96 protein-coding genes and 4 tRNA genes (2 of these 100 running past the window's edge) are annotated in these 115,343 nt (G+C 64.1%); 33 read left to right on the forward strand and 67 right to left on the reverse strand.

Going from position 1 to position 115,343, the window contains the following annotated elements; all coding sequences use genetic code 11:
* The 4 genes from LSO07_RS19790 to LSO07_RS19805 all read right to left on the reverse strand — a co-directional run.
* A protein-coding gene (locus tag LSO07_RS19790; RefSeq protein WP_151096362.1) for an efflux RND transporter permease subunit crosses the window boundary here: on the reverse strand, positions 1-684 show its 5' portion. The gene continues 2,517 nt to the left of window position 1, outside the view; the window shows 684 of its 3,201 coding nt (coding positions 1-684); its start codon is at positions 682-684; its stop codon lies off the left edge, out of view.
* 2 nt (positions 685-686) lie between these two features.
* Positions 687-1,931, reverse strand: coding sequence for an efflux RND transporter periplasmic adaptor subunit (locus tag LSO07_RS19795; RefSeq protein ID WP_151096363.1), 1,245 nt, complete (start codon positions 1,929-1,931; stop codon positions 687-689).
* Between the two features lie 271 nt (positions 1,932-2,202).
* Positions 2,203-3,063, reverse strand: a complete 861-nt coding sequence (locus tag LSO07_RS19800; protein WP_092605787.1) for an alpha/beta hydrolase — start codon at positions 3,061-3,063, stop codon at positions 2,203-2,205.
* Positions 3,060-3,230 carry a hypothetical protein gene (locus LSO07_RS19805; RefSeq protein ID WP_161789575.1) on the reverse strand — a complete coding sequence of 57 codons (171 nt, stop codon included), beginning with the start codon at positions 3,228-3,230 and terminating at the stop codon, positions 3,060-3,062. Before LSO07_RS19805 ends, LSO07_RS19800 begins: the two co-directional genes overlap by 4 nt.
* Positions 3,231-3,420: 190 nt before the next feature.
* On the opposite strand from LSO07_RS19805, the gene LSO07_RS19810 reads away from it, so the two are divergent.
* From LSO07_RS19810 to LSO07_RS19820, 3 genes are read left to right on the forward strand one after another with little or no spacing between them, the layout of a single operon-like run.
* Complete coding sequence (locus tag LSO07_RS19810; protein ID WP_034783117.1) at positions 3,421-4,383, forward strand: LysR family transcriptional regulator; 963 nt, start codon at positions 3,421-3,423, stop codon at positions 4,381-4,383.
* A complete protein-coding gene (locus LSO07_RS19815) occupies positions 4,380-5,357 on the forward strand; it encodes a D-2-hydroxyacid dehydrogenase (RefSeq protein WP_070280307.1) in 978 nt (325 codons plus the stop codon). Before LSO07_RS19810 ends, LSO07_RS19815 begins: the two co-directional genes overlap by 4 nt.
* Entirely contained in the window at positions 5,354-5,812 is a 459-nt protein-coding gene (locus LSO07_RS19820; protein ID WP_139144551.1) for a hypothetical protein, read from the forward strand. Before LSO07_RS19815 ends, LSO07_RS19820 begins: the two co-directional genes overlap by 4 nt.
* A gap of 3 nt (positions 5,813-5,815) precedes the next feature.
* On the opposite strand, the gene LSO07_RS19825 is transcribed toward LSO07_RS19820, so the two are convergent.
* The 8 genes from LSO07_RS19825 to LSO07_RS19860 form a co-directional block, all read right to left on the reverse strand.
* Entirely contained in the window at positions 5,816-6,328 is a 513-nt protein-coding gene (locus tag LSO07_RS19825) for a DUF1993 family protein (RefSeq protein WP_225317359.1), read from the reverse strand.
* Positions 6,325-6,813, reverse strand: a complete 489-nt coding sequence (locus LSO07_RS19830) for a hypothetical protein (RefSeq protein WP_139144550.1) — start codon at positions 6,811-6,813, stop codon at positions 6,325-6,327. Before LSO07_RS19830 ends, LSO07_RS19825 begins: the two co-directional genes overlap by 4 nt.
* A gap of 65 nt (positions 6,814-6,878) precedes the next feature.
* The gene (locus tag LSO07_RS19835; protein WP_151096364.1) at positions 6,879-7,754 is read right to left on the reverse strand and encodes an alpha/beta hydrolase family esterase; all 876 of its coding nucleotides are present in this window, start codon (positions 7,752-7,754) and stop codon (positions 6,879-6,881) included.
* A 76-nt stretch (positions 7,755-7,830) separates the two neighbouring features.
* Entirely contained in the window at positions 7,831-9,054 is a 1,224-nt protein-coding gene (locus LSO07_RS19840) for a sensor histidine kinase (RefSeq protein ID WP_151096365.1), read from the reverse strand.
* Positions 9,051-9,761 carry a response regulator transcription factor gene (locus LSO07_RS19845; RefSeq protein WP_151096366.1) on the reverse strand — a complete coding sequence of 237 codons (711 nt, stop codon included), beginning with the start codon at positions 9,759-9,761 and terminating at the stop codon, positions 9,051-9,053. Before LSO07_RS19845 ends, LSO07_RS19840 begins: the two co-directional genes overlap by 4 nt.
* Entirely contained in the window at positions 9,758-10,297 is a 540-nt protein-coding gene (locus tag LSO07_RS19850; protein ID WP_151096367.1) for a GNAT family N-acetyltransferase, read from the reverse strand. Before LSO07_RS19850 ends, LSO07_RS19845 begins: the two co-directional genes overlap by 4 nt.
* A gap of 15 nt (positions 10,298-10,312) precedes the next feature.
* On the reverse strand, positions 10,313-10,660 hold the full coding sequence (locus LSO07_RS19855) for an SMI1/KNR4 family protein (protein WP_151096368.1): 348 nt from the start codon (positions 10,658-10,660) through the stop codon (positions 10,313-10,315).
* Positions 10,657-11,220, reverse strand: coding sequence for a GNAT family N-acetyltransferase (locus tag LSO07_RS19860; protein WP_151096369.1), 564 nt, complete (start codon positions 11,218-11,220; stop codon positions 10,657-10,659). The genes LSO07_RS19855 and LSO07_RS19860 overlap by 4 nt, the downstream gene beginning before the upstream one ends.
* A gap of 180 nt (positions 11,221-11,400) precedes the next feature.
* Between LSO07_RS19860 and LSO07_RS19865 the strand changes: the two genes are divergently transcribed.
* The 3 genes from LSO07_RS19865 (at position 11,401) to LSO07_RS19875 (ending at position 13,562) form a co-directional block, all read left to right on the forward strand.
* The gene (locus LSO07_RS19865; protein ID WP_151096370.1) at positions 11,401-12,168 is read left to right on the forward strand and encodes a CPBP family intramembrane glutamic endopeptidase; all 768 of its coding nucleotides are present in this window, start codon (positions 11,401-11,403) and stop codon (positions 12,166-12,168) included.
* Positions 12,169-12,209: 41 nt separating this feature from the next.
* Positions 12,210-12,863, forward strand: a complete 654-nt coding sequence (locus LSO07_RS19870) for a hypothetical protein (protein WP_151096371.1) — start codon at positions 12,210-12,212, stop codon at positions 12,861-12,863.
* Positions 12,864-13,055: 192 nt separating this feature from the next.
* The gene (locus LSO07_RS19875; protein WP_151096372.1) at positions 13,056-13,562 is read left to right on the forward strand and encodes an AAA family ATPase; all 507 of its coding nucleotides are present in this window, start codon (positions 13,056-13,058) and stop codon (positions 13,560-13,562) included.
* Here the strand turns inward: LSO07_RS19875 and LSO07_RS19880 are convergent.
* Both LSO07_RS19880 and LSO07_RS19885 read right to left on the reverse strand, forming a co-directional pair.
* The gene (locus LSO07_RS19880) at positions 13,559-14,704 is read right to left on the reverse strand and encodes an alpha-hydroxy acid oxidase (RefSeq protein WP_151096373.1); all 1,146 of its coding nucleotides are present in this window, start codon (positions 14,702-14,704) and stop codon (positions 13,559-13,561) included. The two genes, LSO07_RS19875 and LSO07_RS19880, sit on opposite strands and share 4 nt — an antisense overlap.
* Positions 14,705-14,798: 94 nt before the next feature.
* The gene (locus LSO07_RS19885) at positions 14,799-15,758 is read right to left on the reverse strand and encodes a phytanoyl-CoA dioxygenase family protein (RefSeq protein ID WP_151096374.1); all 960 of its coding nucleotides are present in this window, start codon (positions 15,756-15,758) and stop codon (positions 14,799-14,801) included.
* Between the two features lie 114 nt (positions 15,759-15,872).
* Here LSO07_RS19885 and LSO07_RS19890 point away from each other — a divergent pair, with 114 nt between their 5' ends.
* Positions 15,873-16,745: a helix-turn-helix domain-containing protein gene (locus tag LSO07_RS19890; RefSeq protein ID WP_151096375.1), complete on the forward strand. Its 873-nt coding sequence runs from the start codon at positions 15,873-15,875 to the stop codon at positions 16,743-16,745.
* 55 nt (positions 16,746-16,800) lie between these two features.
* On the opposite strand, the gene LSO07_RS19895 is transcribed toward LSO07_RS19890, so the two are convergent.
* The 4 genes from LSO07_RS19895 to LSO07_RS19910 all read right to left on the reverse strand — a co-directional run bounded on the left by LSO07_RS19895 (position 16,801) and on the right by LSO07_RS19910 (position 17,428).
* Positions 16,801-16,877, reverse strand: a tRNA-Arg gene (locus tag LSO07_RS19895).
* Positions 16,878-17,037: 160 nt separating this feature from the next.
* Positions 17,038-17,114: transfer RNA gene (locus tag LSO07_RS19900), tRNA-Arg, on the reverse strand.
* Positions 17,115-17,192: 78 nt separating this feature from the next.
* Positions 17,193-17,269 (reverse strand) — tRNA-Arg (locus LSO07_RS19905).
* Between the two features lie 82 nt (positions 17,270-17,351).
* Positions 17,352-17,428, reverse strand: a tRNA-Arg gene (locus LSO07_RS19910).
* A 427-nt stretch (positions 17,429-17,855) separates the two neighbouring features.
* Here LSO07_RS19910 and LSO07_RS19915 point away from each other — a divergent pair.
* Both LSO07_RS19915 and LSO07_RS19920 read left to right on the forward strand, forming a co-directional pair.
* Positions 17,856-20,339, forward strand: coding sequence for a hybrid sensor histidine kinase/response regulator (locus tag LSO07_RS19915; protein WP_151096376.1), 2,484 nt, complete (start codon positions 17,856-17,858; stop codon positions 20,337-20,339).
* A gap of 350 nt (positions 20,340-20,689) precedes the next feature.
* Complete coding sequence (locus tag LSO07_RS19920; protein ID WP_070256637.1) at positions 20,690-21,673, forward strand: GGDEF domain-containing response regulator; 984 nt, start codon at positions 20,690-20,692, stop codon at positions 21,671-21,673.
* A 72-nt stretch (positions 21,674-21,745) separates the two neighbouring features.
* On the opposite strand, the gene LSO07_RS19925 is transcribed toward LSO07_RS19920, so the two are convergent.
* On the reverse strand, positions 21,746-22,141 hold the full coding sequence (locus LSO07_RS19925; RefSeq protein WP_034783088.1) for a hypothetical protein: 396 nt from the start codon (positions 22,139-22,141) through the stop codon (positions 21,746-21,748).
* Positions 22,142-22,451: 310 nt separating this feature from the next.
* Here LSO07_RS19925 and LSO07_RS19930 point away from each other — a divergent pair, with 310 nt between their 5' ends.
* Positions 22,452-23,165 (forward strand): sensor histidine kinase, encoded by a 714-nt coding sequence (locus LSO07_RS19930; RefSeq protein WP_034783087.1) that lies wholly within the window; start codon positions 22,452-22,454, stop codon positions 23,163-23,165.
* A gap of 27 nt (positions 23,166-23,192) precedes the next feature.
* Here the strand turns inward: LSO07_RS19930 and LSO07_RS19935 are convergent, their stop codons facing one another.
* Entirely contained in the window at positions 23,193-23,792 is a 600-nt protein-coding gene (locus tag LSO07_RS19935; RefSeq protein WP_151096377.1) for a hypothetical protein, read from the reverse strand.
* Between the two features lie 147 nt (positions 23,793-23,939).
* Here LSO07_RS19935 and LSO07_RS19940 point away from each other — a divergent pair, with 147 nt between their 5' ends.
* Complete coding sequence (locus tag LSO07_RS19940; protein WP_071653355.1) at positions 23,940-24,455, forward strand: DUF6265 family protein; 516 nt, start codon at positions 23,940-23,942, stop codon at positions 24,453-24,455.
* A 41-nt stretch (positions 24,456-24,496) separates the two neighbouring features.
* Here the strand turns inward: LSO07_RS19940 and LSO07_RS19945 are convergent, their stop codons facing one another.
* From LSO07_RS19945 to LSO07_RS20010, 13 genes are all read right to left on the reverse strand, one after another.
* Positions 24,497-25,795 carry an NAD(P)/FAD-dependent oxidoreductase gene (locus LSO07_RS19945; protein WP_034783085.1) on the reverse strand — a complete coding sequence of 433 codons (1,299 nt, stop codon included), beginning with the start codon at positions 25,793-25,795 and terminating at the stop codon, positions 24,497-24,499.
* A gap of 15 nt (positions 25,796-25,810) precedes the next feature.
* Positions 25,811-26,314 carry a hypothetical protein gene (locus LSO07_RS19950; RefSeq protein WP_151096378.1) on the reverse strand — a complete coding sequence of 168 codons (504 nt, stop codon included), beginning with the start codon at positions 26,312-26,314 and terminating at the stop codon, positions 25,811-25,813.
* A gap of 92 nt (positions 26,315-26,406) precedes the next feature.
* The gene (locus LSO07_RS19955; RefSeq protein ID WP_225317360.1) at positions 26,407-27,174 is read right to left on the reverse strand and encodes a transporter; all 768 of its coding nucleotides are present in this window, start codon (positions 27,172-27,174) and stop codon (positions 26,407-26,409) included.
* A gap of 76 nt (positions 27,175-27,250) precedes the next feature.
* Positions 27,251-28,906, reverse strand: coding sequence for a methyl-accepting chemotaxis protein (locus tag LSO07_RS28405; RefSeq protein ID WP_151096379.1), 1,656 nt, complete (start codon positions 28,904-28,906; stop codon positions 27,251-27,253).
* Between the two features lie 183 nt (positions 28,907-29,089).
* Positions 29,090-30,472 carry a multicopper oxidase family protein gene (locus tag LSO07_RS19970; protein WP_151096380.1) on the reverse strand — a complete coding sequence of 461 codons (1,383 nt, stop codon included), beginning with the start codon at positions 30,470-30,472 and terminating at the stop codon, positions 29,090-29,092.
* Between the two features lie 2 nt (positions 30,473-30,474).
* Positions 30,475-31,833, reverse strand: coding sequence for a TolC family protein (locus LSO07_RS19975; protein ID WP_225317361.1), 1,359 nt, complete (start codon positions 31,831-31,833; stop codon positions 30,475-30,477).
* A 1-nt stretch (position 31,834) separates the two neighbouring features.
* Positions 31,835-32,176, reverse strand: a complete 342-nt coding sequence (locus LSO07_RS19980; protein WP_151096382.1) for a hypothetical protein — start codon at positions 32,174-32,176, stop codon at positions 31,835-31,837.
* Between the two features lie 120 nt (positions 32,177-32,296).
* Positions 32,297-32,722: a hypothetical protein gene (locus tag LSO07_RS19985; RefSeq protein WP_151096383.1), complete on the reverse strand. Its 426-nt coding sequence runs from the start codon at positions 32,720-32,722 to the stop codon at positions 32,297-32,299.
* A gap of 41 nt (positions 32,723-32,763) precedes the next feature.
* Positions 32,764-33,300, reverse strand: coding sequence for a hypothetical protein (locus tag LSO07_RS19990; protein WP_151096384.1), 537 nt, complete (start codon positions 33,298-33,300; stop codon positions 32,764-32,766).
* A gap of 135 nt (positions 33,301-33,435) precedes the next feature.
* Positions 33,436-34,986: a sensor domain-containing diguanylate cyclase gene (locus tag LSO07_RS19995; RefSeq protein WP_231772992.1), complete on the reverse strand. Its 1,551-nt coding sequence runs from the start codon at positions 34,984-34,986 to the stop codon at positions 33,436-33,438.
* 166 nt (positions 34,987-35,152) lie between these two features.
* Entirely contained in the window at positions 35,153-35,710 is a 558-nt protein-coding gene (locus LSO07_RS20000) for an NADPH-dependent FMN reductase (RefSeq protein ID WP_070280283.1), read from the reverse strand.
* Between the two features lie 88 nt (positions 35,711-35,798).
* Entirely contained in the window at positions 35,799-36,917 is a 1,119-nt protein-coding gene (gene alr, locus LSO07_RS20005) for an alanine racemase (protein ID WP_225317362.1), read from the reverse strand.
* 13 nt (positions 36,918-36,930) lie between these two features.
* Positions 36,931-38,220 carry a D-amino acid dehydrogenase gene (locus LSO07_RS20010; protein WP_151096387.1) on the reverse strand — a complete coding sequence of 430 codons (1,290 nt, stop codon included), beginning with the start codon at positions 38,218-38,220 and terminating at the stop codon, positions 36,931-36,933.
* Positions 38,221-38,325: 105 nt separating this feature from the next.
* Here LSO07_RS20010 and LSO07_RS20015 point away from each other — a divergent pair, with 105 nt between their 5' ends.
* The 3 genes from LSO07_RS20015 to LSO07_RS20025 all read left to right on the forward strand — a co-directional run bounded on the left by LSO07_RS20015 (position 38,326) and on the right by LSO07_RS20025 (position 39,990).
* Positions 38,326-38,826 (forward strand): Lrp/AsnC ligand binding domain-containing protein, encoded by a 501-nt coding sequence (locus LSO07_RS20015; protein ID WP_070222192.1) that lies wholly within the window; start codon positions 38,326-38,328, stop codon positions 38,824-38,826.
* Positions 38,827-38,974: 148 nt separating this feature from the next.
* The gene (locus LSO07_RS20020; RefSeq protein ID WP_070280281.1) at positions 38,975-39,322 is read left to right on the forward strand and encodes a hypothetical protein; all 348 of its coding nucleotides are present in this window, start codon (positions 38,975-38,977) and stop codon (positions 39,320-39,322) included.
* 101 nt (positions 39,323-39,423) lie between these two features.
* Complete coding sequence (locus tag LSO07_RS20025) at positions 39,424-39,990, forward strand: carboxymuconolactone decarboxylase family protein (protein ID WP_151096388.1); 567 nt, start codon at positions 39,424-39,426, stop codon at positions 39,988-39,990.
* 31 nt (positions 39,991-40,021) lie between these two features.
* Here LSO07_RS20025 and LSO07_RS20030 read toward each other — a convergent pair whose 3' ends face one another.
* A complete protein-coding gene (locus LSO07_RS20030) occupies positions 40,022-40,960 on the reverse strand; it encodes a DMT family transporter (RefSeq protein ID WP_151096389.1) in 939 nt (312 codons plus the stop codon).
* A 58-nt stretch (positions 40,961-41,018) separates the two neighbouring features.
* On the reverse strand, positions 41,019-41,783 hold the full coding sequence (locus LSO07_RS20035; RefSeq protein WP_092605855.1) for an AraC family transcriptional regulator: 765 nt from the start codon (positions 41,781-41,783) through the stop codon (positions 41,019-41,021).
* Between the two features lie 125 nt (positions 41,784-41,908).
* On the opposite strand from LSO07_RS20035, the gene LSO07_RS20040 reads away from it, so the two are divergent.
* Positions 41,909-42,769 carry a tetratricopeptide repeat protein gene (locus tag LSO07_RS20040; protein ID WP_151096390.1) on the forward strand — a complete coding sequence of 287 codons (861 nt, stop codon included), beginning with the start codon at positions 41,909-41,911 and terminating at the stop codon, positions 42,767-42,769.
* On the opposite strand, the gene LSO07_RS20045 is transcribed toward LSO07_RS20040, so the two are convergent.
* Entirely contained in the window at positions 42,746-43,714 is a 969-nt protein-coding gene (locus LSO07_RS20045; RefSeq protein ID WP_151097814.1) for a GlxA family transcriptional regulator, read from the reverse strand. The genes LSO07_RS20040 and LSO07_RS20045 overlap by 24 nt on opposite strands.
* Before the next feature lie 142 nt (positions 43,715-43,856).
* Here LSO07_RS20045 and LSO07_RS20050 point away from each other — a divergent pair, with 142 nt between their 5' ends.
* From LSO07_RS20050 to LSO07_RS20060, 3 genes are read left to right on the forward strand one after another with little or no spacing between them, the layout of a single operon-like run.
* Positions 43,857-44,501 carry a cysteine hydrolase family protein gene (locus tag LSO07_RS20050; protein ID WP_151096391.1) on the forward strand — a complete coding sequence of 215 codons (645 nt, stop codon included), beginning with the start codon at positions 43,857-43,859 and terminating at the stop codon, positions 44,499-44,501.
* Between the two features lie 54 nt (positions 44,502-44,555).
* Positions 44,556-45,116, forward strand: coding sequence for a YdcF family protein (locus LSO07_RS20055; protein WP_151096392.1), 561 nt, complete (start codon positions 44,556-44,558; stop codon positions 45,114-45,116).
* 2 nt (positions 45,117-45,118) lie between these two features.
* Positions 45,119-45,499 carry a hypothetical protein gene (locus tag LSO07_RS20060; protein WP_151096393.1) on the forward strand — a complete coding sequence of 127 codons (381 nt, stop codon included), beginning with the start codon at positions 45,119-45,121 and terminating at the stop codon, positions 45,497-45,499.
* Positions 45,500-45,503: 4 nt separating this feature from the next.
* Here LSO07_RS20060 and glpK read toward each other — a convergent pair whose 3' ends face one another.
* The 8 genes from glpK to glpD form a co-directional block, all read right to left on the reverse strand.
* The gene (glpK, locus tag LSO07_RS20065; RefSeq protein WP_151096394.1) at positions 45,504-46,997 is read right to left on the reverse strand and encodes a glycerol kinase GlpK; all 1,494 of its coding nucleotides are present in this window, start codon (positions 46,995-46,997) and stop codon (positions 45,504-45,506) included.
* A gap of 77 nt (positions 46,998-47,074) precedes the next feature.
* Positions 47,075-48,802: an ABC transporter substrate-binding protein gene (locus tag LSO07_RS20070; RefSeq protein ID WP_034779106.1), complete on the reverse strand. Its 1,728-nt coding sequence runs from the start codon at positions 48,800-48,802 to the stop codon at positions 47,075-47,077.
* A 72-nt stretch (positions 48,803-48,874) separates the two neighbouring features.
* Complete coding sequence (locus LSO07_RS20075; RefSeq protein ID WP_151097816.1) at positions 48,875-49,150, reverse strand: DUF2160 domain-containing protein; 276 nt, start codon at positions 49,148-49,150, stop codon at positions 48,875-48,877.
* A gap of 28 nt (positions 49,151-49,178) precedes the next feature.
* On the reverse strand, positions 49,179-49,985 hold the full coding sequence (locus tag LSO07_RS20080; protein ID WP_034779108.1) for a carbohydrate ABC transporter permease: 807 nt from the start codon (positions 49,983-49,985) through the stop codon (positions 49,179-49,181).
* Positions 49,982-50,866, reverse strand: a complete 885-nt coding sequence (locus tag LSO07_RS20085) for a carbohydrate ABC transporter permease (RefSeq protein WP_070256601.1) — start codon at positions 50,864-50,866, stop codon at positions 49,982-49,984. Before LSO07_RS20085 ends, LSO07_RS20080 begins: the two co-directional genes overlap by 4 nt.
* Positions 50,866-51,966, reverse strand: coding sequence for an ABC transporter ATP-binding protein (locus LSO07_RS20090; RefSeq protein ID WP_151096395.1), 1,101 nt, complete (start codon positions 51,964-51,966; stop codon positions 50,866-50,868). Before LSO07_RS20090 ends, LSO07_RS20085 begins: the two co-directional genes overlap by 1 nt.
* Before the next feature lies 1 nt (position 51,967).
* Complete coding sequence (locus LSO07_RS20095) at positions 51,968-53,056, reverse strand: ABC transporter ATP-binding protein (RefSeq protein WP_151096396.1); 1,089 nt, start codon at positions 53,054-53,056, stop codon at positions 51,968-51,970.
* Between the two features lie 74 nt (positions 53,057-53,130).
* Positions 53,131-54,699: a glycerol-3-phosphate dehydrogenase gene (glpD, locus tag LSO07_RS20100; protein ID WP_225317364.1), complete on the reverse strand. Its 1,569-nt coding sequence runs from the start codon at positions 54,697-54,699 to the stop codon at positions 53,131-53,133.
* A 192-nt stretch (positions 54,700-54,891) separates the two neighbouring features.
* Here glpD and LSO07_RS20105 point away from each other — a divergent pair, with 192 nt between their 5' ends.
* From LSO07_RS20105 to LSO07_RS20115, 3 genes are all read left to right on the forward strand, one after another.
* Positions 54,892-55,650: a DeoR/GlpR family DNA-binding transcription regulator gene (locus LSO07_RS20105; protein ID WP_191909735.1), complete on the forward strand. Its 759-nt coding sequence runs from the start codon at positions 54,892-54,894 to the stop codon at positions 55,648-55,650.
* A gap of 356 nt (positions 55,651-56,006) precedes the next feature.
* Positions 56,007-56,510: a MarR family winged helix-turn-helix transcriptional regulator gene (locus LSO07_RS20110; protein WP_052139937.1), complete on the forward strand. Its 504-nt coding sequence runs from the start codon at positions 56,007-56,009 to the stop codon at positions 56,508-56,510.
* Positions 56,511-56,595: 85 nt separating this feature from the next.
* Positions 56,596-57,513, forward strand: coding sequence for a pyridoxal-phosphate dependent enzyme (locus tag LSO07_RS20115; RefSeq protein WP_151096397.1), 918 nt, complete (start codon positions 56,596-56,598; stop codon positions 57,511-57,513).
* A 3-nt stretch (positions 57,514-57,516) separates the two neighbouring features.
* On the opposite strand, the gene LSO07_RS20120 is transcribed toward LSO07_RS20115, so the two are convergent.
* The 7 genes from LSO07_RS20120 to LSO07_RS20150 are packed head-to-tail and all read right to left on the reverse strand — an operon-like array spanning position 57,517 to position 68,270.
* The gene (locus LSO07_RS20120; RefSeq protein WP_151096398.1) at positions 57,517-59,532 is read right to left on the reverse strand and encodes a diguanylate cyclase domain-containing protein; all 2,016 of its coding nucleotides are present in this window, start codon (positions 59,530-59,532) and stop codon (positions 57,517-57,519) included.
* A gap of 4 nt (positions 59,533-59,536) precedes the next feature.
* The gene (cysC, locus tag LSO07_RS20125) at positions 59,537-60,106 is read right to left on the reverse strand and encodes an adenylyl-sulfate kinase (RefSeq protein WP_404811500.1); all 570 of its coding nucleotides are present in this window, start codon (positions 60,104-60,106) and stop codon (positions 59,537-59,539) included.
* Positions 60,107-60,130: 24 nt separating this feature from the next.
* Entirely contained in the window at positions 60,131-62,800 is a 2,670-nt protein-coding gene (locus LSO07_RS20130; RefSeq protein ID WP_151096400.1) for a nitrate reductase, read from the reverse strand.
* 22 nt (positions 62,801-62,822) lie between these two features.
* A complete protein-coding gene (locus LSO07_RS20135) occupies positions 62,823-64,049 on the reverse strand; it encodes an NAD(P)/FAD-dependent oxidoreductase (protein WP_208672424.1) in 1,227 nt (408 codons plus the stop codon).
* Positions 64,046-64,399 carry a nitrite reductase small subunit NirD gene (gene nirD / locus LSO07_RS20140; RefSeq protein WP_070256593.1) on the reverse strand — a complete coding sequence of 118 codons (354 nt, stop codon included), beginning with the start codon at positions 64,397-64,399 and terminating at the stop codon, positions 64,046-64,048. Before nirD ends, LSO07_RS20135 begins: the two co-directional genes overlap by 4 nt.
* Before the next feature lie 12 nt (positions 64,400-64,411).
* Positions 64,412-66,964, reverse strand: coding sequence for a nitrite reductase large subunit NirB (nirB, locus tag LSO07_RS20145; RefSeq protein ID WP_151096401.1), 2,553 nt, complete (start codon positions 66,962-66,964; stop codon positions 64,412-64,414).
* A gap of 10 nt (positions 66,965-66,974) precedes the next feature.
* Positions 66,975-68,270: an MFS transporter gene (locus LSO07_RS20150; protein WP_151096402.1), complete on the reverse strand. Its 1,296-nt coding sequence runs from the start codon at positions 68,268-68,270 to the stop codon at positions 66,975-66,977.
* Between the two features lie 324 nt (positions 68,271-68,594).
* Between LSO07_RS20150 and LSO07_RS20155 the strand changes: the two genes are divergently transcribed.
* Positions 68,595-70,283 (forward strand): CehA/McbA family metallohydrolase, encoded by a 1,689-nt coding sequence (locus LSO07_RS20155; RefSeq protein ID WP_151096403.1) that lies wholly within the window; start codon positions 68,595-68,597, stop codon positions 70,281-70,283.
* Here the strand turns inward: LSO07_RS20155 and LSO07_RS20160 are convergent.
* Entirely contained in the window at positions 70,267-71,205 is a 939-nt protein-coding gene (locus LSO07_RS20160) for a LysR family transcriptional regulator (RefSeq protein WP_151096404.1), read from the reverse strand. The genes LSO07_RS20155 and LSO07_RS20160 overlap by 17 nt on opposite strands.
* A 128-nt stretch (positions 71,206-71,333) precedes the next feature.
* Between LSO07_RS20160 and LSO07_RS20165 the strand changes: the two genes are divergently transcribed.
* The 4 genes from LSO07_RS20165 to LSO07_RS20180 all read left to right on the forward strand — a co-directional run bounded on the left by LSO07_RS20165 (position 71,334) and on the right by LSO07_RS20180 (position 75,487).
* Positions 71,334-71,762 carry a RidA family protein gene (locus tag LSO07_RS20165; RefSeq protein ID WP_099394675.1) on the forward strand — a complete coding sequence of 143 codons (429 nt, stop codon included), beginning with the start codon at positions 71,334-71,336 and terminating at the stop codon, positions 71,760-71,762.
* Between the two features lie 129 nt (positions 71,763-71,891).
* Entirely contained in the window at positions 71,892-72,536 is a 645-nt protein-coding gene (locus tag LSO07_RS20170) for a DUF4304 domain-containing protein (protein ID WP_151096405.1), read from the forward strand.
* A gap of 3 nt (positions 72,537-72,539) precedes the next feature.
* The gene (locus LSO07_RS20175; protein WP_151096406.1) at positions 72,540-73,199 is read left to right on the forward strand and encodes a hypothetical protein; all 660 of its coding nucleotides are present in this window, start codon (positions 72,540-72,542) and stop codon (positions 73,197-73,199) included.
* Positions 73,200-73,381: 182 nt separating this feature from the next.
* On the forward strand, positions 73,382-75,487 hold the full coding sequence (locus tag LSO07_RS20180) for a prolyl oligopeptidase family serine peptidase (protein WP_191909736.1): 2,106 nt from the start codon (positions 73,382-73,384) through the stop codon (positions 75,485-75,487).
* 66 nt (positions 75,488-75,553) lie between these two features.
* On the opposite strand, the gene LSO07_RS20185 is transcribed toward LSO07_RS20180, so the two are convergent.
* Positions 75,554-76,177 (reverse strand): glutathione S-transferase family protein, encoded by a 624-nt coding sequence (locus tag LSO07_RS20185; protein WP_034779137.1) that lies wholly within the window; start codon positions 76,175-76,177, stop codon positions 75,554-75,556.
* A gap of 262 nt (positions 76,178-76,439) precedes the next feature.
* Between LSO07_RS20185 and LSO07_RS20190 the strand changes: the two genes are divergently transcribed.
* Positions 76,440-79,145 (forward strand): M1 family metallopeptidase, encoded by a 2,706-nt coding sequence (locus LSO07_RS20190; protein WP_151096407.1) that lies wholly within the window; start codon positions 76,440-76,442, stop codon positions 79,143-79,145.
* A 480-nt stretch (positions 79,146-79,625) separates the two neighbouring features.
* Here the strand turns inward: LSO07_RS20190 and LSO07_RS20195 are convergent, their stop codons facing one another.
* From LSO07_RS20195 to LSO07_RS20205, 3 genes are read right to left on the reverse strand one after another with little or no spacing between them, the layout of a single operon-like run.
* Positions 79,626-80,666 carry an OmpA family protein gene (locus tag LSO07_RS20195; RefSeq protein WP_151096408.1) on the reverse strand — a complete coding sequence of 347 codons (1,041 nt, stop codon included), beginning with the start codon at positions 80,664-80,666 and terminating at the stop codon, positions 79,626-79,628.
* Between the two features lie 53 nt (positions 80,667-80,719).
* Positions 80,720-84,025: a hypothetical protein gene (locus LSO07_RS20200; protein WP_151096409.1), complete on the reverse strand. Its 3,306-nt coding sequence runs from the start codon at positions 84,023-84,025 to the stop codon at positions 80,720-80,722.
* Positions 84,026-84,077: 52 nt separating this feature from the next.
* Entirely contained in the window at positions 84,078-95,711 is an 11,634-nt protein-coding gene (locus tag LSO07_RS20205; RefSeq protein ID WP_191909737.1) for a DUF11 domain-containing protein, read from the reverse strand.
* A gap of 588 nt (positions 95,712-96,299) precedes the next feature.
* On the opposite strand from LSO07_RS20205, the gene LSO07_RS20210 reads away from it, so the two are divergent.
* Positions 96,300-97,037 carry a YceI family protein gene (locus LSO07_RS20210; protein ID WP_225317365.1) on the forward strand — a complete coding sequence of 246 codons (738 nt, stop codon included), beginning with the start codon at positions 96,300-96,302 and terminating at the stop codon, positions 97,035-97,037.
* On the opposite strand, the gene LSO07_RS20215 is transcribed toward LSO07_RS20210, so the two are convergent.
* Positions 97,000-97,629, reverse strand: a complete 630-nt coding sequence (locus tag LSO07_RS20215) for a LysE family translocator (RefSeq protein WP_151096411.1) — start codon at positions 97,627-97,629, stop codon at positions 97,000-97,002. The genes LSO07_RS20210 and LSO07_RS20215 overlap by 38 nt on opposite strands.
* Here LSO07_RS20215 and LSO07_RS20220 point away from each other — a divergent pair.
* Positions 97,628-100,678 carry a hybrid sensor histidine kinase/response regulator gene (locus LSO07_RS20220; protein ID WP_225317366.1) on the forward strand — a complete coding sequence of 1,017 codons (3,051 nt, stop codon included), beginning with the start codon at positions 97,628-97,630 and terminating at the stop codon, positions 100,676-100,678. The two genes, LSO07_RS20215 and LSO07_RS20220, sit on opposite strands and share 2 nt — an antisense overlap.
* Here LSO07_RS20220 and LSO07_RS20225 read toward each other — a convergent pair.
* Entirely contained in the window at positions 100,663-101,574 is a 912-nt protein-coding gene (locus tag LSO07_RS20225) for an alpha/beta hydrolase (protein ID WP_225317367.1), read from the reverse strand. The genes LSO07_RS20220 and LSO07_RS20225 overlap by 16 nt on opposite strands.
* A 46-nt stretch (positions 101,575-101,620) precedes the next feature.
* Entirely contained in the window at positions 101,621-104,758 is a 3,138-nt protein-coding gene (locus LSO07_RS20230; RefSeq protein WP_225317368.1) for an acetoacetate decarboxylase family protein, read from the reverse strand.
* Between the two features lie 210 nt (positions 104,759-104,968).
* On the opposite strand from LSO07_RS20230, the gene LSO07_RS20235 reads away from it, so the two are divergent.
* Entirely contained in the window at positions 104,969-105,517 is a 549-nt protein-coding gene (locus tag LSO07_RS20235; protein WP_092605902.1) for a phosphohydrolase, read from the forward strand.
* A gap of 363 nt (positions 105,518-105,880) precedes the next feature.
* Entirely contained in the window at positions 105,881-106,480 is a 600-nt protein-coding gene (locus LSO07_RS20240; RefSeq protein WP_083299743.1) for a response regulator, read from the forward strand.
* Between the two features lie 417 nt (positions 106,481-106,897).
* Here LSO07_RS20240 and LSO07_RS20245 read toward each other — a convergent pair whose 3' ends face one another.
* Positions 106,898-107,119: a hypothetical protein gene (locus tag LSO07_RS20245; RefSeq protein ID WP_099388279.1), complete on the reverse strand. Its 222-nt coding sequence runs from the start codon at positions 107,117-107,119 to the stop codon at positions 106,898-106,900.
* Positions 107,120-107,338: 219 nt separating this feature from the next.
* Here LSO07_RS20245 and LSO07_RS20250 point away from each other — a divergent pair, with 219 nt between their 5' ends.
* Together LSO07_RS20250 and LSO07_RS20255 are read left to right on the forward strand one after the other, a co-directional pair.
* Positions 107,339-107,926: a chromate transporter gene (locus LSO07_RS20250; RefSeq protein ID WP_052139945.1), complete on the forward strand. Its 588-nt coding sequence runs from the start codon at positions 107,339-107,341 to the stop codon at positions 107,924-107,926.
* A complete protein-coding gene (locus LSO07_RS20255) occupies positions 107,923-108,507 on the forward strand; it encodes a chromate transporter (protein ID WP_151096413.1) in 585 nt (194 codons plus the stop codon). Before LSO07_RS20250 ends, LSO07_RS20255 begins: the two co-directional genes overlap by 4 nt.
* Before the next feature lie 2 nt (positions 108,508-108,509).
* Here LSO07_RS20255 and urtE read toward each other — a convergent pair whose 3' ends face one another.
* The 7 genes from urtE to LSO07_RS20290 all read right to left on the reverse strand — a co-directional run.
* A complete protein-coding gene (urtE, locus tag LSO07_RS20260; RefSeq protein ID WP_151096414.1) occupies positions 108,510-109,208 on the reverse strand; it encodes an urea ABC transporter ATP-binding subunit UrtE in 699 nt (232 codons plus the stop codon).
* A gap of 2 nt (positions 109,209-109,210) precedes the next feature.
* Positions 109,211-110,041, reverse strand: coding sequence for an urea ABC transporter ATP-binding protein UrtD (gene urtD / locus LSO07_RS20265; RefSeq protein ID WP_151096415.1), 831 nt, complete (start codon positions 110,039-110,041; stop codon positions 109,211-109,213).
* Positions 110,038-111,159 (reverse strand): urea ABC transporter permease subunit UrtC, encoded by a 1,122-nt coding sequence (urtC, locus tag LSO07_RS20270; protein ID WP_151096416.1) that lies wholly within the window; start codon positions 111,157-111,159, stop codon positions 110,038-110,040. Before urtC ends, urtD begins: the two co-directional genes overlap by 4 nt.
* Positions 111,156-112,757, reverse strand: coding sequence for an urea ABC transporter permease subunit UrtB (gene urtB / locus LSO07_RS20275; protein WP_151096417.1), 1,602 nt, complete (start codon positions 112,755-112,757; stop codon positions 111,156-111,158). The genes urtC and urtB overlap by 4 nt, the downstream gene beginning before the upstream one ends.
* A gap of 122 nt (positions 112,758-112,879) precedes the next feature.
* Positions 112,880-114,133, reverse strand: coding sequence for an urea ABC transporter substrate-binding protein (gene urtA, locus LSO07_RS20280; RefSeq protein WP_034779157.1), 1,254 nt, complete (start codon positions 114,131-114,133; stop codon positions 112,880-112,882).
* A gap of 198 nt (positions 114,134-114,331) precedes the next feature.
* The gene (locus tag LSO07_RS20285) at positions 114,332-115,120 is read right to left on the reverse strand and encodes a DUF4349 domain-containing protein (protein WP_151096418.1); all 789 of its coding nucleotides are present in this window, start codon (positions 115,118-115,120) and stop codon (positions 114,332-114,334) included.
* 16 nt (positions 115,121-115,136) lie between these two features.
* A protein-coding gene (locus tag LSO07_RS20290; RefSeq protein ID WP_151096419.1) for a transglutaminase-like domain-containing protein crosses the window boundary here: on the reverse strand, positions 115,137-115,343 show its final stretch. 393 nt of this gene lie beyond the right edge of the window; the window shows 207 of its 600 coding nt (coding positions 394-600); its start codon lies off the right edge, out of view; the stop codon is at positions 115,137-115,139.

A 115,343-nucleotide genomic window follows, 5' to 3' on the forward strand; every position in this document is an offset into this window, starting at 1 on the left:
CTTCGCCGGCGAAGCGCCGATGACACCTGCAGCCACCTGCACGTTCTGCTCGCGGATGGCGTCGACGACGTCATTGGCCGTCATGCCGCGCGCCGCTACCTTTTGCGGGTCGAGCCAGATGCGCATGGCGTAGTCGCCGGCGCCGAAGATCTGGATGTCGCCCATGCCGGGCAGACGTGCCAGTTGGTCCTTGACGTTCAGCACCGCGTAGTTACGCAGATACATGTCGTCATAGCGCTTGTTCGGCGAGACCAGATGCACCACCATGGTCAGGTTGGGCGACGATTTGACGGTCGTCACGCCGATCTGGCGCACTTCCTCGGGCAGGCGCGGCAAGGCGCGCTGCACGCGGTTCTGCACCTGCGTCTCGGCCTGCTCGACGTTGGTGCCGATCTTGAAGGTCACGGTCAGCATCATCGCGCCATCGGACGTGTTTTGCGAGGACATGTAGAGCATGTTCTCGACGCCGTTGATCTGCTCTTCGAGCGGCGCGGCCACGGTTTCGGCGATCACTTTCGGGTTGGCGCCCGGGTATTGCGCGCGCACCACCACGGATGGCGGCACGACGTCGGGATATTCGGAGATGGGCAGGCCGAAAATCGACAGCAGCCCGGCCACGAATATGACGATCGACAGCACCGCCGCGAAAATCGGCTTGTCGATGAAAAAGCGGGAAAAATTCATGTTTATTCCTTGGAGGTCGATGCTGCTTTCGCGGCGATCTTGGCGTCTTTTACTTCAGGTTTTGCGGGAGCGACAGGCGCGGTCGGATCGAAATCCATCGCCACCATCTGCGGCGTCACCGGGGCGCCGGGGCGCACGCGCTGCAAGCCGTTGACGACGATCTTTTCGCCCGCCTTCAAGCCTTCGCGCACCACGCGCAAGCCATCCGAGGCCGGGCCCAGCTTGACGGCGCGGTACTCGGCCTTGTTGTCGGCGCCCACCACGTACACGTATTTGCGGCTCTGGTCCGTGCCGACGGCGCGGTCGGAGATCAACAGCGCCGTGCTTTGCGCCTGCGGGCCGTTGCCGCCGTCGAGCTGGATGCGCGCGAACAGGCCCGGCACCAGCTGGCGCTCGGCGTTGGCGAAGGTGGCGCGCATGCGCACGCTGCCCGTGGCCGGGTCGAGCTGGTTGTCGACGAATTCCAGCTTGCCTTCGTGCGGGAAGCCCGTTTCATTGGCCAGGCCCACCTTGACGGTGACGGGCGTGCCCTTTTGCGCCGTGCCGGCCACGCGCAGATAGGTATCTTCATCGCCGTCGAAGCTGGCGTAGATGCGGTCCGTCGACACCACGGAGGTGAGGATGGCGGAAGCGTCGATCAGGTTGCCGACGGTGATTTCCGCCTTGCTGACGCGGCCGCTGATCGGTGCCTGCACCTGCGTGTACGACAGGTTCAACTTGGCCGCTTCATACGCGGCTTGCGCCGAGCGGGCGTTCGCGTCCAGCTCTTTCAAGCCCGACGCTTTTTCATCGAATTCGCGCTGGGCGATGGCTTTTTCGGCCAGCAGCTTTTCAGCGCGCGACAGTTCCAGCTTGGCCAGTTCCGCCTTGGCGCGGGCCGAGGCAGCCGTGCCTTCGGCACGCGAGACTTCAGCCTGGAATGGGCGCGGATCGATGACGAACAGCACGTCGCCCTTTTTCACTTCGCTGCCCGGCTTGAAATTGACGGCGGTGATGAAGCCGCCGACTCGCGAGCGGATTTCCACGCGCTCGATCGCTTCCAGGCGGCCCGAGAATTCCTGTGTTTCCGTGATCTGTTTTTCAACGACGGCGGCGGCCGAGATGGGCGGGCCGCCGGCCGCTGGCGCGTCGGGCACCTTGCTATTGGCCGAATCGCAGCCAGCCAGGCTCACGGCCACCAGTCCTGCCAGCGCGAGCGAGGCAGCCAGGGGCTTGAGCAGAGTGGAAAATTGTTGAACGTTTTTCATTTTATTTCCCTGTTTTATGAAAATTTCTAATGGTATGGGCGGCAGGAAGCAACCCAACTGAAAAAGTGAATGGTGGTGCCATGGCGCCCGACGGCGCTCGATCAAAGGTAAACAGGCCGCCAGCTGCTTAAAAGCGGACGGGGACGACGAAGCTGGCTGTGCGAACGCACAACTCAGGCATGAAGGGAACTACACTACGTAGTGTAGCAACCAAAACTCAAAAAGTAAACTGATTAGTGTAAGTTTTTTTGCGGTGCCGCGGATGGCGGCGTCATGACTCGGGCTCCTGCCCCAGTCCGGCGACGAAACTGCTAATTTCGCTCAATACCTGCACCTTGCAAGCGCACTCATTGCGGGCGGTAGCGTCCTGCAGCGGCGCGGCGGCCATGCGCCGCACGGTGGTCTTGATGCCGCAGGCGATCAGTTTGCTGCCGTATTGTTCAGCCTCATCGCGCAATGGGTCGTCTTCGCTGGACAGGATGAGCGCTGGCGGCAGGTTCTTCAGACGGCTCGACTGCAATGGCGACGCATACGGATGGGTACGGTCAGCGGCATTCGGCAGATAGCCGCGGTAGGCGGCGGCGCATTGATCGGCCACTTCCGCCAGGTCAGGACAGGTCGGCAAGTTGCGCATCGAGCAGGTCGACAGGCCGGGATCGAGCATGGGCATGATCAGCACCTGACCCGCGAGAGGCGGTCCGCCCCGGTCGCGCGACATCATGGCGCATACGGCAGCCAGGTTGGCGCCCGCTTCGATGCCCGAGACCACCATCTGCTTGCCCGTCCAGCCCAGCTTGGACTTGTTCTTTTTTGCCCACAGCAGCACGGCATGCGCGTCTTCCACGGCGGCGGGGAATGGCCGCACACGGGCCAGGGTGTAGTTCGCGGCCAGCACCACGTGGTCGGGGTTGCTCAGCACGAGGCAGCGCAGGAAGTCGTCCGCATCCTCCAGGTCGCCGTCGACAAAGCCGCCGCCATGGAAGAAAACCATCAGGTTCGGCTGCCTGGCGCCCGGCACGCCGGCCGTGTAGACGCGCGCGCCGAGCGCATCCTGCGCGCCCTGCACCTGGATATCGCGTATCTTCAGCGCCTGGCCAGGTGCCAGTTCGGCCGCGGTGTCGGCAAAGCTCATTGCGCCACCACCGGCTGCACCGCGACATCGAGCACCGTGTCGTTCAGGCACAACAGGGCGACGCCGCCCACTTCATGGGTCAGGGCGCTATAACCGCTGGCTTCGCTTTGCGCCGCCATCGAGTATGCATCCGTCGATACCATCGCGGCCAGAGCGAGCGAGCTCATAGCAAGAGCGAGCACTGCAAAGATTCCATTCCGATGACCCATGATTTTTCTCCTGTGAACTTCCTGCGGCAATCACATTTATGCTGCAGTACAACAACTATAGACTTGATCTACAATCTGATAAAGAGTGCAATGACGAATTGATTGTTCAGGATTCTGAATAATCACGCATAAAGTGATAGGAATTCAAGTGAACAAGCTGCAAGCCATGGAAGTTTTCATCCAAGTCGTCGATGCGGGCGGCTTTACGCGCGCGGCGGAAAACATGCAGCTGCCGAAAGCCACCGTGTCGACCCTGATCCAGTCGCTGGAAGCAAGCCTGTCGGTTAAGTTGCTCAACCGTACTACGCGTCATGTCAGCATCACGTCCGACGGCGCCGCCTATTACGAACGCTGCGTGCGCATCCTGTCGGACGTGCGCGAGGCCGAGGAATCGCTGTCGCGCACGCGCCTGAGTCCCAGCGGACGCCTGCGCGTGGATGCGCCCACGGCGCTGGCCAGCGAACTGATCATTCCCGCCCTGCCCGACTTCTTTGCCCGCTACCCGGACATCTCGCTGGAGCTGGGCTGCAGCGACCGTCCCGTCGACCTGATCGAGGAAGGAGTCGATTGCGCCGTGCGCGGCGGCGAATTGGGCGACCTGAACCTGATCGCGCGCCGGGTCGGCGTGCTGCACTTCATGACGTGCGCCTCGCCCGGCTACCTGGCGCAGCACGGCACGCCGCTGCATCCGGACGACCTGGCACAGCACAGGGGCGTGAATTTTTTCTCCGCCAAGACAGGCAAAACGTTTGATTGGGATTTCACGCGCGCCGGCGAACGCATCCAGATCGCCATGCCCAGCCATATCGCCCTGAACGATTCGAACGCCTACACAGCCGCCGGCCTGGCGGGCCTCGGCATCGTGCAAATGACGCACTTCATGCTTGCGCCCCTGATAGAACAGGGCAAAATGGTGGAATTGCTCGGCGAATGGGAATCCGACCCGTTGCCCATCCACGTGATCTATCCGCCCAACCGCCATCTGTCCGCCAAGGTGCGCGTGTTTGTCGAATGGGTCGCCGACATGTTTACCAACCACCCGGCCACGCAGCTCAAGGGCAAGAGCAGTCCCGCGAGCGCGCGCGCCAACCTGACCGAGGTCCAGCCATGACAACAGCAAGCACATCGCCGCAGCCGCACCGCATCGTCTTTCTCGACCGCGACAGCCTGATCGCCACCGTGCGCCCGCCCGCCTTTGCGCACGGCTGGGAAGAGTATCCGCACACCAAGGGCAGCGAACAGACGGTGTCTCGCCTGCAAGGCGCCAGCATCGCCATCACGAACAAGGTGCCGCTGCGCGCGGCCGAGCTGGCGCAGCTGCCGGACCTCCAAATGATCGCCGTGGCCGCCACTGGCACGGACATCCTCGACCTGGCCGCCTGCCGCGAACGGGGCATCGTCGTGGCGAATATCCGCGACTATGCGCGCGCCACCGTGCCCGAGCATACCCTGGCCCTGATGCTGGCCCTGCGCCGCCAGCTGGTCGCCTACCGCGCCGACGTGGAAGCGGGTCTGTGGCAAGCGTCCGACCGCTTCTGCCTGTTCGGCCACCCGATCCGCGACCTGGCCGGCAGCCGCCTGGGTTTGCTCGGCTACGGTGCGCTGGGCAAGTCCGTGGCGCAGCTGGGACGCGCCTTTGGCATGCAGGTGCAGGTACACAACCGCTCCCCTATCGATGAGGACGGCGTGACGCAAGTGACGTTCGACGAATTGCTGGCCACCTCCGATGTGCTGAGCCTGCACCTGCCGTTGACGGACAAGACGCGCAACATCATCGGCGCGGCAGAGCTGGCGCACATGCAGCCCACATCCCTCCTGATCAACACGGCGCGGGGCGGCCTCGTCGACGAGGCGGCACTGGCCGAAGCGTTGACCCGTGGCGTGATCGCCGGCGCCGGTTTCGACGTGTTATCCAAGGAGCCACCGCTGCCCGACAACCCGCTGCTCAATGTGCGCCTGCCCAACTTCATCCTCACGCCGCACACGGCCTGGGCCAGCGGGGAAGCCATGCAGAAGCTGGCCGACATCTTGATCGGCAACGTGGAAGCGTTCGAGCGCGGCGCGCCCACGAACGTGGTGGCATGAGCGTATTGCACGAACTCGATGAGCTGCTAGTCCTGGACAGCGGCGAGTATGACCGCCTCGACCTGTTTCAGGAGGCGGCTGAGCTGATCGGGCAACTGCAGCCCGCCGACGTGCCTGCACTGCTGGCCCTGTGGCAGGCGCGCCCGCTATCCTGGCAGCAGCGCTGCACGCAAGCGAGCACCAGCATCGACGCCGCCGTGCTGCGCGCCCTGCTGGCAGGTTTGCTGCAGATCAAGGAAACCACCCACGGCGTGTTCGAGCTGATGGCGCGCCTGCCGCCCGTGGCCGACGCCTCTGCGCTCAGCGAAGCGCTGCTCGATTACGCCGAGCAAGCCTGGCATGCGCAGGGGCCGGCCCGGCACCGGCAAATCCAGATCAGTTGCTGGAGCTGCGGGCTGTCGGGCCGGCTGTTGCAGCGGCTCGGTTTATCCTCATGGAAAGAAGCGGGCTTGTAGGAACTACGGCGCGGCAGGCCGCTCAAAGGAAAAGCCCGGCGCATACGCGTGATAACCGTCGAAATCGCCCTTGCCGATGGCCGCGCCGCCGCTGCGCGCGATCGCATACGCCATGCTGAAGTGAAAATAGAAATTCGGCAGGATGTACAAATTCAAATACTCATCGGCGGGCAAGGCGATATCGGCAAAGCCGGCGCGGTCGCGGCAGATGCGCCCGGGCGGCCCGTCAAAGCGTTCCGGGGGGATGGTCTTGAGGTAGCGCATGGTCTGCGCGATCTGCTCCTGCAGACTGGCGGCGGCGCTGAAATCGGCCACCTCCAGCCCCGCCAGCGGACAGCAGCCGCGCAGGGAAAAGCTCACGGCCGCGCGCACTTGCTGGGCGAACGGCAGCATGTCCGGGTGCAAACGCGCCGCCAGCATATGCGGCGCGGTGCCGGTCTTGTCGAGCATGGCGGAGAGCTGCGCCAGCGAGCGGCAAAAGATGGCGGCGGGGTGGATATGCGTCGCGTCCCTCATGCCAAGCCTTCCTGCTCGGCGACCTTCTTCAGCACGCGGATCAGCCGGCGTTCATGGCGGCCCACGGCATCCCAGTGCCAGGCGTCGGTCGGACCGAATTCCGGGTAATGCGGCTGCCATTTTTCCGCCCGCTTCTGCGAATTGGCGCCCACATGCGACGCCAGTCCCTTGCCGCTGGACAGGCGCAGGTACACGCGGATGAGGCCCCAGCCTTCGCACACGTAACGGTAGGTGAGGCCATCGCACTTGGCCGGGTCGAGCGCGATACGGCGCGGGGCAAACTGCCCGCCCATGTCCGGGTAATGCACGGCCAGGAACACCTCGCTGGCGCCTTCGGCCTCCAGCCTGGCCGCATACGCGCACAGTTCGGCAGGCGAATGAAAGTGCAGCGTTTCCTGTTCCGCCTCCGAATACGCCTGCGCCACGGCCGCGCCGGGCTTGGCGAAGATCGCCTCGGCCATGGCCGCGATACCTGCTTCTGACATTGCCACCATACTCCCCTCAAGTTGCCGCATAGCACTGCAGCGATGGCCGCCATCCTAGCATGGCGTCAGCGGCGATGGCGGCTGAAAAAGTCCCACATGACTTCATTCGCATCGATGGCGCGCGTGGTCTTGCCGATGGGCAGGCCGATATTGAAGGCATCGGCGCCAGGCCAGGTGTGGCCGCCGTCCTTGATGGTGAGCAAAGCCACCTGCTGCGCGCCATTGCCCTGCACCACATGCGTCACTTGCGTATCGTCACCTGCCACGGTGGGTAGCAGGCGCGCCGGTGGCGTGGCGCCTACGATGCCGTTGTGCCTGCGCCAGTAATCGAACGTGCCTGCTGCCGACAGGTAGCTGGCAGCCTTGCCTTCATGCAGCACGACCTTGTCGGCCGTCCCCTGTATCAACAGCATGCCGACCTTGTCCATCTTTTTATGATGCTGCAGCACCGGTTCCGGCATCGGCGCCCCCACCGAGGCGACGGCGGCGAACTGCTGCGGCAGCTCGGCCGCCAGGCGCAGGGCAAAGAAACCGCCACGCGACAAGCCCGTGGCATACACGCGCTTGTCATCGATGCGGTGAGTCTGCTTGAGCTTGGCCAGCATGGCTTGCGTAAAGCCGACATCATCCGTGCCCGCCAGGTAATCCATGCCGAATCCCACGTTCCAGTCCTGCTTGATACCTTGCGGGTACACAACGATGAACTGGTGCCGTTCGGCCGTCTTGTTCATCTGCGTGTACAGCATCTGCTCGGCCATGCTCATGCCGCCGCCATGGAAATTGAAGACGACGGGAAAGGCTTGCTGCGGCGCACTGTCGTAGGCGGCGGGCGTATAGACGATGTAGCGGCGCTTGTCTTCCTTGTGCTGCAGCGATTGCACCTGCGCCAGCACTGGCGTACACAGACAGGACAGGACGAACAGGCTGATGGTGATTTTCATGGGCTTCCCTTCAAATAAAAGAGCAGCCAGCATAAGCAAGACGAGGTGAAATCGCGGTGAAATCCGGCGACTTCTTTTATTGCGCCTGGACGGGAAGGATGGCGACACGGTACTGCGTCGCGCCGGGGTGGAAAACAATGTCCCATTGCATGGCTTTTGCCAGGCGCAGCAGCAGGTTCTGGCCATGCGCGAAACCGTGGATGCGCCGTGGATGCCCTGCCTGCACGGTATTGACGATGTTCAGGCGGCCTTGCGCAAACACAATGCCGATGCGGCAGTCGGGGCCGCCATGGAACAGGGCATTCGCCAGGCAATTATTGATGAGCAACATGAGCAGTTGCGGGTTGCCAAGCACCTCCAGCCGCTCGGGCAAGTCCAGGGTCAGCAGGCTGGCATCCCAGCGATGTTCGTCGAGCAGGCGCAGCAGGCATTGCTCGATGCAGGCGCGCAACTCCACCACTACACCCGATAGCTGTTCCGCCCGCGCCAGCGCAAACAGCACGTCGATGGTGGCGCGCATCTCGTCCGTGGATTGCCGCAGCTGCGCCTGCTCCTGCCCGCTTAAGGGCTGCGCATTCGCCAGCGCCAGGGTGTTATGCATCAGGGTGAGCGGCGTGCGCAATTCATGGCTGACGTCGCGGGTGAATGCCTGTTCGCGCCGCAAGACCGACTGCAGTTCGGCAAAAGTGGTTTCCAGGCGGCGCGCCAGGAAACCGATCTCGTCGGGGCGGTCGCGCTCGCTGAAATGGACGGTGCTGCCGGGCGCCAGCTGGCGCGCTTCGTGGGCCAGGCGCTGCAAGGGCAGCACGAGGCGCCGCGCAAGCCAGTATGCCAGCAGCAAGGCCAGGGCGATCAGCGCCAGCGCCACGCCCAGCACGACGCCGCCTACTTCCCGCGCCAGGCGCGACACCACCAGCACGGGCGCCACGTCGGCCAGCAGATAGCAGCGGGCCGGCTTGCCGCCGGCAACGACATCGAGCGCCAGCACGTGATAATGCTGGCCCGTCTTCGTAAACACTTCCCCGCGCGGGGCAGACTGCGGCACTTGCGCGCGCACCGCTTGAGGCAAGTCAAGGTAGCCGCCATAAACCGTGATGAGGTCGCTGCCGGAAGGCGTAAGCTTGTCGTGCTGCTGCCAGCGCATGCTGACGGCCGCCGCTTCGCGCTCGAGCAGGCGCTGCACCAGCATGTCTTCCGTCACGTAGGCGATCACCAGCGCCAGGCCCGTGTAGCACAGGCACAGCAAGACGGTGAAGCCGGCCAGGGCGGCGAACAGGCGCTGCCGGATCGACTTGCTCATGCAGACGCCGCAGCATCGAAGGCCAGGCGGTAGCCCAGCTGCGGTATGGTCACCAGCATGCCCGCCGCACCCGCCCCGCCAAGCAACTCCAGCTGCTTGCGCAGCGCATAGATGTGCGATTTGAGGGCGTCGCTGTCGGGCGGCTGGCTGCCCCACAAGTGTTGCAGCAGCGCCGAGCGCGAGACGGCATGCGGATGTTCGCGGCACAGCAGCAGCAATATCTTGAAACCCGTCTGCGTCAGCGGCAGCGGTGCGTCGCCATACAGGGCGCGCCCTGCGCGCGTCTGCAAGGTGAATGGCCCCACGCGCATCTCCTGATGCATGTGCAACTGCTGCCGGCGCGCCAGCGCTTCGCAGCGCAAAGCCACCTCGCGCAGGTCGAACGGCTTGGTCAGGTAATCGTCGGCGCCGTCGCGAAAACCGCGCGCCTTGTCTTCATACGCGTCCCGCGCCGTCAGCATCAAAATCGGCACATTGCTGGGAGCGGCTGCCTTGATGGCGCGGCACACTTGCAAGCCATCCATGTCGGGCAAGTTCAGGTCCAGCAGCACCACGTCATAGCTGTTGCACGTGGCCAATTGCACGGCCAGCGCGCCCGTGCCCGCATGGTCCGTCTGCCAGCGCAAGCCGTCGAGAAAGTCGAGCACCTGGCGCGCGATGGCCAGGTGGTCTTCCACCAGCAGGATACTCAAGGGTAGCTTGTTCATCGCACGCCGGCAATGCGCGCATACAGCCAGAAATTGCCGGATCTTCCGCGAACTTGCCGGTAACAGCGCAGATAGCCCTCGCGCTCGAAAGCGCAGCGTTCGAGCACGCGGACCGAACGTTCATTGCTTTCCAGCACAGTGGCCTGGATGCGCAGAAAGCCAAAGCGCTGAAAACCCCAATCCACGACAGCGTTCACGACGGACGTGGCCACGCCCTGCCCCCATACAGCTGGGGCCAGGTCGTAGGCGATCTCCGCCGTGCGGTGCTGCGGAGAAATGGCGTTGAAGCCGATCGTGCCCACCAGCTGGCCACCCTCGCGCAGCACGACAGCCAGCCGTATGGACGAAGACGCCTCTGCCGATGCGTAGTCATCGAAATTGGCCTGCAGATCGTCGACGCAATGCAAGTTCCAGCTCGTGTGCTCCACGACGGCAGGGTCGGCCAGGTAGGCATACCAGGCGGGCGCGTCGCTGCATTCCAGCGGGCGCAAGGTCACCAGCGGATGGTCTGAAGCGGGTAAATCAGCAGCTTTCATCGCCTTGTATCCTTTTTAGTCAAGCGGGCAATCGGCGGCCAGCCAGGATACGAAATCATCGGCGGCCAGCTCGAAATCATCGCGCTGCATCGAGCCATGCCCCACCAGGTAGACGGCGCGCTCAGCGTCATCGAGCGCCAGCATGACGGCGCGTCCGCCGCTGTCATCGCCGATGGTCATGTAGCCAGGACAGGATTGCTGCGTGTCATAAGTTTCGTTGCGTTCTCGCAAGCTTTCCACGCCGTACAGCAATACCTGCCCGCCGCGCAAGCCTTCTTGCCCGTCCTGCAGAAAGCGCAGGTAGTGCGCCGGCAAGGCGTGGCCCAGCCAGCGCTGGAACGCGTCGATAGCTTGCCCGCTCATGCGGCGCCCTTGCGCCGCGCTTCCCACTCGCGGCGCAGCAAGCCGTACAGGGCCGAATCGCTGACCTGGCCGGCCACGATCCAGCGTTCGGGCAAAAACCCTTCCTTGTTGAAACCCTGGCGTTCCAGGGCGCTGGCCGAACCGGCGTTGTGCGGGTCGATGTCGGCTTCCAGGCGGTTCAGGTCGCGCTCGACAAACGCATACTCGATCAGCGCCGACAGCGCTTCGTGCATATAACCGTTGCCCCAGTACGGACGGCCCAGCGCGTAGCCGATCTCGGCGCGGCGGTTCTGGCGGTGCTCGGAAAACAGGCTGCAGCTGCCCAGGTATTCGCCCGTCGCCTTCAGCTCGACGGCGAAGCGGAAGAATTCCTCTTTCTCGAAAGCGGCGATGTCCTCGGCAATCTGGCGCGCGGCGCGGCTGGCATCGGTCCATGGTGGTTCGCTGAAATAGCGCATCACTTCGGGGTCGGAATGCATGGCGAATTGCGCCGCCTCATCCGATGGTTGCGGCTTGCGCAGGATCAATCGTTCAGTGGTGATGGTCTTGCTGTAGGTCATGGCGCTCCAGTCTGGCGGCAAACGGACGAATGCTTATTATTCCATGCAACTATAACGATGTGGCAATTTTGTGACGATGCTTTTAATGTACTATGGCAATATTTTTCACCATATCATTGATGCAACTTCATGATTCGCCCATGTACGCAGTAACCGACGCGGCCAACACCGAAGCCAACCATGCCCTTCCCTAGAATCGCCCTCACCATGCCCGTCACCCTCATCGCACTGGCCATCTGGCTGGGCTTGAGCCTGGGCGGCCGCTGGCTGGAAGCGGCCGGCTACGCCTTGCCGGGCGCCGCCGTCACCGGCCGTATCGGCCTGTCGTGGGCGCTGGCCGCCCTGTTCGCGCTGGCGCTGCTGCTGGCCTCAAGCCGGCGCCGCGCGGCGAGCCTGTGCGCGCCGCAGCCATTCAAAACGCTGTGGCTGGTCTGGCCGCCCCTACTGTATGCGCTGCTGATGCTGTTGCTGGCCTGGGCCGGCGGCTGGCCGCAGCCGCGCGTGCTGCTGATCGTCGCTTGCAATGCGGCGCTGGTGGCCATCTCGGAAGAGCTGATGTTCCGCGCCATCTTGCTGGAGGGCATGCTGGAACGGTATGCCGTCTGGCCGGCCGTCCTGATGTCATCGGCGCTGTTCGGTCTGGCGCACACGGCCAACGGCCTGGCCACGGGCGACGTCAGCGGCGCCTTGTGGCAAGCCGTCGCCGCTACCCTGCAAGGCGTCGGCTATGCGGCCATCCGCCTGCGCACCCGCTCCATATGGCCCATGGTGCTCGTGCATGGACTGTGGGACTACGCGCTGGTGACGGCCACCTTGCCGCACCCGGCCGAAGACGGCGCATCGATCCTGCCATATATCGCCCTGCTGGCCGTGCTGCCCCTGTGCCTGTACGGCGTCTACCTGCTGCGTCCCAGCCAGCGCGCCGCCCTGTCGCAAGCGCAACTATAATATTGCGACACAATTTTCCATCCACTTGCCGAGGAAGCTGCATGGCGTTTTTTTCACGTAATTACGAAGTATTCCTGCTGCTGGCCGCGCCCGCTGCGCCGCCGCTGTGGGATGCGGCGCAATGGATGCCGTTTGCCGCCAGCCTCGATGGACTCATGGCGCAGGCAAGCGCGAGGGGCAAGCCCGGCGTGCGCAGCCATCAATACAATCCCAAGGGCAAGTCGATTCCCTATGGCCGCCTGGGCTGGGACGACAAATCGCACGCCAAGTGGACGCATACGCCGGAAACACGCGACGCCCGCTTCATGAGCCTGGAAGCGTGGGCGCCCATCTGGACCATTTGCGAAAAGGACGACCAGGCGCCCGATGTGTTCCTCGCCCTGGCCAATGAGTCGCTGCTGGGACGAGCAGGCAAGCCCTTGCAATTTGGCCAGCGCCTGGTGTGCGCCATCGCCACGGACATGGGGCCGGAAGCGAGCGCCACCTTGCGGCACTCCTTGACGCAGCTGGCGGCGCAGCAAGACGCCGTCCTCTTCGCCTGCACGCAACGCCAGTGGGGCCGCGCCGCGTACGGCGGTTTCACGGGCGCCATCCAGGATATGCTGATCGGCGGCCTGTTCCAGCCCGACGACCCGCATGCGCGGCCGCTCGATGCGGCCACGTTCCGCGAGCCATGGACGCGCATCGGCAATTGACAGCGCCAGACATTCCATGGCATCGTTGCGCCATGCAATCGCCATTTCCTCCCCTGCCATCGATTATTGCCGCCATTCGACCGATGGTGGCTTGGCAGGACTGAGATTGCCAAAGCCGCCTGAGAGGCGGCTTTGATTTGCAGCAATAGATCAAGACGTCTCGCAGGCATTATTTCTTTCTAGCGAGCGACCATGTCCCCTACCTCCAGCACCAGCGTTACCCCCACCCTGCACCTCGTGTGCGGCAAAATTGCCTCGGGCAAATCCACCCTGACCGCCCGGCTGGCCAGCGCGCCACACACCGTGCGCATCAGCGAAGACAGCTTGCTGGCGCAGCTGTATCCGGGCCAGATCGCCAGCCTGGCCGACTACGCGGCTTGCGCTGCGCGGCTGCGCGCGGCCATCGCCCCTTTGGCCCTGCAGATGCTGCAGGCGGGCGTGTCCGTCGTGCTCGATTTCCCCGCGAATACGCCCGCCAGCCGCGCCTGGATGCGCGAACTGTTCCAGCAGGCGGGCACGCCGCACGTGCTGCATTACCTGGACGTGCCGGACGAAGAATGCAAGGCGCGCTTGCGCCAGCGCAATGCCAGCGGGCTGCACCCGTTCTCCACCAGCGACGCTGATTTTGACGCCATCACGCGCCACTTCGTGCCGCCCCAGGCGTCGGAAGGCTTTGATATTGTGCGAATTGCCGCTTAAAACGTGCCCGGCAGCAGGATCTTTTTATCCACGTGCTGCAGGTCGCGCAAGCCGCAAAAGGCCATCGTCAAGTCGAGTTCGTTGCGGATGATGTCCAGGCATTTGGTGACGCCAGGACCGCCCATGGCGCCCAGCCCATACAGGAAGGGGCGGCCGATGTACACGCCTTTCGCGCCCAGGGCCACGGCCTTGATCACGTCCTGGCCCGAGCGGATGCCGCCGTCCATGTGCACTTCGATCTGGCTGCCGACGGCGTCGACGATGGCGGGCAAGGCTTCGATCGACGATTGCGCGCCATCGAGCTGGCGCCCGCCGTGGTTCGAGACGATCAGCGCGTCGGCGCCGCTTTCCACGGCCAGGCGCGCGTCATCCGGGTCCATGATGCCCTTGATGATCAATTTCCCGCCCCAGCGCTGCTTGATCCATTCCACGTCCGCCCACGACAGGCTCAGGTCGAACTGCTGCTGCGTCCAGGCCGACAGGGACGACATGTCCGACACGGATGTGGCATGGCCGACGATGTTGCCGAAGCCGCGCCGCTTCGTGCCCAGCATGCCCGCCACCCAGCGCGGCTTGGTGGCCATGTTGATGATGTTGGGAATCGTCAATTTCGGTGGCGCCGACAGGCCGTTGCGCAAGTCCTTGTGGCGCTGCCCCAGTACCTGCAAATCGAGCGTCAATACCAGCGCGCCGCATTTCGCCGCCTTGGCGCGGTCGATCAGGCGGTTGATGAATTCGCGGTCCTTCATCACATACAGCTGGAACCAGAACGGTTTCGTCGTGTTCGCCGCCACGTCCTCGATCGAGCAGATGCTCATGGTCGACAGCGTGAACGGCACGCCGAAACGCTCGGCCGCCTGGGCCGCGAGGATTTCGCCATCCGCATGCTGCATGCCCGTCAAGCCCGTAGGCGACAGGGCCACCGGCATCGATACGTGCTGCCCCACCATGGTCGAAGCCAGGCTGCGGTTTTCCAGGTTGACGGCCACGCGCTGGCGGAATTTGATCTTCGCGAAATCGCTGTTGTTGGCGCGGTACGTCGATTCCGTCCAGGAGCCGGAATCGGCGTAGTCGTAAAACATGCGCGGCACCCGTTTCTGGGCCAGCACGCGCAAGTCTTCGATGCAGGTGATGATACTCATGCGTTTCCTCGGTCGATGGCAAGTCGAACCATGATCGTGCATTTGCCTGCAATTGTCTATCCGGCAGGCAATGCCACCGGACCCCGCGCCACACTTACCAGTCGCGCGCGCCGAGGATTTTCTCACCCAGTTCGCTCAACCGCGCCTGCGGATAGCGCAGCTTTTCCTTTTCCTCGGGGTCGCCGGGAAACGCATAGCCCTGCGGCGCGCTACGCTCGCGCCAGCTTTGCACGCGCCAGTCGCGCAAGGCTTGATTGTCTTCCTGCGCTGGCGTGAAGGAAATATATTGCGCCAGGCGCACCTGGTCCGCCGACGTGTTCGGGCGGATGCCATGCGCCAGCAGGCTGTTGAAGATCAGCAGCTCCCCTTTCTTCATGGCGATGAATTCCATCGGGTACGGTACCGTCGCCAGGTCTGGCTGCCACGGGTTGCGATCGAGCGGCACCGTCTTGCGCCACGCCAGCAAGTTGTTGAACAATTCTGGATAACACTGGAAACCGCCGCTCTCGGGCGAGGTGTCAGACAGGGCCAGCACGCCTTGCACGTTGACGGGCAGCGGGTCGAGCGTGGTGTCGGCATCCCAGTGGATGAAGCCGCCAAACTTGCGCTTGCCATTGTTCGGCGTGTTCAGGTTGGCGCGGTCGATGGTCACCCACAAATCCTGACGGTCCCAGATGTCGACAAAGGCGTCGTACACGCGCTGGGTCTGGCGGTTATCCCACAGGGTCTGGTTGTGGTAGGCCTCGACCATGCCGGAACCGTTGAGCTCTTTCATGGCGTGGTCGCGCAGCTGGTCCTGGTTCCAAGTGGCGGGGTCATGCTGGTCCAGTCCCTGGAATTCCCACAGGAAATCGGTTGTGCGGCGCACCTGTTCCGGCGGCACGGCATCCTTGACGATGACGTAACCGTAGGTTTGCCAGTGCAAAAAATCGCTGTCGGACAGCACGCGCAGCGGCAGCTGTTTTTGTATATCGCGCAACTGGGTTTGTTCCGTGTAGGCCACGGACGGGTTGCCCGGACGGTCTTCGCCGTATTGATATCGGTCTTCTTGCATCGCTGTCTCCTGTGTTGGTGTGGACAGATTGTGCGATGGAAGATCAAGGGGAAATACGTGCGGAACGACCAATACTGATACTATCCTGACTATCGACTACCTCAAAACGTCACGATGACGCCTTTATTCGAACAAGTCACGATCCCGACGGGCCACTCCTGGGGCTTGCTGTGGCGCGAACTCGATGCCATTCCCTTCATCTGGCACTACCACCCGCAGTTCGAGCTGACCTTGACGGTCAATGCGCGGGGGCAACGCTACATCGGCGACCACCTGGGCAATTTCGAGCCGGGCGACCTGGTGCTGCTGGGGCCGAATTTACCGCACACGTGGTCGGCCAGCGAGCGCATCGACGGCACGCAGCCCATGCTGGCCGTCGTCGCGTGGTTTTCCCTCGAATGGGTGGAGCAGCTGGCGGCCTGTTTTCCGGAATTGCACAGCGTCCGGCAACTGGCGCGCCGCGCCGGCCCTGCCCTGCATTTTTCGCCGGCAACGAGCGCGCGCAACGCATCCAGATTGCTGCAATTAAATGCGCTGCCCGTACCGCAGCGCTTGCCGCTGCTGCTCGACGTGCTGCTGGATCTGGCGGGCGATGGCAGTGCGCAGCCGCTGGCGTCAACGGCGCAGGCGCCGATGCCCGATGGGCAGCAAAAGCGCATGGAAATCGTGTTTGACTTCATGCACGCGCATTTCCGGGAAGAGATCGCACTGCAAACGCTGGCGCAGCGGGCGGCCCTGTCGCTGGGCGCCTTTCACCGCTGTTTTAAGCGCCAAGCGCATTGCACGCCCGGCGAATACCTGGCGCGGCTGCGTATCGGCCGCGCCTGCCAACAGCTGATCGAAAGCAATCTCGCCATCGCCGTCATCGCGCAAGAGGCTGGCTACCGCAACCTCGCGCATTTCAACCGCCAGTTCCGCGCCGCCAGGCAAGTCACGCCGCGCGCGTTTCGCCTGCAATACCGGCGTGGCGCCACTGGCGCAGCGTAAATCCATTCAGAAACGAAAAAGGGGATCAGATTTTACAATCTGACCCCCAATATTCTGGTGCGGCTGGCAGGAATTGAACCCACGACCCCTTGGTTCGTAGCCAAGTACTCTATCCAGCTGAGCTACAGCCGCCTAAGACAAGATTATAGCAGGGCTTTGCAGAATGGCAAAGGGCGCCGTGCGGATATTTCACAATTGCCCAGGCCGCCAACATGCACCCTGCCCGCGTCCCGTCAGGACGAAAAAAAACCCGGAAAGCGAACTTTCCGGGTTTTTTCACTACTGCAAATACTGGTGCGGCTGGCAGGAATTGAACCCACGACCCCTTGGTTCGTAGCCAAGTACTCTATCCAGCTGAGCTACAGCCGCAAACTCTGACACACTTCGCCGGACGGCGCGAAGCTTGAAACTTTCATCAACATGAAGCGAACTTCATCTTGGCAATACTGGTGCGGCTGGCAGGAATTGAACCCACGACCCCTTGGTTCGTAGCCAAGTACTCTATCCAGCTGAGCTACAGCCGCAAAACTTCTACAACATTCCATCGACAGCATGGAGGTGAAACTTGTTACAACAAAACCAGGCAAAGTCTGATTTTCAGTATTCTGGTGCGGCTGGCAGGAATTGAACCCACGACCCCTTGGTTCGTAGCCAAGTACTCTATCCAGCTGAGCTACAGCCGCGCAGGCAAACATTATAGCGTATTCATTTCGCTTTGAAAAGTTCGATTTTTCAATCGCTTAGCTGATTTTGCAGAATACCGCCCCGCATGATCGACTACCTTTTCACTGCCAAAAAGCTCACGCTTTTTTATCGATGGACACTTCTGCTTTCACAGGAGCGTCCAGCGAATCGAGAAGTTGCTGTCTCGAAAGAAGCGGGATTATAGGGACTGCTTTCCAGCCTGTCCAGTGCTATCTGCAGGCGGCGCGCAAGCGTGCGGTGGCGGCGCGGCGCTTGGGGCTACAATACCAGTCAGACAGGGGCGCTTGTGCCTCCCCTAATTCATGACGGCGGGTAATTCCATCATGCTCCATTTAACTGAGCTTAGCGGCGGCGGACCGGCGGGGCAAGCGCCCGTGCGGCAGACTCACTGTTGCAGGATTTCCGATGGCCAAGCATGACCGCGAGCAAGATCTGCTTCCCCCATCAGCGCCGCTGAGCCTATCCGACGAGCGTCTGGCCAAGCTGCTGGAGGGCATCACCGATGGCTTTTGCCTGCTCGACCGCGACTGGCGCATACGCTATATCAATACGCGCGGCACCGACATGCTCGCGCCGCAGCGTCCGCCTGGCGCCAGCCTGGCCGGCAGCAGCCTGTGGCAAGCCTGCCCGGAACTGCTGGGCACGGAACTGGAAACGCAGTATCGGCGCGCCATGGCGCAACAGCACGGCGGCAGCTTCGAATTGCTGTATCCGCCGCTGGGGCGCTGGCTGGAAGTGCGCATCTTCCCTTCCAGCGATGGCTTGACCACGTATATCCAGGACATCAGCCAGCGCAAGGCCAGCGAAGAAAGCTTGCGCCACAGCGAGGAAGACTTGCGCGCGCTGGCCAATTCCATCCCGCAACTGGCCTGGATCGCCGGCTTCGACGGCACCATTGCGTGGTACAACCAGCGCTGGCACGACTACACGGGCACCAGCGCCGAACAGATGGCGGGCGATGGCTGGAGCATCGCCTATCACGCGCAGCATCTGCCGCCCATGCTGCATGCCTGGAAGGCCGCCTTGCGCGATGGCACGCCCTTCGAAATGGAGTTCCCCATCCGCGGCGCCGACGGCCAGTTCCGCTGGTTCCTGACGCGCGCCAATCCCGTGCGCGACCGGGGCGGCCAGCTGCTGCGCTGGTTTGGCACGAGCACCGATGTCGACCAGGTCAAGCGCGCGCAGGAAGCCCTGCGCGATGAAACGCGCGTGCTGGAGTTGCTCAACAATACGGGCGCGGCCCTGGCCGGCACCCTGGACTTGCCGGCCCTGCTGCAGGAAACCGTCGATGCGGCCACGCGCATCAGCGGCGCGCACTTCGGCGCCTTGTATTATGACGATGCAGGCGAGCTCCACGACAGCGCCGCCCCGCTGCCCGCGGCGCGCGCCGTCAACGGCATCAGCCTGTGCGAGGCCGATGCCATTGCCACGGAACTGCGCCAGGGACCAGCCATGCGCCAGAACGACTTGCTGGCCGCGCCCGACGCCAGCGCCGGCGGCGCCCCGCCGCTGCGCAGCTGCCTGAGCCTGCCCGTCAGCTCGCGCTCGGGCCTGTTGCTGGGGCGCTTGCTGCTCGGTCATCCGCAGGCGGGCATGTTCAGTGCGCGCAGCGAACGCATCGTTTCGGCCATCGCGGCCCAGGCCGCCGTCGCGCTCGACAATACGCGCTTGTACGCGGCCGCCACGCGCGCCGCCGAAGAGCGCAAGGTGCTGCTCGACAGCGAACGCGAGGCGCGCGCCGAGGCCGAGCGCACGAACCAGCTGAAAGACGATTTTCTCACCACCCTGTCGCATGAACTGCGCACGCCCTTGTCGGCCATCCTGGGCTGGGCCCAGGTGCTGCGGCGCGGCACGCGCGACGAGGCCGACCTGCACCGCGGCTTGCAAAGCATCGAACGCAATGCGCGCGCACAGGCGCAGTTGATCGAAGACTTGCTCGACATGAGCCGCATCACCTCCGACAAGGTGCTGCTCGACCTGCAAACCATCGTGCCCGCCAGCATCATCGCCTCGGCCATCGAAACCCTGCGCCCGGCGGCCGACGCCAAGCACATCGCCATCCACAGCAATATCGCCAGCGATGCGGGCCGCATCACGGGTGACCCCAGCCGCATCCAGCAAGTGATCTGGAACCTGCTGTCGAATGCCTTGAAGTTCACGCCACAAGGAGGGCGGGTCGATATCGGCGTGCATCGCGAAGCGACCCGCCTGGCCATCACGGTGGCCGACAACGGCGTCGGCATCAAGAAAGATTTCCTGCCCCACGTATTCGACCGCTTCCGCCAGGCCGACGCCTCGACCACGCGCCGGCATGGCGGCCTGGGGCTGGGGCTGGCCATCGTCAAGCACCTGGTGGAGCAGCACGGCGGCACGGTCACCGTCAGCAGCGCCGGCGACATGCAGGGCGCCAGCTTTACCGTGCGCCTGCCCCTGGGGACGCCGGCCGTTGCCGCGCGCCAGGCGGGCAGCGCCCCGTCCGCCAGCCATGACTTGCGCGGCGTCACGGTGCTGCTGGTCGATGACGAAGCCGATGCGCGCGAGCTGACGGAGCGTATCTTGCGCGACAACAACGCCGAAGTGCATAGCGCCGGCAGCGTGGCGCAAGCGCTGCAACTGCTGGACCAGGTGCGCCCGGATGTGCTGGTCAGCGACATCGGCATGCCCGATGCCGACGGTTTCGACTTGCTGGCGCAAGTCCGCGCGCACGCCTCCCCTGAGGCGGCCCGGCTGCCCGCGCTGGCCCTGACGGCGTTTGCGCAACCGCAGGATCGCCAGCGGGCGCTGGCCAGCGGCTTCCAGGACTGGGTGTCGAAACCGCTCGACCCGGCCGAACTGGTGGCGGCAGTGGCGCAACTGGCCGCCGCGCGCGTGACCGGCTCGCCGCCTTGAACAGCGCCGCCAGGGCGGCAAGATAGTCGGCAAAAAGATGATGCAAAGAAATACATAGTGCAGAACAAAATAACTATTTTGTGGTTTAGCCTTCCTACTTTCAGACGCGGCACTGTCCTACAAGCAACTAAGCTGAAGTTTGCTACACTGAAATGCAGAAGCACACCTGCATGGCAGGCTGGAGACCGTCGACCTTGGCTGCCGTCATTGGCAGAAGCGAGTTCAAGCGCTGTTGTGCGCCCTATCTTGTTGCAAGGCGCTACTATCATCCGACCGCCGTCAGCCGCGCCGCCAGCCTATTCGCTGCGGTAGAAGCCAGTGTTGCATAGACCGTATAACCGAGACCCTACATGCCCAGCCAAGATGAGATTTTGAAAGCCAAAATTTTGGTCGTTGACGATTCACCCGACAATGTCGACCTGATGCTGGAAATCCTGCGCGATGCCGGCTACACCAATGTCACGGCCACCATGCGTCCGGCGCAGGTCTGCCCCCTGCACCAGGAGCATTGCTACGACCTGATCTTGCTGGATCTGCAAATGCCGGAACTCAATGGTTTCCAGGTCATGAAAGGCTTGAAGGAAATTGAGCATGGCGGCTACCTGCCCGTGCTGGCCCTGACGGCGCAGCCGAGTTTCAAGATCGCCGCCCTGGAAGCGGGCGCGCGCGACTTCATCAGCAAGCCCTTCGACCTGATGGAAGTGCACAAACGCATCCACAACATGCTGGAAGTGCGCCTGCTGTACAAGGAACTGGCGCAATACAGCAAGCAGCAGCAGGAACTGGCGCTGCACGATCCGCTGACGGGCTTGCCGAACCGACGCCTGCTGGAAGACCGCATCGAGCATACCTTGCAGCAATCGGCCCGCAACCGCGGCAAGTCCGCCATCCTGTACCTGGACCTGGACGGCTTCAAGGCCATCAACGACAGCTACGGCCACGGCTATGGCGACGATATCCTGAAAATGGTGGCGGGCCGCCTGGTGGGCGCATCGCGCAAGGAAGACACGGTGGCGCGCATCGGCGGCGATGAATTCGTCATCGTGCTGGGCAACCTGGCCGGCAAGGGCGACGCGCGCGAACCGGCCGCCAAGCTGATCGAAGTCATTTCCGAGCCGTATTTCATCAACGACTTGACCCTGCGCCTGTCGACCAGCATCGGCATCGCCATCTACCCGGACGACGCCAGCACCGTCGAATCCCTGCTGGGCGCGGCCGACACGGCCCTGTATGAAGCCAAGCGCGCCGGCAAGAACCGCTTTTGCTGCACGCCGCACGAAGTGATCGCCTCGCAGGTCAACATGCAGAAAAGCAGCATCCCGTCGATCGCCTGAAGTTCTTTACTCAGCGGCACGTAAAAAAACCGGCAAGCCTCACGGCCAGCCGGTTTTTTTGCTTTGGACGCTTTATTTCTTGCCAGCGCTCACTTCATGCTGGCCCGCATGCTGGTGATCCGTTTGCGCATTGACGGTTTCCGGCGGCACTTCGATGCGCGTGATGCCGGCATCGACGGAAATCGGGTCGCTGGCAGGGAACGTCATTTCCACGGCATCATCGAGCAATTCTTCCTTGGCCCGCTCTTCGCCGCTCATGCCCTCTTCATCGGCCAGGATGGCCAGCGCGCTGGCCCATTTGACGAAATTGAGGTTGGACAGTTCGCGCACGGTGTTCACGCCAAACGCTTGCTGCAAGGCCTTGGCATCCTTCGCGCTGACGCCGCGCAGGGCGCTGATGGGCGCATTGACGATGTCGCGGAAGCTTTTGTCGAGGTATTCCTTGTCGACGATGGTATCGATATTCATGGCATGTCCTTTCGTTTCGGTAAGCGGGCCTGTATCGCGCCCTGCGCCGCGGGGCGGCTATGCTGCATGGGGATGCACAGCCCCCACTATGGCAGCGCGCAGCGTCCCGGTATGTGCGCAGCCGTACGTAACGACGGGAACTTTGCCCGCTGGCGAAAGCGATAATATTGCCTATCATATAAAAATGATGGAAGGAGATCAAAATTGCCGAAAAGACAGAAATTTTCCATCCATGCGCCCCGCGATGAAATCCTCATGTATGATCCACAACTTGAATTTGGTCCTCACCTTTCACCATTCACGGGGCGCTATGTCCGCACAAACAGATCCGAACAAGGAAGCGGCCCAGGCCGATGCGGAACGCGCCGCCGACCTCAGCGAGTTGCTGGGTCATGTCAACACCAGCTGGGACAATGAACGGCGCGCCCTGTCGCGCCAGTTGCACGACAGCCTCGGCTCCTCGCTGACGGCGCTGACCATGCACCTGTCGCTGCTGACGCAAAAGATGCCGCAGGAAGCCGCCTTGCTCGACCGCGCGGCGACCATGAAGCAATTGCTGCTGAATGTGATCGAGACCAACCGCCAGATGCAGATGAAGCTGTGGAACGATAAGCTCGAGTTTCTCGGCGTAAATGTCGCGCTGGGTGAGCTGGCCGCCCAATTTGCCGAACAGCACAAGATCACCGTGCGCTGCAGCCTGCCCGAAGATGAACTGATTTGCCCGCGCAACGTGGGTGTGGCCCTGCTGCGCACCCTGGAAGAAGCGCTCGGCAACATCGCCGCGCACGCCCACGCCACGCAAGTGGATATCATCATCGACGACAATGAGGACGCGCTGATGATGACCGTCAAGGATGACGGCGTGGGGCTGCCGAAGAGCGAGCCCGTCGAAATGAGCAAGCACGGCCTGCGCTCCGTGCGCGAGCGCGTGCATTACCTGGGCGGCAGCCTGAGCCTGACGGCCAATCCGCAAGGCGGGACGGCCCTGACCGTCGTCTTGCCGCGCGTTACGCCAAAAGAATAATTTCCCGCAGCGGGCGCCCTGCCCGCCTCAACGGGGTAGCGGCATCCCCTCTTCCGGCAACAGCAGTTGCGCCCCCAGCACATCGCGGCGCGCGCCATGCCCGGCCAGGCTGGCGCGATCGCCTTCCAGCACCTGCAAGAAATGTCCAACACGCAACACATCCGTCAATTGCGCCGCCAGGGCGGCATCGGCCGGAGAACCCGCCTGCCGCCATCCCAGCGCCAGCAGGGTTTGCCAAACGTCGGGCAGTGCCGTGCGCCAGCCGGTCGAGGCGAGGAAGACGCCGACCGGCTGCTCCAGCACTACACAGGCCCGCGCCAGCAAGTCCTCGCGCGCCAGTTCGCCGGGCCAGCCGTCAAGCTCGGCGCGCCACAGGGGAAACGTGGCCAACGGCGCCGGCAACGCATCCAAGCTGCTGATGAAGCGGGACTTGCCATAGCCATCCGTGCGGAAACGCGCGACCTGCCGCAGGCTTTCCCCGGCTTCCCCCTTCGCCCTGCAGGCCAGCAGCAGCTGGTAAAAATCGAGCTGCTCCGGGTCCAGGCCCAGGCTTTTCAGGCTGATGTAGCGGTCGTCGAACTGGACCGGCCTGGCGGCGCCGCGCGGCTGCGTGGAAGTATCGTGCATGATTGTCCTTGGCGTGATGGTGGTGACGGTCGGCATCTTTCCCGAGTATAAAGTGTTTGCCGTGTGCAGCCCAGCATCGGCTACACTGGTCAGGCGCGCCGCCGGCGTGCCCTAGTGACCGCTAACATCGCAACAACAGGAGATGGCATGCAACGACTCGCAACGACCTTGCTGGCAGCGCTGCTGGCCATGGGCGCCGCCCAGGCCGCCGACAACACCGTGCCGCCGCCGGAAACCGTGGACAAGCTGGCCTGGCTGGCCGGCTGCTGGAACGTCGATGGCGCCGAGCCCGGCTCTGGCGAACAATGGAGCACGGCCGCCGGCGGCACCATCCTCGGCACCAGCCGCACCGTCAAGGGCGGCAAGACGACAGCCTTTGAATTCGTGCAGATCCGCCTCACGGAGCCGGGCCAGCTGGCCTACATCGTGCAGCCGTCGGGCCAGCCGCCCGTGATCTTCAATCTGCTGCGCCAGGACAAGCCGAATGAATTCATCTTCGCCAACCTGGACAATGACTTCCCGAGCCGCATCATCTACCGCCACGACAGCGAGCGCATCCTGCATGCCAGCATCACCGGCACCTTGAAGGGCAAGCTCACCACCATCGATTTCCCCATGACGCGGGGACGCTGCGAAGCGGCGCCCATCGCGCGCGGCAAATAAAAAGGGGCCGCAAGGCCCCTTTTTGATGGGATAGCAACGGCTTAGTGCAGCTTGACCTGCGGCGTGCTGCGCTTGATCAGGAAACGGCCCATGGCCATGACGGCCGTGCGCACGCTGCCCAGCACGGCATTGTGGTGCATCAGGTGCAGGCTGACATACATCATGCGCGCGACAAACCCCTCGACGAACCAGCTCAGGCCCTTCAGGGAACCCATCAGGGTGCCGACCGAGGTGGTGCGGCCAAACGATACGAGCGAACCGTAGTCCAGATATTCATACGGCTTCGTTTGCGGCGGTTTGCCCTTGGCTTGCAGCAGGAACGTTTTCAGCAGGTAATCGGCTTGCTGGTGGGCCGCCTGGGCGCGCGGGGGCACCAGCTTGCCATCCGGTCCCGTGCAGGCGGCACAGTCGCCGAGCGCGAAAATATTCGCGTGGCCCTGCACATTGAGCATGCCCGTCACTTCCAGCTGGCCGGCGCGGTTGGTCGGCAGCCCCAGCGTGGACAGGAATTCCGGCGCGCGGATGCCGGCGGCCCACACGCAGATGTCGGCCGCATAGCTGGTGCCGCTGGCCACCGTCACCTTGTCGGCTTCGATCGTGGTGACGCGCGTGTCGGTCACCACCGTGATGCCATGTTTATGCAGCAGTTTCGAGGCGGCGATGGACACGCGCTCGGGCAGCGGCGCCAGGATGCGTGGCGCCCCTTCGAGCAGGGTGATGCGCACATCCTTGATGGCATTGAGATTCTGGAAGCCATACGCCGCATACACGCCGCTCGCTTCGCGCAATTCGGCCGCCAGTTCCACGCCCGTGGCGCCGCCGCCGATGATGACGATGTCGACACCGGGGTGGCCCGCGTCGCCCTGGCGCTGCTCGGCCATGGCCAGCAGTTTCAGCAGGGTCAACCGGAAACGTTCGGCATCTTCCGTGGCATTCAGGGAAATCGTGTTTTCCTGGGCGCCAGGCACGCCGAAATAATTCGAGGTGCTGCCCACGGCCAGCACCAGCTGGTCGTAGCTGACAGTGCGCTGCGGCAAGAGCTGCTCATCCTTGTCGGTGGCGATGGCGCCCACGGTGAGGCTGTTCGACGCGGCGTCGAGCCCGATCAAAGGACCATAGACATAGGTAAAACCATTGTCATGCGCCAGCATCTGGTACGACAGGCCCTCTTGATGAATGTCCAGGGTACCGGCCGCCACTTCATGCAGCGAAGGCTTCCAGATATGGTACAGCCGGCTGTCGACCAGCGTGACCTGGCCGGCGCCGAGCTTGCGGCTGAGTTTGCAGGCCAGCTCCAGGCCGCCTGCTCCTCCCCCTACGATAACGATTTTACTGTGCAAAGATCCTCCTGCGTGTTAATCCCTGTGCCCGTTGCCATTGCCGTGACCATTGCCATGGCCCTTGCCCGGTTTGTTGTCATGCTTGTTGTCATGCTTGTCGCGCTTGTCATCACGCTTGTCAAAGTGCTTGTCATGCTTGTTGTCATGACGGCCGCGGTCACCGTAATCGGGACGGCCATGGTCGCCATGCTGCTGGCGGTAACGGGGCACATATTGGTTGTTATACCAACTATCCTGGACGAAATATACCTCTTGGTTACAGGCATTATACTTGCGGCAGTGCTTCGACCAGTTTTTCGCATGGCCGGGCGGCACGCGCAGATAAATGGGGCGCGCCGAATAGTATTGCGGGCGCTGCACGATGATGGGCTGGGCATAGATCAATTGCGGCGCTGGATAGTCGCCTATGTCGATGCGTCCGTAAAAGCCCGGCTGGCCGACGGTGACGGAGACGCCAACCTGGGCGACGGCAGCGGTAGCGGCCGACAGCAAGACGGCGGCGAGAATGAGGGTTTTCATGGGACACTCCTTTTATCAGTTATGCCGCAATTGTAGACCTTGTACAACCAACTGTTTGTTCGCAAGGACACATAAGGAAAGCCGTGGCAATCTCACCACAGCTTACCCAAAGGCACGACCAGGCCGCTGAACAGCGACCAGTCCGGCGACGCCGCCGTCACACCGCGCGCCAGGCCGATATCGATGGCCAGCCACGGCGTGGGACTGTAGGTGGCGGCCAACAAGAGCTGGGCCGTGGCCGGCGCGCCGCGCAAGCGCGTGCCCGACACTTCTGCCGTGGCGCCCCAGCGGTCGCTGACGGGCGTGGAAAAGGAGGTCGCCCAGCCCGTTTGCACCCTGCCCGCGCCAGGGTCGGATGCCCCCAGGCGCGTGGCGTTCAGGTTGGCATCCACGTGCACGGCGCCCAGGTCGCGGCTGAGAATGCCGTTCAGCGACACGTCGCTCTTGCCGCTGCCGATGCTGTCCTTGGCTGTCGGCAACTTCCAGCCCAGTTCCAGGCCCAGGGCCGTGGCGCTGTCGAGCAAAAAGGCCCGCTTGAGCACGACCGTCGTGTCGCCCACGCCCGTTTCGCGCCGGCCCGTTGCGTCGCGCGCGCGCACGAAGCCCTCGCCTTCCAGCAGCACGCCCCATTCGGGCGTAAACGCCAGTTTGAACGTGTACGGCAGGCTGGCGCGGCGCGTGTCGTCCGTTTTCGACAGCAGGCCGCCGGCCTCGAATTCCAGCTGGCCCGGCACGGGCAGCTGGGCGGGACTGGCCACCGAAGGACGGTAAGGCAGGACGGGATCGCTGTCCTGCGCCTGCGCCAGGGGCGCCAGGGACAGCAACAGCAGAGGTAAGCACAGCAAGCAGGAAGACGGCATGAAAGACCCGGAAGTGGCAAACGAGCAATAGCGACAGCCTACCACCACCGCGCCGATTGCGCCCAGCCCGCCGTTGTCAGGCCAGGCGCCGCACGCCCTGCCTGGCGGGTGGCGCCGGCCGGCGCAGCGGCGTGACGTTGCTGGCCGGCGCCACGGCGATGTGCTCGGCCTGGGCATGCAGGCGGAAGACGCCCACCAGTTCCGTCAGGGAGTGCGCCTGGTCTTGCAGCGATTCGGCGGCGGCCGCCGCCTCCTCCACCAGGGCCGCGTTTTGCTGCGTCACCTGGTCCATCTGCAGCACGGCCTCGTTGACTTGCTCGATGCCGGCGCTTTGCTCGGCGCTGGCGGCCGTGATTTCCTGCATGATGTCGGCCACCTGGCGCACGCTGGCGACCACTTCATCCATCGTCTTGCCCGCGTCATGCACGAGTTTGGAACCGATCTCCACCTGCTCGACGGAGTCGCCGATCAGGGTCTTGATTTCCTTGGCGGCACTGGCCGAGCGCTGCGCCAGGTTGCGCACTTCGGATGCCACGACGGCAAATCCGCGCCCCTCCTCGCCCGCCCTGGCCGCTTCCACGGCCGCGTTCAAGGCCAGGATATTCGTCTGGAAGGCGATGCTGTCGATGACGCTGATGATGTCGACGATCTTGCGCGAGGACGCATTGATCGATTCCATCGTCTGCACCACCTGCCCCACCACGGCGCCGCCCTTGCCGGCCACCTCCGAGGCGGCACCGGCCAGAGCATTCGCCTGGCGCGCATTGTCCGCGTTCTGCCGCACGGCCGACGTCAGTTGTTCCATCGACGATGCCGTTTCTTCCAGCGAACTGGCCTGCTCTTCCGTGCGCGACGACAGGTCGAGGTTGCCCTGGGCGATTTCGCCCGAGGCCGTGTTGATGGTGTCCGTTCCCGAGCGCACCTGGCTGACGATGCCCACCAGCTTGTCGCGCATGGTTTTCATGGCAAACAACAGGCTGGCGCTGTCGTGGCTGGCCGTGCGGATATCCACGGTGAGGTCGCCCTCGGCGATGGCGCCGGCGATCTTGACGGCATACGCCGGTTCGCCGCCCAGCTGGCGCGTCAGTCCGCGCGTGATCAGCGCACCCAGCGCCAGGCCGGCGGCCACGCTGCCCAGCACCAGCGCGATCATGAAACTGCGGCTGGCCTGGTACACGCCCGAGGCTTGCTCGGAAGCGGCCTTGGCGCGCTCTTCTTTCTGCAATGATAATTTGTCGAGCACACCGTCGAGCTCATCGGCATGCAGGCGCGTCTTGTTGAGCAATTCGATCAGCTGCACGCTGCGCTGGGCCAGCGGTTCGGCCGCGGCCAGCGTGAGCGCCTGCTGCATGGTGACGACGTACTCGGCTTCGACGGCGGCAAAGCGGGCAAACAGTTCCTTGGCGGCCGGCGTGACGAATAGCGGCTGGGCCTTGGCAAGATAGGCCCTGTTTGAATCGAGAAATTTGGCGATATCGGCCTGGCGCGTGGCGCGTTCCTCGGCGGTCGTCGCCAGCAAGAAATTGCTGCGCGCGCGGCCCACCTTGATCAAGGCGATATTGGCTTCCTTGATGTACGACAAGCCCAGCAATTCATGGTTGTACATCTGCCCCGCCATGGTATCGATCTTGCCCATGTTGAAGATACCGATGCCGGCCACGATGGCCCCCATTAGCGCAACGCAAAAAAAAGCCGTCAGCAAACGCGTTCCCACCTTCATCCGGTTCAACATGATTTCTCCCATAAGACTGGCCGATACTCGATGTAACTGGAGCGTACTGGCTTGAATATAAAGAAAAAACACGGAAAAAAATGCTCGGATTGTCACCAAACAACAATTCATTGATTTATAGCAACACACGAAACGGCTTGCCATGCTAGGCAAGCCGTTCAGGACGGTACCTGATTGCCCGCGTTAATGGCCCGAGTGGGTGCCAGGTTTACGCACCGTCATCTCGACGCCGCCTTTCACCACTTGCTTGCCCGCACCCTGGCCGCGCACGGGTTCCGGCAAGGCGCCAGTCCACTCATAGGCCACGCTGCCGGCCGGGTGCTTGTACCAGCCCGGGTCGCGGTAGTCGCCCGGTTTCTGGTCCTTGCGCACCTTGACTGTGGTAAACATGCCGCCCATGCCGATGGCGCCGAAGGGGCCGTCGCCCGCCATCATCGGCAAGGTATTGTCGGGGATCGGCATCTGCATCTCGCCCATGTCGGCCATGCCCCGCTCGCCCATCACCATGTAGCCGGGCACGAGCTGGTTGATCTTTGCGGCCACGCCCTGGTGGTCGACGCCGATCATGGTGGGCACGTCATGCCCCATGGCATTCATCGTGTGGTGCGACTTGTGGCAGTGGAAAGCCCAGTCGCCCAGGTCCGTGGCCGTGAATTCCACGGCGCGCATCTGGCCCACGGCCACGTCCGTCGTCACTTCGGGCCAGCGCGATTCGGGGCGCGTCCAGCCGCCATCCGTGCCCGTCACCTCGAATTCATGGCCATGCATGTGGATCGGGTGGTTCGTCATGGTCAGATTGCCCACGCGCACGCGCACCTTGTCGCCCTGGCGCACGACCATGGGGTCGATGCCGGGGAAGACGCGGCTGTTGAACGTGAACAGGTTGAAATCCGTCATGGTCATGATCTTCGGCGTGTAGCTGCCAGGATCGATGTCGTAGTTGCTGAGCAAGAAGACGAAATCGCGGTCCACCTTCATGAAATTCGGGTCTTTCGGGTGCGTCACCCAAAAACCCATCATGCCCATGGCCATCTGCGTCATTTCATCGGCATGCGGGTGGTACATGAAGGTGCCGGGCCGCTTGGCGACGAATTCATAAACGAAGGTCTTGCCCGGGGCGATGCCTGGCTGGGTCAGGCCCGTGACGCCATCCATGCCGTTGGGCAAGCGCTGGCCATGCCAGTGCACACTGGTGTGCTCCGGCAATTTATTGGTGACAAAGATACGCACGCGGTCGCCCTCCACCACTTCGATGGTGGGCCCTGGCGACTGGCCGTTGTAGCCCCACAGGTTGGCCATCATGCCGGGCGCCAGTTCGCGCACGACGGGTTCGGCCACCAGATGGAATTCCTTGACATTGTTGTTCATGCGCCAGGGCAAGGACCAGCCATTCAGGGTGACGACGGGGTTGTATGGACGCCCGTTCGGCGGCGGTGGCGGCGCCTTGGTGTTGGCGCCAGCCATGCTGACGGCTTCCGGCAACGATGCCGCACCGACTCTGCTGACTGCGGCGGCACTCAGGGCGACAGCGCCCGCGTTCATGAAAAAGTTTCTACGTGTAATCATCATTATTCCTTGTTGGCTGGGCCGCTGCCATTGATGGCGCCTTGCAGTTCGGTTTGCGCAATCCAGAAATCGCGCTGGGTCTCGATGGCACTGTTGACGCTGGCAACCTGTTCGCGCGCATCGGCCAGCAGTTCGAACACGCTGGCCAGCATGCCGTTGTAACGCAGCAATACTTCATGCGAGATCGTCTTGCGCAGCGGCACAACTTCATCGCGGTAGTGGCGCGCCAGGTCATAGGCCGTGCGGTAGCTCGAATAAGCCTCGCGCACTTCCGAGCGGGCCCGTACGGCCGTGCCCGCCGTGCGCTGCAGCGACTGCTCATACAACGCTTGCGCCTTGGCATTGCGCGCCGAGCCCCAGTCGAACAGGGGCAATTCCAGCGAGACTTCATAGCCATTTTCGCGCGGCGCCTCGCTGCTGCTCTTGTTGCTATAGCCCACGTCGAGCACGTTGACGAATCCTGTCACCTTGGCCAGACCCAGCGCGTCGGCCGTGGCATGCGCGTCGAGTTTGCTCATCTGCACGTCGAGGCGCTGCTCCATCGCCTGCGCCTCGATATTGCCCGCCTCGGCTGGCTTGGCCGGCAAATCGGGCAAGCGCGACGGCAAGGTGAAGGCCGTTTGCTTGCCCCACAGGCCCAGCAAGCGCGTCAGGTGCTCGCGCGTGGCCGTGGCCTGGTGGCGCGCGCGGGCCAGGTCGCCGACGGCGTCCGCATAAAACACTTGCTGGCGCGCCTGGTCGAGGCGGCTCCAGTTGCCCGCCTGCTGCAAGCGCGTGGCCAGTTCGGCGCCCGCCTCGGCCGACAGCAGCGCCCGCTGCATGAAAGCTTCCGTCTGCACGGCGGCCACGGCATTGAAGTAGGCGCGGCGCGTGTCCGACGCCAGTTGCACGGCGCTATTGGCGGCCTGCAGCTTGGATTGCTCGAAACGGCCCCGCTCGATGTTGACGCGCATCGGCATGGTCAGCAGGCCGGCCAGGTCGAAGCTGACGCCGCGGTCGATTTCATTGCCGTGACTGCCATGCGAGCGGCCGAACGACAGGCCGGGATTGCGCAAGCGCCCCGCCTGCACCAGGTCCGCTTCGGACGCGCCCAGTTCGGCCAGCGCCACCTTCATGCCGTGGTTGTTCATCAGGGCGATGCGCACGGCGCTGTCGGCATCCAGAGGCTGGGCCAGCAGGGCAGCCAATTTTTCCTCGCCGCCCTTGTCGGCCAGCGCCGCGGGAGCGCCCGTGCGGGCGTCGGCCAGCGCGGACACCGCCTGCATGCCGCCATCCTGGCTGAAGCTGGCGCAGCCGCTCAGCAGCAAGATTGCCGCCAGCGCCAGCGGCGTCAGGCAAGTTGATTTTGTGAAGCGGGCCATGTCAGTGTCCTTCATGCTGGTGTTGCGGGGCGGGCTGGGCATCCGGCTTGGGACCCGGCTTATCCATCGGCATCTTGTGCCCCTCCATCTTGTGGCCATCCATCTTGTGGCCGTCCATCTTCATCATGCCCATGTGGCCGCCGGCCTTGCCGACTTTCTCGTTGACGGCGCGCCAGGCCTGGTCGGGTGTGGCCTCGTCCTCGGCGGCGGGACGGTAGCCGAGGAAGGCGGAGCGGTAAGTGGTGGCCGGCACGGATGCCTGCGCCTCTTGCGGGGCGGACGGGGATTGCGCTGCGGCGGCCAGCGGCAGTACAGCCAGCGCGAGGCTGAACAGGTGTTTCATGGTATTCCTTGAATGACAGGGTGTGGCGCGGCGGGCGCGCGACTGGAACGCTGGCGCGGCCGGTGCAAGGCTCAAGATGCTGGGACGTGCGACGGCGGCACCGCCAGGTTCAACGGGCGGTCAGGCGGAGCGCGTGCTTCTCGGGGGACGTTCGGGACCAGGCGGGATATGCCCGGCGAACAGGGAATCGGGCGCCAGCGCGGGAGGCGGCGCGCGCAGGGTCAAGGCGTGCAAGGCGGGCATGCCGGGCGGCGCCGTGGCGCCCACCGTACACGCGCCATGGTTGCTGCAATCGTGGCCGTGGTGTGTGGCGCCGCCATCGTCCATGGCCATTGTCATCGGCTGGTCCTGCATGTGCATGCCGGCCATGTCGCCCATGTCATGGCACTGGGGTGCCTGCATGGCCTCGACGGCGACCGTGACGGCGACCGCCAGCTCGTCCACGCAGCAGCTGCGCATGGCCGACGCAAAGCCCTGCATGGGCAGCGTGACGGCCAGCAGCCAGAGCAGCGAGCGGGCGAGAAAGCGGAAAAAGGCACGGTTCATGGCGCCACTATAAACCTTCCCACATGAGGAAGGTCAAGCCCCTATTTGCGCCGGTAGCCGTGCGTCAGCCAGATGACATAGATGCCGTAGTAGCCCTGCCCTTCGAAGATGGCCTGGCCATCGGCAAAAGACACTTTTTGCACTTCATTGACGGTGAAATACGCGCGGGCATCTGCCGCCTCGACATCACCCCAGTAGCGTGCGCGCAGGGGCCGGTAGCCGCTGGCGCGCCCGATCGCGTCCATCAAATCGCTGATCATGAAGTCGTACAACATTTCGGCCAGCAGCGGCCGGTGGCCCGCCAGCATGGCCGTGATGTCGGGATAGCCGGCCTGCATCAGCTCGGGCAAGTCGCTTTCCTCGTCCAGCAGGTCGTCTTCGCGGCAAGTCTGGATAAAACTGTTGAACGGCTCGTCAAGCAGGCCCGCCAGCGCCGTTTCCGGCACGCTCAGGCGAAATGGGTGCAGCGGCAGCACGCTGTGCTGGCCATAGTTAAGTCCGCGGCATCCGAGGAAGGCCAGCGGGTGTGGCCGCCCATTGACGTCGCAGCGGATACCAAGTTCTTGCTCAAACGTCATCAACATCCAACCCTGCCATGTCCGTTATCCTCGTTGTACCTCATCAGGGCTATATGGTAAGCGCTGGCAGGAAAACGGAACAGGCTCAGATGCAACAGAAAACAGCGTATCAGTTCATGCCGCACGGCCCGCCTGTCAGGCGGGCTCCGTGATGCCCACGCAATTGCGCCCATTTTCCTTGGCCACGTACAGGGCCGCATCGGCGGCGCGCAGCACGGCGTCCGTATTGCTCGCCTCCTGTTCCGACGATACGACGCCCAGCGATACCGTAACAAAGCCCGCGCCGGGAATCACGGCGGCGGCCACCTTGGCGCGCAAGCGCTCGGCCACCTGCATGGCCACGTCGAGGTCGGCATCGGGCAGCAGCATGATGAATTCATCGCCGCCATTACGGCACAGTACGTCGGCATCGCGCGAACAGGCGCGCATCAGCTGCGCCAGGCGCAGGATGACTTCGTCGCCCACGGCATGGCCCCACTGGTCGTTGACTTGCTTGAAATGGTCGATATCGATGGCGATGACGGAAAACGGCCGCGCCTGTGCCTGCCACGCATCCAGCGCCGCCGCCATGCCGCGCCGGTTCGACAGCCCCGTCAGCGGGTCCGTCTGCACGTCGGTCTTCAACTTGCCGATCTTGTTCTGCAACAGCGCCAGGCCCTTCAGCAGGGCTTTCTTGATCTGCGCCGCCTCCACGTACCAGGAGCGGATGGCGGCGATGTGCTCGGCAGTGCCGGGCGCATCCATGCGCCGCGCGCCCTCGGCCAGCTGCACCAGGGGCCGCGAAATCAGGCTGGCCAGCCACCAGATGAATGGCAGGCTCAGCAAGGCAATCGGCAGGGAATGCCATACCGTGTTGGCCATCAGCTGGTTCAGCGGGGCCAGGGTCATGGCCGTGGGGCGCTGCGCCACGATGCCCCAGCCCGTCGACGGCATGATGGCGTAGCCGGCCAGCATGTCCACGCCCAGGCTGTTGTGCATGCGCCGGTTGCCGCCGCCCTGCTGCGCGATGATGGCATCGATGACTTCATTGCTGCCGGCCACGTCGCCCAGGCGCTCGGGGTCCGGGTGGTACAGCAGGCGCCGGCTCTGGTCGACCACGTACAGGTAGGAACCGTCGCGGTAGTAATGCTGCCCCAGCATGGTGTACAGGATGTTTTTCTGTTTCAGGTAGATGCTGCCGCCCACATAGCCCAGGTAGCGGCCATCCTTGCCCAGGATGGGATGCGAAATGAAGACCACCAGGTTGCCGGCCGAGGACACGTACGGCTGCGTCACCAGCGGGCGCCGTTCGCGCAGCGCCTGCACGGCACCGGCCGAATCGAGCGTGCGGTTCTTCAAGGCCAGGGTTTCCGGCGACACGCCCAGCACCTTGCCCTGGGCATCGACGATGAGCACGGAATTGAAGCTGTTCGTTTGCAGGCGCAGGCGCTGCGCCTCGTCCGTCAGCCAGTGCTCGTCACCCATGCGCGATGGCAGGCTGCCGGCGCTGTAGGCCAGTTGCTGGCGCGCCGACTGCAGGAAATCCTCGGCCGTGCTGGCCAGTTTGCTCGCGTAGGCGTGGTTCGCTTCCAGCGTGGTATCGATCAGCAACTGGCGCTGCACGCTGTAGCTGGCATAGAAGGTATTGGCCAGGGACACCAGGGCGCTGGCGAAGGCCACGAGCACGATCAAACGGCGCAAATTCATGCGCAGAACAGGTTTAGTCCACATGGGTCGGCAAAAAATCGGAAAGTATTGCGCTAAAGAAAGGGCGCATTATACCGAGACACCCGTGCCAATATTGAAATGTTGGCATCCATGGTCAAAGAATGTGTACAAGCGGCAACGCAGAGCGCTGCCGCCTTGATATGCGTCAAGCGTGGATGGCGTGCTTGCGGACCCAGTCCGTGTAGCGCTGCATCCAGCCCTGGAAGAAACCGAGGCTGGCCGGGCCGATGCCGCCATGCTCGTCGAACAGGCCTTCCTTGGCCTGGATGAACATTTCCGGTTGTCCCAGCAGCGGCACGTCCAGGTAAGCGAGCACATTGCGCAAATGCTGCTGCGCCAGCGCCGTGCCCGTGGCGCCCACGGAAACGCCGAGCACTGCGCCCGGCTTGCCGCCCCACACGCTCTGACCATACGGACGCGAGCCGTGGTCGAGGGCGTTTTTCAGCACGCCGGGGATCGAGCGGTTGTATTCGGGGGTGAGGAAGAGCAAGGCTTGCGATGCAGAAATATCCGATTTCAGGCGCAGCACCTGCTCGGACTGCGCGCCATCGTCATCCTGGTTGTACAGCGGCAAGTCGCCAATTTCGATGTGTTTGAAGGAAAACTCGGGCGGCGCCAGCTTGACGAGCGCATCCGCCAGTTTGCGGTTGAAGGAATCCTTGCGCAGGCTGCCGACGATGATAGCAACGTTATATTGACTCATATAAATCCCCGATGATGATTAAAAAGAAGCCCCGGAGTGGAGTTCACACCGGGGCTATCTTGCCACACAATCATCGGTTTTGCGCTGCTTAGCGTGCGCCGCCAGCCAAGCCTCGATACTCGCGGTAATAGCGTCCGCCCAGGTTGGTCAGCACCTCATAGCCGATGGTATTGGCCATGGCCGCCACCGCGTCGACCGGATGTTCGGCGCAGATCAGGTCGACCAGGCTGCCCGGCGCGACGCGGTCGCCGGCGATGGCGCTCACGTCGAGCGTGATGGAATCCATCGAGATGGCGCCGATCTGCGGCACTTTCACGCCATCGACGATGGCCAGGCCCTGGTTGCTCATGCTGCGCAGCCAGCCATCGGCGTAGCCGACGGAAACAGTGGCCACCTGGCGCGGTTCGCTGGCCGTGTAGCGGCGGCTGTAGCCCACGTGGTCGCCGGCGGCAATCGTGCGCGTCTGCATGACCTTGCCTTGCAGGCGCACCACGGAGCGCAGGGGATTCGGTTCGCCGCCCTGCGGCCCGATGCCATACAGGGCCGCACCGGGACGCACCAGATCAAAGTGGAAATCGGGTGATAAAAAGATGCCCGAGGAATTGGCCAGGCTGGCGCGGTACTGCGGCAGAAGGGCACGGATGGCGGTGAAACGGGCCAACTGCTCGCCATTCATGGGGTTGCTGCGCTCGTCGGCGCAAGCCAGGTGGCTCATGATGTAGCGCACCTTGATGCCGTCGAGAAAATGCGGGTCCAGCAGCCAGGCGTCGATTTCCTGCGGCGACAGGCCCATGCGCGACATACCCGTGTCGACCTGCACGATGGCGTCCAGTGTGGTGCCCAGCGCCTTCGCATGCGCGCGCCAGCCGGCCACCTGGGGCGCGCTGTTGAGCACGGGCGTCAAGCCGTGGGCCGTGAATTCGCCCTCCGTGCCGACGGGCGGGCCGTGCAGCACGAAGATGTCCGCATCCGGCGCCACATGCGGGCGCAGGCTGATCCCCTCTTCCAGGTGGGCCACGAAGAAATGGCGGCAACCTTCTTCATACAGGGCCGCGCCCACTTGCGCGGCGCCCAGGCCATACGCGTCGGACTTCACGACGGCCGAGCAGGCGGCAGGATGCGCCTTGTCGCGCAACAAGCGGTAGTTGGCGCGCACGGCGTCGAGGTCCACCGTCAGGATGGCGCCGCTACGCTCTTTCGGAGGCATGCTGGCCCCCATCTCAAGCCACCGCGTGTTGCAGTTTGCCCTGGCCCTGTGCGCCGCTGTAGCGGCTGACGGACAGGTCGTCGGCCAGGATGGCCGGCTTTTTCGACGACATCAGGTCGGCCAGCAATTGCGCCGAACCGCAGGACATGGTCCAGCCCAAGGTGCCGTGGCCCGTATTGAGGAACAGGTTGCGCAGCGGCGTGCGGCCGACGATCGGCGTGCCGTCCGGCGTCATCGGACGCAAGCCCGTCCAGAACGTGGCTTCGGCCGTGTTGCCGCCGCCGGGGAACAGGTCGTTGACGACCATTTCCAGGGTTTCGCGGCGGCGCGGGTTCAGGTTCAGGTTGTAGCCGGCGATTTCCGCCATGCCGCCCACGCGGATACGGTCGTCGAAACGCGTCACGGCGATCTTGTAGGTTTCATCAAGGATGGTCGACACGGGCGCCTTGGCCGCGTTGACGATAGGCACGGTGATCGAATAGCCCTTCAGCGGATACACGGGGATGTCGAGCAGCGGCTTCATGAAGCCCGTCGAGTAGGAACCGAGCGCCACGACGTAGGAGTCGGCCTTGACGATTTCCGCGCCACATTGCACGCCAGCGATTTCATCGCCCTGCGTCAGCAATGCATCGATGGCGACGCCATAGCGGAACTTCACGCCCAGTGCCACGGCCATTTCGGACAAGCGCGTGGTAAACAGCTGGCAATCGCCCGTTTCATCGTTGGGCAGGCGCAAGCCGCCAAACAGTTTATCCTTGACCGCTTCCAGGGCCGGTTCGGCGCGCGACAGCTCGTTGCGCTGCAGCACTTCATACGGCACGCCCGCGTCTTTCAACACTTCGATATCCTTGGCGGCGTCGTTGTATTGCTTTTCGGTGCGGAACAATTGCATCGTGCCTTGCTGGCGGCCTTCATACATGATGCCGGCCTCGGCGCGCAGCACCTTGAAGCAATCGCGGCTGTATTCGGCCAGGCGCACCATGCGTTCCTTGTTCACCGCATACGCTTCCGGTGTGCAATTACGCAACATCTGCCACATCCACTTGAGCTGGGCGGCGCTGCCGTCGAGCGAGATGGCCAGCGGTGCGTGGCGCTGCATCATCCACTTCACGGCTTTCAGGGGAATGCCGGGCGCAGCCCATGGCGAAGCGTAGCCGGGCGAGATTTGCCCCGCATTCGCGAAGCTGGTTTCCAGTGCCGGGCCCGGCTGGCGGTCGATGACGGTCACCTCATGTCCTGCCTTGGCCAGATAGTAAGCACTGGTGACGCCGATGACGCCGCTACCCAGAATCACGATACGCATAGTTTCCTCATTATATTTTTTAGGCTGACGCCAGATTAACCGCTATCATATTGGGAAAGAGCCAGTATTTGTTCACGTATAAATCGAGATATTCAGCAATAAATCATGAGAATCCTTAAAGAATCGGCACGTGGCCTCGACAAGCTGGATCGCCACATCCTGCGCATCCTGCAACAGGATGGCCGTATCTCGATGAAAGACCTGGGCGAACAGGTGGGACTGTCCATCACGCCCTGCATCGAGCGGGTCAAGCGCATGGAGCGCGACGGCGTCATCACGGGCTACCATGCCAAGGTGAACCCGGCCGCGCTGGGCGCCAAGCTGCTCGTCTTTGTGGAGATTACGCTGAATCAAAAATCCGCGTCCGCCTTCGAGCAATTCCGCCGCGAAGTGCTGCAGATTCCCGAGGTACAGGAATGCCATCTGGTGTCGGGCGACTTCGATTACCTGATCAAGGCGCGCATCCATGAAATGGCCGAGTACCGCAAGCTGCTGGGCGACATGCTGCTGCAGCTGCCCGGCGCCGCGCAATCGAAAAGCTATGTGGTGATGGAAGAAATCAAGGAAACCTTGGCGCTGTCGACCGACGTTCTGCAAAATCGGTGAAGGTACCGCCTGCCGGTACCGACAGCATCAAATTTTGCGCCTTTGTATAATCTTGTAGCACATTCGCGGCCACGCAAGCACACTCCTGTCCTGACATCACGCCCGTCCCCTCTGAGATTGGAAGCAGTGATGCACACTGGGAGTCCGTATGAACACATTGATAAAACTGGCAGCTTCCTGCCTCGCGGGCCTGGCCGTGGCCATGTGCACCGCCAGTGAATACAAGGTCAACCGCGCGCCGGACAATGGCGCCATCTATCAAAACATCAAGGTGGGCAAGACCACCCGCCTCGACCTCGACGCTGCCCTGGGAAACGCCACCGTCGTCAGCTTCGATCCCGGCTATGAAGTCTGGGTCTACAAGAACCAGTTGCAAGCACCCAAGATGACGCGCCTGATCCCCCTCCTGGGCGAAAAAGGCACGCGCGAGGTGGCCGTCATGTTCGACCAGGCGGGCATCGTCAAGAAATTCCGCATCCACGAACCGCGCAGGTAGGCGCAGGCCGCGCCAGCGTGCGCCAGCGAACGGCCGCCGCCAGCCAGATGGCTATACTGGTTGCTGGCTCCCGCCGCCCATCACCCCTGCAAGGAGTTTGCATGCGCCTGCCCCTGATCGCTCCGAAAGACCTGACGCCCGAACAAAAGCCGCTGTATGACGATATGCGCAAAGGCATCAGCAGCAATTTCAACGATTTCATCGCCGTGCGCGAAGACGGCGCCCTGATGGGGCCGTGGAATCCCTGGCTGCACGAACCGGCCATCGGCAAGGCCATCTGGAACCTGACCCTGGCCATGACGGCCAATGCCACCTTGCCCGACAACGTGCGCCAGATTGCCATCCTGGTGGTCGGCGCGCGCTACAACGCCGCCTATGAAATCTATGCCCACATCGCCGTCGCCGAGCACGAAGGCATGCCGCCCGAGCGCCTGGCCACGCTGGTGGCCGACGTCAAGCCGGTCGACCTGGACAAGCACGAAAGCGTGGCCTACGACCTGGCCTACGCGCTCAGCGGCGGCGGCACGCTGCCGGAACCGCTTTACCGGCTGGCGCTGGCCACCTTCGGCCAGCACGGCACCAACGAGCTGATCTACCTGGTGGGCCTGTACGCGCTGGTCTCGACGACGCTGAACGGCTTCAACGTGCCGGTGCCGGAACGCGACTGAAAGGCATTGCCCGCAGCATGCGCAATGCCGGTCAGGCAGGCGCCGCATTGGCTGCCCGCGGCGGCCGGTGCGCCGCGGCGCACGCCGCCACGCCTGCCAGCAGCAGCATGGTGGCCGCCGCCTCGGCCAGCGTAGGCCAGCGCTGCTCCCAGCAGTAGCCGTACAGCATGGCAAACAGGAATTCAAAGACGATCATCTGTCCCATCAAGGTCAGCGGCAGGACGCGGCTGGCATGGTTCCACAAGCCATTGCCGACGACGGAACACAGCAGCGCGACACCCGTGACGACGCCGGCAAACTGCAGCCAGGCCGTGGCCCCATGCTGCGCCGGTGCGGCAAGCGCGACGGGAATGGCCAGCAGCAGCGCGGCGGCGCCCGTGACCACGCCCGTCAGCAAATTCCACTCCTGCGCCGAGACCGAGCGCAGCCGCCCCAGCCAGCGGCTGTTGCCAACCGCATACACCGTCCACGACAGCAGCGCCGCCAGCGCACATAACAATCCCAGCAGGGACGAGTGGCCCGGATGCGCCAGCGACTGCCAGCTGATGCAGGCCAGCCCGCCCGCGCTCAGCACCAGCGAAGGAATCAGGCGCCGCAGGGACACGGCATGCCGGTCGCGGCTGCCCACGAGCGTGACGACCAGCGGCAGCAGGCCAATCACCATCGACGTCATGGCCACGCCGCCCGTCTGCACGGCGCTGGCCAGCAGCACGTAATACACGATATTGCCTGTCAGGCTGAGCCAGATCAAGCCGCGCCATTCGCGCCAGCTCAGGCTGCGCAGCAGGCGCCGCCACGACGGCGCGACCAGCACGGCCGCGATCAGGCCATATGCGAGGTAGCGGCCCACGGACAGTTCCAGCGGCTGGAAGGCAGGGATCAGCGCCGGCGCCAGGAACACCAGCCCCCACAGTGCTCCCGCGGCGATGCCAGCCAGCATGCCCAGCCGGCTCTTGTTTTCTTGATGCATGATCAATCTCCTGAAACGGAGATTGTGGCAAGTCTGCCGCGTCCATTCTTGGCGCCAGCTACTGCCTTGTTGACCGTTTCTCGCGACATGCGCGCCGGTAGGCCGCTGGCGTAATATCCATGCTGTCGCGCATGGCGCGCGTCCATGCGCTCTGCTCGGAAAAGCCGGCTGCCAGCGCGATTTCGGCAAGGCTGGCATCGCTGGCGGCAAGCAAGTCGCAAGCGCGCCCTATGCGCTGCTGCAACAGCCAGGCATGCGGGCTGGTATCCATTTCCTCGCGGAACAGTGCGTGCAGACGACTGACACTCAGGCTGGCAAAGCGCGCCATCGATGCCGTCGACCACGGCAAGCCCGGCTCGGCTTGTACACGGGCAATCAACGCACCCAGGCGCGAACGCGCTTGCGGCTCGCCCAGCAGCAGGGTATCGAGCAGCAGCGGCGTCCAGCCCGTGACGATGGCCGGCGTCAGCGCCTGCTGCTGCGCCATGACGCCCAGGTAGTCAATCAGCTTGCGGGCGCCCAGCCCGATCGCCGTATACGGACGCTCCAGCAGGCGCTGCCAGCTGCCGCTGGCCACGGCGGCCGCATCCACGTCGACGATGATGGAATGGTTGGCCACCTTGCTATGCTGGGCATGCCACGTGTGCGCCGGGATCACCACGCCCTGCTGCGTATCGACTTTCCCCTCCCTGCCGTCGATTTCCAGCAACAACTGGCCGTGCACGGGCAACACCAGTTGCACGAAATCATGCCGGTTCGGCGCGCCGATTTCCGCATAGCTGCGGAAGCTGAGATCGATGGCAGAGTGGGGTGTGCTGGACATGGCGAGGCCGCCTGGGCGAAGAATCCCCCATTTTATCAGTTCGCGCATGGCTTGCCGGCGCTGCGATACGCGCGCCCGACGCCGCCCGCTTGCCCTACACTGGCGTTTTATCCTTCCCTACTTCCATGCAACGACCCGCAAACCTCGCCCACATTTCGGCGCAACAAGATTGGCAACACACGACAGCGTATCCACCCCTCGGCTTCACCCCCTTTTCCGAAGGCGCACTGGGCAATGGCGACACCTTCGGCCTGTACTGGCCCATCGGCCGCGAAGCATCCGAACCTATCGTCGTCGAGACGTGGCACGACGAGTGGCGCATCCAGCCGCACTTTTCCAGCCTGACGACGTTCTTGCAAGCCTGCGCGGCAGCGGAGGACGAATATGTCGGCGCGCCATCGCTGGCCGACGACCCAGCTTCGCCGCGCGCCGCCTATCTGGAGGCCAAGGAATTGATTGCGCAGCGCAACCCGGACGCGGCCATCGCGCTGCTGGAAGCGGCGCTCGCCATCGTGCCCGAATACACGGATGCGCTGGTGCTGCTGCATGGCCAGTATGTGCGCGCAGGAAGAATTGGTGAAGCCGTCAAGGTGGCCATCCAGGCGATCATTTCGCCGCCGTCATTTGGCGGCCCGCCATTCAAGGCCTTGCAATGGCTGCGCACGCAGGCGGTGCCGGAGGGGGAACTTGACCCCATCTGGCGCGCCTGCGGGCAGCTGTCGTTCAACTTTGGCGGCAGCAAGGAAAATGCCGATTACCCCGTGCTGCTGGCCGCCATCGCCACCTACCTGGAGCAAGGCAACCATGTTTCCGCCTCGCCCCTGATGCAGACCTACGCCGAACTGATGAGCGCGGAAACCGTCTCCTTCCAGGAGCGCTACGCCTTCGAGCCTGCCGCCTTCCTTGCGCGGCAAATCGCCGTCAGCGCGAAGCTGCCGCAGGGCAGCCGCGACCCGGCGGCGCTATGGTCGTCCGGCAGGAATTAGCTGCTGCCGGAACAGCTTGCGATACGCCGATGGCGACGTCTGCAAGCTGGCCCGGAAATGCTGGCGCAGCGACAGGGCCGTGCCGAAGCCGGCCTCTTGCGCCACGACATCGATCGATGCCGCGCTTTTCTCCAGCAAGCCTTGCGCATGCGCCAGGCGCTGGTTCAGCAGCCACTGCTTGAACGAGGTGCCCATGGCCTGGCGGAAGTGACGCGTAAAGTTGCGCCGGCTCATGGCGGCCTGGTCGGCCAGCGCATCGATGCTGTGCGCCTTCCCCAAATCGGCTGTGACGCTGGCCAATACCTCGGCAAAACGCCCTTCGCTGCCGGACACGGGCAGCGGACGCGCGATGAATTGCGCCTGCCCGCCCTGGCGGTGCGGCGCCACCAGCAGCCGGCGCGCCACCCGGTTGGCCACCTCGGCGCCCGCCAGCTGGCGCAGCAGGTACAGGCAGCAATCGAGGCCGGCCGCCACGCCGGCCGACGTCAGCACGCCGCCATCATCCACGTACAGCACTTCCCGGTCCACCCTGACCTTGGGATAACGGGCCGCCAGCCGGTTCGCCATGCCCCAGTGCGTGGCTGCGCTCTTGCCATCCAACAAGCCTGCCTGTGCCAGGGGAAATGCGCCCAGGCACAGGCCCACCATGCGCGCCCCGCGCCGGCTGGCCGCCTGCAGCGCCGCAACCAGGGGTGCCGCCGCATCGCGGCAATCGTCGTGCCAGGCGGGCATGATGACGATATCGGCCCCCTCCAGTCCTTCCAGGCCGAACTCGGGCGTGATGCCGAAGCCGGCCGCCGTGCGCAAGGGTGCGGGATCGGCGGCGCACACGCGCACGTGGAAAGGCGGCAGATCGGCCTCGTCCGTCTGGGCGCCAAACACGAGGCAAGGCACGGACAGGTGAAACGGCGTCATGCCGTCAAAGGCGATCACGGCCACGCGCAAGGGAGAGGCAGAAGCGGGAATAGGAGTCATGGCCCGATTTTATCGCAGATATGCCTTCGGGCCACTTTTTATTGACAGCATACAGGCAGACAATGACGGTATCGGGGAAGCCTTCCCCGTTCAACCATGCCAGGAGTTATCCATGTCTGCCGCAACATCCACCACCCCGCGCCGCGCCCTGCTCGTCATCGATGTACAAAATGAATACTTCACGGGCGACATGCCCATCGAATATCCGTCCGTCGATATTTCCCTGCCGAACATCGTCACTGCCATGGCCGCCGCCCGCGCCGCCGGCGTGCCCGTCATCGTCGTCCAGCACGATGCGCCGGAAGCCTCGCCCATCTTCGCCAAGGGCAGCGACGGCTGGCAGCTGCATCCGCAAGTGGCCGCGTTTGCCGCCGACCACCGCATCAACAAGGTCATGGGCAGCGCCTTTGCGGGCACGGACCTGCGCGCCTGGCTGGAGGGCCACGGCATCGACACCCTGACGGTGATCGGCTACATGACGCACAATTGCGACGCGGCCACCATCTACCACGCCGCGCACGACGGCTTGCAAGTCGAATTCCTGCAGGACGCCACCGGCACCCTGCCCTATGCCAACGCGGGCGGCACGGCCAGCGCCGAGGAAATCCACCGCGTCTTCAGCGCCGTGTTCCACTCGAATTTCGCCGCCGTCGCCAGCACGCAGGACTGGCTCGCTGCCGTGCGCGAGGGCAAGCCGCTGGAAAAGGACAATATCTACTTGTCGAACCAGCGCGCGCGCAAGGCGCAGGCGAACTGACGCCGGCGGGAATGGACGGGTATCATGCGTCCATTCCTTACTTGATGATGCGCAATGCGAAAAATAATACTGCTCGGTTCAAGCGTTGCCGGTCTGTTCCTGCTGGCCACCGTTGCCCTGGTGCTGGCGGGACTCAACGACAAGCTGGTGCCCGCCGACGTGATCGTCGTGCCGGGCAATACGATTGCGCCCGACGGCACGCCCAGCCCCCGCCTGCAGGCACGGCTTGACGTGGCGCTCAAGCAATTCCAGGAACACCGGGCACCGCGCATCCTCGTCAGCGGGGCCACGGGCAAGGAAGGTTTTGACGAGGCCGCTTCCATGGCCCGCTACCTGCAGTCGCGCGGGGTGCCGGCCAACGCCATCCTTGAGGATAATCAAGGCTGGACCACGGACGCCACGGCCCGCAATGCGGCGGCCCTGATGCGCCAGCATGGCTGGCGCACGGCCATGGTTGCCACGCAATATTTTCACGTGCCCCGCTTCCGGCTGGCGCTGGAGCGCAGCGGCATCGCCGTCAGCGGCAACGTGCACGCGCCCTATTTCGAGCTGCGCGACCTGTATTCCGTTCCCAGGGAAACCGTGGGCTACCTTGTGTATTACGTGAAATCCTGAACATGAAGATACTTGCCTTTGCCGCCGGTTTTGGCCTGGTGGCCGCATGCGCAGTGCCGTCGATGGCCGCCGCCGATGCGGAGCCGATAGGCGCTGCTGCAAGCCTGTCTCTGTTTGGCGTGCTGATGATGGGGCTGTGCATCGCCGCCTTTGGCGCGCTGGCGCGGCGTGTGGACGTGGCGCATGGCCACTGGCTGTCGGCCTGCGCGGGCGCGCTATGCGGCGCGGTGCTATATGGCAGTTTCACGCTGGCATTTGCAACGCAATCGATCACGGCGGGCCTAGCCTATGCCGCCAGCGCCCTGTGCGCCGCCAGCGCGGCCCTGTTACTGCCGGGCCTGCTGAAGCGGGTGGCAAGGCTGATGGCAAGGCCAGGCCAGTAAGCAGTCACTCGCTCCAGTCGCGCGAGCGCTCCACCGCCCGCTGCCATTTGTGCAGCCGCGTCAGGCGTTCGTCGGCCGCCATGGCCGGTTCAAAACGGCGTCCCACCTGCCACTGGGCGGCGATTTCTTCCTGCGATTCCCAGAAACCCACGGCCAGGCCCGCCAGGTAGGCGGCGCCCAGGGCCGTCGTTTCCGTCACCACGGGACGCACCACGGGCACATTCAGGATGTCGGCCTGAAACTGCATCAGCATATCGTTGCGGGCCGCGCCGCCGTCGACGCGCAGCTCGCTCAAGGCGATGCCCGCGTCATCCTGCATGGCCGACAGCACGTCCACGTTCTGGTAAGCCACGCCCTCGAGCGCCGCGCGCGCGATATGCGCCTTGCCCGTGCCGCGCGTGATGCCGATCAGGGTGCCGCGCGCATACGGGTCCCAGTACGGTGCACCGAGGCCCGCGAACGCGGGCACGAAGACGAGGCCGCCCGAATCGGGTACGCTGGTGGCCAAGGCTTCCACTTCGGACGAGTCGCGGATGATGCCGATGCCGTCGCGCATCCATTGCACGGCCGCACCGGCGATGAAGGCGCTGCCTTCCAGCAAATAATCTGTCTTGTCGCTGCCCGCGCCCAGGCTCCAGCCCACCGTCGTCAGCAGCCGGTTTTTCGATGGCAAGGGGCGCTTGCCCACGTTCATCAGCATGAAGCAGCCCGTGCCGTAGGTATTCTTCGCCATGCCCGGCTTCAGACAGGCCTGGCCGAACGTGGCCGCCTGCTGGTCGCCCGCGATGCCGGCGATCGGCACGGAGACGCCCAGCAAGTCGGTATAGGTGTGCGCCGCCACGCCGCTCGAGGGCACGACATCGGGCAGCAAGGAGGCGGGAATGTCCAGCAGCGCCAGCAGATCCGTGTCCCACTGCAGGGTGTGGATATTGAACAGCATGGTGCGCGCCGCGTTGCTCGTGTCCGTCAAATGGGCGCCGCTCATTTTGTAAATCAGCCAGCTGTCGACGGTGCCGAAGGCCAGCTCTCCCCGCTCGGCGCGCGCGCGGGCGCCGGGAACGTTGTCGAGCAGCCATTTGAGTTTGGTGGCGGAAAAATAGGCGTCCAGCACGAGACCCGTTTTTTGCTGGATCAAGTCCGCCTTGCCCTGCTCGACCAGTTGCTCGCAGTAAGCCGCATTTCTGCGGTCTTGCCAGACGATGGCATTGGCGACGGGTTCGCCCGTGGTGCGCTCCCACAGCACCGTCGTTTCGCGCTGGTTGGTCACGCCGATGGCGGCCACGTCGGAAGCGGCCACGCCGCTGTCGCGCAAGACCTGCTGCAGCACGCCCTCTTGCGACGCCCAGATTTCGTTCGCATCATGCTCGACCCAGCCCGGCTGGGGGAAAATCTGGCGAAACTCGCGCTGCGCGCTGGCGTGCGGCCGTCCCGCATGGTCGAACAGGATGGCGCGCGAACTGGTGGTGCCCTGATCTAAAGCAAGTATGTATTTGGTCATTGTCTGGTAGTGCGAAAAGCGGGTAAAAACAGGCACGGAGGGTGTTCACTCCGTGCCCTCAGGACAGCGCAGGCAGTTTACCTTACCTTGCCTTCTTTCCAGGCTTGCAGCAGCTTGTCGTAGGCAATCGTTTCACCCTTCGGCTTTTCATTCGCCAGCTTTTTCCATGGGGCGTGCTGGTCCGACAGATACTGGTTCGGATCGACCTTGGGATTGAGCTTCGGTGCGCACGCCTTCATGCCGGCCCGTTGCAATCGCGCCATGACCTGGTCCATTTCCTCGGCCAGGTTATCCATGGCGGCTTGCGGCGTTTTTTCCGCCGTAATGGCCGTGGCCACGTTCTTCCACCACAGCTGGGCCAGCTTCGGATAGTCGGGCACGTTGTTGCCTGTCGGCGTCCACGCCACGCGGGCGGGGCTGCGGTAGAACTCGATCAAGCCGCCGTACTCGTTCGCGTGCTTCGTAAAATAATCGTGGCGGATGTCGGAATCGCGGATGAAGGTCAGGCCGACGATGGATTTCTTCAGCGACACGGTTTTCGACGTGACGAATTGCGCGTACAGCCAGGCGGCGGCCTTGCGGTCGTCCGGCGTGGACTTGAACAGGAACCAGGAACCGACGTCCTGGTAGCCGTTCTGCATGCCCTCTTTCCAGTACGGGCCGTGCGGCGACGGCGCCATGCGCCATTTCGGCGTGCCGTCCTTGTTCACCACCGGCAAGCCCGGTTTCGTCATGCCGGCCGTAAACGCCGTGTACCAGAAGATTTGCTGGGCGATTTCGCCCTGCGCCGGCACGGGGCCCGATTCCGAGAAATTCATGCCGTTCGCCTGCGGCGGCGCGTATTTCTTCATCCAGTCGATGTATTTCGTCAGCGCAAAGACGGCCGCCGGCGAATTGGTGGCGCCGCCGCGCGACATCGATGCACCCACGGGCGTGCACTTGTCGGCCGCCACCTTGATGCCCCACTCGTCGACAGGCATGCCGTTCGGAATGCCCTTGTCGGCCGCGCCAGCCATCGACAGCCACGCATCCGTGAAGCGCCAGCCCAGGGATGGGTCTTTCTTGCCGTAATCCATGTGGCCATAGACTTTTTTGCCGTCCAGTTCCTTCACGTCATTCGTGAAGAAGTCGGCGATGTCTTCATACGCGGACCAGTTCTGCGGCACGCCCAGCTCGTAGCCATACTTGGCCTTGAACTTGGCTTGCAAATCCTTGCGCGCGAACCAGTCGGCGCGGAACCAGTACAGGTTGGCGAATTGCTGGTCGGGCAACTGGTACACCTTGCCATCGGGCGCCGTCGTAAAACTGATGCCGATGAAATCCTTCAGGTCCAGGCCCGGATTCGTAAATTCCTTGCCCTTGGCGGCCATGTAGTCGGACAGCGGCTCGACGGCGCCGTAGCGGTAGTGCGTGCCGATCAGGTCGGAATCGGAAATCCAGCCGTCATAGATGCTCTTGCCGGACTGCATGGAGGTCTGCAGCTTTTCCACCACGTCGCCTTCCTGGATGATGTCGTGGCGCACCTTGATGCCCGTGATTTCCTCGAAGGCCTTGGCCAGGGTCTTCGATTCGTAGACGTGGGTATCGATGGTTTCCGAGACCACGGAAATTTCCTTGATGCCCTTGGCTTTCAGCTTGGCCGCCGCATCGATGAACCATTTCATTTCAGCAAGCTGTTGCTGCTTGCTCAGGCTGGATGGCTGGAATTCCTTGTCGATCCAGGTTTGCGCCTGCTTGGCGTCCGCCAGGGCCGCATTCGACACGAGCATGGCCGCAGCCGCGAAGACCGTGAACTTCAATTTCATCGTGAATCTCCTTTTATAGTTTTTACCGGCCGCCTGCTGGCGGTACGGCATCCATCAACACCGGCAAGCCGGTCATCCCCAACGCATTACTACGAGCAACAACAAAAAACTGATTGCAGCCCCGATGGCCTGCTGCATTTCCGTGAACCCCGCCCACGCCAGATTCACGTAGGCCGCCGTCAACAGCCCGATGAACAAACGGTCGCCGCGCGTGGTCGGCATGGGCAGGAAACCTTTTCGTTCGATGCTGGGCGAACGGATTTGCCACACCGTCATGCCCGCCAGCATCAAGCCGATGCAAATGAAGAAGATGGCCACTTCCGGCGTCCACGCCATCCAGCCGAACAGGCTGGCTGTGCTATCGGTATTTTCCATGTCACACCCTCCCCATCGCAAAACCCTTGGCAATGTAATGCCGCACGAACCAGATCACCAGCGCGCCGGGCACGATGGTCAGCACGCCCGCCGCCGCCAGCACGCCCCAGTCCATGCCGGCCGCCGACACGGTGCGCGTCATGGTGGCGGCAATCGGCTTGGCATTGACGGACGTCAAGGTGCGGGCCAATAACAGTTCCACCCAGCTGAACATGAAGCAGAAGAAGGCCGTCACGCCCACGCCCGATTTGATCATTGGCAAGAAAATGCGGATGAAGAAGCGGGGAAAGCTGTAGCCGTCGATATACGCCGTCTCGTCGATTTCCTTCGGCACGCCGGACATGAAGCCTTCCAGTATCCACACGGCCAGCGGCACGTTGAAGACCATGTGCGCCAAGGCCACTGCCAGGTGCGTATCCATCAGGCCCACCGTCGAATACAGCTGGAAGAATGGCACGAGGAAGACGGCGGGCGGCGTCATGCGGTTGGTCAGCAGCCAGAAGAACAAATGCTTGTCACCCACGAAGTTATAACGCGAAAAGGCATACGCGGCCGGCAAGGCGACCGTGACGGACATCACCATGTTCAAGGCCACGTAAATCATGGAATTGATGTAGCCGCTGTACCACGACCGGTCGGTAAAAATCGTGTGGTAGTTGGCGAACGTCAGTTGCTGGGGCCACAGGCTCAGCACGCCGACGATTTCCTCGTTGGTCTTGAGCGACATGTTGAGCATCCAGTAGATGGGCAACAATGACGCCAGCAAAAAGACGGCGAGGATGGCACTGCTCATTTTCTTGTGCATCATTTCTGGTCTCCCGTGCCGACGCGCTGCATCCACGTGTACAGCACAAAGCAGAACAGCAGGATGATGAGGAAATAGATCAGGGAAAAAGCGGACGCCGGCCCCAGGTCGAACTGGCCCACGGCCTTTTGCGTCAGGTATTGCGACAGGAACGTGGTCGCATTGCCCGGCCCGCCGCCCGTCAGCACGAACGGTTCCGTATAGATCATGAAACTGTCCATGAAGCGCAGCAACACGGCGATCATCAGCACATTGCGCAGTTTCGGCAGCTGGATGTAGCGGAACACGGCCAGGCGCGAGGCGCCGTCGATGCGCGCGGCCTGGTAATACGCGTCGGGAATGGCGCGCAAGCCCGCATAGCACAGCAGCACGACCAGGGGCGTCCAGTGCCAGATATCCATCACCATCACCGTCAGCCAGGCGTCGAGCGAATTGCCGTTGTAATTGTAGGCTAAGCCCAGCTGGTTCAGGGTATAGCCCATCAGCCCGATATCGCCGCGGCCAAAGATTTGCCAGATGGTGCCCACCACATTCCAGGGAATCAGCAAGGGCAGCGCGATCAGCACCAGCGCCAGCGACGCCTTCCAGCCATCGGCCGGCATGCACAGGGCGATCAGAATGCCCAGCGGAATCTGGATCGCCAGCACGGAGCCGGAAAACAGCAGCTGGCGCAGCAAGGCGCTGTGCAGGTCGCCGTCCAGCATGACCATGCGGAACCACTCCGTGCCCACGAAGACCTTTTGCGTGGGGCTCAGAATATCCTGCACGGAATAGTTCACCACCGTCATCAGCGGCAGGATGGCGGAAAAGGCCACGCACAGCAGCACGGGCAGGATCAATAGCCAGGCGCGGCGGTTGTTATCGGTTTTACCGTTATGTATCATCAGGCCACCCGCTTATCGTTGACATAGAACAAGGTGCGTTGCGGCGGAAAGCGCAGCCGCACGGCATCTCCCGCGACGGCATCGATGGCGCGCAGCTTGGCCGCCACCGTCGCGCCACCCAGCTGGAATTCCGCCAGGTAATGCGTACCCATGTTGCGCACGGCCGTGACCGTGGCGTCCAGGCAATGGCCGCCACCCCCGTCTCCCGGGTACGCCTTGACGCACTCGACGAATTCGGGCCGCACGCCCACCGTGATTTTTCCTTGCGCACCGGACAGCGCCGCACGCGCGGCGGCGGACACGGCGAGTAGCTGCCCCGCCACGCGCACGCCGCCATCGTCCAAGGTGCAATCGAGCAAGTTCATGCCCGGATTGCCGATGAAATAGCCGACAAAGGTGTGCTCGGGTTCCTCGAACAGGGCTTGCGCGCTGCCCGTCTGCACCACCTCGCCCTGCGTCATGACGACCACCTGGTCGGCAAAGGTCAGCGCTTCCACCTGGTCGTGCGTGACGTAGATCAACGACAATTTCAGTTCGTGGTGGATTTCCTTCAATTTTCTGCGCAACAGCCATTTCAAATGCGGGTCGATCACCGTCAGCGGTTCGTCGAACAGCACGGCCGCCACGTCGGGGCGCACGAGACCGCGTCCCAGCGAAATCTTTTGCTTGGCATCCACGGACAAGCCGCTGGCGCGCAATTTCAGGTCGCCCGTCAATTCCAGCATCTGCGCCACTTGCTGCACGCGCTTTTTCACCTCGATCTCTTTCCAGCCGCGATTGCGCAACGGAAACGCCAGATTGTCGTGCACGGTCATGGTGTCGTAGATGACGGGAAACTGGAACACTTGCGCGATATTCCGCGCCTCGGTCGGCAGCTGCGTCACGTCCTTGCCGTCGAACAGCACCTTGCCATGCGACGGTTTCACCAGGCCGGAAATGATATTGAGCAAGGTCGTCTTGCCGCAGCCGGACGGTCCCAGCAAGGCGTACGCGCCGCCGTCATGCCACTCCATGCTCATGGGCCGCAGCGCGTAGTCGCTTGGCGCCGTCGGGTTCGGTTTGTAGGCGTGGGCCAGGTCGACCAGTTCGATGCGCGCCATGTCAAGCTCCTCCCGGTGCAAACAGCAGCCCGCCGTCTTGCGCGAAGATCAGCAAGGCATGCGGCTGGCAATACACGGTGCAGGCGCTGCCGATCTCCAGGTTGTGCACGCCGCCCAGCTGCGCCACAAGGGCCAGGTCGCCGCGGCGCGCATGCACATAGGTTTCCGAGCCGCTGATTTCCGCCAGGTCCACCTGCGCCGCGATGGGCACGTCGCCATCGGACTGGGGAGACAGATGCAGGCTGTGCGCGCGCACGCCGAGGATCACCTCCGTACTGTCGCCCAGGCGGGCGCGCTGTTCGCCGCTCAGGTGTATCGACAGGCCGTCCGCCGCCTGCGCCACGCCGTGCGCATCCACGCGCGCGGGGATCAGGTTGATGGGCGGGTCGCTGAAGGTGCGCGCCACATCGATGGAATTGGGGGCATTGAAAACGTCCAGGGTCGGCCCCTGCTGCAGCAGGCGTCCCTCGTGCAGCACGGCCACGTGGCCGCCCAGCTGCAGCGCTTCCAGCGGCTCCGTGGTCGCGTACACGACCGTCGTGCTACCGCTGGAAAACAGTTCCGTCAATTCGCGGCGCAATTCCTCGCGCAGCTTGTAGTCGAGGTTCACCAATGGCTCGTCGAGCAGCAGCAACGATGCATCCTTGATCAGCGCGCGCCCCAGCGCCGTGCGCTGCTGCTGCCCGCCCGACAGTTCCCCGGGCGTGCGCTGCAGGTACGGCGTGATATGCAGGCGCTCGGCCAGCGCCAGCACTTTCGCCCGTATCTGTTCCTCGGGCACCTTGCGCAAGCGCAAGGGCGAGGCGATATTGTCGTAGACGGTGAAGGCCGGATAGTTGATGAATTGCTGGTACACCATGGCCAGGTTGCGACGGCTGACGGGCACGCCCGTCACATCGACACCATCGGCCGTCACGGTGCCCCCGCTGGGCTTGTCCAAGCCCGCCATCACGCGCATCAGGGTCGTCTTGCCGGCACGCGTGGTGCCCAGCAAGACGTTGATGGCGCCCGGCACCAAGGCCAGCGACATCGGATATAAAAAGTCGTCAGCCCCCTGCTTCCTGCTGATCTTGTCCAGTACCAGTTGCACGCGCTTCTCCTCCAGTGATGGTTTCTTATTCTTCGCCGCACCCTCTGTGGAGCGCGGTCGCCAACGTGTTGTGCTTACGGCAAAGGGTGCTGCAACAGCCAGGCATCGAGCCTATCCGCCGTCTCGCGCGGCAGGTGCAGACCCAGCTTGGAGCGCCGCCACAGGATGTCGGCCGCGCTGACGGCCCATTCATGGCGCCGCAAATAGTCGACTTCCGCCGCGTACAGGCCGGCGGCGATTTCTTCGCCCATGGCCGCCACGTCCGCCCTGCCATCGAGCAGCACGTGGATGCGCGTGCCGTAGGCGCGCGCATAGCGCGCCACCAGCGCCGCCGGCAGCCACGCATACTCGCGCTGCAAGCCTTGCACGAACTGGCCGAACTCGCGCACGGCCCTATTCTGCGGCACGGCGCCATACACATCGCCGCCGGGCAGGCAAGCCTGCTCCGTCCAGGCCCGCCGCCGCTTGCTCTGCTCTGGCACCAGCAACGGCTCCAGCACATCGAGCGCTTCCTCGGCCAGCTTGCGGAAGGTGGTGATCTTGCCGCCGAAAACACTGAGCAGCGGCGCACCTTCCTGGTCCAGTTCGAAGCGGTAATCGCGCGTGACGGCCTTGGCATCGGCCGCCGCGTCTTCCACCAGCGGGCGCACGCCCGCATACGTCCACACCACATCGGCAGGCACAATGGGCTTGCTGAAATAGTAACTGGAAAGCTCGCACAAGTAACGAATTTCCTCGTCGTCGATTTCCACCTTGCCGCTGTCGCCGTGATAGTCGAGGTCGGTGGTGCCGATCAGGGTGAAATCGTGTTCATACGGAATGGCAAACACGATGCGCCCGTCCGGATGCTGGAAGATATACGCGTGATCATGCTCGAACAGGCGCTTGACGACGATATGGCTGCCCTTGATCAGGCGCAAATGCCGGCCCTGTCCGCCGGGCGCCGCCTGCTGCAGGAATTCGGCCGTCCACGGCCCGGCCGCATTGACGACGCTGCGCGCGCGCACGGACAGCTCACGCCCGTCGCCCCGCAGCAGAGTCGCCTGCCAGGAAGCGTCCGCACCCGCGCCGTCGCGCCACAGGGCCGTGCAGCGCGTCTGCGTCAGCACATGTGCACCGTTGTCCGCCGCATCGATGGCGTTCAGCACCACCAGGCGCGCATCGTCGACCCAGCCGTCGGAATACACGAAGCCGCGCTTGAACTCGGGTTTTAACGGTTTGCCGGCCGCGTGGCGCATCAGGTCGATGCCGCTGGAGCCCGGCAGGATTTCCCGCTTCGCCAGCATGTCGTAGAGGAACAGGCCGGCGCGTATCAGCCAGGCGGGACGCTGGCCCTGCGCATGCGGCATGACGAAGCGCAGCGGCCACATGATGTGCGGCGCCGAGCGCAGCAGCACTTCACGCTCGATCAGCGCCTTGCGCACGAGGCCGAATTCATAGTATTCGAGGTAGCGCAGGCCGCCGTGTATCAGCTTGGTCGATGCGGATGAGGTGTGCGCGGCCAGGTCGTCCTTTTCGCACAGCACTACGGACAAGCCCCGCCCGGCCGCATCGCGCGCGATGCCGGCGCCATTGATGCCGCCGCCCACCACCAGCACGTCGCATGCCATCGCTGTCTCCACACCTTGCTGTGCTGCGGTCATCGGGACTCCGTGTATGTCGGGGACACGCTGGCGAGGAAAGACTAGGCATCGCCGGCGACTGTCGTTAAGATCACCATCTGGTAATACGCATGCAATATGAATAAGATACGCCAGAATGCGAACCCATAGCAACATATTTTCATCACTATTTGTTCGTTTCTGTTCGTTTATGATTTTTAAAGAGACAAATCCATGATTTTGAATCCCCGCCAGCGCCGCCTGCTCGAAGTGGTGCGCCAGAAGGTCACCATGTCCGTCGAAGAGCTGGCCCAGCAGCTGGGCGTGACGCCGCAAACCGTGCGCCGCGACGTCAAGCAGATGGAAGAAGCGCGCCTGCTGGCCCGCTACCACGGCGGCGTCGGCTTGCCCTCGTCCGTGGAAAATATCGATTACAGCCAGCGGCAGGTGTTCAACAGCGACGCCAAGCGGCGCATCGCCGCCGCCGTCGCCACGCAGGTGCCGCACGGCTGTTCGCTGCTGATCAATATCGGCACGACCACCGAGGAAGTGGCGCGCGCGCTGGGCCGGCACACGGGCTTGCACGTGGTGACGAACAACCTGAACGTGGCCGCCATCCTGGCCGACAACGCCGCTTGCGAAGTCATCGTGGCCGGCGGCGTGGTGCGCGGGCGCGACCGCGGCATCGTCGGCGAAGCCACCATCGACTTCATCCGCCAGTTCAAGGTCGACATCGGCATCATCGGCATTTCCAGCATCGACGAAGACGGCAGCCTGCGCGACTTCGACGCGCGCGAAGTGAAGGTGGCGCAAGCCATCATCGAGCAGTCGCGCGAAGTGTGGCTGGTGGCCGACCAGCATAAATTCGGCCGCAAGGCGCTGGTGCGCCTGGCCGACCTGGCGCAAATCGACATCTTGTTTACAGATGCGCCGCCACCGCCCCGCTTTGCCGAAGTATTGCGCGACGCGAGCGTGAAGGTGGTGCTGGCCTGAGCGGGCCGCATTTCTGCAAGAAAACCCCGCACTGTCGCGTGGGCAATACGCCGTGTGTGGGCAAGCGCACCGAATGATATGAAATATTTATCAATTCGGCAAAAATGCTGTTACCATTGATGCAACATGAGTTATTTTTTTAATCTTCCTCTCTGGCAATACGATTATTTGCTTGATATTGTTTTTTTATCCCTCCAGAGCAAGAAAAAAGGAAAAACTCTTTGCCGGTAAGTGATTTCCTGTGAAAACAGTGTTAAAACTATCTCAAGCACGATGATTGTTCCCAAACAAACCACTCGACAGCAAGCGTGAAGGCCTTAACCATGCCGGCAACGCCGCCCAGTGAAGGAAAAGAAATGAGCCATAATTTTGAAGCGGCCGCCATGCCGCAATCCGCCCATCCCAACAGCGTCCCCGTCAGCGAGCTGGAAGCCCACCTCGGTTACTGGCTGCGTTTCGTTTCCAACCACGTTTCCCACAGCTTCCAGAAAAAAGCCGAAGCCAATGGCGTGACAGTCTCCGAATGGGTGGTGCTGCGCGAAATGTTCCGCCTGGGCTGCACCTCGCCCACGGTGCTGGCGCAAGTGTCCGGCATGAGCAAAGGCGCCGTATCGAAACTGATCGACCGCCTGGAAAGCAAGGGCATGGTCAGCAAGTCCATCCTGCTGGCCGACCGCCGCCAGCACTCGATCGAACTGACCACGGAAGGCGAGGCGCTGGTGCCCGTGCTGGCCGAAATGGCCGACCAGAACGACGAGGAATTCTTCGGCAAGCTGCCGCGCCAGCTGCGCGACGACCTGCTCGAAGCGATGAAGGAAGTGGCGCGCACGCATCAGCTCAAGAGCGCCCCGCTGAATTAACAGCAGTAACACTCCCTGCAAGGGTGACACGGTGGCGCGGGCGCTTCGGCTATGATGCTGGCCTGACTGTCTACCAGGAACACGCATGGCCCTGCACATCGAAACACCCTTGCTCAACTCACGCGCCCTGAGCCTGCACAGCGAACGCGCCATCTGGCTCAAGCTCGAAGCCCTGCAACCGCCAGGCTCCTTCAAGATCCGCGGCATCGGCCTCGCCTGCGAAGAATACGCGCGGCGCGGCGCCAGCCGTTTCATCTCCTCTTCCGGCGGCAATGCCGGCATCGCCGTCGCCTATGCGGGACGCCAGCTGGGCATTCCCGTCATCGTCGTCGTGCCGGAAACGACCAGCCAACGGGCCAGGGCCCTGATCGCGCAGGAAGGCGCCGAAGTCATCGTGCACGGCGCCGCGTGGCAGGAAGCGAACGCGCTGGCGCAGTCGATGCTCACGCCGCAGGACGCCTTCTTGCATCCGTTCGACGACCCGCTGCTGTGGCAGGGCCACGCCGGCATGATCGATGAAGTGGCGCGCGCGGGCCTGAAGCCGGACGCGGTGGTGCTGTCGGTGGGCGGCGGCGGCCTGCTGGCCGGCGTGGCCGAAGGCTTGCAACGCAACGGCTGGGATGACGTGGCCCTGGTGGCCGTGGAAACGCAAGGCGCGGCCTCGCTGGCGGCGGCCGTGGCCGCGCGCGAACACGTGACCCTGCCGGCCGTGACGAGCATCGCCACGTCGCTGGCCGCGCGCCAGGTCTGCGCGCAGGCATTCGCCATCAGCCAGACGCGCCTGCTGCACAGCGTGGTGGTGTCGGACCAGGCCGCCGTCGACGCCTGCCAGCACTTCATCACCGACCAGCGCCTGGTGGTGGAGCCGGCCTGCGGCGCGGCGCTGGCGACCGTCTACGGCAAGGCGCCGGAACTGGCGCCCTACCGCAATGTGCTGGTCATCGTGTGCGGCGGCGTGACGGCCACCACGCAGCAGCTCGACCACTGGACTGCCACCCTGTAATACTCAGGGCGCCGCCTCGAGCAGCGCCACGCCATCGCGGCCCTGCCCCTTGGCGGCATACAGGGCCTGGTCGGCCAGGTCCAGCAACTGCGCCGCCGTCAGCGCGCCTTCGCGGAAGATGGCGATGCCGATGCTGGTCGTCACCGGCAGCGGGCCGCTGGCCAGTTCAAAGGGCTGGCGGATGGCGTCGATAATCTTGGCGCCCACGTGGCGCACTTCGGCCGCGCCGTTCACGCCTTCGAGAATGATCACGAATTCATCGCCGGCCAGGCGCGCCACCAGGTCGCTGGCGCGCACGCTGCGCACCAGGCGCGAAGCGAATTCCTTCAGCACCTCGTCGCCCGCCTTGTGGCCCAGGCTGTCGTTGATGGCCTTGAAACGGTCGATATCGAGATAGGCCAGCGCCATCGGCGCGCGCGCAGCCCGCGTGCGCTGCATGCTTTGCGCCAGCTGTTCGTCGAAGCGGCGGCGGTTGGCGATGCCCGTCAGGGTGTCGGTGGCGGCGGCAAACTGCAGCGCCGTGTGCATCGCCTTGGTCTTGGTGATTTCATGAATCAGGCCATACACGCCTTCCACCGTGCCGCTCTCGCCCACGTCAGGCACGTAGCTGGTCTGGAAGGCGCGCCGGCCGGCGTCCCCCTCGCCGCCGATGGTGAATTCATATTCGACCTCCTCGCCCGCGAAGGCGCGCCGCAGGTATTGCTCGCGCAGCTGGTACGCTTCCTCGCCCAGCACCTCGCGGATCGACTGCATCAGGCTTTCCTGCTGCGACCTGCCGAACCACTTTTCAAACGTGGCGTTGATGAACTGGTAGCGGTGCTCGCGGTCGATATAGACGATCACCACGGGCACGTGGTCCGTCAGCAGTTTCAAGCGCCGCTCGCTGTCGCGCGTCTGCGCCTCGGCGATTTCGCGCTCGGCCACCAGCGAGTAAAAGTCGCGGCTCAAGTCGCCGATCTCGTCGCGCCGCTCGATTTGCAGCGCCTCGATGCCCAGGCGCTGGCGGCGGATCTGGTGCACCTGGCGGCGCAAGCGTTCAAGCGGCAGCAACAGGCGCAGCACCACGCGCCAGCCGGCCAGGCCCGCCAGCGCCGCCAGCAGCACGGCGGCCAGCAGGATCTTGCTGCGGATGGCGTGCAGCGGCGCGAAGGCTTCGCTCATGGGATACACGGACGCCAGTATCCAGCCCGTCGAGGCGATGCGGTGGTAGGCGAACAGGGCATCGACGCCTTGCGTGGTGGTGCCGGTCAGCCAGCCCTCGTAGCCCTGCATGGCGCGCCGCGTGGGCACGCTCACGGGGCCATGGGCTTCGATATGCTGCATGATGCGCGACTTGTCGGGATGCTCGACGATGACGCCTTCGCTGGTCATGATGTACAGATAGCCGCCCTGCCCCGGCTTGAGGGCGCCCAGACGGCCCAGGAAATCGGGCTGGCGCAGGTTCACGCTGGCCGCCAGCACATAGCGCACGCCGCCCTGCGCGTCGAACACGGGCTGCGTCACCACCACGATGGGCATGCCGGAGATGCTGCCGTTGAGCGGCGCGGAAATCACCGAGCGCCGGGTCGCCAGCGTCTGTTCAAAGTAAGGACGGCCCTTCACGTTCAGCCCCGCCTGCGGCTTGAAGGGACTCACGCTGGCCAGGACGTCGCCGTCGATGCCGACCACGCCGGCCGAATAAAACTCCTTGCCCAGCACCGTTTGCGCGGCCAGGAAGCGCTGCAGGCTGGCGCCGTCTTGCGCGCCGCTGGCCGCCAGGCTGTCCGCCATCGCGCGCAGCACATTGCGCTTCGCGTCGAGTTCCTCATCGATGAAGACGGCGGCGCTGGCCAGCGATACGTATTGCTGGCGTCCCGTCACGTCGCGCATGCCCCGTTCGGCCACGGCCAGGGTGGCCAGCGCCAGCGAAGCGACCGCGCCCAGCACGAGCAGGAAAACGACCACGCTCATGCGCGCCTTCAGGCTGGCGGGCAGGCGCCGGCGCAGCCACTGACGCAATGTCCCTCTTGTCGCCGTCATGCCGTCACGTCCGCCGCTGCAAATACCGGTACAGGCGCTCGACCGACTCGTCCAGCGCCAGGGTGCCCGTGTCCAGGGTCAGCGCGGCCGCCAGCGGCGCTTCGTAAGGGGCGGAAATGCCCGTGAATTGCGCCAGCTGCCCCGCGCGCGCCTTTTCATACAGGCCTTTCGGATCGCGCGCTTCGCACACGGCCAGCGGCGTGCTGACGTGGACTTCGATGAAATGCGCCGTGCCGATGATGGCGGCGGCCATGGCCCGGTCGGCGCGATACGGCGAAATGAGGGCGGCGATGACGGTCAGGCCCGCCCCGTTCATCAGGCGCGCCACTTCGGCCGTGCGGCGGATGTTTTCATGCCGGTCTTCGGGCGTAAAACCCAGGTCGCGGTTCAAGCCATGGCGCAGCTGGTCGCCGTCGAGCAGCGCCACGGCGCGGCCCTGCGCCTTGAGCCGGCGCGCCAGCGCATCGGCGATGCTGGACTTGCCGGCGCCGCTCAAGCCCGTCAGCCAGACCGTGTCGTGTTGTCCTGCTGTCATCACACTGCCTCTCCCCTTGTAGAGCTGGCAATATAACAAAGCCGCGCAGGAAAGGACAGATTATCAGGCAGCGCTGCGCGCCTCAAGCAGCAATTGTCGTATCTCCGGCACGCAGGAGCCGCAATTGCCGCCCGCCTTGACGCAGGCCGTCACCTGCGCCGTCGTCGTCAACCGCTGTTCCACGATGGCCGCGCAAATGGTGTTGCGTCCCACGCCAAAGCACGAACACACGGTGGGCCCCGCGTCCACGCCCTTGCCGATGGGCTGCCCCAGCAGCACGCCGGCGCGGTCGGCCGCATCCATTTGCGCGTGCGCAAACAGGCCCGCCAGCCAGCTGCGCGACGGCAGGTCGGGACGCGGCGAGACATACACGCATTGCGCGATGCGCCCCTCGTCCAGGTGCACGGCGCGGTACACGCCGGCACTGGCGTCCGCATAATCGAGCCAGTCGGCATTGTCGTCCGTGACGCCCAGCAGCGCGCGCGCCCAGGCGCCCAGGTCCTCGATGCGCTGGCGGCCGGCCAGCTCGTAGCGCAGGAACTGCTCGCCCTGGATGCGCGTCCAGTGCGCCACGCCGTCGAGGTTCAAGGGCGTGCGGCTCAGGACAAACGCATGCCAGTGCACGCGGAACTGCTCGATGCGCACGGGCGTGTGCTTGAATTCCGGCTCGCCCGAGACAGGGTCGACAACGGGGTTGACGACGGCGCCCACGCGCGCATCGGACGCATTGGCGTCGCTCCAGTGTATCGGCACGAAGACCTGGCCGCGCGCGATGCCGCCGCCATGCACGACGCGCGCCACCATCGCGCCCCAGGCGCTGGAAATGCGCGCCAGCTCGCCTTCGCGCACGCTGTACAGCAGCGCATCCTGCGGGTGGATGTCGATGAAGGCTTCGGCGATGTGGCCTGACAGTTTCGCCGCCTTGCCCGTGCGCGTCATCGTGTGCCACTGGTCGCGCACCCGGCCCGTGTTGAGGATCAGCGGATAGTCCTCGTCGGGCATGTTGCGCGGCACGCGCGGCGCCGTGGGAATGAAGCGCGCGCGCCCGTCCGCATGCGCGAAACGGCCGTCGCCGAACAACCTCGCCTGGCCCTGCGGCCACTGCTGCGGCGCCAGGGCGTCATAGCGCGCCGCATCCAGGCCAGCCAGGTGGCCCAGGTTGAACAGGCGCGCCGTGTCTCCCGCGTTGCGGAAGGCGGACAGGCGCGCGTGTTCGTCGAAGATGGCCTGCGGCGACGTGAAATCGAAGCCGGCATGGCCCATGCGCCGTGCCACATCGCACAGCACGTCCCAGTCGGCGCGCGCCTCGCCGGGCGCCGGCAAAAACGCCCGCTGGCGCGAGATGCGGCGCTCGGAATTGGTCACCGTGCCATCCTTCTCTCCCCAGCCCAGGGCCGGCAGCAGCACGTCGGCATGGGCATTCGTGTCCGACCCGGCGCTGATGTCCGACACCACCACCAGTTCGCATTTGGCCAGTGCGCGGCGCACCTGGTCGGCGTCCGGCATGCTGACCAGCGGATTGGTGGCGATGACCCACACGGCCTTGACCTTGCCCGCCTCGATGGCCTGGAACAAATCCACCGCCTTCAGGCCAGGCTTGCTTGCCATGCGCGGAGAGCCCCAGAAGGTTTGCACGGCTTCGCGGTGCAGCGGCTTGTCCAGCTCCAGGTGCGCTGCCAGCATGTTGGCCAGGCCGCCCACTTCGCGCCCGCCCATGGCGTTCGGCTGGCCCGTGAGGGAGAACGGCCCCATGCCGGGCTGACCGATGCGCCCCGTCGCCAGATGGCAGTTGATGATGCTGTTGACCTTGTCCGTGCCGGAGGACGACTGGTTCACGCCCTGCGAAAACGCCGTGACGACCTTGCGCGTGGCGGCAAACGCCTGGTAAAACGCCAGCAAGGCGTGCGGGTCGACCTTGCAGATGGCCGCCACCTGCAAGGGGTCGCCGCAATCCACGTGGGCGGCCGCCAGCGCGTCGTCCAGTCCCGCACTGTGCCGCGTGACGAAAGCGTCATCGATCGCGCCTTCCTTCGCCAGATAACACAGCAAGCCGTTGAACAGCCACACGTCGGTGCCCGGTTTCACGGGCAGATGCAGGTCGGCCAGCTCGCAGGTGGCCGTGCGGCGCGGGTCGATCACCACCAGTTTCATGTGCGGCCGGCTTTCCTTGATACGTGTGATGCGCTGGAACAGGATCGGGTGGCACCAGGCCGTGTTCGAGCCCACCAGCACCACCATGTCGGCCAGTTCCAGGTCTTCATAGCAGCCCGGCACGATATCCTCGCCGAACGCGCGCTTGTGGCCCGCCACGGCCGACGACATGCACAGGCGCGAATTGGTGTCGATATTCGCGCTGCCCACATAGCCCTTCATGAATTTATTGGCGATGTAATAGTCTTCCGTCAGCAACTGGCCCGAGACATACAGGGCGACGGCGTCCGGGCCGTGCTCGGCGATGATGGCGCGCAAGCCGCCGGCCACCTGGTCCAGCGCGGCATCCCAGGAAGCGCGCTGCAGCACGCCATCGACACGCACCTGCGGATACAGCAGGCGCTTGTCGAGGTCCAGGGTGTCGCCCAGGGCCGAGCCTTTCACGCACAGCTTGCCCAGGTTGGCCGGGTGGCCGCTATCGCCGGCGATGCGGATGGCGCCGTCGGGAAGGCGTGTCGCTTCCACGCCGCAGCCGACGCCGCAATACGGGCAAGTGGTTTTCACGGGCATGCAGCTAGTCATGAAAGTATCCTGTTGGTCGCTGTCAGGCGGCCTGGGCGCACAGCGCCTGGCCAAACAATAAATGGGTGCGCAGTTTGCTGATGTCGCGGCGCTGCTGGATCAGGTCGAAATACCAGGGACCGTCCTGCACGTCGCCATACAGCACGGCGCCGGCCAGGCGGCTGCCCTGCACCACCAGCCGCTTGTAGACGCCGCGGCGCGGGTCGCGCAGCACCAGGTCTTCGCTGCCCTCGCCGCCGATGATGTCGCCGGCCGAGTACAGGTCGATGCCCGTCACTTTCAGTTTGGTGGCGCTGGCCTGCTGCACGTAGCGGCGGTGTCCCGCGCCGGCCAGGTGCGCGCCGCACACGCGCGCCTGTTCCCAGATGGGCGCGACCAGGCCGAAGGTGGCGCGCCGGTGCTGCACGCATTCGCCCACGGCGTACACGCGCGGGTCGTAGCTTTGCAGGCAGTCGTCGACGACGATGGCCCGTTCGCAGTGCAGGCCGGCCGCTTGCGCCAGGGCGATGTTGGGGCGCACGCCGGCCGTCATCACCACCAGGTCGGCGGGGATGCTGCTGCCGTCCGCAAACTGCACGCCTTCCACGCGGGCGCTGCCCATGATGGCGGACGTTTGCGCGTGCATCAGAAAACGCAGGCCGCGCGCTTCCAGCGCCGATTTCAGCAGCATCGATGCGGGCGCATCGAGCTGCTGGTTCATCAGGGCGCCGCTCATGTGCACGACCGTGACGTCCATGCCCTGGCGCTGCAAGCCGTTGGCCGCTTCCAGCCCCAGCAAGCCGCCGCCGATGACCACCGCGTGGCGGTGCGTGCGCGACGCCTGCAGCATGGTGTCGACGTCGCTGATGTCGCGAAAGCCGATCACGCCCGGCAGCGCATGGCCCGGCACGGGCACGATGAAGGGCGTGGAACCGGTGGCCAGCAGCAGGCGGTCATAGGCAACCGTGATGCCGGACAGCGACTGCACGGTGCGCGCCTTGCGGTCGATGCGCACGACGGGGTCGCCCGCGTGCAGGGTGATGCCGTTGTGCGCATACCAGTCGCGCGTATGCAGCATGATGTCATCCACCGACTTTTCGCCGGCCAGCACGGGAGAGAGCAGGATGCGGTTGTAATTGCCGTGCGGCTCGGCGCCGAACACGGTGATGTCGTACAGGTCCGGCGCGAGTTTCAACAGCTCCTCGACCGTGCGCATGCCGGCCATGCCGTTGCCGACCACCACGAGCGCGGGACGCCGGGGCGGGTTCACAGGGCCACCCACACCATGTCCGCGAACACGCGCGCGGGCCAGGTGGCCACCGAATGCTCGGGCGCTTCGATGCACTCGCCGCTGGCCAGGTCGAAGTGCTGCTTGTAGATGGGCGAGGCGACGACGACGCGCTCGCCGATGCTGCCCACGAGGCCCCGCGACAGCACGGAAGCGCCCGCATTCGGGTCGACATTGTCGATGGCGTACACGCGCGGCGCGGCATCGCCGACGCGGAACACGGCCACGTGGCGGCCACCGAGCAGCGCGCACACGCCCGTGTCGGGCACGATGTCGGTCAAGGGACAGATGGCTACCCAGTTATCGGCGGTGGCGCCGGAAAGTTCATTCATCGCATTCATGGCTCAAGCCTCCACGGCAAGGATGGGGATCACGGTGCTGCGGCGTTCCATCTCGGTGGCGGGGCGGATCTGGCCCCGCTCTTCGACGAACACCACGTTTTCATCGCCTTTGTCGCTGTTGACGAAATGGCGGAAGCGCTGGCGCACGGCGGGGTTGGAAACGGCTTCCTTCCACTCGCAGGCATACGTGTCGACCACGTGCTGCATGTCCGCTTCCAGCTCGTGGGCGATGCCCAGGCGGTCGGCCACGACGACGGCTTTCAGGTAATCGAGGCCCCCTTCGAGATTGTCGCGCCACACGCTGGTGCGCTGCAGGCGGTCGGCCGTGCGCACGTAAAACATCAGGAAGCGGTCGACATAGCGCACCAGGGTGGCTTCATCGAGGTCGGACGCCAGCAACTCCGCATGGCGCGGCTTCATGCCGCCATTGCCGCACACGTACAGGTTCCAGCCCTTTTCCGTGGCGATCAGGCCGATGTCCTTGCCCTGCGCCTCGGCGCATTCGCGCGTGCAGCCGGAGACGCCGAACTTGATCTTGTGCGGCGTGCGCAGGCCCTTGTAGCGGTTTTCCAGCTGGATCGCAAACCCCACGCTGTCGGCCACGCCATAGCGGCACCAGGTGGAGCCGACGCACGATTTCACCGTGCGCAGCGACCTGCCGTAGGCGTGGCCCGACTCGAAGCCGGCCGCGATCAGTTCTTCCCAGATGGCCGGCAACTGGTCGACGCGCGCGCCGAACAGGTCGACCCGCTGGCCGCCCGTGATTTTCGTGTAGAGACCGTATTTTTTCGCCACCATGCCCACGGCGATCAGGCCGTCGGCCGTCACTTCGCCGCCCGGCATGCGCGGCACGACGGAATACGTGCCATCCTTCTGGATATTGCCGAGAAAATAATCGTTGCTGTCCTGCAGGCTGGCGTGCACGGGAGACAGGACGAAATCGTTCCAGCACGATGCCAGGATGTTCGCCGCCACGGGCTTGCACACGTCGCAACCCAGACCCTGGCCATGCGCGCCCAAGAGCGCGCCGAAGCTGCGGATCTTGCCCACGCGGACCAGATGGTGCAATTCCTGGCGCGAGTACGCAAAGTGTTCGCACACGTGGTTGTTGACGGCCAGGCCCTGCTTCTGCATTTCCGCCTTCATGATCTGCGTCACCAGCGGCACGCAGCCGCCGCACGCGGTGCCGGCTTTCGTGCAGGACTTTAATGCGCCGATGGTGGTGGCGCCATCGGCGACGGCCGCGCACAGCGCGCCTTTGGACACGTCATTGCACGAGCAGATTTGCGCCGACTCGGGCAAGGCATCCACGCCCAGGCCCGCCTTTTGCTGGCCGTCGGCCTGGGGCAGGATCAGGAACTCGGGCGATGCCGGCAGCTCGATTTTATTGAGCATCATCTGCAGCAAGGTGCCGTACTCGCTGGCGTCGCCCACCATCACGCCGCCCAGCAGGTATTTGCCGCAATCGGAAACGACGATCTTCTTGTAGATCTGCTTGCGTTCATCCATGAACTGGTAGGAGCGGCTGCCCGGCGCATTGCCGTGCGGGTCGCCCAGGCTGGCCACGTCCACGCCCATCAGTTTGAGCTTGGTGCTCATGTCGGCGCCCTTGAACGAGGCTTCGCCCTCTTCCTGCAGCACGTGGCGCGCCGCGATGCGCGCCATTTCATAGCCGGGCGCCACCAGGCCAAACACCAGGCCGCCCCACAGCGCGCATTCGCCGATCGCGTAGATGTCCGGGTCGGACGTGACGCAGCTGTCGTCGATGGCGATGCCGCCGCGTGGTCCCACGTCCAGGCCGCAGGCGCGCGCCAGTTCGTCGCGCGGGCGGATGCCGGCCGAGAAGACGATCATGTCCGCTTCCAGGTGGCTGCCGTCGGCAAACTGCATGCGGTGCGTGGCCGCTTCACCATCGACGATGGCCAGGGTATTCTTTTGCGTGTGCACGGTCACGCCCAGTTCCTCGATCTTGCGGCGCAGGACGCGCGCACCGCCTTCGTCGACCTGCACGGCCATCAGGCGCGGCGCGAATTCCACCACGTGGGTGTCCAGCTTCAAATCCCTCAAGGCCTTCGCGCATTCGAGACCCAGCAATCCCCCGCCGATCACCACGCCCGTTTTTGACTTTCCGCCCCAGGCCAGCATGGCTTCCAGGTCTTCGATGGTGCGGTAGACGAAGCAGCCATCGCGCTCCTTGCCCGGCAGCGGCGGCACGAACGGCGTGGAGCCGGTGGCGAACACCAGCTTGTCGTAGCCCAGCACTTCACCCGTGCTGGCGGTGACGGTTTTCGCCGCGCGGTCGATGGACACGGCGCGCGCATTGAGCTTCAGGACGACGTTGCCCTTGTCGAAGAAGCCGGGCGCCACCAGCGACAGGTCCTCGGCCGATTTTCCGCTGAAAAATTCGGACAGGTGCACCCTGTCGTAGGCGGGACGCGGCTCTTCGCACAAGACCGTCACGGACAGGCGCGTGTTGTTCTCCAGCGCCAGGCGTTCGAGGAATTTGTGTCCGACCATGCCATGGCCAAGGACGACGATGTTCAAGGGGTGGTTCATTGTTCTCTCCTCAGGCCGCGGCCATGTTTGGTTCAGCCGCTTCGCGGGTAAAGCGCACGGCGATGGCGCACAGGGCCGAGATCACCACCAGCGCGCTGAGGATGATCAGGGTCTGGCGGATGTCGCCCGTGCCCTTCATCAGGAAGCCGGCCGCCACGGCGCCCACGTTGCCGCCGGCGCCGATGATGCCGGCCACGCCGCCCAGGGCACGGCTGTCGATGAAGGGCACCAGCGCGTAGGTCGCGCCGCACGCCATGTGGGTGAACAGGCCGAAGACCAGCATGGCGATGACGGCGTACGTGACGCTGTCGACCTTGGCAAACCACAGCAGGCCCACGCCTTCGCCGATCATCAGCATGAACAGCAGGGTGACGCGGCTGTTCAGGTTGCCGCGCAGGGCCAATTTATCCGACATCCAGCCGCCCAAGGCGCGGGCAAACAGGGCCAGCAAGCCGAAGCTGCCGGCGGCCAGGCCCGCCGATTTCAGCGACAGGCCGAAATGGTCGACGTAGTACACGGCGGCGATGTTGTGGATGAAGATTTCGATGCCGAAGCAGGCGCCGTAGGTGACGAACAGCAGCCACACGCGATAATTGCTGCTGGCGGCCTTGAAGCTGTCCCAGCCCCCCTTCTTGCCACCCTCGATAGGCACGCCGGCGGCACGCAAGTCCGAGTAATTACCTTCCGGGCAATCCTGCGTATAGCGCCAGTAGAGGGCGGCCATCACCAGCATCAGCACGCCCGGCACCAGCAGGGCCACGCGCCAGCCCATCGATTCGGACACGCCCAGCATCAGCACGGCACCGAGCAGCAAGGGCATCAGCGCCTGCGCCGCGCCGCCGCCCGCATTGCCCCAGCCGGCTGCCGCCGCATTCGCCGTCCCCACTACGCGGGGCGCGAACATCACGGAGGTGTGATATTGCGTGATGACAAAGCTGGCGCCGACGGCGCCGATGCCCAGGCGGAAGAACAGAAAGCTTTCATAGCTTTGCGAAGCGGCCACGCCCAGCACGGGAATGGCGCCCAGCAGCAGCAAGCCCGTGTAGGTCTTGCGTGGGCCGTAGCGGTCGCACAATGGTCCCACGATCAGGCGCACGAGGATGGTGATGGCGACGGCCGCGATATTGATGTTCGCCACTTGTGCCAGGGAAAGGCCGAACTCGCCCTTGATGACCGGCATCAAGGGGGCGCAGGCGAACCAGGCGAAGAAACACACGAAAAATGCCATCCACGTCAGGTGGAATGCGCGCATGGGTGGCGTGGCGAGGGAGAAGAGCGCGATGCTCGTTGCTTTTTGGCTGGCCATGATAGGTTCCCGAAATATCCCGTTGATAAAACAAAACGGCGCCCGCCCCCGCCGATGAGAAAAATCAGCCTGGGCGGACGCCGTTGTCCATGTGGTCCGTCGTTGGACCGTTGTGCGTTTATTCAGGGGATCGCCGTTGATCCGTACCTTCTGTTTAGCAAGTGCCGTGCCAGCTTGCCTGACGGGCACGCAGCATCATTCACACCGGCTTTGCGCCAGATCATGGCCAATCACGGTGCAAGCATGCCACTTGCTGGTGCATGCGGGAACCAGCACGTGGCATATCTTGTCTAACTGCCATCTGAAGCAGTACGGGAGGCCACGATGGTCAAGACACTGCGTTGGCTACGGCCGCCATGGCTGGCTGGCGTGTGTACGGGGATGCTGCTCATTACGTGGAGTAACACTGCCGCCGCGCAAGAGCCGAAGGAACACAGCGAACTCGATGCCACCGTCGCCGCGCCCTTCCACGCCGCGCGCGGCGAGCGGGCAACGCAGGCGCGTGCATTTGTCGTGCACCTCGCCTATCCGGGCGAAGGCCGTACCCATGCGGTGCGCTGGACATTGACCTTGTCCGGCCCGGGGCCGCAAGGCGCCGTGCTGCGGCGCTGGTCGGGCACGCAACAGGTAGGGGCCGGCGGCAAGAGTGTCACCTTGCCCTGGGATGGCCGCGCCGGCGCCGATGCGCCCAAACGGCGGGGGCTGGCGCCAGACGGCTTGTACCAGTTGCGCCTGCTTGCCGTGGCCGATGCGGGCACGCCGCAGGAAACGCAGGTGGAGCAGCAATGGCCGATCCAGGTGCGGCGGCGCAGCGGCACGGCGCCCACGGTGCCCGCCTTCCAGGCCGGCTTGCAACAACTGCCCAGCCTGGAAGGCCAGCCCGGCTACCGCATCGTCTACGCCAACCTGCACAGCCAGACGCGCCACAGCGACGGCGGCGCGGCGCTCGATGCCTGCCATGGCGCGCAGGATCCGCAAACGGCGCCCTTCGGCCCCATCGATGCCTACAAGTATGCGCAGCAACATGGGCTCGACGCCCTGCTGACATCCGAGCACAACCATATGTATGACGGTTCCGATGGCACCAACCCAGCCGCCACCGCCGCCGAAGCGACAGCCCTGTACCAGACGGGGCTGGCCGAAGCGGCCGCGTATACCGCCGCCCACCCCGGTTTCCTGGCCCTGTACGGCATGGAATGGGGCGTCATCAACAAGGGCGGCCATGTGAATATCCTCAATAGCGAGCAGCTGCTGGGCTGGGAACGGAATGCCCTGGGCGAGCTGCTGGCCGACGTGGAAACGCCGAAGGGCGATTACGCGGGCCTGTACGCGCTGATGCGCGAACGGGGCTGGGTCGGCCAGTTCAACCACCCGGCCCAAACGGGCCAGTTTCTCGTCAATGGCCAGCCGCTGGGCTACACGCCGGATGGCGACGCGGCCATGGTGCTGTGCGAAGTCATGAACACGTCCGCGTTTTCCACCAACGACCAGGAAACGGAGACGCGGCGCAGCAATTACGAGGCCGCCTGCAACCGTGCCCTGTCGGCCGGCTACCACCTGGCCTTCAGCAGCAACCAGGACAACCACTGCGCCAACTGGGGCGCGTCGTATGGCAACCGCACGGCCGTGCTGGTGACCAGCACGGCCGCCGGCACGCCTGTTTCACGCGACAGCTTCCTCGAAGCGCTGCGCGCGCGCCGCGTGTTTGCCACCATGGACAAGCATGCGCAGATGCTGTTCACGGCCAACGGCAAGCTGATGGGCGAGCGTTTCGACAACCATGGCCCTTTGCACCTGGCCTCCCATTTCAGCAACAGCGCGGGGCGGCAAGCGGCCGCCGTCGCCATCTTCCACGGCGTGCCGGGAAGCAATGGCTCCGTCACACAGGTATCGGACCAGGCCGAGCTCACCCTCACGCCCGCGCCCGGCCCCCATTTTTATTACGCGCGGCTGGCGCAGGACGATGGCAATATCGTCTGGTCGGCGCCCGTGTGGGTCAATCAGCTGCCGTGACGGCGACAGTGACAGCGGGGGTGGAATGCCGGGCCATCAGCTCGGCCACCCAGTCGATAAAGACGCGCAGTTTCTTGCTGACATGGCGGTTCGGCGGATAGGCAAGATAGAGCGGCATGGCATCGACCGTCCATGCGGGGAACAGCGGCAGCAGCTCGCCCCTGGCCACGTGCGGCCGCGCCATGTAGTCTGGCAGCCACAGCACGCCCAGCCCCGCCACCCCGGCCGCCAGGTAGGCGTTGCCGTCGTCGATCGACAGCACGTACTGGCCATGGATCTTCACGCTCTGGCCCTCGCGGTGCATCACGTACGGAAAACCGTTGCCGCTGCTGGCCCAGCGAAAGCGCACGATGCGGTGCGCGCTGTCCTGCAAGTCCAGCGGATGCAAGGGCGTGCCCACCCGCTGCAGATAGGCGGGCGCCGCATACACGCCCAGAGGCAAGTCGGCGAGCTTGCGCGCCATCAGCGACTGGTCGGTGATGTCACCGCCGCGTATCACGCAATCGACATTCTCGCCGATCACGTCGACCATGCGGTCGCTGGCGCCCATGTCGAGCACGATATCGGGATACCGCGCATGGAACCCGGGCAGCGCCGGCACCAGCAGCAAAGCGGCGAGCGGACTGGGCACGTCCACGCGCAACTGGCCCCGCGGCAAGGCGGCGGCGTGCGGCAAGCTCGTTTCGATTTCTTCCAGGGTGTCGAGCACCTGCACGATGCGCTCGTAATAGGCGGCGCCATCGGCCGTTACATTGACCTTGCGCGTGGTGCGGTTCAGCAGCTTCAGGCGCAGCCGCGCCTCGAGCTGCTGCACCAGCTGCGTCACCGTGGTGCGGCTCATGTGCAAGGTCGCGGCCGCCCGCGTAAAACTGCCCGTCTCGACCACCCGCACGAAAGCCTTCATCGCATCAAACCTGTCCATCTACACCTCCGCCATTCGATTGTTTGGATTATACAAACAGTGCAGGCGATTCTGCCCGCTTTATCAGCTGGCTGGCAGCAGATAAAGTGTTCTCCAGGCAGCAACTTCGCTGCATCAACAAAGGAAAGCTGATGAAACGCGACGTCGTATTCCCTCCGGGCCGCCAAGCCCTGTATGAACAGAACCGCTATTCCCCGGCCGTGCGCGCCAACGGCCTGCTGTTCGTCTCCGGCCAGGTCGGCAGCCGCGAAGACGGCACGCCCGAACCCGGGCTCGACGCCCAGGTCCGGCGTGCGTTCGACAATCTGAACGCCATCTTGCAAGCGGCCGGCTGTACCTTCGACGATGTGCAGGACGTGACCATCTTTATCGTCGACCCGCAGGCCAACTTCCAGCGCATCTGGGATATCGTGCAGGCCGGGTACTGGGGCCAGGCGCCGCACCCTACGGTGACGGCCGTGGGCGTGACGTGGCTGTATGGTTTCCAGTTCGAGATCAAGGTGGTGGCCAGGCTGCCTGGCCACCACGCAGACCCTGGAAGCGTGCAGGAAAAATAGCGGCAGGTTATCCCTCGCACGATTGCCCGCCGCAAGGTGCGCTGGCACTGATCTGTGGCAACATGGCAGCGCCGTTTGGACAGCATGTTGACAGCAAGGCGGCGCAAGCAACCCATGCCAGGAAACCCAATGAAGCCAAAAGCGCTGATCATCGCCCATATCGAAGCGTTCTTGCTGGAGCCGCTGAGCGCAGCAGGCTTCAAGTTCTCGCCAAGCCAGCTGACGTTCAAGCGCACGCAGAACGAATTCGTCCAGGCCATCCATTTCCAGGCCAACCGCCATAACGAAGAGCATCTCTGCGTGGCATTCTGGAGCCAGTATCAGGTTTCGTCCAGATTCTATACATCGTGGCACAAGGCGCGTTACGCTCACGAACCTGCCAACAATATCGTTGGCGATGTGGCCGACTGGAATATCAGAAACTGGCAATTCCCTGTCATCGATGGCAAGGAGGGCAAGGAACACCAGCTCGTCGATCCGTCCCATCGAACAACAGTCATGGCCTGCCTGCGGGACAATCTGCTGGAGTTGGCCATTCCCTGGCTCGACCAGCGGTCCAACTGGGAAAATGCGGCCCTGGCCTTGGTCGAAGCGCAAGGCTCGCATGCCAGAGCCTGCGATTTTTATCTGATGGCCGGCAAGCAGGAAAAAGCCTTGTGGGCCTTGCACGAAGGCATTGCCTACTGGGAAAGAAACCCCAAGGCATCTTATCCGCAAGAAAAAGAGGAGATCGCTTTGCGTATGGAACACTACTTCAATGCGACACCAATCTGAACCATGACAGCGATCACTTGCCCCTACGATGGCGACTGCGGGCACTCATTCGCCCCCAGCGCAATGGATGCCCCGGATGGCGCGTTCTTAACGACGGCCGTCGCCAAAAAGATGACGTTCATGTTCCTGCACTGCCCCGCATGTACAAGGATGTTCCAGTTCAATCCGGTCGCCTGGACAGCGCAGGCTTGCGAAGCCGCCGCGCCCAAGGCTGCCAGGGTAGCGAAGAAAAGCGGCAAGCAGCTGGACAAATTGCTGGCCAGGGAAAAAGTGGCCCTGCCCCCGGCCTATCTCGATCACCTCCACAGCGGAAAGTCGCGTCGCGAGGTGGCGATTTGCAGCGATGAAGATCCCTTCACGCTGTACAGCCTGGACGAGCTGTGCAAAGAGGTCGATGTGGATGGAACAAGCTATCTGGCAGTCAGGCAACTGGCAGGCTTTGCCCAGGCCCTGGCGCAAGCGGCGGGAGCAGGCTCGAAGCAGGCTGCACCGTTCAGTCCTGCCGAGCTGGCGGCTTGCCTGGCCATCGGCGAGGAAAATACGCGCGTCCTGTTCATCGACAGCCGCGACAACGAGGCATTGTGGATTTATCACCCCGACGGCGGCGATGTCGACAAGACACGGCTCACCGTGACCTCCCTGATCGGGCCTGGCGCCCCCTGAAGGACGCATCACGCCGCAGATTCTGCGGCCTGCTTCCGTTCCAGCAAACAATATTGGAAAAGCATGTTAATTCTTAAATAGTCGTTTATAGACACTGGTTCCCCGCAGCAATCCATGGCACCATGGGTGCGCCGTTTTGACAGCAACACGGCACAACCGACCATCGTCAAGGAACCCTGTCCATGTCTTTTTATCGCAAGTTTGCCGGCAGCATGCTGCTGGGCCTGGCCACAGCGGGCATCGCCCATGCCCAAGCCCCGGCGCCCGCCTCCCCCCCTACCGATCCCCACCTTTGGCTGGAAGAAGTCCTCGGCGACAAGCCGCTGGCCTGGGTCAGGCAGCACAATGCCGTGAGCACCAAGGAACTGGAAAGCCAGCCCGGTTTCGCCGCCCTGCAGGCGCGCCTGAAAACCATCCTCAATTCCAAGGAACGCATTCCCTACGTCAGCAAGGAAGGCGAGTATTACTACAACTTCTGGCGCGACGCCCAGCACGTGCGCGGCATCTGGCGCCGCACCACCCTGGCGCAATACCAGCTGGCCGAGCCAAATTGGGAAACCGTGATCGACCTCGACCAGCTGGCCGCCGGCGAGAGTGAAAACTGGGTCTGGGGCGGCGCCACCTGCCTGTATCCGAAGGGCGAACGCTGCCTCATTTCACTGTCGCGCGGCGGCGGCGACGCCAAGGTGGTGCGCGAATACGACGTGGCCAGGCGCGCCTTTGTCGACGGCGGCTTTACCCTGCCCGAAGCGAAGGGCAGCGCCAGCTGGATCGACCAGGATACCCTGTTCGTTTCCACGGATTTCGGCCCCGGCTCGATGACCAGCTCCGGCTACCCGCGCATCATCAAGCAGTGGCAGCGCGGCACGCCGCTGGCGCAGGCGCAAACGCTATATGAAGCCAAAGCCGACGACCTGAGCGCGGGCGCCTACAAGGATTTCACGCCCGGCCACGAACACCAGTTCATCGAGCGGCAAATCGATTTCTACAGCGGCGAAATGTTCCTGCGCGACGGCGCCGAGTTGAAGAAAGTACCGAAACCGGACGACTCCACGGCATTCACCGTGCGCGACCAGCTGGTCATCACCCTGCGCTCGGACTGGAAAGTCAACGGCAAGACCTATGCGCAAGGTTCGCTGCTGGCGACGGACTTCAAGTCTTTCATGCAGGGCAAGCAGGAACTGGAAGTGCTGTACGCGCCGACGGCCACGTCTTCGCTGGACAATGTCACGGCGACGAAATCGGCCATCCTCGTGACGACCCTGGACAAGGTCAAGAACCGCCTGACGGAACTGCGCCACGTGAACGGCAAGTGGCAGCGCCGCGCCGTCGATGCGCCGAAACTGGGCACCCTGGCCGTCAGCGCGCTCGATCCCGTCGATTCGGACCAATACTTCCTGACGGTGACCGACTTCCTCAATCCGACCACCCTGTACCTGGCCACGGCGCAGAGCGACAAGCGCACGAAAATCAAGTCGCTGCCCGCCTACTACGACGCGGCGCCATACAAGGTGGAGCAGTTCGAATCGACGTCGAAGGATGGCACCAGGGTGCCGTATTTCGCCATCATGGCCAAGAAGACGAAGTTCGACGGCAGCAACCCCACCGTGCTGTACGGCTATGGCGGCTTCGAAGTGTCGCTGAAACCCAGCTACAGCGGCACCACGGGCGTGGCGTGGCTGGAAAAGGGCGGCGTGTACGTACTGGCGAATATCCGCGGCGGCGGCGAATTCGGTCCCCGCTGGCATCAGGCGGCATTGAAGGAAAACCGCCAGCGCGCGTATGACGACTTCATCTCGGTGGCGCAGGATCTGATCAAGCGCAAGGTCACCAGCCCGCGCCACCTGGGCATCATGGGCGGCAGCAATGGCGGCCTGCTGACGGGCGCCGTGCTGGTGCAGCGTCCCGACCTGTTCAACGCCGTCGTCAGCCAGGTGCCGCTGCTCGACATGCGCCGCTATAACAAGATGCTGGCGGGTGCCTCGTGGATGGGAGAGTACGGCGATCCGGACGTGCCGGAACAATGGGCTTACATCAGCAAGTACTCGCCTTACCAGAACGTCTTCAAGGACAAGAAATATCCGCGCGTGCTGTTTACCACTTCGACGCGCGACGACCGGGTCCACCCTGGCCATGCGCGCAAGATGGTGGCGAAGATGGAAGAGCAAGGCCACGACGTGCTGTACTGGGAAAACACGGAAGGCGGCCATGCGGGTGCCGCCAACAACGACCAGCAGGCGCTGATGTGGGCGCTGACCTACACCTTCCTGCTGGAGCAGCTGAAGTAAGGGGGTGGTGTCGGACTACGCGTCCCGCTAATCCGACCTGCCCGGCCTGCCCGGCTGCAGGATTGCCTACTTCGCCTGCGCGCTGGGGCGTTCGGCGATGCGGTCGCGGTAAGCCTGCAGGTTCGACAAGCCTTCCGCGCCGGGGCGGTACTTCATCAGGCCACGCGCAAATTCCAGCGCGCAGAAGGCCGTGATGTCGGCAATCGTGAACCGTTCGCCGGCGATGTACGGCTGGCTGCCCAGCACCTGGTCCAGCCATTGCGCCGTTTCGCGCAGCTTGCCCGCCTGCGCCGCGGCGAAATCGGGAAACTGCGGGTTTTCCAGCGCCACCAGGGCCGGATGGCCGTGGCGCACCCAGTTGGCGGTGGCACTGAACAAATGCAGTTCCACGCGGCGGTCGGCCATTTCGATGAAGGCGCGTTCCTCGAAGCCTTCGCCCATCAGGTTCGGCTGCGGCTGCAAGCCTTCCAGGTAGGTGCAGATGGCGCGCGTCTCGGTCAGCACACGCCCGTCCGCCAATTCCAGCACGGGCACGCGGCCCAGCGGGTTTTTCGCCAGGAAGGCGGGATCGCGGTGCTGCCCCGCCATCAGGTCGAGCGCCACTTCCTCGATGCCGGTGATGCCCTTCTCGGCGATGAACATGGTGACGCGGCGTGGATTGGGCGTGCGGGGGCTGATAGTCAGTTTCATGTGCAGGTCTCGTCTCGTTGTAATGGTGGATGGTGGTTGACAATCAGGTGCGGCACCAGCCTGTGGCAATGCAGTCAGGCGCCCATCATACCAGCGCACCGTCGTGGTGCGGCGCTCCTGGCGCGTTGACTTTGCCCCCATTTCCACTTAGATTGCTGTACGGGAACGCTGGCTTCCAGTTCCAGCGATGTCCCCCAACCGCCATCAACGCTCGCAGCCTACCCGGCCGGCGGGCGTTTTACCCATGAACGAAGGGCATACCATGCATCGCACACCGACTCCGCGTTTCCGCCGCAGCCATCTGGCCGCCGCCGTCCTGGCGCTGACCGCCGTCACCGGCTTCACCCCGGGCCACGCCGCGCCCGCCGCCAAATACGCGTCGGCCAGCCACGCCCTTGGCACCACCACGCAGCTGCCGCGCGGCGTCACGCCTTTGCACTACATCCTGTCGATCACGCCGGATGCCGCCGCCTCGACCTTCAAGGGCGAAGCCGCCATCAAGGTGGCCGTCGACACGCCAACGGCCAGCATCACCTTCAATGCCTTGAACCTGGCGTTTGCCGCCGCCGCCATCGAAGGCGCGGGCGGCAGCAAGCAGGTGACGCGCAAGATCGATATCGATGCGGACAAGCAGACGGCCACCGTGCATTTTGCCGAGCCGCTGGCCAAGGGCGAGTACCTGTTGCGCATCGACTACACCGGCAAGATCGGCACGCAGGCGACGGGCCTGTTCTCGCTCGACTACGATACGCCGCAAGGACGCCAGCGCGCCCTGTACACGCAGTTCGAGAATTCGGATGCGCGCAGCATGCTGCCATCGTGGGATGAACCGGACTACAAGGCCACCTTCGCGCTGGACGTGGTCGTGCCGAGCAAGCAGATGGCCGTCGGCAACATGCCGATCGCCCGCAGCGAAGAGCTGGGCAATGGCAAGAAGCACGTGTATTTCGCCACCACGCCGCGCATGTCGACCTATCTGCTGTTCTTCGGCCTGGGCGACTTCGAGCGCGCCACGGCCATGAGCGACGGCACGGAAATAGGCGTCATCACGAAGAAGGGCGCGCTGGCGCAAAGCCGCTTCGCGCTCGACGAATCGGCCGCCCTGCTGCGCGAATACAACGATTATTTCGGCGTGCGCTATCCGCTGCCCAAGCTCGACAACATCGCCGCGCCGGGCCGCAGCCAGTTCTTCGGCGCCATGGAAAACTGGGGCGCCGTCTTCACCTTCGAATACGGCCTGCTGCTCGACCCGACCATCTCGACGCAGACCGACAAGGAAAACATCTACACCACCCTGTCGCATGAAATGGCGCACCAGTGGTTCGGCGACCTGGTCACCATGCGCTGGTGGGACGACCTGTGGCTCAACGAAGGTTTTGCGTCGTGGATGGAAAGCCGCACCACGGAGCGTCTGCACCCGGAATGGAACACGGCCCTGTCCAACGTGGGCGGACGCGAATCGGCGATGAGCCAGGATGCGCTGCGCACCACGCACCCGGTGGTGCAGCGCATCGCCACCGTGGAACAGGCCAGCCAGGCCTTCGACGGCATCACCTACCAGAAGGGCGAAGCGGTGATCCGCATGCTCGAAGCGTACGTGGGCGCCGACACGTGGCGCACGGCCGTGCGCAGCTACATGCGCAAGCATGCGTATGGCAATACGGTGTCGGACGACCTGTGGCGCGAAGTCGATGCGGCCGCGGGCAAGCCCGTCAGCGCCATCGCCCATGACTTCACCCTGCAGCCGGGCGTGCCGATGATCACCGTCGGCGCAGCCGTGTGCAGGAAGGGCAGTACGCGCGTGACCTTGACGCAGACGGAATTTTCCAAGGATCAGCCGGACAAGAAGCCGCTGTCGTGGAAAGTACCGGTGATCGCTTCGACGGTCGGCAACGGCAAGCTGGCCAAGGTAGTGATCAAGAATGGCAAGGCGACCCTGAACGTGCCCGGTTGCGGCGCCCTGCTGGTGAACGCGGGCCAAAGCGGCTACTACCGCACCCTGTACGCGCCAGCCGGCACGCACGCGCTGGCGGGCAGCTTCGCGCGCCTGGCGCCGATCGACCAGCTGGGCTTGCTGGCGGACAGCCAGTCGCTGGGCATGGCGGGCTTGCAAGACCCGGCGGCTTTCCTGGAACTGGTGAAGGCCACGCCGCTGTCGGCCGATCCGCAAGTGCTGGGCCGGGTGGCCGGGTCGCTGAACGGCCTGTATGAGCAGTATGCGGGCGATAGCGCGGAAAGCAAGGCGCGCCAGCAGGCTTTCGGCCGCTTCGCCATGGCGCGCCTGGCGCCGATGATGGCGCAGACGGGCTGGGAAGCGCGCGCCGGCGAAGCGTCGAGCGTGGCGACCCTGCGCGGACGCCTGATTTCCATCCTCGGCGACATGGGCGAGCCAGGGGTGATCGCCGAAGCGCGCCGCCGCTACGCGGCCAGCGAACAGGATCCGGCCGCCATGCCTGCGCCGCTGCGCCGCACCATCCTGGGCGTGGTGGCGCAGCATGCGGACGCCGCCACCTGGGAGCAGCTGCACGCCAAGGCGCAGCAGGAAAAGACGCCGCTGGTCAAGAACCAGCTGTACGACTTGCTGGCCTCGACCGACGATGCGGCCCTGGCGCAGCGGGCGCTGGCGCTGGCGCTGACGGATGAACCTGGCGTGACCAACAGCCCGGCCATGATCTCGCGCGTTTCGCGCAGGCATCCTGAACTGGCCTTCGACTTCGCGCTGGCGCACCTGGAGCAAGTCAATGCGCGCATCGACGCCAGTTCGCGCAGCCGCTACTTCCCGCGCCTGGCGGCCGGTTCGGCGCAGCCGGAAATGATCGCCAAGCTGGAAGCGTATGCGCAGGCCAACCTGCCGGCCAGCGCGCGCGGCGACGCCGACAGTTCCGTGGCCGGCATCAAATACCGCATCAAGGTGCGTGCCGAGCGCCTGCCCGCCGTCGATGCGTGGCTGGCCAAGCAAACGGGCTAAGCGCCCGCGCCCGGCGCCGCAGTACGGCGGCGCCGGGCATTTTCCATCCCTGTACGAAAATCCAGGCAAAAAAAACCGGCTTCGCAAGGTGCGGTAGCCGGTTGAAACGCTGTTTCAGAGCGCAGGGATAAAGCAGGAAAACACATGAAAAAGTGGAAATCGTGCCGGTCATTGAGGTGTCCGGCAACCTTGCGCCCGGGGTTTCCGTGCGCCATGTATCCACTATGCCAGCCCTTGCCGGAAACAGGCTTAGGACTTCATTAAATCCCCGCCCGATCCCCGCATTTCCCCTGTCCCACCCTGCAATCATTACTATAAAACAAGTTTTACATATCTGGTGCCGATGGTTGAGCTCACCGGCTAAGCTGTTGAGTCATGCCTGCATCCTATCGCTCCCGGAGCGTAGTGATTTGCGCATTGCATGCTGTGTGCCAACAAAAGCATCATAACAGCGCCATATGACCACCTTATGACGTAGCGCTATGGTGCGCCGCCCTCCTTCGCGGAACTTTTGATACCCGTCAACTCTATTTCCACGCGGCGGTTCGGCTGCAGACAGACGATCAGGGCGGCGCGCGGCGCCACCTTGTCGCAGGCGGCGACGGGTTCCGCCTTGCCCTTGCCGTACGCGCTGATGACATTGGCGATGCCTTGCTCGCGCAGCAACTGTTTCACCGTCAGCGCGCGCCGTTCGGACAGGGCCTGGTTGTAGCTGTCCGAACCCAGGCGGTCCGTGTGGCCCGTTACGGAAAGCGTATCGATCTGCACATAGCCCTGCTTCAGGCGCGCCGCCAGTTCCCGGATTTTCTCGACGCCCTGCGGCAGCACGTCGGCCGCACCCGCCTTGTCGAAGCGGAACAAGGCATCCATGTCCAGCGTGATGCGCTCATGCTCGATGCGCGGCGGCAGGATTTCCGGCGGCTTCGGCTTGTCGGCCGGACAAGCCGAAGCGGCGGACTGGGCGGCGGCCTGCGCATCCTCGGCCAGCTGCACGTAGGGATTCGCGTGGCGCCAGCCCTGCTGCTTGTACTCATTGCCCGCATGCACCAGCTCCACTTCGCCGCACGCCACTTTCTGCGCCGCGCAGGCGAAGCCGGGCGACTCGCGCAACGCTCCAAAGCCGGACCACAGATCGTCGCGCAGGCGCGTGGCATCGTTCAGCAGCGGCGTGGCGTCGCCGGGATTGGACGTGCTGCCGTCTTCCAGCGCGGCGACGATCTTTGCCGATTCCTGCAAGGCTTGCAGGGGAAAGGCCGAGCGGTCGTTGCGCGTGTACTCGTGGAAGGACACGTCGAGCCAGCATTGCGCCTTGGACAGGTAATAATCGCCCACGCGCACGCCGCCGTCGTTGAGCTTCTTGATGCGCTCCTGCAGCAGGCGGTAAGCCTGCTGGTCCGCGGAGACGGCCTGGTCGCTGATGCGCAGCTGGGGCATGGCCAGCGGCGCCGTCGGCAGGGTGGGCGTGGCCGCCTGGGCCAGTCCCATGGCCAGCAGGCTGGCGAGCGGTATCAGTGCGTTCATTGGTATCTTCGTCGGTGTCATCGTCGGTGTCATTTTCGGAGTCATGGTAGTTTTCATGGCCGGGCCAGGGTACGGTTGATGGTGGCGTCTTTGCCTTTGAACAGGTTTTCATCGAACTTGAAGCGCAGGCGCAGATAGGGGCCGCGCGCCGTGTAGTCGGCGCCCGTCAGGTCGCGGTCGGAAAAGCCCGACCAGTTGTGTCCGGCCGACAGCCACAGGTTTTGCGCCAGCAGATAGCCCACTTCGACGCCATTGGCCCACTGGCGGCTGCCCCCTTGCGGGCTGCCCATCACGGCCGCCAGCACGCCGATATCCCAGTGCTTGCTGATGTCGTACACGGTGCGCCCTGAAAACAGCCATGCCGTGTATTTCTCTTGCCCGGCAGGCAGGTTCTTGTCGTTGTTGTGCTTGGCGGCGACCCTGCCCGTGAACCACCACGGACGGCTGGGGTGGTAATCGAGGTGCGTGGAAACAATATGCGCGCGGTAATTGTCGCCATCGATCTGCGACTGGTCGCGCACGGTCTTGTACTCGTAGCGGGCCAGGCCGTTGAAACGGTTGTCGTCCACGGGGCGCCAGGCAAAGCCCAGCTGCGCCCTATCCTGCAGCACGTTGCCGACAGGCGCGCCGCTGGCGTCGTCGTTGTTGCGCGTGTACAGCAGGTAATTACGCGCAAGCAAAGTCCAATCGCGGCTCAGCTTGCGCGCCCAGGCGATGGTATTGAGCCATTGATCCTGGCGCTGGTTGCCCGGCGCGATCTCGCTGTCGAACAATCGCCGGTACTCGAGCTTGACGGAGCCGCGCCACAGGGGATTGACGGCATAGTCGAATCCCGCCGCCACGGCCACGGCTTGCTGTTGCTGGCCGTTCATGACTTTCAGGTATTCGATATTCGTGTTCGCCGCCAGCCCCTCGCCCAGGTTCCACGTGTTGCGCAAGCCGGACGCCAGTTGCAGGTCGCGCTGGTTGCTCAGGCTGTAATCCATGGCGTCGCGCATGCGGTACTCGCCAAACACGGTGCCGCCCGGCATGTAGCCCGTATCCGCGCCGGCGATGAAACTGGTGCTGCGGTCGGCCGGATTGAGCGAGTAGGCGGATGCCAGCCCCGTCTGGTTTTCATAGCGCGCGTACAGGCGGCTGCGTTCGGCCAGCTGGTATTGCGCGCCCAGGCCGTAGCGGTGCTGGTCCGCATCGGAGACGCTTTTTTCCACGTCGCCATTCAGCGTCCAGCGCTCCGTGGCCTTGTATTGCGCCCCCAGGCGCACGGTGGTGGCGTCCAGCGGCGCCGTCGTGCCCGTGCCAGCGCCGGGATTGATCGGCGCAAACGTGGTGATGCTGCCGCCCGTGACGGGGTCGATGGCCGTATTGGCCGTGCCGTTGCCGAAGAAGCCGCCCGTGGGATTGAGGCCCGTGCCCAGCGGCGAGGTATTCGGCGCGATGCCGGCCGTCGACGGCATGCCGCCACTCTCCTTCATGTGCTGGACGGACACGTCGAGCAGCCAGCGTTCGCTGGCGTTCCACGCCACGCCCAGGCGCTGCGCATCGCGGCGCGCATCCGTGCTGCGCTCATCGCTGCGGATGGCCTCGCCATACACGGTGACGGCGGGACTGAGCTTGTAGCCCGCCTTCACGCCCGCCTCGCCCCGTCCGCCCGTGATGCCGGCCGCCGTATTGTTGAAATCCCTGTCGGAACGGTTCCAGTAGGCTTTCGCTTCCAGCTTGTCATCCTTGTGCTGCAACTCGACCCGGGCCGCATTGCCGCTGACTTCATCGCGCAGCTCGCCCGCCTGGCCGGACGGCGTCGTGTAGATACTGCCGCCAGCGCTGTAGCTGGTGGACGTGGTGCGCGCCACTTCGAGCACCAGCAGGCTGTGCTCACCGAAGCGCAAGCCCGCATTGACGCTGTGCAATTTATACGGCGACAAGGGGTTTTTATCTTCCACGGCCGAGCCGCCGAGCGACACCATCTTGCCCAGTTGCACATGCCCATCCACGCCCAGGGTCCAGAATTTTTCGCCGCCCTGGTCCACCTCGTAGCTGATGCGGATCGATTGCGGGTCGCCATTCGGCGTCAGCGCGGGGATCGCCTGCTTGAACAGGATGCGTCCGCTGAACGGCTCGAAGCTGTAATCCTCGAAACGGCGCAACTGCGTCACTTGCACGATATTGCCGTTCTGATTCTTGTCGCGCACCACGATCTCGATCTTTTCCGAGTTTTCGATGGCGTTGTTGTTGCGCACGGCAAACGGCCCCGACGTGCCGTTCGCCCGGTATTCCTCGACGACCTGCTTGAGGCTATCGTTGATGGCGAAGGCATTCGCGACGATGCCATCCCGCTCGTAATGGCCGCGCCCGCCCGTGGCCGTGCGGTTGTACTGGCCCAGTTTTCTCTGCTGCAAGTTGGCCACGGCGCCGCCGCCCGTCATCTGGCTGAAGCCGTCGCCGGTGGCAAAGTCGCCGTACAGCACATAGCTTTTCTGCTGGTCGATGCGCACGTACAGGCGGTCGCTGGAGCGGGCGTCGAAATTGCGCACGGAACTGTCGCCGTAGACGGGATAAAACTCTTCCGGATTGACGTCGCGCATGAGACGCGCGCGCGTATCCTTGTCCGAGTCGTAGGCGGCCGTCAGCAAGGCGTCGCCACGGATCGTCCCTTTTAAAAACATCGCGGCGCGGCCCGCCACGTTGGCCTTGCCGTTGTTGAAGGCGCGGCTCCAGCGCACGATGTCGCGTTCGAAACCATCATTGAAGCGCGACGGCGAAATGTCGCTACTCGACAGGCTGCGCTTGCTGATGATGCCGTCGATCAAGCCCACGGCCAGCATGTCGCGCAGTTCCGGCAAGAAACTGATCGTGCCCTGCGCCGCCACGGCACCGGCCGACACGCGCAGCAGCACGTCCTGCGGCGTGGCCGGAGCCAGCAGGCTGAAGCTCGCTACACCATCCTCCACCGTCAATTGGGTGCCGGGCGTGACCCTGTCGGCGTCGCGCCGTTCCGGGCCCAGTTCATCAGTCCGCGCGCCGGGCAGCAGGATACGCCCGCCGCTGGCCTCGATGGTCAGCAAGGCCGTGCCCGCCAGGGGCTTGCCCTGCGCGTCATACAGCCTGACCGTCACCTTGACGGGGCTCTGGCCATCGGCCGGTGCCTCGCCGTGATCCGTCTCGACGGCGATGCGCGCCACGCCCCGGTTGATGGCGTAATCGGTGCCGCCGACCTTGCCGGCGAGGAAGGACGGCGCCGCCACGATGGAGCCTGCCGCATGCTCCGGCAAGGGCAGTTGCGCCAGGCTGGCGGCCGGGAATGCCAGCAGGGCCAGTGCGGCGGCCATGCGCCGGGGCGCGGGGAGCGTTCTCTTCATGGATTGTTTCTCTTTGGCGGCATTGGCAAGCGGCAAGTAAGGTGCAAGAGGCTTATTGCGCATGGCTGCCTCCATCGGCTGGCGTGACCAGGCGGGGCGCGACGACAGGCTGGTTGGCGCTGTCCGTCGCCTGGGCCGGTGCGGCGGCCGGCTGGCTGCTGAAACTCAGTCCCGGTCCCCTGCCCTCCCTTTCCACGCTGCGCACTTCGCCCTGGGCACGGCGCGCCTTGACTTGCTCGAGCACGGGATTCGAGCATGAGCCCTCGATGAAGTCGGCGCGCAGCAGTTCGCCGTTCTTGGTATCGAGGAACAGGCTGTGCGGGTCGCCGAGGTTGCGGTTCGACGCTTCCATCATGCGGCTCAGACGTGGCAGGGTCGCTCCATCGACCTTGATCACATGGCTGTTTGGCGTGATGCCGCAATAGCTGTACTTGCCTTCCACGTCCGTGGTGAAGTTCGTGCCATCTTCCATGTACAGGCGCACGCCCGGAATGCCCAGCTCCTCGCCGTCCTGCACGTGGTTGTTGTTGCAGTCGACAAACACCTTGCCGGCGAGGCAGGCATCCGTGGTGAACACGCCGCCCGTGACTTTCACTTTCGCGCGCGCTTCGTTCGACGGCGGGCCGTTGGTGGTCGTTGCCTGGGCGCGGTTGACGCCGTCGCCCTGCAGCGAACCGACGCCCACGCGCAGGCGGTAGCGGAAGCTGGCGCTGGCGTTCGGCGCCAGGGATTCCAGCTTGAAGCTCAGCTGCGGCCCCGGCTTGCCGGACGGATCCGGCTGCACCACATTGTTGCGCGTGGTGGTGCCATCGATGTAGCGGAAACCGGCCGGCAGTTTATCGAGCACGCTGACTCCGAATGCCGTCGCCACGCCCGTGTTCTTCACCTCGATCGTGTATTGCAGGCTGTCGCCGATCTCGGCTTGCGTCTTGTTGACGCTCTTGCTGATCAACAACATCGGCTTGTCCGTCGTGTTGAACACCACGGGCGTAAAGCTCGGCGGCGTCGCGCCGGGCGTGGCCGGCAGCAGCAAGGTATCGGCCGAACTGGCCAGGGCCAGCACGCTGGCCGGGGCCACCGGCGTCGTCGACGTACCCGTGCCGCTGTAGCTGTGGCCGATGTTCATGCCACCGCCATCCGTGCCGAACATGGTGCTCGCATATACCTGGTTCAATTGCGGCACCGTGGGAATCGCCGCCACGCTGCCGAAGTCGACCAGCACGGTGAAGCCGATGCTGCAGCTTTCCTGCGGCTGCAAGTCACCCTTGCCATTCAACAAGCCAAACACGGTGGCACCGTTGAAGTCGGGATTGGCGACGCAGGCCGTGGCGCTGGCGGGCCGCGCCGTAACGGCCAGGCTGCCCGGCTTGAGGGTGACGCTGGTGGCCGTGGGGAAGACGGCCCTCAGGTTTTCCGCCACCTGCACCATGGTCGAGGTCGGGTAACCGGCAGGATAGCGGTTGGCCGCCTGCACCGTGTAGTTGATCTCGAACTTGCTGGCATCGACTTGCTGCTGGGCCGAAACCGCCTTGATGACATCGACCACCTGGCGCAGCAAGACCACGGGCGTGGGCGTGTCTTCACCCGTGAACGGCACGCCGCCCACGGTTTCCGACGCATTGCCGTTGCGGTTCGGGTCGACCTTTTCCGCCAGTGCGGCCACGTCGGCGGCCGTGGCCACGGCGCCCGCATGGCCGCCGCCATTGTTGGAAGCGTCAAACACCAGGCTGCCCGCCGGCGGCGTGTAGGCCGGATTGGCGGCGATGGCGCCCGCCGCCGGCGCCGGCGGCACGCTGATGCTGCCGCCACCGTTGGCGATGTTGCCGCCCAGGGCGCTGGCAAACACGCTGTTGTTGTACTGCGGCGCGCTGCTGTCTTGCACGGTGATTTCCACGGTGAAAGTAATGACGCTCAGTTCGCCTTCGGCCAGGGCCGCATCACCGCTGAGCAAACGCAGATCGCTGCCGCCGCAGCCGCCCGTGAAGCCCGGGTTGACGGCCAGCTGCCTGCTGCCGCCGATGGCCGGAGCGGCAGGCGGCGTGACGATGCGGCACGCCACCGGCTCGGGGAAGGCGGCGCGCAGGCTGTCGAGCGCCTGCACGTTCGATGCCGTGCCCTTGCCCACATTCTTGACGACCACCGTGTACGGCACGTTGAAGACCTTGGCCGACAGCTGGGTCACCTTGCCCACGCCCAGCGCCGCGCCGATGGCCGGATTCGCCACTTCCGTGACGGCCGTGCAATCGGATGCTTGCGCGCAACGCGGCAAGTCCGTGCCGGTCGGCACGATGGTATTGCTCAAGCTGCCGCTGGCGGCCACTTTCGCGCTGACGGTGACGGCGGCCACGGCATTGGGCGCCAGGCCGGCCGGCACCGTGCAGACCAGTTTATTTGCCGCCAGCGGTGCGCACACGGTGGGGGCGGCTGGCGTGACGGCGATGTCCGTCAGGCTGGTAGCCAGGTCATCCGTCAGGACGATGGCCGCCGTGGTGGCGCCGCTGCCACCGTTGGCGGCCGTGATCGTCCAGCTGACGGTGTCGCCGATGCTGGCGTTGGCCTTGTCCGCCACTTTCTTCACCATCACGCTGGGGCTGGTGACATTGGTGCTGGTCTGGCAATCGCCTGGGGTCAGGCACAGCGGCGCATCGGGACCCGATGGCACGACGCTGTTGCGCGCGCTGCCTGCCTGGGTGACGGTGGCCGACACTTCCACGCTGGCTTCGCCGCCATTGCCGATCAGGCCGGCAGGCACGCTGCAGGTGAGCACATTGCCGGCCACGGGCGCGCAGGTGGCGCGCAGCGGCGTCACCACCACATTCGTCAAGCCGGCCGGCAAGGTATCGACCAGGATCATGGCGGCGCGCGTGGGACCACTGCCCGAGTTGGTGGCGCTGATCGTCCACACCACGGTCTCGCCCACGTTGGCGGCCGCGCGGTTGGCGATTTTCTTGACGGCCACTTTCGGCCCCGTCAGCACCACGCTCGATTCGCAGCTGCTGGCCTGCGCGCAGGCCGGATTGTCCGGACCGCTCGGCATGACACGGTTCGACAGATTGCCTTCCAGGGTGCCGGTGGCCGTCACGCGCACGCTGCGCGCGCCATTCACGGCTGCCAATTGACCTGCCGCAATGCGGCAGCTTTGCACGCTGTTCGCGACCCAGCTGGCCAGCGGCGGACACGTCACACCGGCGTCGGCATTGACGGCCAGCACGGAGATATTCGCCGGCAGGATATCGGCCAGGGTCACGATGCCCGCGTTGGCCACGCCGCCGCTGTTGACGGCCGTGATGGTCCAGACGATGCTGTCGCCCACGTTGGCGTTGACCGTGCTGGTGCTCTTCGTGACGCGGATCACGGGACCCGGCATGGTCACCGTTGCCGTATTCGGCAAGTCGTTCGCCACTTCCGTGGAACTGGTGGCGATGATGCTGACGATGGTCGACACATTGCTGGCCGGCTGGATATAGGACAGGCCAAAGCTGTGCACGTCGTTCAGCGCCAGGCTGGACGGCAAACCCTGTACCGTCAGCATGCCGCTGACGGCGTCATAGTTGCCCACGGCGCCGCTCAAGGTCACCCCCATCAGGCCCTGCGCCAGTTTCAGGTTGTACGTCACGTTCTCGGCGGTGCCAGGGCCCGCATTGCTGAAGGTCACGATACCGTTGATCTGGTCGCCCGCATTGGTGGTGCCGGGGAAACCGTTCAAGGTGGTCGTCACGTCGACCAGCAGTTTGATGGCTGTGGTGCTGGTAGTGCAATCGGCCGCCTGGATACACACGGGGTTGTCGGGACCGGCAGGCAACACCGTGTTTTGCAGCACGCCGGCGGCGCTTATTGTGGCGCGCAGCACGACTTGCGCCTGTCCGCCTGGCGCCAGCCCAGCCGTCACGCTGCAGGTGACGATATTGCCGGCCACTGGCGCGCAGGTGGCCAGTTGCGTCGACAACACCTGTACGCCGCTGACGCCGGCTGGCAAGTTGTCGGTCAGCACGATGGCGGACTTGGTCGCGCCCGTGCCGCCATTGCTGGCGGTAATGGTCCAGGTCAGCAAGTCGCCCACGTTGGCGCTGCTCTTGTCGACGCTCTTGCGCACCGCGACTTGCGGCGCCACCAGGGTGCTCGTGGCTTGGCAGGCGCTGGCAGTGTCGCAGGCGGGATTGTCGCCGCCGGAGGGCACGACGCGGTTCGACAGGTTGCCGCCCACTGAGCCCCGGCCCGTGACGACGATCTTGCGGCTGCCATTGCTGGCGGCCAATTGACCTGCCGCCACCGTGCACGCCTGCACGCTGCCTGGCGTCCAGCTGGCCGCCGGCGGACACGTGACGCCCGCATCGGGCGTCACGCTGACGATGACGATGTTGGCGGGCAGCACGTCGCTGACGACGACCGGGTTTTGATTCGGCAAGTTGCCCGTGTTGACCGCCGTGATGGTCCAGGTCAGGATATCGCCCACGGCCGCGTTCGCTTTGTCGACCGTCTTGCTGGCGCGGATTACGGGGCCTGGCAAATTCGTCGTCGCCGTGTTCGGCAAGTCATTGACGATTTCCGTGGAACTGGTGCCCACCACGCTGCTGATGCGCGAACTGTTGCTGGCCGGCTGGGTGTAGAACAGGTTGAAACTGGCGCTCTGCCCCGCGATCAGGGTGGCCGGCAAGCCGCTCAGCACGAACAGGCCCGTGCTGCTGTTGTAGGCGCCGCTGATGCCGGGCGCGCCGCTGATGGCGCTGAGCGATACGCCGGCCAGGCCCGTTTCCAGCTGCAGGCTGTAAGTGACATTTTCCGCCACGCCCGGCCCCGTATTGGCAAACGTCACCACGCCACGGATGGCGTCGCCCGCATTGCTGCTGGCGGGGAAGCCGTTCAAGGTCGTGGTCACGTCGACCAGCAGTTTCGACACCACCGTGGTGGTCTGGCAATCGCCGGGAACGGCGCAGGCGGGATTGTCCGGCCCGCCGGGTACCAGCACGTTGACAAGGCTGCCCGATGCGGTGGCCGTGGCGCTCAGCTTGACGCTGGCGGCGCTGCCTGCGGCCAGGCCGGCCGGCACGCTGCACGTGACGACATTGCCCACCGGTACGGCGCAAGTGACGGGCGCCACCGGCGTGACCAGCACGTTCGCCAGGCCTGCAGGCAAGGTATCGCTGAGGGTAGCGATGGCCGTGCTGGGCCCCGTGCCGGTATTGCGCAAGCTCAGGCTCCATATCAGGGTGTCGCCCACGTTGGCCACGGTCTTGTCGACGGTTTTGCTCGCCGTCAACAGGGGCGAACTGACCGTGCTGGTGGTGCCGCAATCGCCCGCCTGCAGGCAAACGGGGGTATCCGGACCGCTGACGCTGACGCTATTGGCCAGACTGCCGGCGGCGACGGCGCGCGCCGTCACTTGCAGCGTGGCGGCACTGCCTGCGGCCAGGCCGGCCGGCACGCTGCACGTCAGGATATTGCCGGCCAGCGGCGCGCAGGTGACGGGCGCGGCGGGCGTGACGACGATATCCGCCAGGCTGGCCGGCAAGGTGTCCGTTACGGTGGCAACGGCCGTGCTGGCACCCGTGCCCGTGTTGGCCAAGGTGATGCTCCAGCTCAGGCTATCGCCGATATTCAGCGCAATCTTGTCGACGGTCTTTTTCAGCGCCAGAGCCGGGCTGGTGATGGTGGTATTGGTCTGGCAACTGCTGGCCTGGAAGCAGGCCGGATTGTCCGGACCGCTCGGCATCAACTGGTTCGCCAGGCTGCCGCCCGCGCTGGCCTTGCCGGTCAGCACGATCTGGCGTTGGCCATTGCCTGCCGCCAGCTGGCCGATAGCCACGCTGCAGCTCTGGCTGCTGTTGGCGACCCAGCTGGCCAGCGGCGGACACGTCACGCCGCTGTCAGGCGTCACTGCCGTGATGACAATATTTGGCGGCAGCAAGTCCGTCAGTACCACGGCGCCCTGGTTGGCCAGGCTGCCCGTGTTGCTGGCCGTAATCGTCCAGATGATTTCCTCGTTCACGTTTGCCACGGCCTTGTTGGCCGTCTTGCTGACGCGAATGATGGAACCAGGCATGGTGACGGTCGCCACGTTCGGCTGGTCGTTCGCCACTTCCGTCGACGTCGTGGCGATGCGGCTGACCACGGTCGACAGATTGCTGGCCGGCTGGGTGTAGCCAAGCTGGAAGCTGAAGCCCTGCCCCAGCGCCAGGGTCGCGGGTACGCCGGTGAGCGTCACCAGGCCCGACCCTGCATTATAGTTGCCCGTCACGCCATTCAAGGTGACACCGGCAAGGCCGGGCGCCAGCTGCAGGCTGTAGCTCACGCCTTCGGCCGCGCCGGGACCGATATTGCTGAAGGTCACCGTGCCGGCAATCGTGTCGCCGGCATGCGTGCTGCCGGGGAAGCCGTTCAGGGTGGTGGTCACGTCGACCAGCAGTTTCACGGCCGTGCTGGTGGTGCTGCAATCGCCGGGCTGCAGACAGGCCGGGTTGTCCGGACCGCTCGGCACCACCGTATTGACGAAGGCCCCAGCCGCCGTGGCCAGGCCCTTGACGATGATATTCAAGGTGGAACCTGCGGCCATGCCGGCGGGAATCGCGCACACCAGCTGGTTGCCATTCGGCACGGCGCAGGTGGCCGGCGCCGATGGCAGGACTTGCCATAAGGTCAGGTTGGCGGGCAAGGTATCGGTCAGGGTGATGACGCCGCGCGTCGCACCCGTACCCGTGTTCGCCACGGCAATGGTCCACGTCAGCGCGTCGCCGACATTGATGCTGCTCTTGTCGACGGTCTTGCGCACGGCCACCTGCGGACTGAGGATGGTAGTCGTGGTCTGGCACGAGGCAGCCTGCGCGCAGGCGGGATTGTCCGGTCCGCTCGGCAGCACTTTATTGCCCAGGCTGCCGCCTGCCGTTCCCGTGGCGCTGATGGTGATGCTGCGGCTGCCATTCACGGCGGCCAATTGGCCGGGGGCGATGGTGCACGCTTGCGCGCTGTTGGCCAGCCAGCTGGCCAGCGGCGGACACGTCACGCCAGCGCCCGGCGTCACGGCCAGTACCGTCACGTTGGCCGGCAGGATATCCGTCAGGGTCACCACGCCCAGGTTGCCCAGGCTGCCCGTGTTCGTCGCCGTGATGGTCCACGTCACCGTCTCGCCCACGTTGGCCGTCGTCTTGTCGGCCAGTTTCGTCACGCGGATGATGGGACCGGGCACGGTCGCCATGGCCGTGTTCGGCAAGTCGTTCGCCACTTCCACCGAGGTGGTGGCGATCGTCGACGTCACCGTCGACAGGTTGTCGGCCGGCTGCGTATAGCCGACATTGAAGCTCGTGCTCTGGCCATTCGCCAGGGTCGCAGGCAAGCCGCTGAGGGTCACGACGCCCGTGGCGGGATTGTAGCTGCCCACTGCGCCCGTCAAGGTGACGTTGGCCAGGCCCGGCGTCAGTTGCAGGGTGTACGTCACGCCTTCGGCCGGTCCCGGTCCCACGTTGGCATAGGTGACGGTGCCGGAAATCGTGTCGCCCGCCAGCGTATTCGGCGGGAAATTATTCAGGGTGGTGGTGACGTCGACCAGCAGCTTGACCACCGTGGTGGTGGTGCCGCAATCGCCGGGCTGCACGCAGGCCGGGTTATCGGGACCGCCCGGCACCACGCTGTTGACGGCGGCGCCGGCCAGGGTGGCCGTGGCGCTCACGAACACCCTGGCGGAAGCGCCCGCGGCCAGGCCGGCCGGCACGCTGCACGTCAGGGTAGCGCCGGCCAGCGGGGTGCAGGTGGCGGGCGACTGCGGGCTGACGACGACATTCGTCAAGCCGGCCGGCAAGGTATCGTTCAAGGTCACCGCGCCCGTGCTGGCGCCCGTGCCGCTATTGCTGACAGTCAAGGTCCAGGTGATCGTCTCGCCCACGTTGACCGTGGCCTTGTCGACGGTTTTCTTCACGCTCACGTTCGGGCTGGTGACGGTCGTCGTTGTCTGGCACACGCCCGGCGTGGCGCAGGCAGGACTGTCGGGGCCGGAAGGCACGAGGCTGTTGGCCACCGTGCCCGGCGCATTGGCCACGGCTTTCACGACGATGCTCGCTTCCGTGTTGGCGGCCAGGCCAGCCGGCACGCTGCACGTGAGCGTGGTGCCGACCGGCACGCCGCATGATGCTGGCGCAACGGGCAATATTTGTAGCGCGCCCACATTGGCGGGCAAGCTGTCCGTCAATGTAATGACCGCGTTCGTCGGACCGCTGCCGTTATTGCGCGCTTTCAAGGTCCAGGTGATGGTGTCGCCCAGGTTGACGGTGGTCCTGTCGACGCTTTTCGTCACGGCCACGCTGGGGCTGGTCACCGTGCTGGTGGTGGCGCAATCGCCGGCCGTGGCGCACGTCGGGTTGTCGGGACCGGACGGCACGACGCTATTGGCATAGGTGCCGGCAGCCGTGGGCTGGGCCGTGACGGTAAAGCCGCCAATGCCGCCGTTCGCGGCCAGGCCGGCTGGCACCGTGCAGGTGAGTATATTCCCCGCTGGCACGGCGCAGGTGGCGCTGCCAACCAGCGCCACGTTCAGGCTCGCCAGATTGGCCGGCAAGGTATCGGTCAGGGTGATGGGCGCGGTACTCACCCCATCGCCGCTGTTCGTCGCCACGACGCTCCAGCTCAGGGACGCGCCGATATTCACGCTGGCATGGTCGACGGTTTTCTTCACCGCTACTTTCGGACTGGTGATGGTGCTCGTCGTCTGGCATACGCTGGCCGAGCTGCAAGCCGGGTTGTCCGGACCGCTGGGCATGATGCGGTTCGACAGGCTGCCAGCGGCCGTGGCGTGTGCGGTGATGATCACCGTGCGGCTGCCATTCAGGGCGGCCAGTTGGCCGGCAGCGACCGTACACGTCTGCGTGCTCGACGCCACCCAGCTGGCCAGCGGCGGGCACGTCACGCCCGGTGCGGCCACCACGCTGGTCACCACCAGGTTCGGCGGCAGCAAATCGGCGAGGCTGACGACGCCCTGGTTGGCGACATTGCCCGTATTGCTGGCCGTGATCGTCCAGACGATATTCTCACCCACGTTGGCCGTGGCCTTGTCGGCCGTCTTGGTGACGCGCACGTTCGGTCCCGGCACCGTCACCGTGGCCGTGTTCGGATAATCGTTCGCCACCTCGGTGGAAGTGGTGGCGATGATGCTGGTTACCGAGGAAATATTGCTGCCCGGCTGGGTGTACGACAGGTTGAAACTGACGCTCTGTCCCGGCGCCAGGGTCGCGGGCAAGCCCGTGAACGTGATCAGGCCGGTGCCCGCGTCATACGCGCCGCTCACGCCAGTGACCGACACGCCGGCCAGCCCTGCGGCCAGTTGCAGGCTGTACGTCACGCCTTCGGCCGCGCCCGGTCCCAGATTGGCATAGGTCACGACGCCAGCGATGACATCGCCCGCGTTCGACGTGCCGGGGAAACCGTTCAGTGTCGTGGTCACGTCGACCAGCGGCTTGCTGACGACGGTCGTCGTCTGGCAGGCGGCCGGCGTGACGCAGCTGGCGCCGTTGCCTCCCGACGGCAGCACGCTGTTGATGAAATTGCCTGCCGCCGTGGGGCTGGCGCTGACGATCACCTGGGCGCTGGCGCCCGGCGCCAGGCCGGACGGCACCGTGCAGGTGAGCGTGTTGCCGGCCAGCGCCGCGCAGGTGGTGGGCGCCGTGGGCGTGACGACGATGCTGGCCAGGTTGGCCGGCAGGGTATCGGCGAGGGTCAGGGCCGCCGTGGTGGCGCCCGTGCCCGTGTTAGCGGCGCTCAAGGTCCACTGCACGGTGTCGCCCACCGTGGCGGTCGCCTTGTCGACGGTTTTCTGCACGCGCGCGAGCGGGCTGACGACGCCCAGCGGCTCGCTGTCGAGGTTATTCGCTGGGATCGGGTCCAGCGTAGTCGAGCCGGCCGTCGTGGTGATCGTCAGGCTGCCGCTGGCGGGCAGGTTGAAGGTCGAACTGCAATTGATGCGCGAGCCGGGAATGAAGGGCGACACGGGCGCGCTGCAGCTGGGCGTGGCGCCGGCCGGCAAGCCGCTCATCACGCAGGTGGGCGCGGCCGCGTTGTCGGGGCCGTTATTCGTGCACACGCCCGTGACGGTGATGGCGCTGCCCGCATTGTAGGGGCCGGGCGGCACGGTGGTGACCGCCTGCATGTCCGCCTGCAGGCGGCGATTGCTGATGGTACACGTGACGGGGGCTTCCGGCATGGTGAGGTTGCCCGCGTTGGCCGCGCCGCTGGAAATGACGGCGGCCGTATCCGTGCGCGCGCAGCTGTAGCTGCTCTGGTACTGGGCCAGGATGGTGGCCGTGCCCGCGCTTTCCGCGAACGTCGCGAGGTTGCCAATTCGCACTACGGCGCTGGCCGTGGCGCCGTTGCCGCCCTGCGCGCCAGCCGTGCCGTTGGCATTCATGATGAACAGGCCGCTGTCGCTGGCGGGCGCCAGCACCTTGAGCACCGTCAAGGTATTCGTCCTGACCGTGGCCGTGGTACTGCTGCTGTTGTTGCTGAGATCGCTATCCGTTTCATTGGGCGAGACGATCACATTGGCCGTATTCACGATGCTGGCGGCGTCGCCCGGCGTGGCCGTGATCGTCACGGTCAGATAAGAACCCGTGGTGGGGTCGCTGACGGCCGCATTCACGGGCAAATTACCCAAGGTAATACCGACGCTGTTGCTGCCCGAACCCGAGGTTTTCGTGCCGCAGGAAGCGCTGCCGCTGGCGGCGCAAGTCCAGCTGACATTGCTCAAGCTGGCTGGCAATATATCGTTGAAGGCAGCGCCCGTGCTGAGGGCCGGGCCGCGGTTCCAGATTTTCACGGTATAGCTCAAGGGCTTGCCGACAGAGAACTGCGCCGGGCCCGCCTTGCCGACGGCCAGGTCGGTCTTGCTATTGGTGCAATTGGCATAGGAACTGGCCAGGCTGGGATCGCGCAATTGCGCTGCGGGAATAATTTCCGTCACATTGTCAGGACGCGTCCAACGCATGTGCAAATAATTGATGCCGCCCACGTTATTCCACAGGACGCGGGCCAGATAACAGCCGCCCGGCGTGGCGCTATTGAAATTGCCGGCCAGATTCTGAAAATCCGTTTCATTATTCGAATATTCGGCCACGCTGCCCACGGGCACGTTGTACACGGTATTGCGGTAATTCGTCGAATACTGGGTCGAGAAATCGACTTTCACGTCATCATCATGCGCAACGCTGAATTTGTAATTTCCCGCCTGTGGAAAGACCACCAGCGTGTACATCACCCGGCCCATGATCCAGGCCCGGCAGGCAGCCGACGTTTGCTGTGTGTCGAGGTTGCATAATTGCGCAGGATTGCCGGCCGTGCCATTGGCCCAGTCCAGCTGCGGCGAGGTACCCATGCGCGCCGCGTTGGCGGGAGGATTGGTGGCCAGCGCCGCCAAACTGGCGAGCCGGCCAGCGCTGCCCGCGTTGAAGCCATTGTTGTAATTGGGCGCGAGCGGATTGGCCGGCACCCGCTCGACGCCCCGGTAATCCTCCCACAGCACTTGCGCACTGGCGGGCGCGGCGGCGCCCAGCAGCAGGGAAGCCAGGGCCAGCGGAACGACATGACACTTGGAAAACTGGGGCAAGCGGGTGCGGCGGACTATCGCGGCCAGCATCCCCGTGTAGCGCCCGGAGGACGAAAAAGCTGCATGGCGGCCGGAACGGCCTGCCGTTTCCTGTGGTGTTTTGATCATGTTGTTCGCTAAGAAGTGTACTGCGGCAAGCACAGATACATATAAAAATGACATTTAATTGTCATGATTATATGAACAAGTAACAGTTCAAGCGTACGACAACAGTGACTTTTTTGTTTCCAACAAAGAAATTAAATTATCTCGTTGATATTTCACAACACAATCATCAAATTAATCATGTAGTGATACTGGGATTGTATTTTCTGCCGCATACTGATTAGCTCGACATAATATTTAAATTATCATTTACATAATCATGCGAAACTATCAAATGCATAGTTTGTTTTTCAAAAGAAATTATTAATGCCAAATATCACCAATTATTTCAATACGTATTTTTCTTCCGCGGCCAAGCGCCCATAATTCGATCCTGCACTGACTCCCATTCATTCTCAAACACCTGCGTTAATACCAATTTCATTTTATTCACGCATGCCGCCCTGCGAAACAGGACATCCGGCAGGCCGAATTGGTCTTGCAAAAACGGACGCGCTTGCGAACCGACTATCCCGCCGATGCCCGGATCGCTTACTATCGCCCCATTGCGCCCTGCGCCATACCGTTGCAATCCACTGCCAGGAGTCCTCATTGACGCCACACGCCCACCGCCGCACGCTGCTGGCCTGCGCCTGCGCCTTGCTCGCGGCCTGCACCCCGTTCGCGCCGCCGCCCGCCGCCTCGCTGCCAGCCGCGCCAGTTCCGGCACCAGCCATGCAAGCGCCAGCGTGGCAACAGCGGGGCGTGCAGGTGCTGCACATCGTCCCGCAAGAATCCCTGCTGACCATCACCGTGCGCCGCGGCGGCGCGCTGGCGCGGCTCGGACATGACCACGTGATCGCCAGCCGCAGCCTGCAGGGCGTGGTGGCGCCCGCGCCGGGCCGCGCCGCCTTTCAGTTCCGGCTAGACGAGATGAGTGTGGATGAAGAAAGCCTGCGCCAGGCGGCCGGCTTGACGACGACGCCGTCGGCCGACGCCATCGCCGGCACGCGCCACAACATGCTGGTGCGCGTGCTCGAGGCGGAACGCTATCCGTGGGTGCGCATCGACGCCCGGCGCACGGGCAACAAGGAAGTGCTCGAGGCCGACATCACCCTGCATGGCGTGACGCGCACGGTGCAGCTGCCGGTACGGATCGAACAAGCGGCCGATGGACGCCGCCTGCAGGCCAGCGGCAGCCTGCTGCTGAAACAGAGCGACTTCGGCATCGTGCCCTTCACCGTCCTGGGCGGCGCCATGGCCGTACAGGACCAGATGGAACTGGCGTTTCGCATCACCGCCCGGCAGGAAATCAGCGCGCCAGGATCAGGCGCAAGCCCAGGCCGATGAAGATGGTGCCGGCCACGCGGTCCAGCCACAGGCCGGCGCGCGGGCGGCGGTTCAGCCACTTGCCGACGGCGCCGGAAAAATAGCCGAGCAGGCCGAACAGCACGCAAGCCTGCGCCGTGAAGACCAGGCCCAGCTGCGCCGTCTGCCAGCTGGCATTGCCCTGGCCAGCAACGATGAACTGCGGCAGGAACGAGAGGAAAAACAGCACGACTTTCGGATTGATACTGTTGGCAAACAAGCCCTTGCCGAACAGGCGCAGCAAGGACTCGTCGGGCAAGGCCGCCGCGCCATCGACCTTTGCGCCGCCACGGCTGCGCAAGGCGCCGATGCCCAGCCACACCAGGTACAGGCCGCCAGCCACTTTCAGCAGGGTAAATGCGGTGGGCGAGGCCGCCAGCAAGGCCGACACGCCGATGGTCGCCAGCACGGTGTGCGTAAGGCAGCCGAGGGCGCAACCGAGGCCGAACGCCATGCCCTGGCGGCGCCCGCGCGACATGCCCACGCCCAGCACCATCAGGTTGTCGGGGCCGGGACTGGCGGTAATGACGACGGCGGCGGCCAGGAAGGCCAGGAACTGGTCAGGACTGAGCATGAATATCTCGCAAGCAAAAGGCGCCATGATACCGGAGCGCTCGCCATGCCGGCAGGACATGAAATTGCCCGTGTGCCACCGAGAGTCGATTAAAATGGGTACTCCACAGCAAACGGCGTTGCCGCCATTTCCCGCCCGACCATCACCAAACCCATCGATGCCAGCCCACCCGCCCCCATCCAGCCACCGCGCTTCCAGCTCCCGCGTCAGCGCCTGGCTATGCGGCTGGCCGCTTCTGTTCAGCTTGCTGATCAGCCTGCTGGGCCTGGCGGGTGCGGCGCAGGCGACACCCTTGCCCCTGAACAAACAAGGCATACAGCACCTGGGCAACGGTGGGCAACTGTTTCTCGCCGGAAGTGAGGCCGCACCTGCCGATGCGGCCGCCCTGCCCGCCTGGCTGGCGCGCCAGCGCCCGGCCGAACAGGTCGACCTGTTCGGCGGCGCCTACTGGCTGCATGCGCAAGTGCGCAACGACAGCAGCGTAGCGGCCTGGGTCATCGACCCAAACGATACCCTGATCGACCTGGTCGATCTGCACGTGTATGGCCCCGGGCCACAGACGGCGCCGCAGACCCTGCTGACGGGCTACCAGCGTCCGCACGAGTATCTATTGCACTACGGCAGGAACGTGCAGCTGGCGCCGGGCGCCACATATGACATCCTGATCCGCTTTTCCAGCCCCTACTATGCGCGCGCGCCCATGTTCGGCGTGAAGACGCAGCAGGATTACCGCAAGCTGGTGGGCAAGGAAAACTTCCTGATGGTGGCATCCATCGGCGCCCTGCTGGCGCTGGGCCTGTTCAATTTCTTCATCTTTTCCATCACCCTGGAAAAAGCCTCGGCCTATTACGCGCTGTACGTGCTGACCTATGGCCTGGCCTGGGCCATGACCTTCCACGTCTTTGCCGACCTGTTCGACTGGCACATGCTGCAGCTGCATTACGTGCCGTTTTTCCTGCTGCCCGTCTTCAGCACCCTGTTCTACACGCACTTCCTGCGCTTGCGCGACTACTCGCCCCGGCTGTACCGCATCAGCAAGGTCAATCTGGTGCTGCCCTTGCTGCTCCTGCCCAGCTGCTTCTTCGCCCTGTCGTATGCCCACACCCTGGCCACCATCGTCATCAGCATCTGGATGCTGCTGGCGCTCATCTGCGGCGTCGTCGTCTGGTGCCGCGGCTACCAGCCGGCGCGCTTCTTCGTGCTGGCCTTCGTCGCCCTGATGCTGCCCGGCTTTCTGATCCTGCCGGCCAACCTGGGCCTGATGCCGGCCATGGTGGCCAACGCCCAACTGGTGACCCTACTCGGCGGCACCTTCGACGGCTTGCTGCTGGCGTTTGCCCTGGCCGACCAGATCCGCCTGCTGCGCAACAACCTGGAACAGCGCGTGCAGGAACGGACTTTGGCGCTCACCCTCAGTAACGACGCCCTGCTGAAGGCCAAGGAACACGCGGAAGTGGTCAGCCGCCACCGCATCGATTTTCTGTCCGCCATGAGCCACGACATCCGCACGCCGCTGGCCGGGGTCATCGGCATGCTGAAATTCGCCCTGCGCGACCAGTCTGTACGTGGCCGTACTCAGGAATACCTGCGCATCGGCCTGCACAATGGCGTGTCGCTCTTGACCATCCTCAACGACATCCTCGATTTCTCGAAGATCGACGCGGGCAAGCTGACCCTGGAAACCGTGGACTTCGACCTGCTGGCGCTGATCGGCGACGCGGCCGGCATCGTGCAGGGCCAGGCCGATGCGAAAAGCCTGCTGCTGCGGCGCGAACTGGCGCTGGACTTGCCGCGCTACGTGCGCGCGGACCCCACGCGCCTGCGGCAAATCCTCATCAACCTGCTGGGGAACGCGCTGAAATTCACGGCCAATGGCGAAGTGCTGCTGGAAGTGCGGCGCGCCCGCACGCCGCCGCGCCACGATGGCCGCAGCGCCATCGAATTCATCATCAGCGATACGGGCCCCGGCATCGACGCGGACACCTTGCCGCGCTTGTTCCAGAAATTCGAACAGGCCGACCATTCCACCACGCGCCGCTACGGCGGCACGGGCCTGGGCCTGGCCATCTGCAAGGAACTGGTCGAACTGATGGATGGCATGATCGGCGTGGAGAGCCGCGTCGGCATCGGCTCGCGCTTCCATTTCACCTTGCCGCTGCAAGACGGCAGCGCGCCGGCGGCCGACGCGCGCCGGCCCGCACGCCACGCGCGCCACGCCTGCCGCCTGCGCATCCTGTGCGCCGAAGACGTGCGCACCAACCAGATCATCATCGGCACCCTTCTGGAAGGCATGGGGCATGACGTGACCATCGTGGAAAACGGCGAGCAGGCACTGCGCGCGCTGGGATCCGGCGCCTACGATTGCGTGCTGATGGATGGCCGCATGCCGCTGATGGATGGCGAACAGGCCGCGCGCCTGATCCGCGACGGCGGCAACGCCCAATTCCCCATTCCCGACGCGCACATCCCCATCCTCGCGCTGACGGCCAACGCCAGCGAACATGACCGGCAACGCTACCTGGCCGCCGGCATGGACGACTTCCTCAGCAAGCCGGTCGACGAAGCGCTGCTGTTCGAGAAAATCGACGCCATCATCGACCTGCTGCTGGCGCGCGGCCACGCGCTGCCGCCTGCCACGCCCACAGAAGACGACGCCCTGGCGCGCCAGTTCGGTCTGGAAGGCGCCGCCGACGAGCCACCCGCGCCTGCCGATCCCATGACGGCGCCCGTGCATATTTTGCCGCTGGCTGGCCTGTCGCCGCAGCACTTGCAGCGCATCGCGCAAGCGTTCCTGACAGAGGCGCCGCGGCGCCTGGACCTGGCCTGCCACGCCGTGCGTGACGGCAACGCCAGCGCTGCCGCTGCCGCCTTCCACGCCTTGAAGGGCAGCGCCGGCTACCTGAGCCGCCCTACCCTGCACGGCCTGTGCCACCAGATGGAAACCCTGGCATCGAACGGCCAGCTCGATAACGTGGAGCAGTTCCTGCCGCAGCTCCAGGCGGCGCTGGATGCGGCGCGGCGCGACCTGGAAGCTCAGCCTGCCGGCTGAGCCATCCAGCCATGCGCCCGCAGCCATGCCAGCAGCAGCTGCGGCCAGGCGGCCGGCTCGCTGCCCGGCTTGCCCAGGCCCCAGCCATGGCCGCCGTGCTGGAACAAATGCAGCTCGACGGGCACGCCTGCGCGGCGCAGGGCTGCTGCCATCAGCCGGCTGTTCTCGGGTGGGGAAATGGGATCGTCCAGCGCCTGCGCGATGAAAGCGGGCGGCGTGCGCGCATCGACCTGCAGCTCCACCGACAAGGCGTCGCGCGCCGCCTGCGTGGGATGGGCGCCCAGCAACTGCTTCTTCGCGTGCGTCGTGTCGAATGGCGCTTGCATGGTCAGCACGGAGTACAGCAGCACGGCAAAGTCGGGCCGCGCGGAGACGCCATCCATGGCGTCGACGGGCGCGTAGCGGGAAGCGTCAGGCTGCACGGCCGTCATGCCGGCCAGGTGCCCGCCGGCGGAAAAACCGAGCATGCCGATGCGCGCCGGATCGATGCCCCACTCGGCCGCCCGCGCGCGGATCACGCGCATGGCGCGCTGGCCATCCTGGAATGGCGCGGCCACCCCGCCGCCTTCGCGTGGCAAGCGGTACACAAGCTCAAACGCCGTGATGCCCTGCGCCTGCAGCCAGTTGGCGGCCGGGCCGCTCTCCTTGCCCGCCTCGATATGCGCATAGCCGCCGCCGCTGACCAGCAGGATGGCCATGCCGTTCGGCTGCGCCGGGCGGTGGGCGATCAGGTAGGGCTGATCGACCTGCGTAATCGAGCCTTTGGCGCTGTCGCGCTGCGGGCCCGGCGCCGCGCCGCCGGGCGGCGCGCCGGGCCACAGCACAATCGCGCCGGCCGGCGCGGCGCCCGCGTGCAGGTGGACAAGGACAAGACTCAACAGCATCAGGCGTTGCATGGCTCGCTCGCGCAGGATTCGATGAAACGCCATGATAACCACATCGCTAAAAATCCGTCTCCCCCTGGATCACGGCCGGATAGCCCGTCATGGCACGCGAGGTCTGCATGCCGGCCATCACGGCCGCCTCCACGCAGCCCGCATTGATGCCCGTCTTGATCCAGTCGCCCGTGAGGAACAGGTTGCTGAAGCCCGACTGGTCGGTGGCCAGCCGGTACTGCGTGCTGCCCACCACCGACATCACGTAGCGCTCGGACGGGTCGACATTCGCGCGCCAGTACTGGCTGTCGAAGCGCGCCGGCCCCGCCCCCTCCTTCGCATCGACCAGCCATTGCCACGGAAACGCGCCCGGCCCGCCCGCCTCGGGCCACAGCGCGCCGATCTCGCGCTCCAGCTGGTGCAGCGCGCCCTGCTTCGCCCTGGCCGCGCAGCGGGCGGGGAAATCCGTGTCGGTGACGGGCGGGTAGCTGTCGACGGGGAAGGCGCTGCAAAAGTACGAGACGTTTTTCGGCTCCTGCCCCGCCGGCCAGTCCTCGTGCGCCAATAGCTGGTCCATCGGCGCCCACGTGTCGTACGGCTCCGTGAAGGCCGACAGCACCGGCTGCTGGCCTTTCGGCTGAGTGGTCCAGCCCATCTGCCCCAGATTCTTGTTGAGCCATACCTGATAGGCCTGCGTGGCCACGGTTTGTACCTTGTTGGCCGCCAGTTGCAGGGCCGGGCTTTGCGCCAGCAGTTGCGGGCACAGGGCCTGCAGCGAACCGATGGAAATGCCGAACACCACCTTGTCGAAGTCGACGCCCTTCTTCAATACCGTGGCGGGCAGCTGCCGGCCGAACGCCTGCTGGTACTGCTGCGGCCAGTCGCTCCAGTACGACTCCAGGTTGACTTCCTGCGCTTGCAGCAGGGCCGCTTGCGCTGGATCAAGCTGCGCATAATCGGGCGCGCTGGGCCAGCAAGCCAGTCCCTTGACGTCCACCAGCGGCGCGTAGCCGGCAGCGGGGTCCTTCAATTGCACCTGCTGCGTGATGCGGATGCTGTCGATGTCGCCCGCGCCCGGCACCAGCTCTTCCACGCGCTGGAAGAATTTGAATTCCACGCCGCGCTTGCGCAGCACTTCGTACAGCGGCGTGAAAATCGTGTCGCCCATGCCGGCCTGCATCTTGAACATGATGCCGCCCTTGTAGGCCAGGCCGATGCGCGCCATCGCCCGCAAGAGGGTTCCCGCCTCGATGTTCGGCTTGGCAAAATCGCCGCCCTCGTAGGCGAACACCAGGTCATAGAAGCCGCGCACAGGCGCCGAATTGACGCTGAACTGCTCGTCGCCGCCATGTTTTTTCAGCCAGGCGCGGAAGTCGATATCGTTGATGACGTCGAAGCCGTTCTTGAACACGCCATCCTCGAACATGCCCTTCATGACCGTGATGCCCAGGTCCAGGCAAATGAACAGGCGGCGCAATTCATCGTCGCCATCGATCAGGGCGCGGTAGCGCAGGCGCAGCCACGCGCGGATACCGTTCAGGGTACTGGCCAGCAGCTGGTGGCGCGCCTGGTCGTGGCGCGTGGAATCGGGCGCCAGGTCGGCCACCAGCGCCACCAGCGCGCCCACGGAAAGGCCCACGTCCAGGCCCAGTTCATCGGCCTGCCCCACCACTTCGTCGGCCAGCCGGCGCAGCCAGCCCGGCCACACGCCTTCGCCTTGCGACGCGCTGGCGCGCACGATGCGCGCGTCGGCGTCCGCCACTTGCCGGATCTGGCGGATCCACTGCTCGATCCAGCCCACCATGGCGATGGCCATCTGCCACAGGGTGATGTCTTCACCGCCCTCGCCCGGTTCGCCCGGCAAGGTGGGAAAGACGATGGACCAGTTGCGCCACTTGCCCTTGACGTCTTCCGACAGGGCCACGTAATCGTGCTGCTTGAAAGCGTCGCGCCAGGTGGCCAGCGGCGCGCCGGGCGGACGCTCCAGGCTGGCATACGCTTCCTTGATCATCTTGAAGGCGTTCGCGTAGAAGCCGAACCAGATGTGCAGGCCGTGTTCCTCGATGCGCTGGCCCACCTGTGCATTGCGCCCGCTGGCCCCCTTGCCGCCCAGGCGCCAGCCCAGCTGGTAGACGGTGATGGCATGCAGGTTTTGCCAGCCCGGCTGGTTGGTCAGATAATATGCCGTGGTCATGGCCGCCACGCCGCCACCGAGGATGGCGATCTTTTCCGGCGCGATGCGGGAATTGTCGACCAGCTCCTCGCCCGGCATGGCCGTGAAGTCGAAATTCACCTGGAACGGCAATATCGCCGCCTGCGGCCCCAGTTTGAGACCCAGGGTCTGGTCCAGCGGGAAGCTGTCGAACGCGTGCAGCGTGCATTCATACTCGTAGCCGAGCAGGCGCGCGCTGTGCAGGCGGTTGATCTCGGCGGGCGCGGCCACCAGGGCCTGGTACACGGCTTTCACGCCGGCGCTGTCGGGGAATTGCTTGAGGAATATCTGGTCGATGCGGGGGTTGCGCAGCAAGGACAAAATATCGGCCCAGCCGGCCTGGTCCATGTCGAAGAAATCGGGGATGGAGAGGAAAATCTGGAACGCCTGCTCGATGAGTTCCAGGAAACTGTTGACGCTCTTGTGCTGCCCTGTCTGCACGGTGGCGTTGACTTCCAGCAACGGATGCAGGGCCAGTTTCGTTTCCGGCGAAAAATGCTGGAAGCCCTTGGCAGCCACGGAACAGCGCAGCGGCTCGCTGCCGGCGGCGGGAATCTCGTAGTCGCACAGGTATTTCGGATAGCCGAACAGCTCGCGCCCGTTGATCAGGGCCATCGCGTCATCGACGAAAATGTGACACGGGTACCAGTAGATATGCGCAAGCTTGCCCTGGGCATCCATCTGGCCGACCATGATCCAGGTGACGATGTCGACTTCCGTGATCCAGCCCTTGGCCTGGTCGACGGGGTTGGCGGAGTCCGCATGGTTGACGCGTGTAAACGTCAGCATGACATACGGCGACAGGGCTTTCAGGGTCATCTTGCTGCCCGCCACCTGGTTCAGGGTGGTATTCACGGTCGCTTGCAGTTTCGCCAGCTCGCCCCTGACGAAATAACCGTACATTTCCGACTGTTTCAATTGCAGCGGCGAGTGCATCATCACCGAACCGCCCTGATAGATATACGAAGGTCTTGCCGAAGGTGTCGCCGTCATTGCCCTGTCCCCTTTAAGTTTCAGTCAAACAAGATTTCTACAGTGTATTTGAGAAATATCAATGAATGATATGAAATAAATTAAAGGATTTGCCAAGATGCATAGGCTTGGAGGCGATCCCGGCAGAAAGCCGCTTGCGCACGGCAGCCGGGGCAAGCCCATGCCATCGGGTGTACGATGAAGCATCTTGAGCATTCCGAGCACCATGCCATGGCAATGATTACCACCGACTACGTTTCCACCTATTCAGGCAACCGTTTTTATCCCTTGCGCCCGCATATCGACAAGGTCGCCATCGAGGACATCGCCCACGGCCTCGCCTACCAGTGCCGCTTCAATGGGCAGACGCAAGTGTTTTACTCGGTCGCCCAGCACAGCCTGATCGTCGCCGAACTGGTGCCACCCCATTTGCGCCTGGCCGCCCTGCTGCACGACGCGGCCGAAGCCTACCTGGGCGACATGGTGAAACCCTTGAAAGTGTTGCTGCCGGAATTTGCCGTACTGGAAGACAAGGTCAGCGCCATCATCGCCGCCACGTATGGACTGGATTTTTCCGATTACGCGCCCATCAAGCGGGCCGACCTGATCGCGCTGGCCACGGAAAAGCGCGACCTGATGCCGCACTCGGCCGAACGCTGGGCTTACCTTGACGGCATCGCCCCCTTGCCCGGTATAATCGAGGCCATGGGTCCGGCCGAAGCCAAGCAGCGCTTCCTGCATGCCTTTGCCCAACTGGGCGGGCTTGGGCTGGCCGCATGAATGCTTCCACCCCGCCGTACGAATCGGCGCTAAGCCCCGGTTTTTTCACGGCTTTTTTAGATATCCACAGCAACTGTGGATAAAGTTGTTGATAAGCCCCTCTTGACAAGCCGCAACGCCAGTATTGATGCGGGTTTCAATAATTTGCTGATTTCACAGGCAATTTTTTACCCCAATGAAATCAATGACTTGCAATCATGAATTTGCGCTGGCGCAAACTTAATCTGCCACCATGAAAATATATTTTTGCTGTGCATAAGCCGATGTGGCGCGAGGCCGTCTTGCTTGAACAGCATTGTTTTGACAAACCCCGCAGACTGGCATAGTGTGGAGTAGCGAGTACGATCAACGGTGGATAAACGCATGAATATAGATAGCGATAGTGCCGCCAAGGAGGCGGACGAACCCGACTGGCTGGTCGACGAACCGCTGGGACGGACAGACGCGGCGGCAGAACCGTCCACTGCGGCGCCTTGGCGCGTGCTGATTGTCGATGACGATGTCGACGTGCATGTGGTGACCAAGTTCGCCCTCAGCCAGGCCAGCTTCCAGGGACGCAGGCTGAGCTTTTTGCACGCGTATTCGGGCGCCGAGGCGCTGGCCTTGCTGCGCAGCACGCCTGATATCGCCGTGGTGCTGCTCGATGTCATCATGGAAACCCAGGATGCCGGGCTGCAAGTGGCGCGCCAGGTCCGCGAAGAACTGCACAACAGCGCCGTGCGCATCATCCTGCGCACGGGCCAGCCCGGCCAGGCCCTGGAACACCGCATCATCATCGATTACGACATCAACGATTTCTGGTGCAAGACCGACCTCACCACGCGCAAGTTGTTTACCACCGTGATCGCCTCGCTGCGCACCTATGCCACCTTGCGCGAAGCGCAGCAGCAGGTTACCGAACTCGCTGCCGCCCTGGCCCAGTGCGGCGACACGCCGGCGGCGCCGGCCAGCGGCACGCCCTGACCATCGGCCGCTACTTTCAGTCATAAAAACAAGAGCACTGGATAGGCATACAGGCTTGTGGAATGCCCCGTTTTGGCCCATCTTGCCCGCCGATTGCATGGGTTGGGCGGCTCCCATTTCCTAAGTGGCGGATTGTTAAGCGCTTTTTCAGATATCCACACGGACTGTGGATATCTTTGTGGATAAGGGCCTATTGACAGGCCTCAAAGCCACAGCCCGTGCGGCTTTCAATAAACTGCTCAATCAAACAGCAAAAATAAAACACATTAAAATCAAGCACTTAGAAACTCACACATAATCACAAGAAAATTATTTCGCCAATTTCGTTAACTCATCATTTGTGCATAACTGAGCCGTAATGATCAATCCGACAACAGCGGATCGCGGCCTCCGGCAACACAGTTGCCGTGGGGATACTCAATGCACGGTCTGGCGGCGCTGCTCAGGATGCAGCAGCACGCGCTCGATCAGTTCCGGGGCGACATTGTATGACTTCAGGTATTCCAGTGCGCACAAGGTACTGAAGGCCGCCTGCACGGCGATGCCCAGATTGACGATATCGCACATCTTCTGGTCGACCCGGGCATGCAGCACCACGGTTTTGACGGGCATATGCAGCGTTTCTGTGGAATGAGGCATGATGAACAACTCCTGCGAAGGGGACGGAGGGAGGAGACGGCGTAGCGGTGCGACCCGCGACAGCCCGAACAGGGACAGCGGTCATGTTGCCGATAAAAGTATTGCCGATAAACTCTCGATGTCAATGGCAGGGAAACATGAGCCACGGTTTTTTTCTTGCAGGCACAAGCGCAGCCGAAAGCGATGGACAAGCGCGATCGGCCACGGCGATAATCAGCCATGCCCTCCCCCTCCTCCATCCAGCCCGACCTGCCCCGCCCGCAACCCGCCTCGCTTGCCGACCTGTTCTTCTCGTTCACCTGGCTGGCCCTGCAGGGATTCGGCGGCGTGCTGGCCGTGATCCAGCGCGAGATGGTCGAGCGCAAGCGCTGGCTGACGCAGGAAGAATTTCTGGAAGACTGGGCCGTGGCGCAAATCATGCCCGGGCCAAATGTCGTCAACCTGTCGCTGATGGTGGGCGGGCGCTATTTCGGTTTGAAAGGCGCGCTGACGGCGCTGGCCGGCATGCTGGCCGTGCCCCTCCTCATCGTGCTCGTGCTGGGCGTGCTGTACACGCGCTTTGGCGACAATGCGCAGATGGCGGGCGCCTTGCGCGGCATGGCGGCCGTCTCGGCCGGCATGATCGCCGCCACGGGCGTGAAACTGGCTGCCGCGCTGGGCAAGCATCCGCTTCCCTTGTGGCTGACCTTGTCCATCACCGTGCTCGGCGTGCTGATGGTGGCGATCTTCCGCTGGCCCCTGCTGTACATCCTGCTGGGCCTGGGCGGCATCGGCTGCCTGCTGACCTACCGAAAGCTGTCCGCATGAATCCGCCCCTGCAACTGGTGTTGAGCGCGGGCGACTGGCTGAACCTGTTCGGCCACTACCTGATGCTGTCGCTGATGTCGATCGGCGGCGCCATTTCCACCACGTCCGAAATGCACCGCTTCCTCGTCGAACAGCATGGCTGGCTGACACAGGCGCAATTCAACGAATCGATCGCCATCGCCCAGGCCGCGCCCGGCCCCAACGTGCTGTTCGTCGCCCTGATGGGCTGGAACGTGGGCATGAACGCGGGCAGCTACGCGGCGGCCTACCTCGGCGTGCTGGTGACCATGGTGGGCATCATGCTGCCCAGCACCACCCTCACCTACGTGGCGGCCCAGTGGGGCTACCGCAACCGCGACCTGCGCCCCGTGCGCGCTTTCAAGCAAGGCATGGCGCCCATCGTCGTCGCCCTGCTGATTTCCACGGGCATGATACTGGGCCGCGCCAACCATGACATCCGTACGGACTGGCCCCTGTGGAGCCTGTCCATCGTGGCTGGCCTGATCATCTGGCGCACGAAGATCCATTTATTGTGGCTGCTGGCGGCAGGCGCCGTGCTGGGCTGGTTCCAGCTCGTCTGACCTTACACGGCCAGGTGCCGCTTCACGTCCTCGCCATCCATCTGTTCCGCCTTGCCGCTGGCGACGACACTGCCGCGCGACAGGACGATGAATTCGTCGGCCAGTTCGCGGGCAAAATCAAAATACTGTTCGCACAGCACGATGGCCATGTCGCCCCGCTGTTTCAACACGCTGATCACGCGGCCGATATCCTTGATGACGGAGGGCTGGATGCCTTCCGTCGGCTCGTCGAAGATGATCAGCTGCGGCTCGGCCAGCAGGGCGCGGGCGATGGCCAGTTGCTGCTGTTGCCCGCCCGATAAATCTCCGCCGCGCCGCTGCAGCATCTCCTTGAGCACCGGAAACAGCTCATACACGTGGGGATCGATGCGCGCAGCTTGCCGGCCACCCTTGCTCGCCATACCCATCAGCAAGTTTTCCTCGACCGTCAGGCGCGCAAAGATGTCGCGGCCCTGCGGCACGTAAGCCATGCCCAGCTTTGCCCGCGCATGGGGCGCCAGCCTGGTGATGTCGCGCCCGTGGAACACCACCTTGCCCTGCGCCACGGGCAGCACGCCCATCAGGCATTTCAGCAAGGTTGTCTTGCCCACGCCATTCCTGCCCAGCAAGGCCAGGCATTCGCCCTTGCGCGCCGACAGGTTGATGCCGCGCAAGGTGTGCGAGGAGCCATAGTATTGATTCAATTGTTCGACTTCCAGCATGCTTACCTTCCCAGATAGACTTCGATGACCCGCTCGTCCGCTTGCACCTCGTCCATGCGGCCCTGCGCCAGCACGGCGCCTTCATGCAGCACGGTAACGATGCCTTGCCGGGCAATCTCCGTCACAAAACCCATGTCGTGTTCGACCACCATGATCGAATGCTTGCCGCGCAATTCATTGAGCAACTCGGCCGTGCGCGCCGTTTCCGCATCCGACATGCCGGCCACGGGTTCGTCCAGCAGAATCAGCTGCGGCTCCTGCATCAGCAGCATGCCGATTTCCAGCCACTGCTTTTGCCCGTGCGACAGCAAACCCGCCGGCCGCGCCTCCTGGCCGTTGAGGCGGATCAGGCGCAATATCGCTTCGATCTTGCCTTCCTGCTCGGACGTGAGGCGCGCAAACAGGGTGGGCGCCACGCGCTTGTCCATCTTCATCGCCAGTTCCAGGTTGTCGAACACCGTGTGCTGCTCGAACACGGTGGGGCGCTGGAACTTGCGGCCGATACCCGCGTGGGCGATCTGCGCTTCCGTCATGGTGGCCAGGTTCATGGTCTGGCCAAACCAGGCCGTGCCGGACGTGGGACGCGTCTTGCCCGTGATCACATCCATCATCGTCGTCTTGCCCGCCCCGTTCGGGCCGATGATGCAGCGCAATTCGCCCACGGAAATATCGAGGCTGAGCTTGTTGATGGCCTTGAAGCCGTCGAAGGACACGCTGATGTCTTCCAGGTACAAAATGGCGCCGTGCGTCGTATCGACGCCCTCACCTTTCACGCGCGAGTACGTCGGCCCCGCTTCCGCGCTGGCCATGCCGGGCAACATGCGGATACTCATGCGGCCTCCTCTGCCATGGCGGCGAGTTTTTTACGTTTGAGCTTGTTCAGCACGCCCAGCATGCCCTGCTGCATGAACAGCGTCACGACGATGAACAACAGGCCCAGCGCGAACAGCCACAGTTCCGGCAAGGCAGCCGTGAACCAGCTTTTCAAGCCGTTGACGGTGAAGGCGCCCAGGATGGGACCGATCAAGGTGCCACGTCCGCCCACGGCCACCCACACGACCATCTCGATGGAGTTCGCCGGCGACATTTCGGACGGGTTGATGATGCCCACCTGCGGCACGTACAGGGCGCCGGCGATACCGCACAGCACGGCCGACAAGGTCCATACAAACAGCTTGAACCACAGCGGGTTGTAGCCGAGGAACATCAAGCGCGCCTCGCTGTCGCGCACGCCCTGCAGCACCCGGCCCAGTTTCGAGCGGACGATGACGCGCGCGCCGATCAAGGCCGCCAGCAGGAAGGCCAAAGTCAGCAGGAACAGCACGGCCCGGGTGGCGGGCGCCGTGATGCTATGGCCGAGGATAGTCTTGAAATCCGTGAAACCGTTGTTGCCGCCAAAGCCAGTGTCATTGCGGAAGAACAGCAGCATGAAGGCATATGTCATCGCCTGGGTGATGATGGAAAAATACACGCCCTTGATGCGCGAGCGAAAGGCAAAGTAGCCAAACACAAAGGCGAGCACGCCCGGCACCAGCACGACGAGCGCCATGCAGTACCAGAAATGTTCCGTAAACGCCCAGTACCAGGGGTAGGTTTTCCAGTCGAGAAAGACCATGAAGTCGGGCAGGCTGCTGTGGTACTGGCCCTGGTCGCCGATGGCGCGCATCAGATACATGCCGTGCGCATACGCCCCCAGGGCAAAGAACACGCCGTGGCCCAGGGACAATATGCCCGTGTAGCCCCAGACGAGGTCCAGCGCCAGCGCGGCCAGCGCGTAGCACATGAACTTGCCCACCAGCGCCACCGTATAGGCGGACACATGCAGCGCATGCCCTTCGGCAAACGCCAGGTTAAATACCGGCAACAACGCCGCCAGCACAGTGCATCCGGCGATGGCCAGCCAGACGGGCCGCGTGAACAGGCCAGGCTTGATTTGATAGGAGGTAGTCATTCGACGCTGCGTCCCTTCATGGCAAACAGGCCCTGCGGCCGGCGCTGGATGAAAATGATGATGAACACCAGAATGGCGATCTTCGCCAGCACGGCGCCCGCCACCGGTTCGAGGAATTTGTTGACTTCACCCAGCCCCAGCGCGGCGATCACGGTGCCGGCCAGCTGGCCCACGCCGCCAAGCACCACCACCATGAAGGAATCGACGATGTAGCTTTGGCCCAGATCCGGCCCCACATTGCCCAGCTGCGACAGGGCCACGCCACCGAGCCCCGCGATGCCGGAACCGAGACCGAAGGTCAGCATGTCGACCTTGCCCGTGGCCACGCCCACGCAATCGGCCATGCGGCGGTTCTGCGTGACGGCCCGCACGAACAGTCCCAGCCGCGTCTTGTTCAAGATCAGCCATACGGCCACGACGACGACGATGGCAAAGGCGATGATGGCCAGGCGGTTGTACGGCAGCACGAGGCCGCCCAGCACGGTGACGCCGCCCGACATCCAGGCGGGATTGGCCACTTCCACGTTTTGCGCGCCGAAGACCGTGCGCACGGCCTGCATGAGGATCAGGCTGATGCCCCAGGTGGCCAGCAGGGTTTCCAGCGGCCGGCCATACAGCCAGCGGATCACCGTGCGCTCCAGCATCACGCCCACCAGTCCCGCGACAAAAAAGGCGGCCGGCAAGGCGGCCAGCAGATACGCATCCTGCAAGCCAGGCAGATAGCTGCGGAAGAACAGCTGGCACAGGTAGGTCGTGTACGCGCCTATCATCAGCAATTCGCCATGTGCCATGTTGATGATGCCCATCAAGCCAAACGTGATGGCCAGCCCCAGCGCGGCCAGCAGCAGCACGCTGCCCAGCGAAATGCCGTAGAACACATTGCCGGCGAACTCCATGCGCGCCACCCGTCCCTTGATCTGGCGCATGGTCTCGATAGCGGCCAGCTGCACGGATTCGTCGAGCTCGCCGGCCTTGCCATCTGGTCCTTTCTCCAGCATGGCTTGCAACACGGGCAACAGGCGCGCATCGCTGCTGCCCGCCAGCGCCTGCACGGCGGCCTTGCGCGTGGCGGCGTCGGGCGCGTGCAGGTTGGCGCTGGCGATCAGCACCTGCAATATCTGTTTGATGTCAGCATCGTTTTCCTGCGCCAGCGCAGTGCGTATCAGGGGGACCTGTGCGGGATCGACGGATTGCTGCAGCGCCTGCGCGGCGGCCAGGCGCGTGGCCCGCTCGGGCGCCAGCAGTTTCAACCCCGACAAGGCGCCCGCCACGGCCGCGCGCAAGCGGTTGTTGACCATCACGCCATCGATGCCATCGGGCAGCGGCACGCTCTGGCCGCTTGCCGGCTCATATGCCTGTTCACCGTCGACGATATACACCTTGCCGTCGGGGGCCGCATATAACTGATCGTCCTGCAAGGCTTGCAGCACACGGGCGGCCTCGGGCGTGGCCAGGGCGGCGATCTGGGCGACGGCCGCGATCCTGATGTCGGGATCGTCGCCGGATAGCGCTTTGAGCAGATCGGGAGGAATGGCGGCCTGCGCCAGCGAGGATAGCAACAGGCAGGCGAGGACCAGCAGTTTGGGGACGAACCTCATTGTAAGTTCCATGGAAAAACTGCACGGGGCGAGCACTTACCCCAAAGGCGAGGACTGGGGTCGGATGGGGACGCCTAGTCCCTCAGGGTCCGACCCCGGCATTTGCTGGTGGGTGATAGCGCCTACAACTTCTGCTTGCCCTCATTGCCCTTGATAAACGGGCTCCACGGCTGGGCGCGTATCGGTTCCTTGGTTTTCCACACGACATTGAATTGCCCATCAGCCTTGATCTCGCCGATCATCACGGGCTTGTGCAAGTGGTGATTGGTCGGATCCATGGTCAGGGTAAAACCGGACGGCGACTTGACGCTCTGGCCGGCCATGGCGGCGATCACCTTGTCCGTGTCCGTCGATTTCGCTTTTTCCACGGCTTGCGCCCACATGTGGATGCCCACATAGGTCGCTTCCATCGGGTCGTTCGTCACCACCGAACCCGCGTTCGGCAGCTTTTGCGCCACGGCATACGCTTTCCACTGCTTGATGAAGGCCGTATTGACAGGGTTCTTGACGGATTCAAAGTAATTCCACGCCGCCAAGTGCCCCAGCAGGGGCTTGGTATCGATGCCGCGCAGCTCTTCCTCGCCCACGGAAAACGCGACGACGGGCACGTCCGTGGCTTTCAAGCCCGCATTGCCCAGTTCCTTGTAGAACGGCACGTTGGAATCGCCATTGATGGTGGAAATGACGGCCGTCTTGCCGCCCGTGGAAAACTTCTTGATGTTGGCGACGATGGTTTGATAATCGGCATGGCCGAACGGCGTGTAAACCTCGCTGATATCGCTATCCTTGACGCCTTTGCTTTTCAGGAAGGCGCGCAGGATCTTGTTGGTGGTGCGCGGATACACGTAATCCGTGCCCAGCAGCACGAAGCGTTTGGCGCCGCCGCCATCCTTGCTCATCAGGTATTCCACGGCAGGAATCGCCTGCTGGTTCGGTGCGGCGCCCGTATAAAACACATTCTTTTCCAGCTCCTCGCCCTCGTATTGCACCGGGTAAAACAGCAGGCTGTTGAGTTCCTTGAACACCGGCAAGACGGATTTGCGTGACACGGATGTCCAGCAGCCAAACACGACAGCCACTTTATCCTGCGCCACCAGCTGGCGCGCTTTTTCCGCGAACAAGGGCCAGTTCGACGCGGGATCGACGACGACGGCTTCCAGCTTCTTGCCCAGCACGCCGCCCTTGGCATTGATCTCGGCGATCGTCATCAGCGCCACATCCTTGAGCGACGTTTCGGAAATGGCCATGGTGCCCGACAGGGAGTGCAAGATGCCCACCTTGATCGTGTCGGCGGCCAAGGCTGCCTGCATGGTGGTGGACATGGCCAGGGCCAGTGCGCCGGCGGCGGCCGCTTTCAGGATGATGCGTCGTGACATGGGGACTCCTGTGATGGGTTCGTGGGGGTCGAGCTGGGTCTGCCATGTTGTTAAAGCAGAATGCATGCCAGCACCGGCAGGCGTCCGCCTTGGTGCAAGCGGCGCTCGCCGCACGAAAAAAAACCTGGCTGCACAAGGACTGTGCAGCCAGGTTTCAAATTGCCGTAAAACGGTGCGCAGGACGCAGCAATCCCGGCATCAATCCTTGCGCGGAGCTCCACGCAGGCGGCGCCAGCACTTGCGGCCCAGCGGGAACAGCAGCACGAAGGCGATCAGCCACGGCAGGATGTAGGCCATGGCCGTGATGGCGTTGGCCACGCCTTCCGACAGGTTTTCCGTGAAATTGCCCAGCGCGCGCTTGACGGGCCGCCAGAACGATTGCCTGCCTTCGGCGCTGATGGCCACGTTCAACAAGTCCGTATCGATACGCTGCATCAACAGCGCATTGGCGGCCGTCGCCTGCTCCAGTTCCACTTGCACGGTGGCCAGTTCCTTGGTCACCTTGATGAGGGCATCGACGTTGGTGCCCGAGCGTTTTTCCAGGTCTTGCAATTGCGCCTGGTATTGCTTGAGCATTTCCAGGCGTTTCTTGCTGTCGAGCACGGGACGGCCCAGGTCTTCCACCTTGGTGCCCTGGCTGGTGACGTCGCCTTCGGCCGCGACCAGCGCGACGAGCTTCTTGATGCCGGCCGGCTTGGCGCGCATACTGATGCGCGCATGCACGTAGCGGCCGCTATCGACGCTGGAATCGAGCAGCAGGCAGCCGTTTTCCGTATCGGCCTTGCAGGCGGCGACCACTTTTTCATACAGGGGCCGCACTTGCGCCTCGCGCGTATCGACGCTGACATTATGTTCATAGGCAAGGAACTCGCTGCCCTTTTCCTTGCCTTCGAGACGCGCGGCGCTCGACTGCCCGCCGCTCTCGCCCTTGCTGCCGCAGCCGGCCAGCAGCAACAGTCCAAACAGGCATATGGATATTTTTTTCATGACTTCTTTCTTTGGATTATTTTTGCAGCGGCAACAATTCGATATCGGGCAAGTGCGCCGCCACATCCTGCACGGTCGGATGGCAGGTCAAGGATGCCACCACCTGCGACAACGGTTCCGGCCAGATTTCCGGCAAGTCGCGCTCTTCGGGCGCCAGCACGGGAAAGGCCAGCTGTTCCCGTGGTGGCGTGAAGGCGGCAGCGACGCCGGGCTTGTTGCCGCG

Source organism: Janthinobacterium sp. PLB04 (genome assembly GCF_021165895.1).
Taxonomy (GTDB): domain Bacteria; phylum Pseudomonadota; class Gammaproteobacteria; order Burkholderiales; family Burkholderiaceae_D; genus Janthinobacterium; species Janthinobacterium lividum.

Coding starts and splice junctions, on each gene's coding strand:
- LSO07_RS20215 (WP_151096411.1), bottom strand. CDS start 97,629: ATGCTCAGTCCTGACCAGTTCCTGGCCTTCCTGGCCGCCGCCGTCGTC.
- LSO07_RS20180 (WP_191909736.1), top strand. CDS start 73,382: ATGTCTTTTTATCGCAAGTTTGCCGGCAGCATGCTGCTGGGCCTGGCC.
- LSO07_RS19970 (WP_151096380.1), bottom strand. CDS start 30,472: ATGATTACACGTAGAAACTTTTTCATGAACGCGGGCGCTGTCGCCCTG.
- LSO07_RS19875 (WP_151096372.1), top strand. CDS start 13,056: ATGTCCCCTACCTCCAGCACCAGCGTTACCCCCACCCTGCACCTCGTG.
- LSO07_RS19835 (WP_151096364.1), bottom strand. CDS start 7,754: ATGAAAATCACCATCAGCCTGTTCGTCCTGTCCTGTCTGTGTACGCCA.
- LSO07_RS20050 (WP_151096391.1), top strand. CDS start 43,857: ATGTCTGCCGCAACATCCACCACCCCGCGCCGCGCCCTGCTCGTCATC.
- LSO07_RS20250 (WP_052139945.1), top strand. CDS start 107,339: ATGCCCTCCCCCTCCTCCATCCAGCCCGACCTGCCCCGCCCGCAACCC.
- LSO07_RS19995 (WP_231772992.1), bottom strand. CDS start 34,986: ATGAATTTGCGCCGTTTGATCGTGCTCGTGGCCTTCGCCAGCGCCCTG.
- LSO07_RS19985 (WP_151096383.1), bottom strand. CDS start 32,722: ATGAACCGTGCCTTTTTCCGCTTTCTCGCCCGCTCGCTGCTCTGGCTG.
- LSO07_RS19825 (WP_225317359.1), bottom strand. CDS start 6,328: ATGAGGGACGCGACGCATATCCACCCCGCCGCCATCTTTTGCCGCTCG.
- LSO07_RS20090 (WP_151096395.1), bottom strand. CDS start 51,966: ATGGCGCGCATCGAACTGGTCGACCTGGCCCACGCCTACAAACCGAAC.
- LSO07_RS19930 (WP_034783087.1), top strand. CDS start 22,452: ATGTCCGCACAAACAGATCCGAACAAGGAAGCGGCCCAGGCCGATGCG.
- LSO07_RS19935 (WP_151096377.1), bottom strand. CDS start 23,792: ATGCACGATACTTCCACGCAGCCGCGCGGCGCCGCCAGGCCGGTCCAG.
- LSO07_RS19890 (WP_151096375.1), top strand. CDS start 15,873: ATGACGCCTTTATTCGAACAAGTCACGATCCCGACGGGCCACTCCTGG.
- alr (WP_225317362.1), bottom strand. CDS start 36,917: ATGCCTCCGAAAGAGCGTAGCGGCGCCATCCTGACGGTGGACCTCGAC.
- LSO07_RS20245 (WP_099388279.1), bottom strand. CDS start 107,119: ATGCCTCATTCCACAGAAACGCTGCATATGCCCGTCAAAACCGTGGTG.
- LSO07_RS20110 (WP_052139937.1), top strand. CDS start 56,007: ATGAGCCATAATTTTGAAGCGGCCGCCATGCCGCAATCCGCCCATCCC.
- LSO07_RS20285 (WP_151096418.1), bottom strand. CDS start 115,120: ATGAAAAAAATATCCATATGCCTGTTTGGACTGTTGCTGCTGGCCGGC.
- LSO07_RS19990 (WP_151096384.1), bottom strand. CDS start 33,300: ATGACGTTTGAGCAAGAACTTGGTATCCGCTGCGACGTCAATGGGCGG.
- LSO07_RS19940 (WP_071653355.1), top strand. CDS start 23,940: ATGCAACGACTCGCAACGACCTTGCTGGCAGCGCTGCTGGCCATGGGC.
- LSO07_RS20120 (WP_151096398.1), bottom strand. CDS start 59,532: ATGACGGCGACAAGAGGGACATTGCGTCAGTGGCTGCGCCGGCGCCTG.
- LSO07_RS20035 (WP_092605855.1), bottom strand. CDS start 41,783: ATGTCCAGCACACCCCACTCTGCCATCGATCTCAGCTTCCGCAGCTAT.
- LSO07_RS19920 (WP_070256637.1), top strand. CDS start 20,690: ATGCCCAGCCAAGATGAGATTTTGAAAGCCAAAATTTTGGTCGTTGAC.
- LSO07_RS19975 (WP_225317361.1), bottom strand. CDS start 31,833: ATGGCCCGCTTCACAAAATCAACTTGCCTGACGCCGCTGGCGCTGGCG.
- LSO07_RS20000 (WP_070280283.1), bottom strand. CDS start 35,710: ATGAGTCAATATAACGTTGCTATCATCGTCGGCAGCCTGCGCAAGGAT.
- LSO07_RS20015 (WP_070222192.1), top strand. CDS start 38,326: ATGAGAATCCTTAAAGAATCGGCACGTGGCCTCGACAAGCTGGATCGC.
- LSO07_RS20235 (WP_092605902.1), top strand. CDS start 104,969: ATGGCAATGATTACCACCGACTACGTTTCCACCTATTCAGGCAACCGT.
- LSO07_RS20230 (WP_225317368.1), bottom strand. CDS start 104,758: ATGACGGCGACACCTTCGGCAAGACCTTCGTATATCTATCAGGGCGGT.
- LSO07_RS19800 (WP_092605787.1), bottom strand. CDS start 3,063: ATGAGCTTTGCCGACACCGCGGCCGAACTGGCACCTGGCCAGGCGCTG.
- LSO07_RS20190 (WP_151096407.1), top strand. CDS start 76,440: ATGCATCGCACACCGACTCCGCGTTTCCGCCGCAGCCATCTGGCCGCC.
- LSO07_RS20195 (WP_151096408.1), bottom strand. CDS start 80,666: ATGAACGCACTGATACCGCTCGCCAGCCTGCTGGCCATGGGACTGGCC.
- LSO07_RS20010 (WP_151096387.1), bottom strand. CDS start 38,220: ATGCGTATCGTGATTCTGGGTAGCGGCGTCATCGGCGTCACCAGTGCT.
- LSO07_RS19820 (WP_139144551.1), top strand. CDS start 5,354: ATGAGCGTATTGCACGAACTCGATGAGCTGCTAGTCCTGGACAGCGGC.
- LSO07_RS20080 (WP_034779108.1), bottom strand. CDS start 49,985: ATGATGCACAAGAAAATGAGCAGTGCCATCCTCGCCGTCTTTTTGCTG.
- LSO07_RS19815 (WP_070280307.1), top strand. CDS start 4,380: ATGACAACAGCAAGCACATCGCCGCAGCCGCACCGCATCGTCTTTCTC.
- LSO07_RS19980 (WP_151096382.1), bottom strand. CDS start 32,176: ATGAAACACCTGTTCAGCCTCGCGCTGGCTGTACTGCCGCTGGCCGCC.
- LSO07_RS19845 (WP_151096366.1), bottom strand. CDS start 9,761: ATGAACAAGCTACCCTTGAGTATCCTGCTGGTGGAAGACCACCTGGCC.
- nirB (WP_151096401.1), bottom strand. CDS start 66,964: ATGAACCACCCCTTGAACATCGTCGTCCTTGGCCATGGCATGGTCGGA.
- LSO07_RS20025 (WP_151096388.1), top strand. CDS start 39,424: ATGCGCCTGCCCCTGATCGCTCCGAAAGACCTGACGCCCGAACAAAAG.
- LSO07_RS20170 (WP_151096405.1), top strand. CDS start 71,892: ATGAAGCCAAAAGCGCTGATCATCGCCCATATCGAAGCGTTCTTGCTG.
- LSO07_RS20055 (WP_151096392.1), top strand. CDS start 44,556: ATGCGAAAAATAATACTGCTCGGTTCAAGCGTTGCCGGTCTGTTCCTG.
- LSO07_RS20105 (WP_191909735.1), top strand. CDS start 54,892: ATGATTTTGAATCCCCGCCAGCGCCGCCTGCTCGAAGTGGTGCGCCAG.
- LSO07_RS20240 (WP_083299743.1), top strand. CDS start 105,881: ATGAATATAGATAGCGATAGTGCCGCCAAGGAGGCGGACGAACCCGAC.
- LSO07_RS20085 (WP_070256601.1), bottom strand. CDS start 50,866: ATGATACATAACGGTAAAACCGATAACAACCGCCGCGCCTGGCTATTG.
- LSO07_RS19805 (WP_161789575.1), bottom strand. CDS start 3,230: ATGAGCTCGCTCGCTCTGGCCGCGATGGTATCGACGGATGCATACTCG.
- LSO07_RS20225 (WP_225317367.1), bottom strand. CDS start 101,574: ATGCAACGCCTGATGCTGTTGAGTCTTGTCCTTGTCCACCTGCACGCG.
- LSO07_RS28405 (WP_151096379.1), bottom strand. CDS start 28,906: ATGTTGAACCGGATGAAGGTGGGAACGCGTTTGCTGACGGCTTTTTTT.
- LSO07_RS20160 (WP_151096404.1), bottom strand. CDS start 71,205: ATGGACAGGTTTGATGCGATGAAGGCTTTCGTGCGGGTGGTCGAGACG.
- urtC (WP_151096416.1), bottom strand. CDS start 111,159: ATGACTACCTCCTATCAAATCAAGCCTGGCCTGTTCACGCGGCCCGTC.
- LSO07_RS20115 (WP_151096397.1), top strand. CDS start 56,596: ATGGCCCTGCACATCGAAACACCCTTGCTCAACTCACGCGCCCTGAGC.
- LSO07_RS19880 (WP_151096373.1), bottom strand. CDS start 14,704: ATGAGTATCATCACCTGCATCGAAGACTTGCGCGTGCTGGCCCAGAAA.
- LSO07_RS20060 (WP_151096393.1), top strand. CDS start 45,119: ATGAAGATACTTGCCTTTGCCGCCGGTTTTGGCCTGGTGGCCGCATGC.
- LSO07_RS19870 (WP_151096371.1), top strand. CDS start 12,210: ATGGCGTTTTTTTCACGTAATTACGAAGTATTCCTGCTGCTGGCCGCG.
- LSO07_RS19885 (WP_151096374.1), bottom strand. CDS start 15,758: ATGCAAGAAGACCGATATCAATACGGCGAAGACCGTCCGGGCAACCCG.
- LSO07_RS19850 (WP_151096367.1), bottom strand. CDS start 10,297: ATGAAAGCTGCTGATTTACCCGCTTCAGACCATCCGCTGGTGACCTTG.
- LSO07_RS20155 (WP_151096403.1), top strand. CDS start 68,595: ATGGTCAAGACACTGCGTTGGCTACGGCCGCCATGGCTGGCTGGCGTG.
- LSO07_RS19830 (WP_139144550.1), bottom strand. CDS start 6,813: ATGTCAGAAGCAGGTATCGCGGCCATGGCCGAGGCGATCTTCGCCAAG.
- LSO07_RS20030 (WP_151096389.1), bottom strand. CDS start 40,960: ATGCATCAAGAAAACAAGAGCCGGCTGGGCATGCTGGCTGGCATCGCC.
- LSO07_RS20205 (WP_191909737.1), bottom strand. CDS start 95,711: ATGATCAAAACACCACAGGAAACGGCAGGCCGTTCCGGCCGCCATGCA.
- LSO07_RS19915 (WP_151096376.1), top strand. CDS start 17,856: ATGGCCAAGCATGACCGCGAGCAAGATCTGCTTCCCCCATCAGCGCCG.
- urtA (WP_034779157.1), bottom strand. CDS start 114,133: ATGTCACGACGCATCATCCTGAAAGCGGCCGCCGCCGGCGCACTGGCC.
- LSO07_RS19925 (WP_034783088.1), bottom strand. CDS start 22,141: ATGAATATCGATACCATCGTCGACAAGGAATACCTCGACAAAAGCTTC.
- nirD (WP_070256593.1), bottom strand. CDS start 64,399: ATGAATGAACTTTCCGGCGCCACCGCCGATAACTGGGTAGCCATCTGT.
- LSO07_RS20130 (WP_151096400.1), bottom strand. CDS start 62,800: ATGACTAGCTGCATGCCCGTGAAAACCACTTGCCCGTATTGCGGCGTC.
- urtB (WP_151096417.1), bottom strand. CDS start 112,757: ATGAGGTTCGTCCCCAAACTGCTGGTCCTCGCCTGCCTGTTGCTATCC.
- LSO07_RS20185 (WP_034779137.1), bottom strand. CDS start 76,177: ATGAAACTGACTATCAGCCCCCGCACGCCCAATCCACGCCGCGTCACC.
- LSO07_RS19955 (WP_225317360.1), bottom strand. CDS start 27,174: ATGCCGTCTTCCTGCTTGCTGTGCTTACCTCTGCTGTTGCTGTCCCTG.
- LSO07_RS20220 (WP_225317366.1), top strand. CDS start 97,628: ATGAATATCTCGCAAGCAAAAGGCGCCATGATACCGGAGCGCTCGCCA.
- glpD (WP_225317364.1), bottom strand. CDS start 54,699: ATGACCGCAGCACAGCAAGGTGTGGAGACAGCGATGGCATGCGACGTG.
- LSO07_RS20200 (WP_151096409.1), bottom strand. CDS start 84,025: ATGAAGAGAACGCTCCCCGCGCCCCGGCGCATGGCCGCCGCACTGGCC.
- LSO07_RS19855 (WP_151096368.1), bottom strand. CDS start 10,660: ATGAGCGGGCAAGCTATCGACGCGTTCCAGCGCTGGCTGGGCCACGCC.
- LSO07_RS19950 (WP_151096378.1), bottom strand. CDS start 26,314: ATGAAAACCCTCATTCTCGCCGCCGTCTTGCTGTCGGCCGCTACCGCT.
- urtE (WP_151096414.1), bottom strand. CDS start 109,208: ATGCTGGAAGTCGAACAATTGAATCAATACTATGGCTCCTCGCACACC.
- glpK (WP_151096394.1), bottom strand. CDS start 46,997: ATGACCAAATACATACTTGCTTTAGATCAGGGCACCACCAGTTCGCGC.
- LSO07_RS19865 (WP_151096370.1), top strand. CDS start 11,401: ATGCCCTTCCCTAGAATCGCCCTCACCATGCCCGTCACCCTCATCGCA.
- LSO07_RS19840 (WP_151096365.1), bottom strand. CDS start 9,054: ATGAGCAAGTCGATCCGGCAGCGCCTGTTCGCCGCCCTGGCCGGCTTC.
- LSO07_RS19795 (WP_151096363.1), bottom strand. CDS start 1,931: ATGAAAAACGTTCAACAATTTTCCACTCTGCTCAAGCCCCTGGCTGCC.
- LSO07_RS19860 (WP_151096369.1), bottom strand. CDS start 11,220: ATGACCTACAGCAAGACCATCACCACTGAACGATTGATCCTGCGCAAG.
- LSO07_RS20150 (WP_151096402.1), bottom strand. CDS start 68,270: ATGGCCAGCCAAAAAGCAACGAGCATCGCGCTCTTCTCCCTCGCCACG.
- LSO07_RS20020 (WP_070280281.1), top strand. CDS start 38,975: ATGAACACATTGATAAAACTGGCAGCTTCCTGCCTCGCGGGCCTGGCC.
- LSO07_RS20040 (WP_151096390.1), top strand. CDS start 41,909: ATGCAACGACCCGCAAACCTCGCCCACATTTCGGCGCAACAAGATTGG.
- urtD (WP_151096415.1), bottom strand. CDS start 110,041: ATGAGTATCCGCATGTTGCCCGGCATGGCCAGCGCGGAAGCGGGGCCG.
- LSO07_RS20175 (WP_151096406.1), top strand. CDS start 72,540: ATGACAGCGATCACTTGCCCCTACGATGGCGACTGCGGGCACTCATTC.
- LSO07_RS20255 (WP_151096413.1), top strand. CDS start 107,923: ATGAATCCGCCCCTGCAACTGGTGTTGAGCGCGGGCGACTGGCTGAAC.
- LSO07_RS20070 (WP_034779106.1), bottom strand. CDS start 48,802: ATGAAATTGAAGTTCACGGTCTTCGCGGCTGCGGCCATGCTCGTGTCG.